This is a genomic window from Macrococcoides bohemicum, assembly GCF_016865215.1.
GTDB lineage: Bacteria > Bacillota > Bacilli > Staphylococcales > Staphylococcaceae > Macrococcoides > Macrococcoides bohemicum.
Genome location: NZ_CP054482.1, coordinates 2,191,518 through 2,306,860, shown reverse-complemented (window position 1 = coordinate 2,306,860; position 115,343 = coordinate 2,191,518). Strand labels below are relative to the sequence as shown.

The 115,343-nt window shown below is 37.3% G+C and carries 115 protein-coding genes, 9 tRNA genes, 4 rRNA genes, 1 riboswitch and 1 other annotated feature (2 of these 130 cut by a window edge); of the genes, 103 read left to right on the top strand and 25 right to left on the bottom strand.

Annotation, left to right across the window (positions count from 1 at the left end; all coding sequences use genetic code 11):
* The 41 genes from HT586_RS12065 to rrf (HT586_RS11865) all read left to right on the top strand — a co-directional run.
* On the top strand, positions 1-221 hold the 3' end of the coding sequence (locus HT586_RS12065; protein WP_188018807.1) for a TatD family hydrolase. Its footprint begins 553 nt before the window's first position; 221 of the gene's 774 nt are visible here — the last part of the coding sequence; its start codon lies beyond the left edge, outside the window; its stop codon occupies positions 219-221.
* Positions 222-332: 111 nt separating this feature from the next.
* A complete protein-coding gene (rnmV, locus tag HT586_RS12060) occupies positions 333-896 on the top strand; it encodes a ribonuclease M5 (protein ID WP_133355167.1) in 564 nt (187 codons plus the stop codon).
* A complete protein-coding gene (gene rsmA, locus HT586_RS12055) occupies positions 883-1,773 on the top strand; it encodes a 16S rRNA (adenine(1518)-N(6)/adenine(1519)-N(6))-dimethyltransferase RsmA (RefSeq protein WP_096077818.1) in 891 nt (296 codons plus the stop codon). Before rnmV ends, rsmA begins: the two co-directional genes overlap by 14 nt.
* 98 nt (positions 1,774-1,871) lie before the next feature.
* Positions 1,872-2,135: a biofilm formation stimulator Veg gene (gene veg / locus HT586_RS12050; protein WP_096077819.1), complete on the top strand. Its 264-nt coding sequence runs from the start codon at positions 1,872-1,874 to the stop codon at positions 2,133-2,135.
* A gap of 121 nt (positions 2,136-2,256) precedes the next feature.
* A complete protein-coding gene (gene ispE / locus HT586_RS12045) occupies positions 2,257-3,108 on the top strand; it encodes a 4-(cytidine 5'-diphospho)-2-C-methyl-D-erythritol kinase (RefSeq protein ID WP_096077820.1) in 852 nt (283 codons plus the stop codon).
* A gap of 61 nt (positions 3,109-3,169) precedes the next feature.
* The gene (gene purR / locus HT586_RS12040) at positions 3,170-3,997 is read left to right on the top strand and encodes a pur operon repressor (protein WP_096077821.1); all 828 of its coding nucleotides are present in this window, start codon (positions 3,170-3,172) and stop codon (positions 3,995-3,997) included.
* 15 nt (positions 3,998-4,012) lie between these two features.
* A complete protein-coding gene (locus tag HT586_RS12035; protein WP_096077822.1) occupies positions 4,013-4,390 on the top strand; it encodes a RidA family protein in 378 nt (125 codons plus the stop codon).
* Positions 4,391-4,426: 36 nt separating this feature from the next.
* Positions 4,427-4,810, top strand: a complete 384-nt coding sequence (spoVG, locus tag HT586_RS12030; RefSeq protein ID WP_203545880.1) for a septation regulator SpoVG — start codon at positions 4,427-4,429, stop codon at positions 4,808-4,810.
* Positions 4,811-4,967: 157 nt separating this feature from the next.
* Positions 4,968-6,326 (top strand): bifunctional UDP-N-acetylglucosamine diphosphorylase/glucosamine-1-phosphate N-acetyltransferase GlmU, encoded by a 1,359-nt coding sequence (gene glmU, locus HT586_RS12025; protein ID WP_133355171.1) that lies wholly within the window; start codon positions 4,968-4,970, stop codon positions 6,324-6,326.
* 90 nt (positions 6,327-6,416) lie between these two features.
* The gene (locus tag HT586_RS12020) at positions 6,417-7,382 is read left to right on the top strand and encodes a ribose-phosphate diphosphokinase (protein ID WP_096078144.1); all 966 of its coding nucleotides are present in this window, start codon (positions 6,417-6,419) and stop codon (positions 7,380-7,382) included.
* Between the two features lie 211 nt (positions 7,383-7,593).
* Positions 7,594-8,241, top strand: a complete 648-nt coding sequence (locus HT586_RS12015; protein WP_133355173.1) for a 50S ribosomal protein L25/general stress protein Ctc — start codon at positions 7,594-7,596, stop codon at positions 8,239-8,241.
* A gap of 83 nt (positions 8,242-8,324) precedes the next feature.
* The gene (pth, locus tag HT586_RS12010) at positions 8,325-8,894 is read left to right on the top strand and encodes an aminoacyl-tRNA hydrolase (RefSeq protein ID WP_096077826.1); all 570 of its coding nucleotides are present in this window, start codon (positions 8,325-8,327) and stop codon (positions 8,892-8,894) included.
* Complete coding sequence (gene mfd, locus HT586_RS12005; protein ID WP_203545879.1) at positions 8,891-12,388, top strand: transcription-repair coupling factor; 3,498 nt, start codon at positions 8,891-8,893, stop codon at positions 12,386-12,388. Before pth ends, mfd begins: the two co-directional genes overlap by 4 nt.
* Positions 12,378-13,883, top strand: a complete 1,506-nt coding sequence (locus HT586_RS12000; RefSeq protein ID WP_219497831.1) for a polysaccharide biosynthesis protein — start codon at positions 12,378-12,380, stop codon at positions 13,881-13,883. Before mfd ends, HT586_RS12000 begins: the two co-directional genes overlap by 11 nt.
* Positions 13,884-13,887: 4 nt before the next feature.
* Complete coding sequence (locus HT586_RS11995) at positions 13,888-15,057, top strand: MazG family protein (protein WP_096077829.1); 1,170 nt, start codon at positions 13,888-13,890, stop codon at positions 15,055-15,057.
* A complete protein-coding gene (locus HT586_RS11990) occupies positions 15,044-15,313 on the top strand; it encodes an RNA-binding S4 domain-containing protein (RefSeq protein ID WP_096077830.1) in 270 nt (89 codons plus the stop codon). Before HT586_RS11995 ends, HT586_RS11990 begins: the two co-directional genes overlap by 14 nt.
* An 11-nt stretch (positions 15,314-15,324) precedes the next feature.
* The gene (locus HT586_RS11985; protein ID WP_096077831.1) at positions 15,325-15,705 is read left to right on the top strand and encodes an FtsB family cell division protein; all 381 of its coding nucleotides are present in this window, start codon (positions 15,325-15,327) and stop codon (positions 15,703-15,705) included.
* A 105-nt stretch (positions 15,706-15,810) separates the two neighbouring features.
* The gene (locus HT586_RS11980; protein ID WP_096077832.1) at positions 15,811-16,197 is read left to right on the top strand and encodes a S1 domain-containing RNA-binding protein; all 387 of its coding nucleotides are present in this window, start codon (positions 15,811-15,813) and stop codon (positions 16,195-16,197) included.
* A 70-nt stretch (positions 16,198-16,267) separates the two neighbouring features.
* Entirely contained in the window at positions 16,268-17,491 is a 1,224-nt protein-coding gene (gene tilS / locus HT586_RS11975) for a tRNA lysidine(34) synthetase TilS (RefSeq protein ID WP_203545877.1), read from the top strand.
* A 3-nt stretch (positions 17,492-17,494) separates the two neighbouring features.
* Positions 17,495-18,034 (top strand): hypoxanthine phosphoribosyltransferase, encoded by a 540-nt coding sequence (gene hpt / locus HT586_RS11970; protein WP_096077834.1) that lies wholly within the window; start codon positions 17,495-17,497, stop codon positions 18,032-18,034.
* A gap of 125 nt (positions 18,035-18,159) precedes the next feature.
* The gene (ftsH, locus tag HT586_RS11965; RefSeq protein ID WP_133355179.1) at positions 18,160-20,235 is read left to right on the top strand and encodes an ATP-dependent zinc metalloprotease FtsH; all 2,076 of its coding nucleotides are present in this window, start codon (positions 18,160-18,162) and stop codon (positions 20,233-20,235) included.
* Positions 20,236-20,295: 60 nt separating this feature from the next.
* Positions 20,296-21,168: an Hsp33 family molecular chaperone HslO gene (gene hslO, locus HT586_RS11960; protein WP_203545876.1), complete on the top strand. Its 873-nt coding sequence runs from the start codon at positions 20,296-20,298 to the stop codon at positions 21,166-21,168.
* A gap of 85 nt (positions 21,169-21,253) precedes the next feature.
* Positions 21,254-22,189 carry a cysteine synthase A gene (gene cysK, locus HT586_RS11955; RefSeq protein WP_407943975.1) on the top strand — a complete coding sequence of 312 codons (936 nt, stop codon included), beginning with the start codon at positions 21,254-21,256 and terminating at the stop codon, positions 22,187-22,189.
* 96 nt (positions 22,190-22,285) lie between these two features.
* Positions 22,286-23,074 carry a dihydropteroate synthase gene (gene folP / locus HT586_RS11950; protein WP_203545875.1) on the top strand — a complete coding sequence of 263 codons (789 nt, stop codon included), beginning with the start codon at positions 22,286-22,288 and terminating at the stop codon, positions 23,072-23,074.
* Positions 23,067-23,423 (top strand): dihydroneopterin aldolase, encoded by a 357-nt coding sequence (gene folB / locus HT586_RS11945; RefSeq protein ID WP_096077838.1) that lies wholly within the window; start codon positions 23,067-23,069, stop codon positions 23,421-23,423. Before folP ends, folB begins: the two co-directional genes overlap by 8 nt.
* A 2-nt stretch (positions 23,424-23,425) precedes the next feature.
* Positions 23,426-23,902 carry a 2-amino-4-hydroxy-6-hydroxymethyldihydropteridine diphosphokinase gene (folK, locus tag HT586_RS11940; RefSeq protein WP_096077839.1) on the top strand — a complete coding sequence of 159 codons (477 nt, stop codon included), beginning with the start codon at positions 23,426-23,428 and terminating at the stop codon, positions 23,900-23,902.
* A 10-nt stretch (positions 23,903-23,912) separates the two neighbouring features.
* Positions 23,913-24,926 (top strand): tRNA dihydrouridine synthase DusB, encoded by a 1,014-nt coding sequence (gene dusB / locus HT586_RS11935; protein WP_111746988.1) that lies wholly within the window; start codon positions 23,913-23,915, stop codon positions 24,924-24,926.
* Positions 24,927-24,930: 4 nt separating this feature from the next.
* A complete protein-coding gene (gene lysS / locus HT586_RS11930) occupies positions 24,931-26,418 on the top strand; it encodes a lysine--tRNA ligase (protein ID WP_133355181.1) in 1,488 nt (495 codons plus the stop codon).
* A 279-nt stretch (positions 26,419-26,697) separates the two neighbouring features.
* Positions 26,698-26,812 (top strand): 5S ribosomal RNA (gene rrf / locus HT586_RS11925).
* Between the two features lie 12 nt (positions 26,813-26,824).
* Positions 26,825-26,900: transfer RNA gene (locus HT586_RS11920), tRNA-Val, on the top strand.
* A 12-nt stretch (positions 26,901-26,912) separates the two neighbouring features.
* Positions 26,913-26,988: transfer RNA gene (locus HT586_RS11915), tRNA-Thr, on the top strand.
* Between the two features lie 7 nt (positions 26,989-26,995).
* Positions 26,996-27,071: transfer RNA gene (locus HT586_RS11910), tRNA-Lys, on the top strand.
* 33 nt (positions 27,072-27,104) lie between these two features.
* Positions 27,105-27,179, top strand: a tRNA-Gly gene (locus tag HT586_RS11905).
* Between the two features lie 15 nt (positions 27,180-27,194).
* A tRNA-Leu gene (locus HT586_RS11900) sits at positions 27,195-27,283 on the top strand.
* A gap of 17 nt (positions 27,284-27,300) precedes the next feature.
* Positions 27,301-27,374: transfer RNA gene (locus HT586_RS11895), tRNA-Arg, on the top strand.
* Between the two features lie 11 nt (positions 27,375-27,385).
* Positions 27,386-27,459 (top strand) — tRNA-Pro (locus HT586_RS11890).
* Between the two features lie 16 nt (positions 27,460-27,475).
* A tRNA-Ala gene (locus tag HT586_RS11885) sits at positions 27,476-27,551 on the top strand.
* 129 nt (positions 27,552-27,680) lie between these two features.
* A 16S ribosomal RNA gene (locus HT586_RS11880) occupies positions 27,681-29,234 on the top strand.
* 121 nt (positions 29,235-29,355) lie between these two features.
* A tRNA-Ile gene (locus tag HT586_RS11875) sits at positions 29,356-29,432 on the top strand.
* A gap of 141 nt (positions 29,433-29,573) precedes the next feature.
* Positions 29,574-32,498 (top strand): 23S ribosomal RNA (locus tag HT586_RS11870).
* Positions 32,499-32,706: 208 nt separating this feature from the next.
* Positions 32,707-32,821: ribosomal RNA gene (gene rrf / locus HT586_RS11865) — 5S ribosomal RNA — on the top strand.
* The 16S, 23S and 5S rRNA genes sit together here with 9 tRNA genes alongside, the layout of an rRNA operon.
* Before the next feature lie 160 nt (positions 32,822-32,981).
* On the opposite strand, the gene HT586_RS11860 is transcribed toward rrf (HT586_RS11865), so the two are convergent.
* Positions 32,982-33,878, bottom strand: coding sequence for a nuclease-related domain-containing protein (locus tag HT586_RS11860; protein WP_203545874.1), 897 nt, complete (start codon positions 33,876-33,878; stop codon positions 32,982-32,984).
* Positions 33,879-33,896: 18 nt separating this feature from the next.
* Positions 33,897-35,231: a MocR-like pyridoxine biosynthesis transcription factor PdxR gene (pdxR, locus tag HT586_RS11855; RefSeq protein WP_203545873.1), complete on the bottom strand. Its 1,335-nt coding sequence runs from the start codon at positions 35,229-35,231 to the stop codon at positions 33,897-33,899.
* Between the two features lie 107 nt (positions 35,232-35,338).
* Between pdxR and pdxS the strand changes: the two genes are divergently transcribed.
* The 3 genes from pdxS to HT586_RS11840 all read left to right on the top strand — a co-directional run bounded on the left by pdxS (position 35,339) and on the right by HT586_RS11840 (position 37,555).
* Complete coding sequence (pdxS, locus tag HT586_RS11850; RefSeq protein ID WP_015912392.1) at positions 35,339-36,226, top strand: pyridoxal 5'-phosphate synthase lyase subunit PdxS; 888 nt, start codon at positions 35,339-35,341, stop codon at positions 36,224-36,226.
* Position 36,227: 1 nt separating this feature from the next.
* Complete coding sequence (pdxT, locus tag HT586_RS11845; RefSeq protein WP_203546581.1) at positions 36,228-36,788, top strand: pyridoxal 5'-phosphate synthase glutaminase subunit PdxT; 561 nt, start codon at positions 36,228-36,230, stop codon at positions 36,786-36,788.
* A gap of 101 nt (positions 36,789-36,889) precedes the next feature.
* The gene (locus HT586_RS11840) at positions 36,890-37,555 is read left to right on the top strand and encodes a nitroreductase family protein (protein WP_203545872.1); all 666 of its coding nucleotides are present in this window, start codon (positions 36,890-36,892) and stop codon (positions 37,553-37,555) included.
* Between the two features lie 42 nt (positions 37,556-37,597).
* Here the strand turns inward: HT586_RS11840 and HT586_RS11835 are convergent, their stop codons facing one another.
* Positions 37,598-38,827 carry a NupC/NupG family nucleoside CNT transporter gene (locus tag HT586_RS11835; protein ID WP_096077846.1) on the bottom strand — a complete coding sequence of 410 codons (1,230 nt, stop codon included), beginning with the start codon at positions 38,825-38,827 and terminating at the stop codon, positions 37,598-37,600.
* Between the two features lie 185 nt (positions 38,828-39,012).
* Between HT586_RS11835 and HT586_RS11830 the strand changes: the two genes are divergently transcribed.
* The 31 genes from HT586_RS11830 (at position 39,013) to tuf (ending at position 70,654) form a co-directional block, all read left to right on the top strand.
* Positions 39,013-39,474, top strand: a complete 462-nt coding sequence (locus HT586_RS11830) for a CtsR family transcriptional regulator (RefSeq protein WP_203545871.1) — start codon at positions 39,013-39,015, stop codon at positions 39,472-39,474.
* A gap of 11 nt (positions 39,475-39,485) precedes the next feature.
* Entirely contained in the window at positions 39,486-39,878 is a 393-nt protein-coding gene (locus tag HT586_RS11825) for a UvrB/UvrC motif-containing protein (RefSeq protein ID WP_096077848.1), read from the top strand.
* Positions 39,868-40,878 carry a protein arginine kinase gene (locus tag HT586_RS11820; protein WP_096077849.1) on the top strand — a complete coding sequence of 337 codons (1,011 nt, stop codon included), beginning with the start codon at positions 39,868-39,870 and terminating at the stop codon, positions 40,876-40,878. The genes HT586_RS11825 and HT586_RS11820 overlap by 11 nt, the downstream gene beginning before the upstream one ends.
* Positions 40,879-40,890: 12 nt before the next feature.
* Positions 40,891-43,314 (top strand): ATP-dependent Clp protease ATP-binding subunit, encoded by a 2,424-nt coding sequence (locus tag HT586_RS11815; protein ID WP_096077850.1) that lies wholly within the window; start codon positions 40,891-40,893, stop codon positions 43,312-43,314.
* Between the two features lie 152 nt (positions 43,315-43,466).
* Positions 43,467-44,828, top strand: coding sequence for a DNA repair protein RadA (radA, locus tag HT586_RS11810; protein WP_096077851.1), 1,362 nt, complete (start codon positions 43,467-43,469; stop codon positions 44,826-44,828).
* Between the two features lie 12 nt (positions 44,829-44,840).
* Positions 44,841-45,896, top strand: a complete 1,056-nt coding sequence (locus HT586_RS11805) for a PIN/TRAM domain-containing protein (protein ID WP_096077852.1) — start codon at positions 44,841-44,843, stop codon at positions 45,894-45,896.
* On the top strand, positions 45,889-46,569 hold the full coding sequence (gene ispD, locus HT586_RS11800; protein WP_203545870.1) for a 2-C-methyl-D-erythritol 4-phosphate cytidylyltransferase: 681 nt from the start codon (positions 45,889-45,891) through the stop codon (positions 46,567-46,569). Before HT586_RS11805 ends, ispD begins: the two co-directional genes overlap by 8 nt.
* The gene (ispF, locus tag HT586_RS11795; RefSeq protein ID WP_203545869.1) at positions 46,566-47,048 is read left to right on the top strand and encodes a 2-C-methyl-D-erythritol 2,4-cyclodiphosphate synthase; all 483 of its coding nucleotides are present in this window, start codon (positions 46,566-46,568) and stop codon (positions 47,046-47,048) included. The genes ispD and ispF overlap by 4 nt, the downstream gene beginning before the upstream one ends.
* A 10-nt stretch (positions 47,049-47,058) precedes the next feature.
* The gene (gltX, locus tag HT586_RS11790) at positions 47,059-48,513 is read left to right on the top strand and encodes a glutamate--tRNA ligase (RefSeq protein WP_203546580.1); all 1,455 of its coding nucleotides are present in this window, start codon (positions 47,059-47,061) and stop codon (positions 48,511-48,513) included.
* Positions 48,514-48,761: 248 nt separating this feature from the next.
* Positions 48,762-49,403 (top strand): serine O-acetyltransferase, encoded by a 642-nt coding sequence (cysE, locus tag HT586_RS11785; protein WP_096077856.1) that lies wholly within the window; start codon positions 48,762-48,764, stop codon positions 49,401-49,403.
* Positions 49,387-50,781 carry a cysteine--tRNA ligase gene (gene cysS, locus HT586_RS11780; RefSeq protein ID WP_203545868.1) on the top strand — a complete coding sequence of 465 codons (1,395 nt, stop codon included), beginning with the start codon at positions 49,387-49,389 and terminating at the stop codon, positions 50,779-50,781. Before cysE ends, cysS begins: the two co-directional genes overlap by 17 nt.
* Positions 50,774-51,172 carry a Mini-ribonuclease 3 gene (locus HT586_RS11775; protein WP_096077858.1) on the top strand — a complete coding sequence of 133 codons (399 nt, stop codon included), beginning with the start codon at positions 50,774-50,776 and terminating at the stop codon, positions 51,170-51,172. The genes cysS and HT586_RS11775 overlap by 8 nt, the downstream gene beginning before the upstream one ends.
* On the top strand, positions 51,172-51,924 hold the full coding sequence (rlmB, locus tag HT586_RS11770) for a 23S rRNA (guanosine(2251)-2'-O)-methyltransferase RlmB (RefSeq protein WP_111746624.1): 753 nt from the start codon (positions 51,172-51,174) through the stop codon (positions 51,922-51,924). Before HT586_RS11775 ends, rlmB begins: the two co-directional genes overlap by 1 nt.
* Entirely contained in the window at positions 51,921-52,439 is a 519-nt protein-coding gene (locus tag HT586_RS11765; protein WP_096077860.1) for an NYN domain-containing protein, read from the top strand. Before rlmB ends, HT586_RS11765 begins: the two co-directional genes overlap by 4 nt.
* 77 nt (positions 52,440-52,516) lie before the next feature.
* On the top strand, positions 52,517-53,143 hold the full coding sequence (locus HT586_RS11760; RefSeq protein WP_203545867.1) for a sigma factor: 627 nt from the start codon (positions 52,517-52,519) through the stop codon (positions 53,141-53,143).
* Between the two features lie 151 nt (positions 53,144-53,294).
* Complete coding sequence (gene secE, locus HT586_RS11755; protein ID WP_096077862.1) at positions 53,295-53,474, top strand: preprotein translocase subunit SecE; 180 nt, start codon at positions 53,295-53,297, stop codon at positions 53,472-53,474.
* 11 nt (positions 53,475-53,485) lie between these two features.
* Complete coding sequence (nusG, locus tag HT586_RS11750) at positions 53,486-54,031, top strand: transcription termination/antitermination protein NusG (protein ID WP_096077863.1); 546 nt, start codon at positions 53,486-53,488, stop codon at positions 54,029-54,031.
* 155 nt (positions 54,032-54,186) lie between these two features.
* Positions 54,187-54,609: a 50S ribosomal protein L11 gene (rplK, locus tag HT586_RS11745; protein ID WP_096077864.1), complete on the top strand. Its 423-nt coding sequence runs from the start codon at positions 54,187-54,189 to the stop codon at positions 54,607-54,609.
* A gap of 108 nt (positions 54,610-54,717) precedes the next feature.
* Entirely contained in the window at positions 54,718-55,413 is a 696-nt protein-coding gene (gene rplA, locus HT586_RS11740; RefSeq protein ID WP_096077865.1) for a 50S ribosomal protein L1, read from the top strand.
* Between the two features lie 44 nt (positions 55,414-55,457).
* Positions 55,458-55,584 (top strand) — a sequence feature (ribosomal protein L10 leader region).
* A 36-nt stretch (positions 55,585-55,620) separates the two neighbouring features.
* Entirely contained in the window at positions 55,621-56,145 is a 525-nt protein-coding gene (gene rplJ / locus HT586_RS11735; RefSeq protein WP_165958653.1) for a 50S ribosomal protein L10, read from the top strand.
* Positions 56,146-56,206: 61 nt separating this feature from the next.
* Positions 56,207-56,572 carry a 50S ribosomal protein L7/L12 gene (rplL, locus tag HT586_RS11730; protein WP_223160861.1) on the top strand — a complete coding sequence of 122 codons (366 nt, stop codon included), beginning with the start codon at positions 56,207-56,209 and terminating at the stop codon, positions 56,570-56,572.
* A gap of 112 nt (positions 56,573-56,684) precedes the next feature.
* A complete protein-coding gene (locus HT586_RS11725; protein WP_096077867.1) occupies positions 56,685-57,281 on the top strand; it encodes a class I SAM-dependent methyltransferase in 597 nt (198 codons plus the stop codon).
* 191 nt (positions 57,282-57,472) lie between these two features.
* Entirely contained in the window at positions 57,473-61,015 is a 3,543-nt protein-coding gene (gene rpoB, locus HT586_RS11720; protein WP_203545866.1) for a DNA-directed RNA polymerase subunit beta, read from the top strand.
* A 130-nt stretch (positions 61,016-61,145) separates the two neighbouring features.
* Positions 61,146-64,766 (top strand): DNA-directed RNA polymerase subunit beta', encoded by a 3,621-nt coding sequence (rpoC, locus tag HT586_RS11715; RefSeq protein WP_203545865.1) that lies wholly within the window; start codon positions 61,146-61,148, stop codon positions 64,764-64,766.
* A gap of 129 nt (positions 64,767-64,895) precedes the next feature.
* Positions 64,896-65,084, top strand: a complete 189-nt coding sequence (locus HT586_RS11710) for a hypothetical protein (RefSeq protein ID WP_188018548.1) — start codon at positions 64,896-64,898, stop codon at positions 65,082-65,084.
* Positions 65,085-65,480: 396 nt separating this feature from the next.
* A complete protein-coding gene (locus HT586_RS11705) occupies positions 65,481-65,684 on the top strand; it encodes a hypothetical protein (RefSeq protein ID WP_203545864.1) in 204 nt (67 codons plus the stop codon).
* Positions 65,685-65,780: 96 nt separating this feature from the next.
* Entirely contained in the window at positions 65,781-66,038 is a 258-nt protein-coding gene (locus HT586_RS11700; RefSeq protein WP_096077873.1) for a ribosomal L7Ae/L30e/S12e/Gadd45 family protein, read from the top strand.
* Between the two features lie 86 nt (positions 66,039-66,124).
* Positions 66,125-66,547 carry a 30S ribosomal protein S12 gene (gene rpsL / locus HT586_RS11695; RefSeq protein WP_096077874.1) on the top strand — a complete coding sequence of 141 codons (423 nt, stop codon included), beginning with the start codon at positions 66,125-66,127 and terminating at the stop codon, positions 66,545-66,547.
* A gap of 114 nt (positions 66,548-66,661) precedes the next feature.
* The gene (gene rpsG, locus HT586_RS11690; RefSeq protein WP_111746644.1) at positions 66,662-67,132 is read left to right on the top strand and encodes a 30S ribosomal protein S7; all 471 of its coding nucleotides are present in this window, start codon (positions 66,662-66,664) and stop codon (positions 67,130-67,132) included.
* 104 nt (positions 67,133-67,236) lie between these two features.
* Positions 67,237-69,318, top strand: coding sequence for an elongation factor G (gene fusA / locus HT586_RS11685; protein ID WP_133354235.1), 2,082 nt, complete (start codon positions 67,237-67,239; stop codon positions 69,316-69,318).
* Positions 69,319-69,466: 148 nt separating this feature from the next.
* Positions 69,467-70,654 (top strand): elongation factor Tu, encoded by a 1,188-nt coding sequence (gene tuf, locus HT586_RS11680; RefSeq protein ID WP_203545863.1) that lies wholly within the window; start codon positions 69,467-69,469, stop codon positions 70,652-70,654.
* Between the two features lie 64 nt (positions 70,655-70,718).
* Here tuf and HT586_RS11675 read toward each other — a convergent pair whose 3' ends face one another.
* Genes HT586_RS11675 through HT586_RS11665 form a run of 3 tightly spaced genes read right to left on the bottom strand, consistent with a single transcriptional unit; the run spans position 70,719 to position 74,231 of the window.
* Positions 70,719-71,897, bottom strand: coding sequence for an amidohydrolase (locus tag HT586_RS11675; protein WP_203545862.1), 1,179 nt, complete (start codon positions 71,895-71,897; stop codon positions 70,719-70,721).
* Positions 71,884-73,071: an amidohydrolase gene (locus tag HT586_RS11670; RefSeq protein ID WP_203545861.1), complete on the bottom strand. Its 1,188-nt coding sequence runs from the start codon at positions 73,069-73,071 to the stop codon at positions 71,884-71,886. Before HT586_RS11670 ends, HT586_RS11675 begins: the two co-directional genes overlap by 14 nt.
* Positions 73,056-74,231 (bottom strand): amidohydrolase, encoded by a 1,176-nt coding sequence (locus tag HT586_RS11665; RefSeq protein ID WP_238999247.1) that lies wholly within the window; start codon positions 74,229-74,231, stop codon positions 73,056-73,058. Before HT586_RS11665 ends, HT586_RS11670 begins: the two co-directional genes overlap by 16 nt.
* Positions 74,232-74,388: 157 nt before the next feature.
* Between HT586_RS11665 and HT586_RS11660 the strand changes: the two genes are divergently transcribed.
* From HT586_RS11660 to HT586_RS11640, 5 genes are all read left to right on the top strand, one after another.
* Positions 74,389-75,579, top strand: coding sequence for a glycine C-acetyltransferase (locus tag HT586_RS11660; RefSeq protein WP_096077881.1), 1,191 nt, complete (start codon positions 74,389-74,391; stop codon positions 75,577-75,579).
* Positions 75,580-75,756: 177 nt separating this feature from the next.
* A complete protein-coding gene (locus HT586_RS11655; RefSeq protein ID WP_203545860.1) occupies positions 75,757-76,710 on the top strand; it encodes an NAD-dependent epimerase/dehydratase family protein in 954 nt (317 codons plus the stop codon).
* A gap of 194 nt (positions 76,711-76,904) precedes the next feature.
* Positions 76,905-77,975 (top strand): branched-chain amino acid aminotransferase, encoded by a 1,071-nt coding sequence (locus HT586_RS11650; RefSeq protein ID WP_203545859.1) that lies wholly within the window; start codon positions 76,905-76,907, stop codon positions 77,973-77,975.
* Between the two features lie 92 nt (positions 77,976-78,067).
* Complete coding sequence (locus tag HT586_RS11645; protein ID WP_232508207.1) at positions 78,068-79,102, top strand: PTS sugar transporter subunit IIC; 1,035 nt, start codon at positions 78,068-78,070, stop codon at positions 79,100-79,102.
* Positions 79,103-79,193: 91 nt separating this feature from the next.
* A complete protein-coding gene (locus tag HT586_RS11640; protein WP_188018555.1) occupies positions 79,194-79,886 on the top strand; it encodes an HAD family hydrolase in 693 nt (230 codons plus the stop codon).
* A gap of 49 nt (positions 79,887-79,935) precedes the next feature.
* On the opposite strand, the gene HT586_RS11635 is transcribed toward HT586_RS11640, so the two are convergent.
* Together HT586_RS11635 and HT586_RS11630 are read right to left on the bottom strand one after the other, a co-directional pair.
* Positions 79,936-80,592, bottom strand: a complete 657-nt coding sequence (locus HT586_RS11635) for a deoxynucleoside kinase (protein ID WP_203545858.1) — start codon at positions 80,590-80,592, stop codon at positions 79,936-79,938.
* Positions 80,573-81,193, bottom strand: a complete 621-nt coding sequence (locus HT586_RS11630; RefSeq protein WP_096077887.1) for a deoxynucleoside kinase — start codon at positions 81,191-81,193, stop codon at positions 80,573-80,575. Before HT586_RS11630 ends, HT586_RS11635 begins: the two co-directional genes overlap by 20 nt.
* 73 nt (positions 81,194-81,266) lie before the next feature.
* Between HT586_RS11630 and tadA the strand changes: the two genes are divergently transcribed.
* Entirely contained in the window at positions 81,267-81,761 is a 495-nt protein-coding gene (gene tadA / locus HT586_RS11625) for a tRNA adenosine(34) deaminase TadA (protein ID WP_257790029.1), read from the top strand.
* A 54-nt stretch (positions 81,762-81,815) separates the two neighbouring features.
* Positions 81,816-82,682 (top strand): Cof-type HAD-IIB family hydrolase, encoded by an 867-nt coding sequence (locus tag HT586_RS11620; protein WP_096077889.1) that lies wholly within the window; start codon positions 81,816-81,818, stop codon positions 82,680-82,682.
* A gap of 117 nt (positions 82,683-82,799) precedes the next feature.
* Here the strand turns inward: HT586_RS11620 and HT586_RS11615 are convergent, their stop codons facing one another.
* The 5 genes from HT586_RS11615 to thiD all read right to left on the bottom strand — a co-directional run bounded on the left by HT586_RS11615 (position 82,800) and on the right by thiD (position 86,243).
* A complete protein-coding gene (locus HT586_RS11615) occupies positions 82,800-83,354 on the bottom strand; it encodes a sugar O-acetyltransferase (protein ID WP_188018558.1) in 555 nt (184 codons plus the stop codon).
* A gap of 9 nt (positions 83,355-83,363) precedes the next feature.
* Positions 83,364-84,242 carry a GTP cyclohydrolase FolE2 gene (folE2, locus tag HT586_RS11610; protein WP_203545857.1) on the bottom strand — a complete coding sequence of 293 codons (879 nt, stop codon included), beginning with the start codon at positions 84,240-84,242 and terminating at the stop codon, positions 83,364-83,366.
* Positions 84,243-84,255: 13 nt separating this feature from the next.
* Complete coding sequence (gene bshB2 / locus HT586_RS11605) at positions 84,256-84,918, bottom strand: bacillithiol biosynthesis deacetylase BshB2 (RefSeq protein ID WP_188018559.1); 663 nt, start codon at positions 84,916-84,918, stop codon at positions 84,256-84,258.
* A gap of 13 nt (positions 84,919-84,931) precedes the next feature.
* Complete coding sequence (locus HT586_RS11600; protein WP_203545856.1) at positions 84,932-85,288, bottom strand: YojF family protein; 357 nt, start codon at positions 85,286-85,288, stop codon at positions 84,932-84,934.
* 124 nt (positions 85,289-85,412) lie between these two features.
* Positions 85,413-86,243: a bifunctional hydroxymethylpyrimidine kinase/phosphomethylpyrimidine kinase gene (gene thiD / locus HT586_RS11595; RefSeq protein WP_096077893.1), complete on the bottom strand. Its 831-nt coding sequence runs from the start codon at positions 86,241-86,243 to the stop codon at positions 85,413-85,415.
* Between the two features lie 106 nt (positions 86,244-86,349).
* Here thiD and HT586_RS11590 point away from each other — a divergent pair, with 106 nt between their 5' ends.
* The 3 genes from HT586_RS11590 to HT586_RS11580 are packed head-to-tail and all read left to right on the top strand — an operon-like array spanning position 86,350 to position 87,695.
* Positions 86,350-87,009 (top strand): uracil-DNA glycosylase, encoded by a 660-nt coding sequence (locus tag HT586_RS11590; protein WP_203545855.1) that lies wholly within the window; start codon positions 86,350-86,352, stop codon positions 87,007-87,009.
* Complete coding sequence (locus HT586_RS11585) at positions 87,006-87,314, top strand: DUF5327 family protein (RefSeq protein ID WP_096077895.1); 309 nt, start codon at positions 87,006-87,008, stop codon at positions 87,312-87,314. Before HT586_RS11590 ends, HT586_RS11585 begins: the two co-directional genes overlap by 4 nt.
* A gap of 18 nt (positions 87,315-87,332) precedes the next feature.
* The gene (locus tag HT586_RS11580) at positions 87,333-87,695 is read left to right on the top strand and encodes a DUF423 domain-containing protein (RefSeq protein ID WP_203545854.1); all 363 of its coding nucleotides are present in this window, start codon (positions 87,333-87,335) and stop codon (positions 87,693-87,695) included.
* Between the two features lie 39 nt (positions 87,696-87,734).
* Here the strand turns inward: HT586_RS11580 and HT586_RS12560 are convergent, their stop codons facing one another.
* Entirely contained in the window at positions 87,735-87,860 is a 126-nt protein-coding gene (locus HT586_RS12560) for a hypothetical protein (RefSeq protein ID WP_257790030.1), read from the bottom strand.
* A 67-nt stretch (positions 87,861-87,927) separates the two neighbouring features.
* Positions 87,928-89,277, bottom strand: coding sequence for an APC family permease (locus tag HT586_RS11575; protein WP_133354217.1), 1,350 nt, complete (start codon positions 89,275-89,277; stop codon positions 87,928-87,930).
* Between the two features lie 199 nt (positions 89,278-89,476).
* Between HT586_RS11575 and HT586_RS11570 the strand changes: the two genes are divergently transcribed.
* The 5 genes from HT586_RS11570 (at position 89,477) to HT586_RS11550 (ending at position 94,050) form a co-directional block, all read left to right on the top strand.
* Positions 89,477-90,430, top strand: coding sequence for an ABC transporter permease (locus tag HT586_RS11570; protein ID WP_096077898.1), 954 nt, complete (start codon positions 89,477-89,479; stop codon positions 90,428-90,430).
* Complete coding sequence (locus tag HT586_RS11565) at positions 90,423-91,376, top strand: iron chelate uptake ABC transporter family permease subunit (protein WP_096077899.1); 954 nt, start codon at positions 90,423-90,425, stop codon at positions 91,374-91,376. Before HT586_RS11570 ends, HT586_RS11565 begins: the two co-directional genes overlap by 8 nt.
* Positions 91,369-92,175, top strand: a complete 807-nt coding sequence (locus HT586_RS11560; RefSeq protein ID WP_096077900.1) for an iron ABC transporter ATP-binding protein — start codon at positions 91,369-91,371, stop codon at positions 92,173-92,175. The genes HT586_RS11565 and HT586_RS11560 overlap by 8 nt, the downstream gene beginning before the upstream one ends.
* 95 nt (positions 92,176-92,270) lie before the next feature.
* Positions 92,271-93,308, top strand: coding sequence for a ferrated catecholamine ABC transporter substrate-binding lipoprotein SstD (locus HT586_RS11555; protein ID WP_096077901.1), 1,038 nt, complete (start codon positions 92,271-92,273; stop codon positions 93,306-93,308).
* Positions 93,309-93,519: 211 nt separating this feature from the next.
* Positions 93,520-94,050 carry a hypothetical protein gene (locus HT586_RS11550; protein ID WP_096077902.1) on the top strand — a complete coding sequence of 177 codons (531 nt, stop codon included), beginning with the start codon at positions 93,520-93,522 and terminating at the stop codon, positions 94,048-94,050.
* A 524-nt stretch (positions 94,051-94,574) separates the two neighbouring features.
* Here HT586_RS11550 and hemQ read toward each other — a convergent pair.
* Positions 94,575-95,324 carry a hydrogen peroxide-dependent heme synthase gene (gene hemQ / locus HT586_RS11545; protein ID WP_096077903.1) on the bottom strand — a complete coding sequence of 250 codons (750 nt, stop codon included), beginning with the start codon at positions 95,322-95,324 and terminating at the stop codon, positions 94,575-94,577.
* Between the two features lie 152 nt (positions 95,325-95,476).
* On the opposite strand from hemQ, the gene pta reads away from it, so the two are divergent.
* From pta to HT586_RS11510, 7 genes are all read left to right on the top strand, one after another.
* Positions 95,477-96,466: a phosphate acetyltransferase gene (gene pta, locus HT586_RS11540; RefSeq protein WP_096077904.1), complete on the top strand. Its 990-nt coding sequence runs from the start codon at positions 95,477-95,479 to the stop codon at positions 96,464-96,466.
* Positions 96,467-96,469: 3 nt separating this feature from the next.
* Complete coding sequence (locus HT586_RS11535) at positions 96,470-97,309, top strand: lipoate--protein ligase family protein (protein WP_203545853.1); 840 nt, start codon at positions 96,470-96,472, stop codon at positions 97,307-97,309.
* A complete protein-coding gene (locus tag HT586_RS11530; RefSeq protein WP_096077906.1) occupies positions 97,302-97,628 on the top strand; it encodes a YuzB family protein in 327 nt (108 codons plus the stop codon). The genes HT586_RS11535 and HT586_RS11530 overlap by 8 nt, the downstream gene beginning before the upstream one ends.
* 162 nt (positions 97,629-97,790) lie before the next feature.
* Positions 97,791-98,903 (top strand): ATP-grasp domain-containing protein, encoded by a 1,113-nt coding sequence (locus HT586_RS11525; protein ID WP_111746692.1) that lies wholly within the window; start codon positions 97,791-97,793, stop codon positions 98,901-98,903.
* 17 nt (positions 98,904-98,920) lie between these two features.
* Entirely contained in the window at positions 98,921-100,036 is a 1,116-nt protein-coding gene (locus tag HT586_RS11520) for a GNAT family N-acetyltransferase (protein ID WP_203545852.1), read from the top strand.
* A gap of 78 nt (positions 100,037-100,114) precedes the next feature.
* Entirely contained in the window at positions 100,115-100,606 is a 492-nt protein-coding gene (locus HT586_RS11515; RefSeq protein ID WP_096077909.1) for a GNAT family N-acetyltransferase, read from the top strand.
* 11 nt (positions 100,607-100,617) lie between these two features.
* Positions 100,618-101,091, top strand: coding sequence for a GNAT family N-acetyltransferase (locus HT586_RS11510; RefSeq protein ID WP_096077910.1), 474 nt, complete (start codon positions 100,618-100,620; stop codon positions 101,089-101,091).
* A 52-nt stretch (positions 101,092-101,143) separates the two neighbouring features.
* Here HT586_RS11510 and HT586_RS11505 read toward each other — a convergent pair whose 3' ends face one another.
* Genes HT586_RS11505 through mtnK form a run of 9 tightly spaced genes read right to left on the bottom strand, consistent with a single transcriptional unit; the run spans position 101,144 to position 109,653 of the window.
* Complete coding sequence (locus tag HT586_RS11505; protein ID WP_096077911.1) at positions 101,144-101,662, bottom strand: cupin domain-containing protein; 519 nt, start codon at positions 101,660-101,662, stop codon at positions 101,144-101,146.
* A gap of 14 nt (positions 101,663-101,676) precedes the next feature.
* A complete protein-coding gene (mtnB, locus tag HT586_RS11500) occupies positions 101,677-102,279 on the bottom strand; it encodes a methylthioribulose 1-phosphate dehydratase (protein WP_096077912.1) in 603 nt (200 codons plus the stop codon).
* Positions 102,276-102,917, bottom strand: coding sequence for an MtnX-like HAD-IB family phosphatase (locus HT586_RS11495; RefSeq protein ID WP_188018573.1), 642 nt, complete (start codon positions 102,915-102,917; stop codon positions 102,276-102,278). The genes mtnB and HT586_RS11495 overlap by 4 nt, the downstream gene beginning before the upstream one ends.
* On the bottom strand, positions 102,902-104,071 hold the full coding sequence (locus HT586_RS11490) for a 2,3-diketo-5-methylthiopentyl-1-phosphate enolase (protein WP_203545851.1): 1,170 nt from the start codon (positions 104,069-104,071) through the stop codon (positions 102,902-102,904). Before HT586_RS11490 ends, HT586_RS11495 begins: the two co-directional genes overlap by 16 nt.
* Entirely contained in the window at positions 104,025-105,026 is a 1,002-nt protein-coding gene (locus HT586_RS11485) for an ABC transporter permease (RefSeq protein WP_203545850.1), read from the bottom strand. Before HT586_RS11485 ends, HT586_RS11490 begins: the two co-directional genes overlap by 47 nt.
* A complete protein-coding gene (locus HT586_RS11480) occupies positions 105,016-106,395 on the bottom strand; it encodes an ATP-binding cassette domain-containing protein (RefSeq protein WP_203545849.1) in 1,380 nt (459 codons plus the stop codon). The genes HT586_RS11485 and HT586_RS11480 overlap by 11 nt, the downstream gene beginning before the upstream one ends.
* 17 nt (positions 106,396-106,412) lie before the next feature.
* The gene (locus tag HT586_RS11475; RefSeq protein ID WP_096077917.1) at positions 106,413-107,435 is read right to left on the bottom strand and encodes a sugar ABC transporter substrate-binding protein; all 1,023 of its coding nucleotides are present in this window, start codon (positions 107,433-107,435) and stop codon (positions 106,413-106,415) included.
* Complete coding sequence (gene mtnA / locus HT586_RS11470; RefSeq protein WP_203545848.1) at positions 107,432-108,454, bottom strand: S-methyl-5-thioribose-1-phosphate isomerase; 1,023 nt, start codon at positions 108,452-108,454, stop codon at positions 107,432-107,434. Before mtnA ends, HT586_RS11475 begins: the two co-directional genes overlap by 4 nt.
* Positions 108,451-109,653 (bottom strand): S-methyl-5-thioribose kinase, encoded by a 1,203-nt coding sequence (gene mtnK, locus HT586_RS11465; protein WP_203545847.1) that lies wholly within the window; start codon positions 109,651-109,653, stop codon positions 108,451-108,453. Before mtnK ends, mtnA begins: the two co-directional genes overlap by 4 nt.
* 82 nt (positions 109,654-109,735) lie before the next feature.
* Positions 109,736-109,840, bottom strand: a riboswitch (SAM riboswitch).
* A 164-nt stretch (positions 109,841-110,004) separates the two neighbouring features.
* Between mtnK and HT586_RS11460 the strand changes: the two genes are divergently transcribed.
* The 6 genes from HT586_RS11460 to HT586_RS11435 form a co-directional block, all read left to right on the top strand.
* A complete protein-coding gene (locus HT586_RS11460; RefSeq protein WP_203545846.1) occupies positions 110,005-111,300 on the top strand; it encodes an HD domain-containing protein in 1,296 nt (431 codons plus the stop codon).
* A gap of 9 nt (positions 111,301-111,309) precedes the next feature.
* Positions 111,310-111,807, top strand: coding sequence for a YwhD family protein (locus HT586_RS11455; RefSeq protein ID WP_096077921.1), 498 nt, complete (start codon positions 111,310-111,312; stop codon positions 111,805-111,807).
* Positions 111,808-112,060: 253 nt separating this feature from the next.
* On the top strand, positions 112,061-112,468 hold the full coding sequence (locus HT586_RS11450) for a YwiB family protein (protein WP_157742250.1): 408 nt from the start codon (positions 112,061-112,063) through the stop codon (positions 112,466-112,468).
* Positions 112,468-114,126 (top strand): arginine--tRNA ligase, encoded by a 1,659-nt coding sequence (gene argS / locus HT586_RS11445; RefSeq protein ID WP_203545845.1) that lies wholly within the window; start codon positions 112,468-112,470, stop codon positions 114,124-114,126. Before HT586_RS11450 ends, argS begins: the two co-directional genes overlap by 1 nt.
* 101 nt (positions 114,127-114,227) lie before the next feature.
* Positions 114,228-115,091, top strand: coding sequence for a heme/hemin ABC transporter substrate-binding protein (locus HT586_RS11440; protein ID WP_203545844.1), 864 nt, complete (start codon positions 114,228-114,230; stop codon positions 115,089-115,091).
* Positions 115,081-115,343, top strand: the 5' portion of a protein-coding gene (locus HT586_RS11435) for a FecCD family ABC transporter permease (RefSeq protein WP_157742251.1). It continues 688 nt past the right edge of the window; the window shows 263 of its 951 coding nt (coding positions 1-263); its start codon is at positions 115,081-115,083; its stop codon lies beyond the right edge, outside the window. The genes HT586_RS11440 and HT586_RS11435 overlap by 11 nt, the downstream gene beginning before the upstream one ends.

Sequence of the window (115,343 nt, the reverse complement as noted above, 5' to 3'; positions counted from 1 at the left end):
AACCGAAAGCAGTAGCAAAACATGTACCACTTGATAAACTTATTGTTGAAACAGACGCGCCATATTTAACACCACATCCGTATCGTGGTAAACGTAATGAACCGATGCATGTGAAACTTGTAGCCGAAGAAATCGCAGCGCTTAGAGGAATTGCTTATGAAGAAGTTGCGGAACAAACCACGAAAAATGCAGAACAGCTGTTTGGTGGATTAGGAAAATAAGTAGGGACATTTGTCTCTGCTTATTTTTTACTATAAATAATTCTATCCATTTTTAAAATAACAAGTATAATTGTAATATTGTATATAGATAAGTAAAAAGGAAAGATTGATATGAAAATAAATGAAATTATTGTCGTAGAAGGTAAGGATGATACGACGCGAGTGAAGATGGCAGTTGAGTGCGATACGATTGAAACGAATGGTTCTGCCATCAATGATGAGACAATTGAAGCGATACAACATGCTGCTGAAGTGCGTGGTGTCATTGTGTTAACGGATCCTGATTACCCAGGAAATAAGATTAGAAAAACAATTGAACAGCGAGTACCTACTGTTAAACATGCATTTATAGATGCAGCTATTGCACGTAATAAGCGTGGTAAAGTTGGTATTGAGCATGCACCGGTTGAAGCAATTCGTGATGCATTATTAAGCGTGTCATCACCCTTTGAACATGATTCAGAAACGGTGTCAAAAGCGTTACTCGTGGATTTAGGATTGATTATGGGACCACATGCAGCGACGAAGCGTAAAGATTTGTGCAGACATTTAAGAATCGGTTATTGTAATGGTAAGCAATTATTTCATAGATTAAATGCATTTGGCATTACTGAAGCGGATGTGTTAGATGCTTTGAATTTAGAATATAAGGAGAGTCCTAATGGAAATAAATGATATTGCAACACCTACGCGTACGAAAGAACTGTTAAGTAAATATGGATTTAAATTTAAGAAGAGTTTAGGACAGAACTTTTTAGTAGATCCCAACGTGATTCGTAATATTATTGATGCCGCAGGTATAGATGAGACTTGTGGTGTTATTGAGATTGGTCCGGGTATGGGTTCTTTAACGGAACAATTAGCACGTAAAGCGAAGCATGTACTTGCGTTTGAAATCGATCAACGTCTGATTCCGATTTTAGGAGATACGTTAAGTCCTTATGAAAATGTAACGGTAATAAATGAAGACATACTAAAAGCGAACGTTAAGGAAGCGATTGATAATCATTTATCAGACTGTGATGAGATTTTTGTTGTAGCTAACTTACCCTATTATATTACGACACCTATTCTAATGGGACTTCTAGAGCAGCATCTACCGATTAATAGTTATGTTGTAATGATGCAAAAAGAAGTGGGTGAGCGTTTAACTGCTGTGCCATCAACGAAAGCTTACGGCTCTTTATCGATTGCTATTCAGTATTATACAGATGTAAAACGTGTGATGATTGTACCTAAAGGTGTATTTATGCCACCACCAAACGTGGATTCTTTAGTGGTGAAACTAACGACTTTACCTGAACCACGTGTAAAAATTGATGACGAAAAGATATATTTTAAGTTAACGCGCGGAGCTTTTGTACAACGCAGAAAGACGATATTAAACAACTATATGAGTCTATTCCCAAATAGCAAGGAATATAAAGACGACATTATCGCATGGTTAGAGGAAAGCAACATCGCTCCTAGTCGCAGAGGAGAAAGTTTATCGCTCGAAGAATTTGCACGACTTGCAAATAATATGAAAAATTACCCACAAATAGTGATATAAAATATTGACAAGTGTAATTTAAATTGATAAAATTAAAAATTTTATTGACTATTTATATGCAAAGTGTTATAATTTAAGGCATAGTGAGGTGGGTTTCTATGCCAAAAACATTAGTAGACATCAAAAAAATTCTTGATTGTCAGTTAGGAAATCAGATTGTACTAAGAGCTAATGGAGGACGTAAAAAGTTAATTGAGCGCCGTGGTGTGCTTAAAGAAACTTATCCATCAGTTTTCGTGGTTGAATTAGACCAAGATAAACATAATTTTGAACGTGTGTCATATACATATACCGACGTATTGACAGAAAACGTGCAAGTAACATTTGTAAATGATCAGCAGGAAGAATTTCTTGTTCAATAAAAATTAAAACCTATTCCATATGGAATAGGTTTTAATTTTTTTATTTTGCATTTCATGAAAAGGTATAACGTGAGTTGTGATAAAATAATATAATATTAAATACTATGAGTGAGGAATTATTATGATTTATGAAAATGCATCAGCAAAAATCAATTTGACATTAGACACTTTATATAAACGAGAAGATGGATATCATGAAGTAGAGATGATTATGACAACGGTGGATTTATATGATCGATTAACTTTAGAAAAGCGTAAAGACAAGCAAATCGTATTAAAAGTGGAGCACCTGTACGTGCCCAATGATAATCGTAATTTAGCATATAAAGCAGCGAAGATTATGATGGAGCGTTATAATCTAGACTCTGGTGTTACCATTACGTTGGATAAGACGATTCCAATAGCAGCAGGGCTTGCGGGTGGATCTAGTGATGCAGCAGCGACATTTCGCGGTATGAATAGATTGTTTGAGTTAGGTTTATCGCTTGATACATTGGCAGAACATGCAGCTGAAATCGGTTCAGATATTTCATTCTGTGTGCATGGTAAGACGAGTCTTTGCACAGGTCGTGGTGAGCAGTTGAAACATTTACCGAAACCACCTGCTTGCTGGGTCATCTTAGCGAAACCTGATATTAGCGTTTCTACACAAGAAGTGTATACCGCACTTGACTTATCGAAACCTCACGCAAAAATTGATAGTAAGGCTTGTGCTGAAGCAATTGAGAATGGCGATTATAACGAGATGATACGCCATTTGGGAAATCGTTTAGAAGCGGTTACGATAGAGATGCATCCGATTATACAGACATTAAAAGACACGATGATGAAAGCTGGCGCAGATATAGCGATGATGAGTGGTAGCGGTCCGACAGTTTACGGATTAGCAGCGAAAGAACGGCAGGCAAAGAGTGTTGTCAATGCACTTAAAGGTTGCTGCAAAGAAGTATATATGGTGCGCATGTTAGGATGAATATAAATTCCCGAACATTTATGGTATATTTAACGTATAATATGCGCAAAGAGGGATTTTAATGAAGTTTAAAAGAAGTGAAAGAATCGTTTATATGACAAGTTACTTGTTGAGTCATCCTAATGAGCTTGTGCCATTGACGTATTTCGTAGATAAATTCGGGCAGGCAAAATCTTCGATTAGCGAAGATGTACAAATCATTAAAGATACATTTATCAAAGAAGAAATCGGAACAATCACGACTACTGCAGGAGCAAGTGGTGGTGTAACGTTCAAACATAAGATGTTTTATAAAGAGGCAGATCAATTGATTTCTCAGTTGTGTGAAATGCTGCAGGAGAAAGAACGATTGCTACCAGGTGGCTATCTTTTCATGTCTGATGTTGTAGGGACACCAAGTCTATTAAATCAAGTTGGAAAGCTCATTGCAACGATGTATATGGATGAAGAGTTAGATGCTGTCGTAACGATTGCAACGAAAGGTATTTCATTAGCAAACGCAGTTGCAAGTATACTTAATCTGCCAGTTGTTGTAATTCGTAAAGACAATAAGGTCACAGAAGGATCAACGGTTTCGATAAATTATGTTTCAGGTTCTTCACGAAAAATTGAAACAATGGTATTATCAAAAAGGACATTACCTGAAGGCTCAAAAGTTTTAATCGTAGATGATTTTATGCGTGCAGGTGGATCAATTACAGGTGTTATGAATTTAATGAATGAGTTTAAAGCCACTGTTAAAGGGGTAACAGTCTTAGTAGAATCAAAAGAAGTTAAAAATCGCTTGATTCAAGACTATACCTCTTTAGTGAAATTATCCGACGTAGATGAATATAATCAATCTTTTACAGTTGAGAAAGGTAATTGCTTAGAAAAATTTTCTAAATAAAAAGGAGATATCATCATGAAATCTATTTTTTCAAAAAATGCGCCAGCAGCAATTGGACCATACAGCCACGCTGTTGTAGTTAACAATATGGTTTATACAAGTGGTCAAATTCCACTGACTATAGATGGTGAAGTAATAGGTGATGACGTTGCAGAGCAAACGAAGCAAGTATTAGAAAACTTATCAGCTGTATTAGAAGAAAGTGGATCGAATTTAAATTCAGTAGTAAAAACAATGATTTTTATTAGTGATATGAATGACTTCCCAATCATCAACGAAGTGTATGGCGAATATTTCAATGAGCACCTTCCTGCAAGAAGTTGTGTTGAAGTGAGTCGTCTTCCTAAAGATGTGAAAGTTGAAATCGAAGCGGTAGCTCTAAAAGTTAAGTAGATTTTTAACTTACATTTTATTAGGAGGCTATCTAAGATGAAAGTCACAGATGTTAGAATGAGAAAATTAGCTACAGACAGTAGAATGAAAGCATTGGTATCAATCACGCTGGATGAGGCATTTGTCATTCATGATTTACGCGTTATTGAAGGGAACAACGGATTATTCGTGGCAATGCCGAGTAAACGTACTGCAGATGGCGAATTCCGTGACATCGCCCACCCAATCAATAGCGAGATGCGTCAAGAAATTCAGGCTGCAGTCATGAAAGTATATGACGAAACTGAAGCGATTGATCCAAGTGAGTTAGGAAAGAATAATAATAACGATGTGGATACTGCTGAAGATGCTACAAGTGAAGCAGCACCTAATTTAGTAGAATCTGATTCACAAACGACAGTTGAAGAAGATTTAAAATAATTGAAATGAAATAGTGTTTAAGCGTGTCTGATAACAAATTATCAGACACGCTTTTTTGTTTATCGAAATATACATAATGTATGTTAAAATAAAAATAACTGAGCAGATTACACATCTCATAGCTTATAAAAAAATGTTTTACTGGGGGATAATATATATGACAAAACAAGCTGTTATTTTAGCTGCAGGAAAAGGGACACGAATGAAGTCAAAACTACATAAAGTATTACATCCTGTCTGTGGTAAACCAATGGTACAGCATGTAATAGATAATATTAAAGCAGCAGGTGTAACAGATATCGTTACAATCGTTGGATATGGCGCTGAAGATGTAAAGCGTGCTTTAGCAGATCAATCTCAATTCAGCATGCAGACAGAACAATTAGGGACTGCACACGCTGTTCAAATGGCTGCAGAGCATTTAGCAGATAAAGAAGGTACGACAATTGTAATTTGTGGAGACACACCTTTAATTTCAGAAGAGACAATTCAAGGCTTTGTAGCACATCATGAAACAACTGGTGCAAAAGCAACGATTCTTTCAGCTAAAACGAATACACCGTTCGGATATGGACGTATTATTCGTGACGAACACGGTAGTGTTGAACGTATTGTAGAAGAAAAGGATGCTAACATTGAAGAAAAATTAGTCAATGAAATTAGTTCTGGTACTTTCTGTTTTGATAATAAATTATTATTCGAATTATTAAAGCAAGTTGATAATGATAATGCACAAGGTGAGTATTATTTACCTGATGTGATTAAATTATTACGTGCACAAGGTGAAATTGTAGAAGCGTTTGTTACTGAAGATTTCAGTGAAACGTTAGGTATAAATGATCGCTATAATTTATCGATTGCTGAACAAACGATGCGTTTACGTATTAATAAAATGCACATGATGAATGGTGTGACAATTATTGATCCGCTGACAACGTATATTGATAAAGATGTTGAAATCGGAGCGGATACTGTTATTGAGCCAGGCGTTATGTTAAAAGGGAATACTAAAATTGGTGAAGGCGTAGTAATTACTGCGCACACTACGATTGAGAATAGTGAAATAAAGGACGATGTTACAGTAAAACAATCATATATTTCAGAATCATTTGTTGATGAAAGAACGGCAATTGGACCCTTTGCACAGCTTCGTCCAGGTAGTGATGTAGGTAAAGAAGTTAAGATTGGTAACTTCGTAGAAATTAAAAAATCTAAACTAGAAGATGAAGCGAAAGTTTCACATTTAAGCTATATTGGTGATGCTGAAATCGGTGCACGTACAAACATTGGCTGTGGTGCGATTACTGTAAATTATGATGGCAAAAACAAGTTTAAAACTGTTGTTGGTAAAGATTCGTTTATCGGATGTAATTCAAATCTTGTAGCGCCACTTCATATTGGAGATGAATCTTTTGTGGCTGCAGGCTCTACCATTACAGATGATGTGCCAAATAAAAGTCTGGCTTTAGGACGTGCAAGACAAACTACAAAAGAAGGCTACTACGATAAAGCATAGTAATGTATAATATTAAGGTCATAGTAAAGTTATTTCATATACAGAAAGCGATAAATAATACGATATCTAAAATGGGGGCATTACAAAATGATGATGAATAATGAATACAGAAATACAACTTTAAAGATTTTTTCTCTAAACGCTAACCAGCCTTTAGCTGAAGAAATTGCTAAAGAGGTAGGGATTCCTTTAGGAAAATCAAGCGTTAAACGTTTCAGTGATGGAGAAGTTCAAATCAACATCGAAGAAAGTATTCGTGGATGTGATGTATTTATCGTTCAACCGACATCTAATCCGGTAAATGAACATTTAATGGAATTATTAATCATGATTGATGCATTAAAACGTGCTTCAGCAGTAACAATTAACGTTGTAATGCCTTATTATGGTTATGCACGTCAAGACCGTAAAGCACGTAGTCGTGAGCCAATCACTGCGAAATTAGTTGCAGATATGATTGAAAAAGCTGGTGCAGACCGCGTTATTGCTTTAGATTTACATGCACCTCAAATTCAAGGTTTCTTCGATTTACCGATTGACCATTTAATGGGCGTACCTATTCTTTCTGATTACTTCGAAGCGAAAGAAGAAATCGATAAAGATTCATTGGTTATCGTTTCACCTGACCATGGTGGAGTGACACGTGCGCGTAAGATGGCAGATCGCTTAAAAGCACCGATCGCAATTATCGATAAACGTCGTCCAAAACCAAATGTTTCTGAAGTTATGAATATCGTGGGTGATATTAATGGGAAAACTGCAATCATCATTGATGACATCATCGATACAGCAGGTACAATCACATTAGCTGCTCAAGCGTTAATCGACAAAGGTGCAAAAGAAGTATATGCATGTTGTACACACCCTGTATTATCAGGCCCTGCTTATGAAAGAATTGAAAACTCAGCAATTAAAGAATTAGTTGTTACAAACTCTATTTTATTACCTGAAGAAAATAAACCAGCAAAAATTAAACAATTATCGGTTGGTGAATTATTGGCACAAGCAATCGTTCGTGTATATGAACAAGAATCTGTAAGTATTTTATTTGATTAATAGTGCTTTAGACACAATGTTGATGCGTAACATTGTGTTTTTTTATTATTAAAAATTTTTAAAAATAAAAATGTTTAGAAGAAGTTTAACGGGGTATTTATTAATTATGTGTTAAACATTTAAGACAAATAAACACTTTGCAAGCAGGTTATCACAACTGATGGGTAAGGTGTAGGAGCGCAAAGAAGTGCGCACAAAAGGAGTAATAATTATGAGTAAATTAAAAGCAACGATTAGACAAGGTAAACAAACGCGTTCAAGTTTAAACAAAGTACGTAACGAAGGTAAGATTCCAGCTGTAATATACGGTTATGGTGCTAAAAACACTTCAGTTAAAGTTGAAGAAGTTGATTTCATTAAAGTAATCCGTGAAGTTGGACGTAACGGTGTTATCGAACTTGAAGTAGGTTCAAACACAGTTAAGGTTATGGTATCTGACTACCAAATCAATCCGATTAAAAACAAAATTACGCATATCGACTTTTTAGCAATCAATATGAAATCTGAATTAACAGTTGATGTAGTAGTAAACTTAGTGGGTGAAGCTGAAGGCGTGAAAGAAGGCGGCGTTGTTCAACAACCATTATTCCAATTATCTGTTACTGCAACACCTGATGATATCCCTGAAAACATCGAAGTCGATGTTACTGAATTAAATATCGGTGATACAATCACTGTTGGTGATTTAAAAGCAGATAAAGCTTACACAATCAACAATGAAGATGATGAAGCAATCGTTTCTCTAGTACCTCCAACAGTTGAAGAGCCTGCTGAAGAAGGCGAAGCGGCAGAAGGTGAAGTAGCGGAAGGAACTGAAGCTGCTGAAAGCGAAGAGAAATCAGAAGAAAAAGCTGAATAATTATTCGAATCCAAGGGACATGCATTTGTATGTCTCTTTTTTTATATTATAATAGTGATAATGATTAAGCGGAGGATTTAAATATGAAATGTATCGTTGGATTAGGTAATATAGGTAAGAAATATGAAGATACACGACATAATGTAGGTTTTATGGTCGTAGATGAATTTTTGAAGAAACATAATATAGAGTTAGATAAACAGAAATTTAAAGGAAACTATACAGTAGCAAATATTAATGGTGAGAAAGTACTGATTATTGAACCGATGACGTATATGAATTTATCAGGTGAAGCGGTTCGTCCGTTAATGGATTATTATAAAGTAGCTGTAGAGGATTTAGTTGTACTATATGACGATCTCGATATGCCACAAGGTCGTATTCGTATTCGTCAGAAAGGTTCTGCTGGTGGGCAGAATGGTATGCGCTCAATTATACAACATTTAGGGACACAGGAATTTAAGCGTATTCGTTTAGGCATTGGTCGTCCTGAAGGTCGTAAACCTGTGGTTGATTATGTATTGCAGAAATTTAGTGAAGACGAAATGATAACGATGCAGAAAGTGATTGATCATACAATCGAAGCACTTGAAACATTTATCGGTGGAGAGCGATTCGAAAATGTTATGAATCAATATAATGGTGATGTATGAGACAGATAATAGATAAATTGTTGAATAGTGATGAACGATTTAATGAGTTTAATGATTCACTTGGTAAACAAAATATATTAGTGACTGGATTAAATCCAAGTGCAAAAGCTGTAATTCTTGCGGAAAGTTATTTTAGCCATAAAAAACAAATGATTGTCGTGACAAGTAACTTGTTTCAGGCAGAAAAATTAGAAAATGATTTAGCACAACTCATTGATGAAGAAGAATTGTTTAAGTTTCCGGTACAAGATATTATGATTGAAGAGTTCTCGACAAAAAGTCCAGACTTAATGCGTGAACGTATTCGCACACTTACCCACCTGGCGAAAGGTCAAGCTGGGTTATTTCTCGTGCCGATTAACGGACTTCAAAAGCTTGTAAGTCGACCGGAATTATTTACAGACTATCATCGTGAAATAAAAATTGGAGAAGATATTGATCTCATTCAACTGCAACAAGATTTAGTATATATGGGATACCAAAAAAGTGAGCGCGTAACGACGCTTGGTCAATTTTCAGTACGTGGTGGATTAATTGATATTTTTCCGATGATTGGTGAGCCGGTCCGCATTGAATTATTCGATACGGAAGTAGACGCTATTCGTTATTTTGATGCGGACAGTCAACGCTCATTAAATAATATTGATTCAGTTGAAATTTCTACTGCAAGTGAATTTATTTTTACGAGTAAAGATATAGAACTACTTGAATCTAATTTATCAGAAGCATTTGAGACAACACGCCAAAAGATTGCGACAAATGTGAGAGATGATTTACGTGATACGTATCAAACGATCAAAATGAATATGGGAGAAATACTTAATCATAATATTTTGCGTCGCGTTGTAAAATTTGTTTATGATAAAGAGACGACGATTATTGATTACTTTGATAAAGAAGCAATTGTGATTGTTGATGAAATTAATCGTGTAAACGAAGCGATAGAATCAAGTATTCGCGAAACAAGTGAATTTCACCAATCTTTAATTGAATCGGGTCGTGGATTTGTCGGTCAGACTTTTATTAAAGAAGATAGCTTTGAAACACTAATGAATCAATTTAATGTGGCATACTTTACACTGTTTACTGCTGCTATGCCTGTGAAGTTACAAAATATCTATAAATTCTCTTGTAAACCATTGCAGCAGTTTTACGGACAATATGATTTAATGTTCTCTGAGTTTGATCGTTTCAGAAAAAATGACTTCAATATCGTTGTACTGGCAAGTAATGCAACGAGAAAAGATAAGATTAAATCGATGCTTGCTGATATGAAACTACCTGTAACGCTTGATGTTAAGGGAAGTAAACCAGGCATTAGTATAATTGTCGAAGGTGATTTGTCAGAAGGTTTCGAGTTACCGTTTATGAAACTTGTTGTTATCACTGAACGCGAGCTATTTAAATTACGCAAAGAAAAACCTAAACGTACGAAGAAGTTATCGAATGCTGAGAAAATTAAATCTTATCAGGAATTAAATGTTGGCGACTACATTGTCCATGTGCATCATGGCGTAGGACGTTATATGGGTGTTGAGACCTTACTCGTCAATAAGATGCATAAAGACTATATTAAAATTCAATATAAAGGGACAGATCAACTGTTTGTACCAGTCGATCAAATGAATTATGTGCAAAAGTTTGTTGGTTCAGAAGATAAAGAGCCGAAGCTAAACAAACTCGGAGGCACAGAATGGAAAAAGACAAAAGCGCGCGTTCAACAAAGCGTTGAAGATATCGCTGAAGAATTATTGAAGTTATATCAAGAGCGTGAACGCATTGAAGGATACCAATTCGGACCTGATACTGAGGCACAGGAAACGTTTGAAATGGACTTTCCATATGAACCAACTGCAGACCAGGTACAAAGTCTCGTTGAAATTAAGCAAGATATGGAAAAGCGTAAACCGATGGATCGTCTGCTTTGCGGTGACGTAGGTTACGGTAAAACTGAAGTCGCTGTTCGTGCAGCGTTCAAAGCGGTACTTGATGGTAAACAAGTTGCATTTTTAGTGCCGACGACAATACTCGCACAACAACATTATGAGACTTTAATTGAGCGTATGCAGGATTATCCGGTTGAAATACAAATGATGAGCCGTTTCAGATCAAAGAAAGAGATAGATGAAACGAAAAAAGGATTAAAGTCTGGATTCGTTGATATTGTAGTCGGTACACATAAACTACTGAGCAAAGATATTGTGTATAAAGATTTAGGCTTGCTTATCGTCGATGAAGAGCAACGATTTGGTGTTACACATAAAGAGAAAATTAAAGCGTTGAAGACAAATGTCGATGTATTAACGCTTACAGCAACACCAATTCCAAGAACATTGCATATGAGTTTACTGGGTGTACGTGACTTATCGGTTATTGAAACACCACCGGAAAATAGATTTCCGGTACAGACGTATGTACTGGAATATCAACATAACTTTATTAAAGAAGCGATGGAACGTGAATTAGCACGTAACGGACAAGTATTTTATCTATACAATCGTGTAGCGAGCATTTATCAGAAAGCTGAACAGTTAGAGATGATGATGCCTGACGCGCGCATTGCTGTTGCGCATGGTCAATTATCAGAACGTGAACTGGAAGAAACGATGCTTAGGTTTATTAATGGTGAATACGACATTTTAGTGACAACAACAATTATCGAAACGGGTGTCGATGTACCGAATGCCAATACTTTAATAATTGAAGATGCAGACCGATTTGGCTTAAGTCAACTGTATCAGTTACGTGGTCGCGTCGGTCGTAGTAATCGTATTAGTTATGCCTACTTCTTGCACGCACCAAATAAAGTACTCACTGAAGTGGCTGAACAGCGTTTGCAGGCAATAAAAGAATTTACTGAGCTTGGCTCTGGATTTAAAATTGCAATGCGTGATTTAAATATTCGTGGCGCAGGGAATTTGCTTGGTCGACAGCAACATGGCTTTATTGATTCTGTAGGGTATGATTTGTATTCTGAAATGCTGCAGCAAGCGGTTAATGAAAAACGTGGTATTAAACAAGTCGAAGAAGTGCCTCAACTAGAAATAGAAGTAGAAGTTGATGCATATATTCCAGCTGACTATATTCGTGAAGAACAAGCGAAGATTGAATTTTATAAAAAGCTACGCAGCGTAACGACAGAATCAGAATTAATGGATATTCAGGATGAAATGACCGATCGATACGGTGAATATCCTGAAGCGGTAGATCAGTTAATGAAGATCGTTGAAATCAGGATAAATGCTTTAGCATTTGGTATTGTGAATGTGAAAGATACAGGTAAGTCGGTTGTGCTTGAGTCAAGCATTGCAACAACGAATAAAATTAACGGTGAACGTTTATTTAAAGCGACAGAAGGTTTCGGTCGAGACTTAAAAATAGAATATAAAGACAATATAATGACATTTAAGCTGAAGAAAAATGCAAACTGGCTTGCTGCATTAGTACAACTCACGCATCAAATACAAGAAGGAATCGAGATTGATGGAGAATAAGAACCCGGCATTTAACAGCGTGATTATACTGACAATAACGATGTTAATCGTGAAAATTTTAAGTGCGATATATCGCGTACCCTATCAAAATATTTTAGGTGATACGGGTCTCTATGCCTATCAGCAAGTATATCCAATCATTGCGATAGTTTCAGTACTGTCGTTAAATGCAATTCCATCAGTTATCAGTCAATCTCGTTATGAAAAGTCATTTATAGGAAAATTATATAAACAAATTACCTGGATAAGCATGTCGGTATTGGTGGTCGTATTAATTTGTAGCGATATCATTGCAAATTTAATGGGTGACCCAATGCTAAGTAATATGTTACGCGTCTCCAGTTTAGTGTTGCTACCATTTCCAGCAGTTGCGATGATTCGCGGGAAACTGCAGATGAATCATGCAATGAAAGAAATTGCTTATTCTCAGGTGATTGATCAGGTAGTACGTGTATCTATTATATTGATTTCGATTGGATTATTTGTATGGATGGACTTATCAGTCTATCAAAGTGGTGCATTAAGTATTTTTGGTTCATTTGCCGGTTTACTTGGAGCTTGTATTTATTTGAAGTGGCAAGATAAACGTCAAACCATTAATTACCGAGGAAATAATGCAGGATCATATCGAAGTTTTATTACGCTGATTGTATTTTATAGTTTGAGTTATCTAATTATGATTCTGTGGCAGCTTATAGATAGCTTTACAGTCATTAATCAACTGAAAATATTAATGTCGCTTGAAGAGGCTAAAGCACTAAAAGGGATATATGATCGTGGGGCGTCACTTATTCAAATGGGACTTATTGTTACAACTTCTTTCTCGCTTGTACTGATTCCATTGCTTTCGGAATGCAAACAAAGACACGACTTGAAGCAGATGAATAGCTATGCGAATAGTGCGCTTAAAATTACTATCGTTTTTAGTAGCGCTGCTGCTATAGGGTTAATGAATTTAATTAAACCATTTAATATGTTCCTGTTCAAGTCTGTGGCAGGTTATGAAGCGCTGTTTATTTATATGTTAGCTATCATTTTCGTATCACTTATCATTATGTACACTGCAATGCTTCAAATCTTTGAAGCCTATCGCATACAACTATGGGGGATTGGTTTAGGATTAGGGGTAAAAATCATACTCAACTTATTACTGATATCTCGCTTTGATATTAAAGGTGCTGCACTCGCAACAGTTACAGGATTATTCGTCTATGCATACGTGTTACATATCGGTGTTGTACATCGGTACGAAATTGCTTTTCAATCATTTTTGATTAAGTGGGGCATAGCACTTTTAGTGATGAGTGTATTAATTCAACTTGAAATGATGATAGATTTTAATACACGTATCGGTGCGCTTTCTGTCGCACTTATCGGGGTAATTACAGGAGGCATTATTGTATTGTATGCTATGATTAAGTGGAAGATTATAACGAGTGAAGAGTGGCAACATTTACCATTCGGTAGTGTGATGAATAAATTAATGAGAGAGTGATTGGATGAATAAAATAACAGTTGTAGGTCTAGGGAACTATGGTCTGGATGAGTTACCTTTTGGAATATATCGCTTTTTAAATAAGGCAGACAAAGTTTATGTGAGAACAATGCGTCACCCAGTTGTTGAAGATTTAGAAGAGATTGAATGGATTAGCTTTGATGAAGTATATGAAGAAAATGATGATTTCAGCAATGTCTATGAAGAAATTGTAAGTCGCCTGAAAATGCTGGCTAAAACTGAAGATGTTATCTATGCAGTGCCCGGTCATCCGATGGTTGCAGAATCAACAACTGAGTTATTGCTTGCAGATAACACTTTAAATATTGAAATATTAGGCGGAAAAAGCTTTATCGATGACCTGTTCCAGGCAGTGCAGTTTGATCCAAACAATGGCTTTCAGATGCTTGACGGAACGATGCTTGATGCATCATCAATTAATCCTGGAAATGGCCTCATTGTAACGCAAGTGTATGATCAGTTGATCGCAAGTGATGTAAAAGTTTCATTGTTAGAATTATACCCTGCTGAACATAATGTTGCTATCGTTACAGGTGCACGTGGAGAAGATGCAGATGTAATATGGCGACCTTTGTATGAAATGGATCATGATTTTGCGTTATCCAATTTAACGTCACTTTTTGTACCGCCATTAAATGATGAGCAATTATCAGGTGACTTTGAATATTTCACAGCAGTGATGGATACGCTTGTAGGAGAAAATGGATGTCCATGGGATAAAGAACAAACGCATCAGAGTTTGAAACGATATTTATTAGAGGAAACATATGAATTGTTTGAAGCAATTGATAATGATGATATTGATAACATCATCGAAGAGTTAGGCGATATATTATTACAAGTGGTATTTCATAGTGCCATTGCAAAAAAAGATTACATGTTCGATGCGAGAGAAGTAGTAAAGAGCATTACCGATAAAATGATTCGTCGTCACCCACATGTGTTTGGAGATGAATCAATATCAACCGTAGATGAATTACATGATGTCTGGAAAGATGCTAAAGCGAAAGAAGGAAAACAAGAACGTACTGTGAAAAGAGAGAAAATTTTTGCAGATATATTCTTAAAGTTATATGATTTGAATAAAATTCAAAACGTATCTTTAAAAGATGCTTTGAAAGAAATTGAAGGTGGAATAGATGAGACTCGATAAATATTTAAAAGTATCACGTTTAATTAAACGTCGTACGTTAGCAAAAGAAGTGAGTGACCAAGGGAGAATTAAAATCAATGGTAATGTTGCGAAGGCTTCAAGCACTGTAGCTGTTGGTGATGAATTAGAAGTACGTTTAGGACAACGCATCATTACGGTTGAAGTCACAGACTTGAAAGAACATGCAACAAAAGATAATGCAAAAGGGATGTTTGAAGTAAAAAAAGAAGAAAAAATTGAACAGCCTTTTGAGTAGGAGTGTTACGTATGGCTAAAGAAGTACGTAAAATTGAAAATGAATACACGAAGGAACAGGCTCGCATTAATCGATTGAATCGTAAAAGTAGCAAGATTGTAAAGAAACGTATGACAGTTTTTGGGGGTATTCTTCTTGCTATCTTATTATTTTTAACGTTACTTCTCTTTATGCAAATGAATACAAATAGAGCTTTGAAGCAGGAACAAGCGAAACAAACTGTCGAGCTGGAAAAACTTAAAGATAAAGAAATCGCACTGAAAGAACGTTTAAAACAGCTTAATAGTAAAGAATATATTGAAAAGATTGCACGTAGTGAATATTTCTTGAGTAATGATGGAGAAGTAATCTTTAAGATTCCTGAAAAAGATAAAAAGGAAGATGGAACTTAATAAGTCAGACTTCACAGATAATTTGATTAATCAAGTTGTAAAAAGAGAAAATCAAGCATATAATGATATATTATGAAGAATTAATCGGGAGGATTTATTAAACTTATGGCAATTGAAGTTGGAAACAAATTAAAAGGTAAAGTTACAGGCGTTAAAAATTTCGGTGCATTCGTTGAGTTACCAGAAGGCAAAAGCGGACTAGTTCACATTAGTGAAGTTGCAGATAGTTACGTAGAAAATATTGCTGAACATTTAAAAGTTGGCGATGAAGTAGAAGTTAAAGTATTAACAATTGGTGATGATGGAAAGATTAGCCTTTCAATTAAAAAAGCAAAAGAACGCCCAAGAAAACCTGCACCGCCAAAAGTTGAGAAAAAGCCTGAAGACTTTGAAAAAAAATTATCAAATTTCTTAAAAGACAGTGAAGATCGACTAACTTCAATTAAACGTCAAACAGAGTCACGTCGTGGTGGAAGAGGATCAAAGCGTTAATACGTTTGTTTATCTAAATCAAGAGCTAGGGTCTGACCCTGAGCTCTTCTTTTGTTGAGGTGGTGAGATTTTGGAATGTTTATGGAATGAATATGACACCATAGCGGTTGCTGTTTCGGGTGGCGTCGATAGCATGGTATTGCTCGATAAGGTGAACGTATTAAACCATCATAAGAAGTTATATGTATTGCATGTTAATCATCAGTTACGTGACGTATCAGATGAAGAAGAAAAAATGATTCAAGCATATTGTAAGCAGCATAATATCGAATTAATTACTTATACGATTCCTAAAAACGCATTTAACCCGAACAAAAGTATCCAGCGTGAAGCACGAGATATTAGATACCATTTTTTCGAAACACAAATTAATATAAAGCATATTGACTGTTTATTAACAGCGCACCATAAAGATGATCAGCTCGAAACGATATTTTTTAGACTAATGACGAATCGATACCACTATCAACCGATAAATATTCAGCAAGTGGTTATACGTGATGGTTATCGACTAATGCGTCCTTTAATAAATGTGAGTAAAGCTGAATTAATAGAGTATGCACATGAATTTAATGTGCCATATATGACAGATGCATCGAATGCAGACAGCAAATATTTAAGAAACTTTATTCGTAATGATGTATTCAAAGTATTAGATGATTCTTCAATAGATAAGCATCAGTTATTGAATTTAGCTGATTATATGGAAGATGTAGATGATTTAATCGACTTACACGTTGAGCATTATAAAATGGATATTGAAAATAATGCATTATCACGATATAAGTTGTCAGAAGAAAATCGATTAGTCATTCAAAAAGTACTGCTTACATTTATTCAGAGATATGTTGCACAATATACTTTAAGCTATAGTTTGTTAAACGAAATAATACGTGTACTTCAAAGTGAAGCGAAGCACGCTTCGTTTGACATCGCTCCAGGTTGGCATATTCAAATTGCATATGATAAATTGATAGTACGAAATAAAAATGAAAAGACTGATGACTATTTAGAAATGGTTTCACCCGGGAAATATTACTTTAATGATTATAAAATAGAGATTAAAGATGAAATTGGTCCAATCACAATTCGAACAAGAAAAGATGGAGATGTCATCCGAATGAATGGTATGCATCAAAAAGTAGCACGAATTCTTAAAGATTTAAAAGTATCTGTCTATGACCGTCCGAAAGTACCGATCATTTGTGTTGAAGACGAAGTAATAGCGATTGGCCATTATAAATCTAACCATCACCCTTTCAATAATAAAATAACAATTACAAAGGAGAACTAAATCATGCATAATGATATTGAATCAATTGTATTAACAAAAGAACAGATTGAAGCAGCTTGTGAGCGTCTTGGAAAAGAAATCACTGCTGATTATGAAGGTAAGCTACCTTTATGTGTCGGAATTTTAAAAGGATCTATTCTATTTATGGCCGACTTAATTAAGCATATTGATACACATGTTGAAATGGAATTTATGGATGTTTCATCTTATCATGGCGGCACAGAATCAACAGGAGAAGTTAAAATTTTAAAAGACCTAGACGTTTCTGTTGAAGGGCGCGATATTATTATTATCGAAGATATTTTAGAAACTGGAACAACGCTTAATGCAATCGTTGATTTATTAAAATATCGCAAAGCGAATTCGATTGAAATCGTAACATTATTAGATAAGCCTACACGCCGCAAAGTAGATATTGAGGCAAAATATGTAGGTGAGAAGATTCCTGATGATTTCGTTGTAGGTTATGGGTTAGATTATCAGGAAAAATATCGTAATCTGCCATACATTGGATTATTAAAAGAAGAAGTTTATACTAAATAGTGAAGCATTGCACTGAAAAGAAAATAAAATTTGTAAAAATTGTGTAAGTTTAATTAGTAGATTGAACAACATTTATTATGTTAAAATCTTTGTTAGCTTTACAAATAGGTAGGAGGACAACGTGAATGCAAAAAGCCTTTCGTAGTATATTGATGGTAACACTAATAGGTATCGTCTTATTCGGTGTGTTTTCAATGATTAATGGCACGGGTTCGATGCCAAAACAGATGACATACACGAAGTTAATGTCTCAGCTGGAAAAAGGTAATGTTAAAGAAATGACGATCCAGCCTGGACAAGATGTATATTTAGTCAAGGGAACATTAAAAGGTGCTAAACCAAATGAAACATTTACATCAGTATTGATGTATAACAACCAAAAAGATTTAGATAAAATCACTAAAATTGCTGAAGAGCAAGATGGTGATTTGAAATTTGATATAAAGCCAGCTGATAAAGAAAATGTATTTTTAGGTATGTTAAGTACATTAATTCCATTATTATTATTAGCATTTGTCTTTATTTTCTTCCTATCTCAATCACAAGGCGGCGGCGGTGGTGGCCGTGTTATGAACTTCGGTAAGTCTAAAGCGAAGCTCTATGATGATAAAAAGAAAAAAGTGCGCTTCAATGATGTAGCTGGAGCGGATGAAGAGAAAGCAGAATTAATTGAAATTGTAGATTTCTTAAAAGATAATCGGAAATTTGTGAAAATGGGCGCACGTATTCCTAAAGGTGTGCTTTTAGTAGGACCTCCAGGTACAGGTAAAACGTTAATCGCACGTGCAGTTGCTGGTGAAGCAGGTGTGCCATTCTTCTCTATCAGTGGTTCTGACTTCGTTGAAATGTTCGTCGGTGTCGGTGCCAGTCGTGTACGTGACCTGTTCGAAAATGCTAAGAAAAATGCGCCATGTATCATTTTCATCGATGAGATTGATGCAGTAGGACGTCAGCGTGGTGCTGGTGTCGGTGGTGGGCACGATGAACGTGAACAAACATTGAACCAATTATTAGTTGAGATGGATGGTTTCGGTGAGAACGAAGGCATCATTATGATTGCTGCGACAAACAGACCTGATATTTTAGATCCAGCGTTATTACGTCCTGGACGTTTTGACCGTCAAATTCAAGTTGGAGCTCCGGATGTTAAAGGCCGTGAAGCAGTACTTAAAGTACATGCGCGTAATAAACCACTTGATGAAACAGTAGATTTAAAAGCTTTAAGTCAACGTACACCTGGTTTCTCTGGTGCAGACTTAGAGAACTTATTAAACGAAGCAGCGCTTGTCGCTGCACGTCAAGGTAAGGCGAAGATTGATATGCGTGATATTGATGAAGCAACAGACCGTGTTATTGCAGGTCCAGCGAAGAAATCACGTGTTATTTCTGAGAAAGAAAGAAATATCGTTGCATGGCACGAAGCGGGACATACAATTATCGGCTGTGTATTAGATGAAGCAGAAATGGTACATAAAGTTACAATCGTGCCACGTGGTCAAGCTGGTGGATATGCGATGATGTTACCGAAACAAGATCGTTATTTTATGACTAAACCTGAATTATTAGATAAGATTGTCGGATTATTAGGTGGACGTGTAGCAGAAGAAATCACATTCGGTGAAGTATCTACAGGTGCGCATAATGACTTCCAGCGTGCAACAGGTATTGCACGTAAGATGGTAACTGAATATGGTATGAGTGATAAGCTTGGACCATTACAATTCGGTCAAACGCAAGGAGAAGTATTCTTAGGTCGTGACATGGGTCATGAACCGAACTACTCAGATCAGATTGCGTATGAAATTGATCTTGAAGTTCAACGTATTATTAAAGAAAGTTATGCAAGATGTAAAGAAATCCTTCTTAAACATCAGGATAAACTTGATTTAATTGCGAAGACATTATTAACAGAAGAAACATTAGTAGCAAACCAAATCAATAGTTTATTCGTTGACGGTACTTTACCGGAAGTAAGCTATGATGATTCACATCTATATCACATGAAAGAAAAAGAAGTAGTTGTAGATAATACCGATGATTCTAGAGTGACAGTTAAAGATGTTGAAGATAATGATTCAGAGGACGCAGGTTCTTCATACGAAGAAGTTAAGGAACAATTAAAAAATCCTGACGCGCCAATCGATGAATCGGAAAATGAACCAGAACCAAAAGTTGATAAATTAGACAAAGATAAATTCTAAAATTGAAGGCGGAGAAGAAGCGTTGCTTCGAATCCGCCTCTTTTTAAAAGGAGAAAAAGAATGACGAAAGATTATTTAGTAAGAGCATTAGCATTTAATGATGAAGTGCGTGCATTTAGTGTAAGAACAACAAATTTAGTCGAAACTGCAAGGGAAAAACATGATACGTGGCGTGTTGGCACAGCTGCGCTTGGTCGTACTTTGACAGTTGGTGCAATGATGGGTGCGATGCTTAAGAACGAAGAGAAATTAACGGTAACAATTAACGGTGGTGGGCCACTTGGTCAAATTGTTGTTGACGCAAATGCAAAAGGTGAAGTACGTGGTTATGTTCAAAATCCTCATGTACAGGTGGAATCGATTAGACCGGGAAAAATGGATGTTGGTGAAGCGGTAGGGCGCAGTGGTTATATTAATGTCGTTAAAGATATCGGTATGCGAGATTACTTTACTGGTTCAACAGAAATTCATAACGGAGAAATCGCAGAAGATTTTGCCTACTATTTTGCAACAAGTGAACAGGTACCGGCAGCAGTTGGCTTAGGCGTATTATGTACACCTGAAGAATTGACACAGGCAGCCGGTGGATTTATTATTCAGTTATTGCCATTTGCCAGCGAAGAAACGATTTCGTTTTTAGAAGAACGCATTAACAATATGGAACCCATCTCTAATCTGATTGATAAAGGTTTATCACCTGAACAAATTTTAGAAGAGATATTGGGTGAAGATAATATTCGTATTATCGATACGATGCCAATTGAGTTTAAGTGTCATTGCGGCAAAGAGAAATTCTTAACTGCAATCAAAGGACTCGGTGAAGCAGAAGTTGAATCCATGATAGAAGAAGATGGCGGCGCAGAAGTTGAATGTCATTTCTGTCGTGAGAAATATAATTTTACACCTGACGAGTTACGTAGCATCATCGCGTAAACGGATTATTTTTATTTAAATGTTAATTTTGATATACTTATTCCGATGAAAAAAGTAAGAATAATTTTACAATTTGGAGGAAAATATGATGTCATTAAGAGTAGAACGCGTTACTGATTTAATTGGAAATACGCCATTAGTGAAATTAAACAATGTTGTGCCGGAAGGTGCTGCAGATGTATATGTGAAATTAGAGTATCAAAACCCAGGTAGTTCAGTGAAAGATAGAATTGCTTTAGCGATGATCGAAGCTGCTGAAAAAGAAGGAATCATTAAGCCAGGAGATAATATAGTAGAGCCGACTTCAGGTAACACAGGGATTGGTTTAGCGATGGTCGCAGCAGCAAAAGGTTACAAAGCCACTTTAGTGATGCCTGATACAATGAGTCAGGAGCGTCGTACATTACTTAAAGCATACGGTGCAACGTTAGTGTTAACACCGGGTGCTGAAGGTATGAAAGGTGCGATTGCAAAAGCAAATGAACTAAAAGATGAGCACGGTTACTTTATGCCACAGCAATTCGAGAATATGTCGAATCCTGAAGTGCATAAATTAACGACGGGTCCTGAAATTGTTAAAGCGATGGAAGGATTATCAATTGATGCATTTATTTCAGGAGTTGGTACTGGTGGTACTTTATCAGGAGCTGGTGCAGTATTAAAAGCACACAATCCAGATGTTGAAATTATTGCAGTAGAACCAACTGATTCACCAGTATTAAGTGGTGGACAGCCAGGGCCGCATAAAATCCAGGGTATTGGTGCAGGATTTGTACCTAAAACGTTAAACGCTGAAATTTACACAAGCATTACACAAGTTACAAATGAGGAAGCGATGGAAACAAGTCGTTTAGTAGCACGTGAAGAAGGAATATTAGCTGGTATTTCTTCTGGAGCAGCAATTAAAGCGGCAATAGATAAAGCGGTTGAATTAGGTAGTGGTAAGAATGTCGTAGCAATTTTACCAAGTAATGGAGAACGATATTTATCTACACCTTTATTTGCGAACCTTCAGGACTAATTCATATCAATATAGACTGAGACGAGAAGTCTCAGTCTTATTTTTATTATAGTAATTTTGTTATAATGAAATGAATATACTGTGGAGGTAAAAATGATGAAGCAGACATTAGTAATGGGAATTCTAAATGTAACACCTGATTCATTTTCTGATGGTGGGCAATATAACGCCGTTGATAATGCTGTAGCACGTGTGCATGAAATGATAGCGCAAGGTGCCAACATTATCGATATTGGCGGCTACTCAACGCGTCCTGGTTATAGCGAGATTTCTATAGAAGAAGAATTGAATCGTGTCGTACCGGTATTAAAGGCGCTTAAAGATGTCGATACGCTTATTTCTGTCGATACTTTTAGAAGTGAAGTCGCAGAAGCAGCGCTTCAGCATGGTGCACATATCATCAATGATCAGTGGGCAGGAAAATATGATCCGAACATATTTGAAGTCGTAAAAAAATATAATGCCGAAATTATTTTAATGCATAATGCAAAAGAAGAAGTTGTTGGCGACATTATGGAACATATGGTGACAGATTTATGTACGCAGGCGAATAAAGCACAAGCGTGTGGCATTGAACGTGATAAAATATGGATTGATCCAGGTATCGGATTTGCGAAGTCACGCGAACAGGAAATCAAGGTGATGCATCGTTTAGATGAACTTGTTGCGCTGGATTATAAAGTGCTGCTTGCAACAAGTCGTAAACGTATGGTAAAAGAGCTGCTAGGTGGAGAAACAACACCGATTGAACGTGACGAAGGTACGCTGGCTACTACTGCAATCGGAATTAATGCAGGTGTCGATGCTGTTCGTGTTCATAATGTACAAATGAATGCGCGCTTTATTAAAGTGATGGATCAACTTAAAGGAGACTACAATGGATAAAATATTTTTAACGGGTATGCAGTTTTATGCATATCATGGTGTATTTGAAGCGGAGAACCAGATAGGGCAAATATTTATCGTTGATGTTGAGCTTGATGTAGATTTAAAAAAAGCGGGCGAAACTGATGACCTTGATCATACCGTAAACTATGGATTGGTTTATGAAGATATTAAGGCGGAAATGTCTATTCAGTCAAAATTATTAGAACATGTAGCCGAACGTATTGCAAAAATACTCTTCAGTCACTATAATCAGATAATGGCCTTAAAAGTCAAAATTACAAAAATGAATCCACCAATACCAGGTGTGTATGATGGTGTAGGCGTAGAAATTCATAGAACGAGGTAGTTATGACGACAGTATATTTAAGCTTTGGCAGTAATATGGGTGATAGAGAACGACAAATTAACGATGCTTTGAACTTGTTAAATACTCTTCCAGAGACAAAGGTGACGAAGATTTCAAGTCTTTACGAAACAGCGCCAGTAGGTGGTGTTGAGCAAGATGACTTTTTGAATGGTGTTGTCGCACTAGAAACCAATTTGTCACCGATAGAATTGTTAGACAATATTCAGGCAATTGAATTAAAGCTCAATCGTGTTCGCAAGATTCACTGGGGACCGAGAACAATCGATTTAGATATTGTGTTGTTTGGTGATTTAGTAATGGATAGTGAGCGATTAAAAGTACCACATCCATTTATGCATGAGAGAAGTTTTGTATTAATTCCTCTGAATGAAATTGCCTCGCAGGCAATTCATCCAGTATTAAATAAAAAGATAAGTGATATTGTAACTTTGGACCCGGATGTAAGAATTTATAAGTGAGGGTAAGTATATGTGGAAAATTGGAGATATTGAAATAAATAATAAAGTTGTGCTCGCACCGATGGCTGGTGTGTGTAATGCGGCGTTTAGATTAACAGTAAAAGAATTTGGTGCAGGTTTAGTATGCGCTGAAATGGTAAGTGATAAAGCGATTCTTTTCAATAATGAAAAAACGATGAAAATGCTTTATATTGATGAGAATGAAAGACCGTTATCGTTACAGATATTCGGTGGAGAAAAAGAAACGTTAGTCGAAGCAGCTAAATATGTTGATCAAAATACAACAGCAGATATTATCGATATTAATATGGGATGTCCTGTTTCAAAGATTATTAAATGTGAAGCAGGTGCAAGATGGTTGCTTGACCCACCTAAAATTTATGAAATGGTGTCAGCAGTTGTTGAAGCAGTAAACAAACCAGTTACTGTAAAGATGCGTATTGGTTGGGATGATGAACATATTTACGCTGTAGAAAACGCAAAGATGATTGAGAAAGCTGGCGCATCAGCAATCGCGGTGCATGGTAGAACACGTGTTCAAATGTATGAAGGACATGCGGACTGGGATGTTATTCGCCAAGTAAAAGAAGCCGTAAGTATTCCTGTTATCGGTAACGGTGATGTAACAAGTCCTGAACTTGCGAAGAAGATGCTTGATGAAACTGGTGTTGATGCGGTAATGATTGGCCGTGAAGCATTAGGAAATCCATGGATGATCTATCGTACAGTGCATTATCTGGAAACTGGTGAATTAATGCCTGAGCCGCATATTTCAGAGAAGATGAAAGTTGCAACGCTTCATCTAGACCGTTTAATTGAATTAAAGGGTGAAAAAGTAGCTGTAATGGAAATGCGTAAACATGCATCATGGTATTTAAAAGGGATTCGTGGGAATGGTAAAGCACGTAAGTTAATCAATCAAGCTGAGACACGCGACGAATTAGTTGATATACTTAAATCATTCGAAACATATGTTATTGAAGCAGAGAAAAATGAAGAATCTAAAATCGCAGAAGGAGTGTAATGAAATGACAGAAGAATTAAACGACCAAATGTTGGTACGTCGTCAAAAAATGCAAGATTTATTAGACCAGGGGATCGATCCATTTGGTCAAAAATTTGTGAGAACAGCAACTTCTGCTTCGTTAAAAGCAGATTGGGATGCTTTTTCTAAAGAAGAATTACATGATAAAGAAGAAGAATCAAAAGTATCTTTCGCTGGACGTATCATGACAAAACGCGGTAAAGGTAAAGCGGGATTTGCTCACGTTAAAGATTTAGATGGACAAATTCAAATCTATGTTCGTAAAGATGCAGTTGGTGACGAACAGTTCGAATTATGGAACAATGCTGATCTAGGCGATATCGTTGGTATTGAGGGTGTGATGTTCAAAACGAACACTGGAGAACTTTCTGTTAAAGCCAAGTCGTTTACACTATTATCAAAAGCACTTCGTCCATTACCGGATAAATTCCACGGATTACAGGATGTTGAACAACGTTATCGTCAACGTTATTTAGACTTAATCACAAGTGAAGAGTCAACACAAACTTTCATTACGCGTAGTAAAATCATTCAGGAAATGCGTAGCTACTTAAATACGAAAGGTTTCTTAGAAGTTGAAACACCAATGATGCATACAATCGCTGGTGGCGCTGCTGCACGTCCATTCGTTACACATCATAACGCACTTGATATGGAACTTTATATGCGTATTGCCATTGAATTACACTTAAAACGTCTAATCGTAGGTGGATTAGAAAAAGTATATGAAATCGGTCGCGTATTCCGTAATGAAGGTATTTCAACACGACATAATCCTGAATTTACGATGATTGAATTATACGAAGCATATGCAGACTATAAGGATATTATGGATTTAACAGAAGAAATGGTAGCACATATTGCTGAAAAAGTTACAGGTTCTACAACTGTTGATTATGCAGGCGAACAAATTAACTTAGCACCAAAATGGCGTAGATGGCATATGGTTGATGCTGTTAAAGAATACACAGGTGTTGATTTCTATGAAGTGAAAACTGACGAAGAAGCACATAGTCTTGCTAAAGAACACGGTGTTGAAGTTAAACCGAATATGAAATACGGTCACATCTTAAATGAATTCTTCGAACAAAAAGTAGAAGAAAACTTAGTGCAGCCTACATTTATTTATGGACATCCAGTGGAAGTATCTCCACTTGCTAAACAAAATCCAGAAGATCCACGCTTTACAGATCGTTTCGAATTATTTATCGTACGACGCGAACATGCAAATGCATTTACAGAATTAAATGATCCAATCGATCAAAAACAACGTTTTTTAGCACAAATGGAAGAAAAAGCTGCAGGTAACGATGAAGCACATGAGATGGATGAAGATTACATTGAAGCATTAGAATATGGTATGCCGCCAACAGGTGGGTTAGGAATTGGTATTGACCGTTTAGTGATGCTGCTGACAAACAGTGCATCTATTCGTGACGTATTATTATTCCCTTATATGAGACATAAATAATCGAATCATACTTAAAAGACTCTAAATCCTTATCTATCAAGGATTTAGAGTCTTTTTTATTCTGTAAAAATTATCAGAATTTACTTTCTTTTAAAAAATAGAAAAAAATAAAGAAAAAGCGTTGACTTTACAATTCAAATTGCGTATTATTAAAAAGTCGCTTACAACGAGTGACATATTAAGAAAGTTAATCAATTGTAAAGTTCATGAACACAGTGTAAAATTTACTATTGAAATAATCTTCGAAGCTGTTATACTTATATAAGTATTGAAAATTTGTCTGGTGATGATGGCAGAGAGGTCACACCTGTTCCCATACCGAACACAGAAGTTAAGCTCTCTAGCGCCGATGGTAGTTGGTCTTACGATCCGCGAGAGTAGGACGTTGCCGGGCAATATATACCCAGGAGGATTAGCTCAGCTGGGAGAGCATCTGCCTTACAAGCAGAGGGTCGGCGGTTCGAGCCCGTCATCCTCCACCATTTATTTATTATGCCGGAATAGCTCAACTGGTAGAGCAACTGACTTGTAATCAGTAGGTTGAGGGTTCAAGTCCTTTTTCCGGCACCATTTCTTTGAGCCATTAGCTCAGTTGGTAGAGCATTTGACTTTTAATCAAAGGGTCAGAGGTTCGAATCCTCTATGGCTCACCATTATTTTAATATTTTAATATTAAAACTTAATATGCGAAAGTAGTTCAGTGGTAGAATACAACCTTGCCAAGGTTGGGGTCGCGGGTTCGAATCCCGTCTTTCGCTCCATTAAGAAAATTAAATGCCGGGGTGGCGGAACTGGCAGACGCACAGGACTTAAAATCCTGCGGTAAGTGATTACCGTACCGGTTCGATTCCGGTCCTCGGCACCATTTAATTTTATTTTTTTGCGCCCGTAGCTCAATTGGATAGAGCGTTTGACTACGGATCAAAAGGTTAGGGGTTCGACTCCTCTCGGGCGCGTTTATTAATAACGGGAAGTAGCTCAGCTTGGTAGAGCACTTGGTTTGGGACCAAGGGGTCGCAGGTTCGAATCCTGTCTTCCCGACTTACTTAATAATTTTGGGGGCTTAGCTCAGCTGGGAGAGCGCCTGCTTTGCACGCAGGAGGTCAGCGGTTCGATCCCGCTAGTCTCCACCATAAAATTTTAAGATGAACATTGAAAACTGAATGACAATATGTCAACGTTAATTCCAATAATTTGAGTGAACTTAGTTCACTCCCAAGAGTGATTGCCATAAGCAATCAAAGAGCATTATCAAACAAACTATTATGGAGAGTTTGATCCTGGCTCAGGATGAACGCTGGCGGCGTGCCTAATACATGCAAGTCGAGCGAATTGACAGAGGTGCTTGCACCTCTCGATTTTAGCGGCGGACGGGTGAGTAACACGTGGGTAACCTACCTATAAGACTGGGATAACTTCGGGAAACCGGAGCTAATACCGGATAATATTTAGCTTCGCATGAAGCAATAGTGAAAGACGGTTCTGCTGTCACTTATAGATGGACCTGCGGTGTATTAGCTAGTTGGTGAGGTAACGGCTCACCAAGGCAACGATACATAGCCGACCTGAGAGGGTGATCGGCCACACTGGGACTGAGACACGGCCCAGACTCCTACGGGAGGCAGCAGTAGGGAATCTTCCGCAATGGACGAAAGTCTGACGGAGCAACGCCGCGTGAGTGAAGAAGGTTTTCGGATCGTAAAACTCTGTTGTAAGGGAAGAACAAGTACGTTAGTAACTGAACGTACCTTGACGGTACCTTACCAGAAAGCCACGGCTAACTACGTGCCAGCAGCCGCGGTAATACGTAGGTGGCAAGCGTTATCCGGAATTATTGGGCGTAAAGCGCGCGTAGGCGGTCTCTTAAGTCTGATGTGAAAGCCCCCGGCTCAACCGGGGAGGGTCATTGGAAACTGGGAGACTTGAGTACAGAAGAGGAGAGTGGAATTCCATGTGTAGCGGTGAAATGCGCAGAGATATGGAGGAACACCAGTGGCGAAGGCGGCTCTCTGGTCTGTAACTGACGCTGAGGTGCGAAAGCGTGGGGATCAAACAGGATTAGATACCCTGGTAGTCCACGCCGTAAACGATGAGTGCTAAGTGTTGGGGGGTTTCCGCCCCTCAGTGCTGCAGCTAACGCATTAAGCACTCCGCCTGGGGAGTACGGTCGCAAGACTGAAACTCAAAGGAATTGACGGGGACCCGCACAAGCGGTGGAGCATGTGGTTTAATTCGAAGCAACGCGAAGAACCTTACCAAATCTTGACATCCTTTGACAACTCTAGAGATAGAGCTTTCCCCTTCGGGGGACAAAGTGACAGGTGGTGCATGGTTGTCGTCAGCTCGTGTCGTGAGATGTTGGGTTAAGTCCCGCAACGAGCGCAACCCTTATCTTTAGTTGCCATCATTAAGTTGGGCACTCTAGAGAGACTGCCGGTGACAAACCGGAGGAAGGTGGGGATGACGTCAAATCATCATGCCCCTTATGATTTGGGCTACACACGTGCTACAATGGATGGTACAAAGGGCAGCAAAACCGCGAGGTCAAGCAAATCCCATAAAACCATTCTCAGTTCGGATTGTAGTCTGCAACTCGACTACATGAAGCTGGAATCGCTAGTAATCGTAGATCAGCATGCTACGGTGAATACGTTCCCGGGTCTTGTACACACCGCCCGTCACACCACGAGAGTTTGTAACACCCGAAGCCGGTGGAGTAACCTTTTAGGAGCTAGCCGTCGAAGGTGGGACAGATGATTGGGGTGAAGTCGTAACAAGGTAGCCGTATCGGAAGGTGCGGCTGGATCACCTCCTTTCTAAGGATAATTACGGAAATCAGACTTAGAAGTCTGATAGGGATTAACATTGACATATTGTATTCAGTTTTGAATGTTTATATTTGACCTTTGGTCAGTAGTAAATATTCAAAATTAAAATGGGCCTATAGCTCAGCTGGTTAGAGCGCACGCCTGATAAGCGTGAGGTCGATGGTTCGAGTCCATTTAGGCCCACCATTTTAATTATTGTACTTTGAAAACTAGATAAAGTAAGAAGAAATAAAAGATTTTACCAAGCAAAACCGAGTGAGTTCATTTTTGAATTCTTAAAAAAATCGCGCGTCTGCATTTATGCAGACATCACAATTATTAATAACAGATTAAGTTATTAAGGGCGCACGGTGGATGCCTTGGCACTAGAAGCCGAAGAAGGACGTTACTAACGACGATATGCTTTGGGGAGCTGTAAGTAAGCTTTGATCCAGAGATTTCCGAATGGGGAAACCCAGCATGAGTTATGTCATGTTATCCATATATGAATACATAGTATATGAGAAGGCACACCCGGAGAACTGAAACATCTAAGTACCCGGAGGAAGAGAAAGAAAACTCGATTCCCTTAGTAGCGGCGAGCGAAACGGGAAGAGCCCAAACCAGAGAGCTTGCTCTCTGGGGTTGTAGGACACTCAATACGGAGTTACAAAGGAACAGTTTAGACGAATGACTTTGGAAAAGTCAGCCATAGAAGGTAAAGGCCCTGTAGTCGAAAAGTTGTTCTCTCCTGAGTGGATCCTGAGTACGGCGGAACACGTGGAATTCCGTCGGAATCCGGGAGGACCATCTCCCAAGGCTAAATACTCTCTAGTGACCGATAGTGAACCAGTACCGTGAGGGAAAGGTGAAAAGCACCCCGGAAGGGGAGTGAAATAGAACCTGAAACCGTGTGCTTACAAGTAGTCAGAGCCCGTTAATGGGTGATGGCGTGCCTTTTGTAGAATGAACCGGCGAGTTACGATTTGATGCAAGGTTAAGCAGTATATGTGGAGCCGTAGCGAAAGCGAGTCTGAATAGGGCGAATGAGTATCAGGTCGTAGACCCGAAACCAGGTGATCTACCCATGTCCAGGTTGAAGTTCAGGTAACACTGAATGGAGGACCGAACCGACTTACGTTGAAAAGTGAGCGGATGAGGTGTGGGTAGCGGAGAAATTCCAATCGAACCTGGAGATAGCTGGTTCTCTCCGAAATAGCTTTAGGGCTAGCCTCGTGTGATGATTATTGGAGGTAGAGCACTGTTTGGACTAGGGGCCCCCCTCGGGTTACCGAATTCAGACAAACTCCGAATGCCAAATAATTTAACACGGGAGTCAGACTGCGGGTGATAAGGTCCGTAGTCGAGAGGGAAACAGCCCAGACCACCAGCTAAGGTCCCAAAATATATGTTAAGTGGAAAAGGATGTGGCGTTGCCCAGACAACTAGGATGTTGGCTTAGAAGCAGCCATCATTTAAAGAGTGCGTAATAGCTCACTAGTCGAGTGACGCTGCGCCGAAAATGTACCGGGGCTAAACATATTACCGAAGCTGTGGATTGTCCTATGGACAATGGTAGGAGAGCGTTCTAAGCAGCGTCGAAGCATGATCGCAAGGACATGTGGAGCGCTTAGAAGTGAGAATGCCGGTGTGAGTAGCGAAAGACGGGTGAGAATCCCGTCCACCGATTGACTAAGGTTTCCAGAGGAAGGCTCGTCCGCTCTGGGTTAGTCGGGACCTAAGCCGAGGCCGAATGGCGTAGGCGATGGATAACAGGTAGATATTCCTGTACCACCTAAGATTGTTTGAACGATGGGGGGACGCAGTAGGATAGGCGAAGCGTACTGTTGGTTATGTACGTCCAAGCACTGAGACTGAGTATTAGGCAAATCCGGTACTCTTAAGGTCAAGGTGTGATGGGGAGCGAAATTATAGTAGCGAAGTCGTTGATTTCACACTGCCAAGAAAAGCCTCTAGTTAGAAATTAGGTGCCCGTACCGCAAACCGACACAGGTAGTCAAGATGAGAATTCTAAGGTGAGCGAGCGAACTCTCGTTAAGGAACTCGGCAAAATGACCCCGTAACTTCGGGAGAAGGGGTGCTTTTTAGGGTGCAAGCCTTGAAGAGCCGCAGTGAATAGGCCCAAGCGACTGTTTATCAAAAACACAGGTCTCTGCAAAACCGTAAGGTGACGTATAGGGGCTGACGCCTGCCCGGTGCTGGAAGGTTAAAAGGAGTGGTTAGCATTAGCGAAGCTACGAATTGAAGCCCCAGTAAACGGCGGCCGTAACTATAACGGTCCTAAGGTAGCGAAATTCCTTGTCGGGTAAGTTCCGACCCGCACGAAAGGCGTAACGATTTGGGCACTGTCTCAACGAGAGACTCGGTGAAATCATAGTACCTGTGAAGATGCAGGTTACCCGCGACAGGACGGAAAGACCCCGTGGAGCTTTACTGCAGCCTGATATTGAAATTCGGCACAGCTTGTACAGGATAGGTAGGAGCCTTTGAAGCGTGAGCGTCAGCTTACGTGGAGGCGTTGGTGGGATACTACCCTGGCTGTGTTGACTTTCTAACCCGCACCACTTATCGTGGTGGGAGACAGTGTCAGGCGGGCAGTTTGACTGGGGCGGTCGCCTCCTAAAGAGTAACGGAGGCGCTCAAAGGTTCCCTCAGAATGGTTGGAAATCATTCGCAGAGTGTAAAGGCACAAGGGAGCTTGACTGCAAGACCTACAAGTCGAGCAGGGTCGAAAGACGGACTTAGTGATCCGGTGGTTCCGCATGGAAGGGCCATCGCTCAACGGATAAAAGCTACCCCGGGGATAACAGGCTTATCTCCCCCAAGAGTTCACATCGACGGGGAGGTTTGGCACCTCGATGTCGGCTCATCGCATCCTGGGGCTGTAGTCGGTCCCAAGGGTTGGGCTGTTCGCCCATTAAAGCGGTACGCGAGCTGGGTTCAGAACGTCGTGAGACAGTTCGGTCCCTATCCGTCGTGGGCGTAGGAAATTTGAGAGGAGCTGTCCTTAGTACGAGAGGACCGGGATGGACATACCTCTGGTGTACCAGTTGTCGCGCCAGCGGCATAGCTGGGTAGCTATGTATGGACGGGATAAGTGCTGAAAGCATCTAAGCATGAAGCCCCCCTCAAGATGAGATTTCCCAACTTCGGTTATAAGATCCCTCAAAGATGATGAGGTTAATAGGTTCGAGGTGGAAGTACAGTAATGTATGGAGCTGACGAATACTAATCGATCGAAGACTTAATCAATTTTATAGATTTTTTATTCGGTATTGCCGAGTAATATCTAAATTTTCTTCTTACTTATCTAGTTTTGAAAGTATAATTTTAAGGTTGAAACGAGCGTTATGGCCCGTATCATTTTTGATAAATCGAATGAGAATCGTCAGATTCGATATGAGATTTAGAAAATGAATAGGGACAGCGAGTTGAAACTGGATATCATATCTTTCATTTGTCTGGTGACGATGGCAGAGAGGTCACACCTGTTCCCATACCGAACACAGAAGTTAAGCTCTCTAGCGCCGATGGTAGTTGGTCTTACGATCCGCGAGAGTAGGACGTTGCCGGGCAATGCATAGGAGATCCTTCGGGGTCTCTTTTTTCTTTATATATTTAATGATATGGTTATATGAGTGGGCTGTATTAACTTTTTACGGCCCACTTAAAGTAGAAAAATGTGTATTTCTAAGACCGAGTGGGCTGTAACATAAAAATACAGCCCACTCGAAATCACTCTTTTTTAATTTTGTATGTTGCATCTTTAAAACTCCCAATCTTCTCACAATATTGATGTAAATATCTCTTCAATGTCGTAGCATTAACACCTGTATATTTCTCAAGCTCTTTTCTCGTAAAACTGCCATTTTTAAATAAACTAATATCTTCTATAGCTTCAATGATATAATCTTTCTTACCTATCTCAAAACCACAAATACATTGCATTGTTCGTTGAGACTTTTCTTCAAACATCCCAATAGCACCACAGCTAACGCATTTAATCCCTTTTTCTATATAATCGTAATCATAAAAGTGAACGCGGTTGTAATCTTTATCTACATGATGTTCAACTAATAAGAGCCCCAATTTCATATCTTCATTATGAGAAACAAGTGTTTTCAAATAATTTATTACTTCAGTCATTTGACTAAATAGTACAATATGCTCATTTCCATTGTAACCTTTTAACTTAAATTCAGGATTCACAAATAAAATTCGGCTATTAACTTTGTACTGAAAATGATTCATCTTTATAAATTGTTCTAACTTACGGTGCGCTCGATCTAGTTGACTGAGCAGCCCTTGATGTACATAACCTTGTTCACTAATAAAGTTCCCGTTATCAAAACGATATAATCCTGAATAATTTTTAATATCAATATGTATAACCGTATCATTTGCTATAAATAAAAAATCATATTGAGCTGTGCCAAACATATCTAGCGTCAAATCCCATATGCGTACTAATTGCTCAAAACCTTTTATATGCTCAAAAAAAGCATATTCTCCTTCAAATCCCTTTAAATAATTTCTTAAGTTTTGATAATCCAGGTTTTCCAGAATAACTCGTCCATTTATTTTACATAAATAGTGATAGTAAAAGTTTCGATGATGTCGTTTGAGTAGCATTTGAGCCTCCATAAATTATTACAATAACCGCTTAATAATTGTTTCTATTTTATCATCCTCAAAACTTCCAAATCCAATAATATATTGGTTACTATAACTTGTATTCTGCCCCTCATAATAATCTTGAATTGTATTTATTTCAATATCACGTGTATTTAATTTCTCTTTAGTTTCAAATACAAAATGCATACCAGCATCACTTCCATATATCTCGAAATTATCAAAATATTCATCAATCAAATCCAATGTAAGTTCTAATTTCTTCTTGTATATTTTACGCATACGATTAATATTGCGCTCAAACTCACCATCTCTTAAAAATGATGTAATCATAAACTGTATATGTTTAGGAACAGTATTGTTAGGTTTATTTTCTAGAGTAAAATATTTCTCCAATAACAACTTTGGTAAAACCATATAAGCCACACGAATACTAGGAAAAATCGACTTTGAAAACGTGCTCATATAAATAACTTTGTCATTTGCACTCATACCTTGTAAAGCTTTCAAAGGTCTTCCTTTATATCTGAATTCACTATCATAATCATCCTCAATAATAAATCTCTCACCATTATCTGCCCATTTTAATAACTCGATGCGGCGCTTCGCGCTTAGCACAACGCCTGTTGGAAATTGGTGACTGGGCGTGACATGAACGACGCTCGCACTATGCCCTAAATCACTTGCGATAATACCATCTTCATCAACATTTACATTAATATAATCACGTTCCTCATACTTCAAGACTTTCTTGATCAAAGGATATCCTGGATTCTCAATGTAATACTTTCGCTCTCCTAGAATTCTAGTCAATAAAGTAAAAAGTTGTTCAGTAGAGCTGCCAACGATAATTTGTTCATTATTACAATTGACCCCGCGAGAATGATATAAATATCTTCGAATTTCGTTTCTTAACGATAACTCTCCTTGTACATCACCTCGTTCAAGTAATTCAAATTGTTCTTCTTCAAATGCATCACGCGCATATTTTCGAAACTTCTGGAATGGAAAAGACTTAATATGACTATCTTCAATTTTAAATGAGATCTTATTACTAGAATCTATATTCTCCTCCAATTCTACCATCTCCCGTGGTATCGTATGAATCGTCTGAATATCTTCTACAAAAAATCCGACTTTAGGTTTTGAATATATATAGCCTTCATCTAAAAGCTGCTGATATGCAATTTCTACAGTAGTTAAACTTAAGTTTAAATGACTGCTTAGCTTTCTTTTAGAGGGTAACTTTTCATTAAACTGAAGTTTTCCACCTAATATATCTTCTTTAATAAATCGATAAAGCTGTGTATATAAAAATTCATTATCTTCAAAACGATATGTGAGCATCTCCATATAAACTGACCCCTTAATATTATTAAAAACTGGTACTTTTATAATACCAAATATTACGATACATTAGTTTATGTAAACTAAAATTCATACTATTTAGAGGTGTAATGATGAGTAAAATTGTAGGATCAGATAAAGTTAAACGTGGTATGGCAGAAATGCAAAAAGGCGGCGTTATTATGGATGTTGTCAACGCTGAACAAGCAAAAATTGCTGAAGCTGCTGGTGCAGTAGCTGTAATGGCATTAGAACGTGTGCCTAGTGACATTCGTGCAGCAGGTGGCGTAGCACGTATGGCTGACCCACGTATCGTTGAAGAAGTAATGAATGCAGTATCTATTCCTGTTATGGCAAAAGGTCGTATCGGTCATATTACTGAAGCACGTGTATTAGAAGCTATGGGTGTGGACTATATCGATGAGTCAGAAGTATTAACTCCAGCAGATGAAGAGTTCCACTTAAAGAAAGATGAATTTACAGTACCTTTCGTTTGTGGATGTCGTGATTTAGGAGAAGCAGCACGTCGTATCGGTGAAGGTGCAGCAATGTTACGTACGAAAGGTGAGCCTGGCACAGGAAATATCGTTGAAGCTGTGCGTCACTTACGTAAAGTAAATGCACAAGTACGTAAACTAACTGTCATGAATGATGATGAAATTATGACGGAAGCTAAACTTTTAGGTGCCCCTTATGAAGTATTAAAAGAAATTAAAGCTTTAGGTAAGTTACCAGTTGTAAACTTTGCTGCAGGTGGTGTTGCTACACCAGCGGACGCAGCTTTAATGATGGAATTAGGAGCTGACGGTGTATTCGTAGGTTCTGGTATCTTCAAATCAGAATCACCTGAAAAATTTGCGAAAGCAATCGTTCAAGCGACAACGCATTATCAAGACTATAAATTAATCGGTGAACTTTCTAAAGAGTTAGGTGCAGCGATGAAAGGTTTAGATATTAATAAACTTTCTTTAGAAGAAAGAATGCAGGAACGTGGCTGGTAAGATGAAGATTGGTGTATTAGCACTGCAAGGTGCTGTAAGAGAGCATATGCATCATATTGAGCTAGCAGGTCATACAGGGGTACCTGTAAAGCGTGTAGAACAACTAGAAGATATCGATGGATTAGTATTACCAGGTGGAGAATCAACAACGATGCGTCGTCTGATGGATCTCTATGGCTTTACTGAAGCGTTACGCCAAAGTGACTTACCGATGTATGGCACATGCGCAGGATTAATCTTACTTGCAAATGATATCGTTGGATATGATGATGGTCATCTAAAGAAGATGGATATCACTGTTGAACGTAATTCATTTGGACGACAAGTCGATAGCTTTGAAGCTGATCTAGACGTTAAAGGTATTGAAGAACAAGTCAATGCAGTCTTTATCCGTGCGCCACATATTGTGTCAGTTGGCCCGGAAGTTGAAGTATTAAGTACAGTAGAAGATAAGATGGTAGCTGTTAAACAAGGGAAATATCTTGGTATATCTTTTCACCCGGAGCTTACAGAAGATTATAAGATAATGAAATACTTTATAGAAGAAATGGTAATGAAATAATATTTCTGTAAAAGCCTACATTTGAAAAATGCAGGCTTTTTTATTTTGTGACATTTCAGATGCATGTTATAATCAATCATTATAAAAAGGGAGTGTCCTACATGAAAGACTTATCATTAAAACAAGCAATCGAATCACGTCATTCAATAAAAGAGTTTAATCCAGATATCACAATTTCTCATGAAATAATGGAAGAAATGATTACTTTAGCAACGAAGGCACCGTCTTCTATAAATTTACAGCCTTGGAGATTTGTTATAGTAGAATCCGATGAATCGAAAGCGGCAATAAGAGATCACGTTCATTTTAATACGCGTCAATTAGATACGAGCTCAGCTTTTGTACTAGTATTATCGGATAATAACCATAAAAATGACTTAGATAGAATTATGCAGCAAAATGTAAAAGAAGGATATATGGATCAAAATATAAAAGATGAAAATACGAAGGTGATTCAACAGCTTCTGGATCAGACGCCAGATGAATCTATGTATACTCAAGGAATGATGGATTCTGCCATGGCGGCAATGCAGTTTATGCTTGTCGCAAAAGATTACGGCTTCGATACAAATCCAATTGGTGGTTTTGATAGAGGGGCGGTATTACAAGCGTTAAATATTGATGGAGGACGATACACACCTGTAATGTTCATCGCAATTGGAATTGCAGCTAAAGAACATTATCCATCCTCAAGATATGATGTATCAGAAATATTGACATATAATTTTTCTGAAACAGGCGTTATTGGTAAGAAAAAAGGATTATAACAAAAAAGCTCAATCTGAAATTTTCAGATTGAGCTTTTACTATTATAAGAAGAATCCAGCGATTGTTGCAGAGATGAATGATACAAGTGTTGCACCATATAATAATTTTAAACCGAAACGAGCAACGACATCGCCTTGTTCATTGTTCAATGATTTGATTGCCCCTGCAATAATACCGATAGATGAGAAGTTAGCAAAAGATACTAAGAATACAGAAACGATTCCGATCGCATGTTCTGATAATTCGCCAGTCTTTCCTTTAACAATGGACTGAATATCTAGCATTGCAACAAATTCATTCGAAACGAGTTTAGTTGCCATAATAGATCCTGCGCGAACCGCATCGTCCCAAGCGATTCCTGTTAAGAATGCAAGAGGTGCAAACAAATACCCAAGTATAGTCTGGAAGTTCATTTCGCCTGGTGTAAACGCATCGACGATTCCATTAAGCATCGCGATTAATGCGATATATCCGATTAGCATTGCAGCAACAATTACTGCAACCTTAAATCCATCTAAAATATATTCTCCTAACATTTCAAAGAATGATTGTTTCTTTTCATCCGTATTTGTACCCATAATTACAGCATCTTCTTCTTCTGCTGAAACAACGTAAGGGTTGATGATTGAAGCAACGATAAAACCACCAAATAAGTTTAAGATAATAGCTGTTACGACATATTTAGGTTCAATCATCGTAAAATATGCACCGACGATAGATAGTGATACCGTACTCATCGCTGAAGCTGTTAACGTATATAAACGGTGCTTCGGAATATATGGTAATTGTTTCTTAATAGAGATAAATACTTCTGATTGACCTAAAATTGCTGCTGCTACTGCATTAAATGATTCTAATTTCCCCATACCGTTTACTTTAGAAATCAGCCATCCTAAATATTTAATGATAAACGGTAAGATCTTTAAGTACTGCAAGATTCCGATTAAAGCTGAAATAAAAGTAATCGGTAATAATACATCCATAAAGAAAGTTGAAGCGGCAGGTACTTTACCGACAGCTGGATTTTCCAGACCGCCAAATACGAAGTTGACACCTTGTTCTGCATAGCCTAGTAAATAACCGAAACCGGTAGCTAATGCTTCTACTAATTTAATACCACCTGAAGTTTTAAGTAAAAGAAAAGCAAATAGAAACTGAATGGCCATCATTATGCCGATATATTGCCAACGTACACTCTTTTTATCTGAACTCATAACCCATGCAAGTAACAAGAACACAACAAGACCGATGATACCGATAATATAATTCATGAAATCTCTCCTTTAGTCATATTTTTTATACTATAAATATCATACTACACAACGAATGAAAGCGCTAAACATTTTTTCGACTTATCATGAAAATTTGTTCATCAAAAAAGGTCAAACAAAATATTTGATTAACAAAGTAGGATTAAATATAATTAAGTCAAAGAAGGTCAAAGGTGGGTGATGTCATGCACAATATGTCAGATATAATTGAACAATATTTAAAACAGTTACTTGAAGAAGCGCAGGATGATGTTGTCGTAATTAAACGGGCACATATTGCTGAAAAGTTTGATTGCGTTCCATCACAGTTAAACTACGTCATTAAAACGCGCTTCACAAATGAACACGGCTATCAGATTGAAAGCAAACGTGGTGGCGGAGGTTATATTCGTATCACAAAAATTGAATCAAATAATAAGGCAGCGTTTATTGAGCATTTAATGGAATTAACGGGGAAACAGATTTCACAACAAAATGCTGAACGTATTATAGAAGGTTTACACCAAAATGAATTGATTAATGAGCGAGAGAAAAAGATTATACTTGGTACGATTCATCGTGATGTTTTAATGATGGATGTACCTTATCGTGATTATATACGCGCTAATATTTTACAAAATGTGCTGAATATCATTCATTATAACTAAGGAGAGATTGTATGCCATACGAAGAAGAATTTTCAATGAATCAGTTACTCAAACACTTGTTAAATAGTGGTGAGTTTCAAGCAGCCCATACACCTGACAAGTGTCCAAATTGTGGACTGACTTTAAGAGAAGCATTACACATCGGCAAATTTGGTTGTCATGAATGTTATAACACATTTAGTGATTATGTACCGCAAGTTATAGAGCGCGTACAGGCTGGTAATTTACAGCATATTGGTGTAACACCACATAAATCACAGGAAAAGATTGCACTGAAGAAAAAGATAGAAGCACTGGAAGAGAAATTACAATCATTAGTAGAGAAGCAAGCATTTGAAGAAGCGGTTGGTGTGCGTGATGAAATCCGTGCACTTAAGGAAGGTGGAGATACACATGCTGAATAAACATCTTCAGAATATATTAAGTGATTGGATGCAGTCAGCTGATGAACCCGCTGTTATCTTGAGTTCACGTATCAGGCTCGCACGTAATCTGGAAAATTTCGTTCATCCGATGATGTTTGCTGAAGATACTGCTGATAAAGTAATTGAAGAAGTGTCGAATGTATTAATAAAGGATTACGAACTAATCAAGATGACTGAAACACCGATGAAAGAGCGTCAAATGTTGGTAGTAAAACATTTGATTAGCAAAGAATTGATGGAGGCAAAGCACGGAGCTGTATTAATCAATGAAGATGAATCTGAAAGTATCATGATTAACGAGGAAGATCATATTCGTATACAAGTATTAGGTCACGATTTGTCGCTACATCATTTATATGAACGTGCACGCGTTATAGACAAAAAACTTGATGAAAAATTAATGATTTCTTATGATGAGCACTATGGTTATCTTACAACATGTCCAACCAATATTGGAACAGGCTTACGTGCCAGCGTTATGTTACATTTGCCGGGACTTTCTATTATGAAGAGAATGTCGCGAATCGCACAAACGATTAATCGATTTGGATTCACGATTCGTGGGATTTACGGAGAAGGTACACAAGCTTTAGGACATGTATATCAAGTGTCAAATCAACTGACGCTCGGTAAATCAGAAGAAAGTATCATCGATGATTTAACACAGGTGGTTGAACAGATTATTGAAGAGGAAATCAATATGCGTAAGCGTATGAATAATTATGATCATATCGATACAGTAGATAGAATTTACAGAAGCTTAGGGATATTGAAATATAGTCATAAAATTTCTGTAGAAGAAGCGAGTCTTAGATTAAGTGAGATTAAACTGGGTATTGATATGGGCATCATAAAAGATACTCCGTTTAGATTCAATGAACTGATGGTTGCTATACAGGCACCATTTATTGATAAATTGTATCCAGAGAATAAACAAATAGATGAAAAAAGAGCACAAATGCTACGAGAGCATTTGTAAGGAGGATAAAATATGTTTGGTAGATTAACTGAAAGAGCACAGCGTGTGTTAGCACATGCACAAGAAGAAGCGATTCGTTTAAATCATAATAATATCGGTACAGAACACTTATTATTAGGTCTTGTGAAAGAACCTGATGGAATTGCTGCGAAAGTGTTAGCGGCATATAACATTACAGAAGAAAAGGTTGTACAGGAAGTTGAACAATTAATCGGTCATGGCACAGATATGGGTGGAACAATTCAATATACACCACGTGCTAAAAAGGTAATTGAATTATCGTTAGACGAAGCACGTAAACTTAACCATAACTTTGTTGGTACTGAGCATATTCTATTAGGATTAATTCGTGAGAACGAAGGTGTTGCAGCACGCGTGCTTGCAAATCTTGATTTAAATATTACGAAAGCGCGTTCTCAAGTTGTTAAATTATTAGGTAGTCCGGAAATGGATGCTAAAGGCCACGGTGAAGCTAAAGCACAAGGCACACCAACATTAGATGGATTAGCGCGTGATTTAACGGTCATCGCTAAAGACGGCACGTTAGATCCAGTTATAGGTCGTGCTGATGAAGTAACGCGTATTATTGAAGTATTAAGCCGTCGTACGAAGAACAATCCGGTATTAATCGGTGAACCAGGTGTTGGTAAAACTGCAATTGTAGAAGGATTAGCACAAGCAATCGTAAACAATGAAGTACCTGAAACGTTAAAAGGTAAACGTGTTATGAGTTTAGATATGGGTACAGTTGTAGCGGGTACGAAATATCGTGGGGAATTTGAAGAGCGTCTTAAAAAGGTGATGGATGAAATTCATGCAGCTGGCAACATCATTTTATTCATTGACGAATTACACACATTAATCGGTGCGGGTGGCGCTGAAGGTGCTATTGATGCATCGAATATCTTAAAACCTGCATTAGCACGTGGAGAAATTCAATGTATCGGTGCAACAACTTTAGAAGAATACCGTAAATACATCGAAAAAGATGCAGCGTTAGAACGTCGTTTCCAACCAGTTCAGGTAGATGAACCAAATGTAGAGGATGCAATTGAAATTTTACATGGTTTACGTGACCGCTATGAAGCGCATCACCGTATTCAAATTTCTGATGAAGCTTTAGTTGCAGCTGTAAAAATGAGCGATCGTTACATTTCTGACCGTTTCTTACCAGATAAAGCGATTGACTTAATTGATGAAGCAAGTTCAAAAGTGCGTTTACGTAACTATACAACGCCACCAAGTTTAAAAGAACTTGAAGTTGAACTTGAAAAAGTAAAAAATGAAAAAGATGCTGCAGTGCATTCTCAGGAGTTCGAACAAGCAGCAGCGTTACGTGACAAACAATCACAACTTGAAAAGCAATTAGATGAAACGAAAAAAGAATGGCAAAAAACGCAAGGTTCTAACAACACATCAGTGACACCTGATGATATCGCAATTGTTGTTGCGAACTGGACGGGTATTCCATTAAATAAAATTGCAGAAACTGAATCACAAAAATTATTAAACTTAGAAGAAATTTTACATGACCGTGTAGTAGGACAACATGATGCGGTTGTATCGATTTCTAAAGCAGTGCGTCGTGCCCGTGCCGGTCTTAAAGATCCGAAACGTCCTATCGGAAGCTTTATCTTCTTAGGTCCAACTGGTGTTGGTAAAACTGAGCTTGCAAGAGCATTAGCGGAAGCGATGTTTGGTGAAGAAGATGCAATGATTCGTGTAGATATGAGTGAATTTATGGAGAAACATAGCGTGTCTCGTTTAGTAGGTTCACCTCCAGGATATGTTGGGTTTGAAGAAGGTGGCCAATTAACTGAGAAAGTGCGCCGCAAACCGTATTCAGTTATTTTATTCGATGAAATTGAAAAAGCTCACCCTGATGTATTTAACATGTTATTACAAGTGTTAGATGATGGTCGATTAACGGATTCTAAAGGGCGTACAGTAGACTTTAGAAATACTGTAATCATTATGACAAGTAACGTTGGGGCACAGGAATTAAAAGATAATAAATTCGTAGGATTCGGTGGCAGTGATGCTGCACAAGATTATGAAACTATCCGTAAGACAATGATGGATGAGTTGAAGAAACAGTTCCGTCCAGAGTTCTTAAACCGTATTGACGATATTATCGTGTTCCATAAGTTGGAGAAAGAACAATTAAAAGAAATCGTTACGTTCATGGTCAATGGCTTAACGAAACGCTTAAAAGAACAAGATATTTATATTACATTAACAGACGCTGCCAAAGAAAAAGTAGCCGATGATGGATACGATCCAGAATATGGTGCACGTCCGTTAACACGTTCTATCCAAAAGAACATCGAAGATAAGTTATCTGAAGAGTTATTAAAAGGTGAGGAATTAGCTGGTCACAATGTGACAATTGATTATAAAGATGGCGAATTTGTAATTACAAAAGAAAAGCAATAATGAAACACATACTGCTGAAATAATAGTAGAAACACTGTTATTTCAGCAGTATTTTTATTTTTAAAATATTATTGCATCATATTAGGGGTTAACATTGTCTAAACATGCAAAAAGATTTAAAATAAATACATATTATAATGGGGGGGAATATATTGGCTAAAGTGAAATCAACTTTTGAATGTATGGCCTGTGGTTATCAGTCCCCAAAATGGATGGGTAAATGTCCGAATTGTGGCGCCTGGAATCAGATGGAAGAAGTCATTGAACATAAACAAAAAGGACCAAAAACAGCAATACATCAGCAAGATTCAAATTCTAAAGTAGAAAAATTAAAAAATATAACGAAAGAAAGTGTGCCAAGAGACCATACGCAAATGGGAGAACTTGACCGTGTATTAGGTGGCGGTATTGTTCCTGGCTCACTCGTGCTCATTGGTGGAGATCCAGGTATCGGAAAGTCAACATTGTTACTACAAGTGTGTGCGATGTTGTCGCAACGTCATCCCGTACTTTATATATCAGGTGAGGAATCGGTAAGACAAACAAAACTCCGTGCAGACCGCTTAAAGGAAGATGCCGGAGAGTTAGATGTGTATGCGGAGACAAATCTTCAAATCATACATGAAACCGTGAAGAAGATGCAGCCGAAGTTTTTAGTGATTGACTCTATTCAAACGATTTTTCATCCGGAAGTAACGAGCGCACCAGGTTCAGTATCTCAAGTGCGTGAATGTACGCAGGAGTTAATGCGTATTGCAAAGCAGATGAATATTGCGACGTTTATCGTCGGTCACGTTACAAAAGAAGGGCAAATCGCAGGACCACGTTTACTTGAACATATGGTAGATACTGTACTTTATTTTGAAGGCGATACACATCATAGTTACCGTATTTTACGTGCCGTGAAAAACCGTTTCGGTTCTACAAATGAAATGGGTATATTTGAAATGCGCAATACTGGCCTTACAGAAGTATTAAACCCGAGTGAAATGTTCTTAGAAGAACGTACGAAGAATGTAGCCGGTTCTACGATTGTTGCCACAATGGAAGGCACGCGTCCACTCCTTGTTGAAGTTCAATCATTAGTGTCACCGACATCATTTCATAACCCTAGACGTATGGCGACAGGTATTGACCATAACCGTTTAACACTGTTAATGGCAGTACTAGAGAAGAAACAAGGTTATCTGTTACAGCAACAGGATGCCTATGTCAAAGTAGCAGGTGGCGTGAAATTAGATGAACCTGCTGTTGATTTAAGTATTATTATTAGCATTGCTTCAAGCTATAATGATAAACCAACCCGTGGCGATGACTGCTTTATCGGAGAAGTAGGTTTGACTGGAGAAGTAAGACGTGTTGCGCGTATTGAACAACGTGTGCAGGAAGCTGAAAAACTTGGATTCAAACGTGTCATTATTCCAAAGAATAATATCGGTGGCTGGGATTTCCCGGGGAATATCGAAGTGATTGGTGTAACAAATATAAGCGAAGCATTAAAGCTTGCATTTTAAGGAGGTGAAAATATGTTAAAGAAATTAGTAACGTTAATATTTATTGTAGTAGGTGCAAGCTTAGGGATTTTTGCGATACCTGAATTGATTCGTTTATTTAATTTGAATGTTCCTGAAATTCTTAAGAATGCATATGTTGATGGTGCGATTGGGATTGTTGTCTTTTTTATTTTATTTTATTGGTTGATTGATCGCGTAGTTAACCTCATTATTAAAGGTGAAAAATCTTTATTAAACATTAATTTTATGGAACTTATCTTTGCAACGCTCGGTATGATTTTAGGATTGATGATTGCTTCGATGATCAGTTTAATCTTTAACTCTATGGGCTTTATATTACTTAAAAATACAGTGCCAGTAATTCTGGCGGTTGTATTAGGTTATTTAGGGTTTCAGGTTGGACTAAAGAAACGTGATGAAATTCAAAGTTTCTTACCGGAACGATTCCAGAGCGGTTCAAACAAGCGCCGTGTGCTGGATAATACGAAATTATTGGATACGTCGGCAATCATTGATGGTCGTATCTTATCAATCGTAGAGTGCGGATTTTTAGATGGTACGATTATCGTTCCTCAAGGCGTATTAGATGAATTACAGCTTATCGCAGATTCAACAGACGGTATGAAACGTGATAAAGGACAACGTGGACTGGACATTTTAAGCCAGCTTCAGAACACAGGTCATCCGATTAAGATTGTCCCTGGCAATAAAAATATTAAAGAAGTCGACCAACTATTAGTCACAATGGCAAAAGAAACAAAATCAAGCGTCATTACAACAGACTTTAACTTAAACAAAGTATGTCAGGTGCAAGGCATTAAAGTATTAAATGTGAATGATTTATCTGAAGCAATTAAACCAGTTGTCGCACAAGGTGATAAGTTTATGCTGAATGTGACGAAAGCTGGGAAAGAAGAGAACCAAGGTGTCGGATATCTAGAAGATGGCACAATGGTCGTTGTAGAGAATGGTAAACATTTAATTAATAAACAAGTGAACGTGGAAGTACAATCTGTACTTCAGACTGCTTCAGGCAGAATTATATTTACAAAGAAAGTGAATGACTAATATGTATGACGTAATCATTCCGGCAGCAGGCATGGGTAAACGCATGCAGGCGAATCAAAATAAAATATTACTGACAATCAATCATAAATCAATACTTGAACATACCGTTCAAGTATTTCAAAATGATGATAATTGTCGGGCGATTCATCTGGCCGCGCAACGTGATGAAATAAGTACGTTACAATCAATGCTCACAAATTACAGTAAAATTGACGTTATCACTGAAGGTGGTAGTGAACGCCAATACAGTATTTATAACGTATTAAAAGCGATTGAGCCCTGTGAATATGTATTTGTGCATGATGCAGCAAGACCATTTGTTACGCAGCACACATTAAACAAACTATATGAATCGGTACAACAAAATCACAGCGTTATCGCAGGCGTTAAAGTAAAAGATACGATTAAACGTGTTGAAGATAATTTAGTTATTGAAACATTAAAGCGTGACGTGTTATGGCAAATTCAAACACCACAAGCGTTTGAATATCAATTATTAATCGATGCGTACAATAAAGCGGATGCAGATCAGTTCTTAGGCACAGATGATGCATCACTTGTTGAACGTATTTTCAAAGTTCATATCGTAGAAAGTGACTACGACAATATCAAAATCACAACGCCGGAAGACATGTTCTTCGCGGAAGCAATACTGAAGAAAAGAGGGTTATGATGAGAATTGGATATGGATATGATGTACACCAATTAATCGAAGGCAGGCCTTTGATCATCGGCGGGATTGAACTTGTTCACGATAAAGGGTTACTGGGCCATAGTGATGCCGACGTATTATTACATGCGATTACGGATGCGATTTTAGGTGCGGTTTCACTTGGTGATATCGGTAAATTCTTCCCGGACGATGACCCGAAATATAAGGGTGCGGATTCTAAGATTTTATTGAAAGATGCGTACCAGCACGTCCTTGATTTAGGTTATCAAATCGGGAATCTAGATGCCACAATTATCGCTGAAAAGCCGAAATTCAGACCTCATATCGATGCGATGCGTGAATCGATTGCAAATGTGTTAAATACAGACATATTCAATGTTAACGTCAAAGCAACGACGAATGAGAAGATGGGCTATTTAGGCAGACAAGAGGGAATACAAGCTCAAGCTGTGGTATTATTATTAAAGAAAACTAATTAATGGAGTGAATATAATGAGTAAAGTAAGAGTAAGATATGCACCAAGTCCGACTGGTTTCTTACACATCGGTAATGCACGTACTGCATTATTTAACTATTTATTTGCAAGACATAACGGCGGAGATTTTATCATCCGTATTGAAGATACAGATACTGCGCGTAATGTTGAAGGCGGAGAAGCGAGTCAGTTAAAGTTCTTACAATGGTTAGGGATGGACTGGGATGAATCGATTGATAAAGATGGAGGATATGGTCCTTACCGTCAATCTGAGCGTGCGCATATTTATAATCCAATCATTGAAAAGTTATTAGCTGAGGATAAAGCATATCGTTGTTACATGACATCTGAAGAGTTAGAAGCAGAACGTGAAGCACAGCTTGCACGTGGAGAAATGCCGAGATACGGTGGTAAACATGCACACTTAACAAAAGAAGAAGAAGCGGCTTTAATTGCTGAAGGTCGCGAACCTGCTATTCGTATTCGTGTACCGAAAGATAAAACTTATACATTTAATGATATGGTTAAAGGTGAAGTATCATTTGATTCTAACGGGATCGGTGACTGGGTTATCGTGAAAAAAGATGGTATTCCAACGTATAACTTCGCGGTAGCAATCGATGATCACTTCATGGAAATCACTCACGTTATCCGTGGTGATGATCATATTTCAAATACACCGAAACAAATGATGGTTTATGAAGCGTTAGGATACGATATCCCGACGTTTGGTCACATGACATTAATCGTAAATGAAGACCGTAAGAAGTTATCTAAACGAGATGGTTCAATCATTCAATTTATTGAACAATATCATGATTTAGGTTACTTACCAGAAGCATTATTCAACTTTATCGGATTACTTGGCTGGTCTCCAGAAGGTGAAGAAGAAATCTTCTCTAAAGCGCAATTTATCGAAATGTTCGATGAGAAACGTTTAAGTAAATCACCAGCATTCTTTGATAAACAAAAGCTTGCATGGATCAACAACCAATATATGAAGACAAAAGATTTAGATACAGTATTTGAAATGACGTTACCACACATGGAAAAAGCAGGTCTTATTTCAAATAACCCAACAGAAGCAGAACTTGCATGGACGAAATCTTTAGTAAGTTTATATCAACAACAAATGAGCTACGCTGGTGAAATCGTTGAATTATCTGAGTTATTCTTCAAAGATGAATTAGCATTAGACGAAGAAGCATCAGAAGTTGTAAACGGTGAGCAAGTACCTGAGTTAGTAAAATCTTTAACAGCTCAGCTTGAAGCATTAGATACTTTTGATGCGGCAAGCATTAAAGCTGCAATTAAAGCGGTTCAGAAAGAAACTGGGATTAAAGGTAAGAACTTATTCATGCCGATTCGTGTGATGGTATCTGGCCAAACACATGGTCCTGAATTACCAAATACAATGGAGTTATTAGGTAAGGATAAAGTAATCGAGCGTTTAAGTGTTTACGCATAATAAAACAAAAATAGTTGAAAAATAATCGCAATCTATTATAATCAGATTATGAGAATAAGTAGATAGTTAAATTATCTAAAGAGAGCATACGGTTGGTGCGAGTATGTGATAAATTAATTGTTGAATGCATCTCATGAATTCTATTTAAATATTTTAAAGTGAGTAGATTATCTACTAATCAGAGTGGAACCGTGCAGAAGCACCTCTTATTTTAGAGGTGCTTCTTTTTTATATTGGGAGGTGTGTGTATGTTCGCTAGAATTAAAGATGACATTAATATGGTGTTTGAACAGGACCCGGCTGCAAGAAGTAGTTTAGAAGTGTTTTTGACATACTCAGGATTACACGCTGTATGGTGGCATTTAGTTGCGCACTGGTTCTTTAATCATAAAATGTATTTTATCGCACGTGCTATCAGTCAAATTTCAAGATTTTTCTCGGGCATTGAAATCCATCCTGGTGCAAAGATCGGTAAAAGATTGTTCATTGACCATGGTATGGGGATTGTCATCGGTGAAACGTGTACGATTGGCAATAACGTAACAATTTATCAAGGTGTGACGTTAGGCGGTACAGGGAAAGAGAATGGTAAACGTCACCCTGATATCGGAGATAACGTGTTAATTGCGGCAGGCGCTAAAGTACTCGGGAATATTCAAATCGGTAACAATGTGAATATTGGTGCGAATTCTGTCGTATTGAAGTGTGTACCCGACTTTTCTACTGTAATAGGTATTCCCGGACACATTGTAAAACAAAATGGTGTTAAAGTCGGTAAGAGCTTTGAACATGCAAATTTACCGGATCCGATTTATGAAAAATTAAAAGAATTAGAACGTCATATAGAGGCGACAAAAAAAGGAGAGATTGTTGATGATTACGTTATATAACACGTTAAGTCGTAAAAAAGAAAAGTTCGTACCATTAGAAGAAGGTAAGGTGAAGATGTATGTGTGCGGTCCTACCGTATACAATTACATTCACATCGGTAATGCACGTCCTGCAATCAGTTTCGATGTCGTTAGACGTTACTTTGAATATCGCGGCTATGAACTCAACTACGTGTCAAACTTTACAGACGTTGACGACAAACTAATTAAAGCTGCAAATGAATTAAATTCTACTGTGCCAGAAGTAGCTGATCGTTTTATTGAAGCATACTTTGAAGATACGAGTGCCCTTAATTGTAAGCATGCGACACATCACCCACGCGTTATGGATCATATGGATGATATTATTTTGTTTATCGAAGAATTGATTAAGAAAGACTACGCATACGAAAGTGGCGGAGATGTTTATTTTAGAACACGTAAATTTGATGGATACGGGAAGTTAAGTCATCAGTCAATTGACGAACTTAAAGTCGGTGCACGTATTGCAACGGGTGAATTAAAGGATGATGCGTTAGATTTCGCGTTATGGAAATCAGCAAAGCCAGGTGAAATTAGCTGGGATTCTCCATGGGGTAAAGGTCGACCGGGCTGGCATATCGAGTGTTCAGTAATGGCGAAGAAACATTTAGGTGATTCTATTGATATCCATGCAGGTGGTTCTGACTTAACATTCCCACACCACGAGAATGAAATCGCGCAATCTGAAGCACATAATGACACAACATTTGCAAATTACTGGATGCATAACGGATTTATCAATATTGATAATGAGAAGATGAGTAAGTCATTGGGTAACTTTATTTTAGTGCACGATATCATTAAAGAAGTTAATCCAAACGTATTGCGCTTCTTTATGATCAGTGTACATTATAGAAATCCAATCAACTATAATATGGAGCTTGTTTCTAGTGCGAAAGCAGGACTTGAACGTATTCAAAATGCATATGCAGCACTGCAGGAAAGAAAAGAAATTTCTGTAGGTATTGTTGATCACACTGAGATAATCAAAGTAGTTGATGATATTTTAGTTCAGTTTGAAACAGCGATGGACGATGATTTTAATACAGCAAATGCAATAACAGCCTGGTATGAATTAGCGAAACAAGCCAATATCTATAATCAGAATGAATCAACAGATTTAAAAGTGATTGATCGTTTCCTGGAAGTGTTCGAAATCTTTAGTGAAGTATTAGGTGTCAAACTGGTTGAAGAAAAAGAATTGCTTGATGCTGACATCGAAGCATTAATAGCAGAACGTGAAACAGCACGTAAAGAACGAAACTTTGCACGTGCAGATGAAATTCGCGACTTATTAAAAGAGCAAAATATTATTTTAGAAGATACGGCACAAGGTGTGAGATTTAAACGTGGTTAACGAAGCGAGTCTTTATAATCCACTGACACTTGCTTATTTAGGTGATGCAGTACTTGATTTACATGTCAGAAATTATATCGTAAGAGAAAAGAATAAAAAACCGAATGAACTACATCGTCAGGCAACATTTTTTGTATCTGCTAAAAGTCAGGCGCATACGTTTGATACTTTAGTTGATGAAGGTTATTTTACTGAACAGGAAACAGAAATACTGATGCGCGGGCGCAATGCCAAAAGTCATACCCGCGCGAAAAATACAGATGTTATTTCTTATAAGAAAAGTACCGCACTTGAAGCGGTTATCGGTTATTTACATTTAAATAACGAAACAGAAAGATTACAGACGCTGCTGGATAAAATCATCACGTTATGTGAAATGAGGGGTAAATAATGAAAAAAGAAACAACTGATGAAATGATAGTAGGACGTCATGCTGTGAAAAGCGCGATTGAGTCGGATCACGAAATAAATAAAGTGTTCATCCAGGAAGGTATTAATAAATCACAAATTTCAAGCATATTAAATTTATGTAAGGAAAGAAAGATTATTGTTCAAACAGTACCGAAATCAAAGCTTGACCATTTATCTGATGTACCACATCAAGGGATTATGGCGATGATTTCACCTTATGAATATATTGATCTGGATGACTTCTTAAATGCACGTGATAAAGATAAGTTAAGCACGATTATGATTCTTGACGGTTTAGAAGATCCGCATAATCTAGGTTCTATTTTAAGAACGGCAGATGCGATTGGAATAGACGGTATATTGATTCCGAAACGTCGCTCAGTAAGCTTGAACCAAACGGTTGTGAAAGCTTCAACAGGAGCGATTGAACATGTGCCGGTAATGCGTGTCACAAACATTAGTCAGGCAATAGATAAACTGAAAGAAGCAGGTTACTGGGTTGCGGGGACGGATGCCAGCAAATCAGTTGATTACCGTAAGATGGATGCTAATATGAACCTTGCGATTGTTATCGGTTCAGAGGGTGAGGGAATGAGTAGGCTCGTTAAAGATAAATGTGACTTCTTAATTCACTTGCCAATGGTTGGACATGTTAATAGTTTGAATGCTTCAGTGGCAGCGAGTTTGTTAATGTACGAAGTTTATCGCAAAAGGAACCCACTAGACGCATGATAAAAAAATATACTATCATTGATGGTTATAATGTTATCGGACAAAGTTCAAGACTTAAACAACTCGCACAAGAATCATTAGAAGAGGCACGTATTCAACTATTGCTTGAAATCGCGAATTATAATGCCCGTATTGCGGACGAAATGATTGTAGTGTTCGATGCATATGATGTGAAATCACATGAGCGCGAAGAAGTAATTCATGGCATCCGTGTTGTCTATTCTCGGGAAAAGGAAACGGCTGATGCAGTTATTGAACGGCTTGTCTACGAGATGTATGAAAAGCACATTACAACGATCAAGGTCGTAACAAGTGATTTATCAGAACAGCATACGATATTTGGCAGCGGTGCCTTAAGAATCCCGTCCCGTGAGTTTATCAACAATTTGCGTGAAGAAGAAATCAATGTGGCGAAAGATATGGTAAAGATGGATAACAATAAACCGCGTACACGTATTGAAATCGATCAGGAAACGAAAGAGCGATTAGAAAGATTAAGGCGCGGAGATTATTAATTCAAGATAATTTTATTGTTTGAGATAATCATTTATTACATTTAACCTAAAGAAAAACACATCTAGAGGTTAAGCGCATGTTTAAAACTTATACACAAGTGATTTGTGAAGAACAAACAATGTATCATCTAAAGCCAATAGAACAAATTGTTAAAGACATTCAGAGTGGTAATATCGATGCTTTTGATAGTCTTGTAGCAAGACTACGTAATGGTATTGAAGTGCATATTCGTAAAATTTCGTATAGAGACCATGAAGCTTTATATCAAGAGAGTCTGATTGCGTTATATCAGGCAGTGAAAGTTTATGATCCATTAAAGAGCGACAATTTTGAAAGATTTTATTTCTACCATTTGAAATATGCACTGCTGGATTATGTGAGGGACTTGCAGAAAGAGCGCAATCGTCCTATTGTTAGCTTTGAAACGACGCAGTATGACGATGAACCATCACTTGAAGCGTTCATACAAGATATGAACGCTTTGCATCCTGATATTGAAAGTGAACTTATTGATTTACAGTCACGTATGACACCTGTTGCATTACAATTGAGTCCGCTTGAATATCGCGTCCTTGAATATTTGAAGGAACAGATGCCTGTCAAAGCGATGGCAGCAATTGAGAATGAATCGCTGAAAACAATTCATAATGCGATTTCAAGACTGAAAGTTAAGATTAAATCCTTCATACAAGGTACATGTTAGTTTGACAAATTACAATTTCACCGTTATATTAAACTAGGATTAGAATGAATTAATGTGATGATTAGACATGAACAATATAGCACTAAAAAATAAGTATCGAATTACGGTTCGGTCTATTTTTTATCAATTTAAACATGACGGAGGCAAACGCATGGAACATAAAGATAATTTCTTTCAAGGTGTTATTTCTGAGATGAAAAAAACTTCATGGCCAACTGGTCAGGAAGTTATTAGAGATACAACAATCGTAGTATTAACTGTATTATTCTTTATTATTTTCTTTTACGCAATCGATTTAGGCATTTCTGAGCTTATTCGATTAATTAATTAAGGAGGCATATTATGTCTGAGGAAAGCAAAAAGCATTGGTACGCAGTTCATACGTATTCAGGCTATGAAAACAAAGTAAAAGACAACTTAGAAAAACGTCTAGAATCTATGAATATGCAAGATCAAATCTTTAGAGTTGTTATTCCGGAAGAAGAGGAAACAACAATTAAAGACGGTAAAGCAAAAACATCAGTAAAGAAAACATTCCCTGGTTACGTTTTAGTTGAATTAGTGATGACGGATGAATCTTGGTATGTTGTACGTAACACGCCAGGCGTTACAGGTTTCGTAGGATCTGCCGGTGCAGGATCTAAACCAAATCCATTATTACCAGAAGAAGCTAAGTTTATTTTGAAATCAATGGGTATGAACGAAAAAACGATTGATGTTGAAATTGAAGTTGGTGAACAAGTGCGCGTAACGAGCGGTCCTTTTACAAACCAGGTTGGTGAAGTGAAAGAAATCGATATCGATAAATACAAATTAACAGTATTAGTAGATATGTTTGGTCGCGAAACACCAGTTGAAGTTGAATTCGATCAAATTGAAAAATTATAATAAAAATTTTAAAAAAACAAAATGTAAATTTTCACTTGCAATTTTTATGAGTAAGTGGTAATATTTTATGGTCGTGCTAATTAGTACGGTTGTTGAGTGGGAGGGTAAATATCATACCCTGTGACCACATCACGATATTATAGGAGGTGCACATCGTGGCTAAAAAAGTAATCAAAGTTGTTAAATTACAAATCCCAGCAGGGAAAGCGAATCCAGCGCCACCAGTTGGTCCAGCATTAGGTCAAGCAGGTGTTAACATTATGGGATTCTGTAAAGAATTTAACGCGCGTACACAAGAACAAGCAGGTTTAATTATTCCGGTTGAAATCTCTGTATTTGAAGATCGTTCATTTACATTTATCACTAAAACACCACCTGCAGCAGTTTTACTTAAAAAAGCAGCTAAAATCGAAAAAGGTTCTGGTGAACCTAACAAAACTAAAGTTGCTACAGTAACTGAAGATCAAGTACGTGAAATCGCTGAAGCTAAAATGGAAGATTTAAATGCAGCAAGCGTTGAAGCGGCAATGAGAATTGTTGCTGGTACTGCTCGTAGTATGGGTGTAGAAATTAAATAGTAATTTAAGATTTAACAAGCAGACTTATCTAAGTCTGCTCTTGCACTGTTATAGACAGTGCCCGTGGGAGGACATTCCGCTAAAACCACTATAAGGAGGAAATAAGAAATGGCTAAAAAAGGTAAAAAATATCAAGAAGCCGCTCAAAAAGTTGATAACACTAAATTCTACTCTGTAGAAGAAGCTATCAAACTTGCGCAAGAAACAAGCACAGTAAACTTTGACGCTTCTGTTGAAGTTGCATTCCGTTTAGGAATCGATGTACGTAAAAATGACCAACAAATCCGTGGTGCAGTTGTATTACCAAACGGAACTGGTAAAACTCAACGTGTATTAGTATTCGCTAAAGGTGAAAAATTAAAAGAAGCTGAAGCTGCAGGCGCTGACTATGTTGGCGATGCTGAATACATCAACAAGATCAACCAAGGTTGGTTCGAATTCGATGTAATCGTAGCAACTCCAGACATGATGGGTGAAGTTGGTAAACTTGGACGTGTCTTAGGACCTAAAGGTTTAATGCCAAACCCTAAAACTGGTACTGTAACGATGGACGTAACAAAAGCTGTTCAGGAAATCAAAGCTGGTAAAGTAGAATACCGTGCTGAGAAATCTGGTATCGTTCACGCTTCAATCGGTAAAGTATCATTTGATACTGCTAAATTAGTTGAAAACTTTAACACTTTAAAAGATGTTTTAGCTAAAGCTAAACCAGCGTCATCAAAAGGTACTTACTTCAAAACTGTTTCTGTAACATCTACTATGGGCCCTGGTATCAAAGTTGACCCATCAGAAATCAGAAACTAATTTAAAAAAAATTGACAAGATTCAAATTTCACGTTATAGTGTAATTTGTATTTTATAAATAACCTAAGACAGTAGGGGCGAATGCTTAATAATCCTACCGAGGTGAAATTTGACTTGATGAACTTTCAAGCACTTTTTACCATGGGTGAAAAGTGCTTTTTTAATACTTTATTAGAAAAGCACGAAAATCTTAATGGAGGTGTCATAATGAGTACAAAAGCTATCGAAATCAAACAACAAAAAGCTGATTTGATCACTGAACAATTAAAAAATTCAGTATCAACTATCATCGTTGACTATCGTGGTTTAACTGTTGCGCAAGTAACTGAACTACGTAAACAACTTCGTGAAGCTGGTGTGGAATTCCACGTTTACAAAAATACTTTAGTACGTCGTTCAGCAGAAGCTGCTGGTATCGAAGGACTTGAAGAATTTTTAACTGGACCAAACGCTATTGCATTCTCTAACGAAGAAGTTGTTGCGCCAGCAAAAATTCTTGCTGACTTCGCAAAAGAAAACGAAAAGTTAGAAATCAAAGCCGGTGTTATTGAAGGTAAAGTGACTAGCGCTGATGATATCAAAGCTATCGCATCATTACCATCAAAAGAAGGACTTATCTCAATGGTTCTTTCAGTATTACAAGCTCCAATGCGTAACTTCGCATATGCAGTTAAAGCTGTTGGAGAACAAAAAGAAGGCGGAGAAGAAGCTGCTCCTGCTGAAGAAGCATAATTCACTTAGCCAAAGACAATTAGTATCATAAAAAACTTAAATTAAATGGAGGAATACAATCATGTCAAACGAAAAAATTATCGAAATGATTAAAGAAATGTCAGTTTTAGAATTAAACGATTTAGTTAAAGCTATCGAAGAAGAATTCGGTGTTACTGCTGCTGCTCCTGTAGCTGTTGCTGGTGCTGCTGGTGGCGAAGGTGCTGCTGCAGAAAAAACTGAATTCGACGTAGAATTAGTATCTGCTGGAGCTTCAAAAATTAAAGTTGTTAAAGCTGTTAAAGAAGCTACTGGTTTAGGATTAAAAGACGCTAAAGACTTAGTTGATGGCGCTCCTAAAGTAGTTAAAGAAGGCGTATCTAAAGATGAAGCTGAAGAATTAAAAGCTAAATTAGAAGAAGCTGGAGCAACTGTAGAAGTTAAATAATTTCTCCTTTGTTCGAAACCCGTTATGTATATAACGGGTTTTTCTTGCTTTATATTGGTATAATTTCAACTGAGTGCGCATTGCGCTGAGTTGAAATAAGTGAGGTGTTAAGGTGAGTCATTATTATAGTGAAGAACAAACGGTAGAAAGCAATGAAAGTATCATCAGTTTTAATATGGGTAATCACAGTTTGAAACTTACGACGGATAGTGGTGTGTTTTCAAAAGGTGGCGTTGATTTCGGATCTAACTTACTCGTCAAAACTTTTTTAGAAGATACAAGTCCTGCTCGAGTACTTGATGTCGGATGTGGATATGGCACGATGGGATTAATGGTGGCAAAGCATTATCCGGAATCAACAGTACATATGGTAGATGTGAACGAACGCGCATTATCTTTATCTGAAAGAAATAGTAATGCTAACAATATTCATAACACAACTATCTATAAGAGTGATGGATTAAATGAAGTAACAGAACGGTTTGATGCAGTGATTACAAACCCACCAATTCGTGCGGGCAAAGACGTTGTTCATCGCATATTAGAAGATAGTGCAAAAGTGCTTGGAGATAACGGTGCACTATACGTTGTAATCCAAAAGAAACAAGGTATGCCATCAGCAAAAAAGAAGATGGAAGACGTTTTTGGTAACGTTGCAGTTCTGAAGAAAGATAAAGGTTACTATATATTAAAGAGTGTAAAAGGTTGACCTTATACGTTCCGTCTGTTATAGTAATAGAATGTAAAAATTTAAATGAATAAGTGTGCACTTTTCTATCTAATTTTAGGAGAAATGAGTTTAAAATAAAATGTGAAAATGGAGTTATGTGATTCCGTTTTCTTTTTGTCTTATTCCTCTGTTTAGGTAAAAGGCATCACAATTTTTGAGGGGTGAATCTGTTGACAGGTCAACTTATCCAATACGGAAGGCATCGTCAGCGTAGAAGTTACGCAAGAATTTCCGAGATTTTAGAATTACCTAACTTAATAGAGATTCAAACAAAATCTTATGAATGGTTCTTAGAAGAAGGTTTAATCGAGATGTTTAGAGACATTTCACCAATTGAAGACTTCACTGGAAATCTTTCATTAGAATTTGTTGATTACAAATTAGGTGAGCCAAAGTACGATTTAGATGAAGCAAAGAACCGTGATGCTACTTACTCAGCGCCACTTCGAGTAAAGGTACGATTAATTATTAAAGAAACAGGCGAAGTGAAAGAACAAGAAGTCTTTATGGGTGATTTCCCATTAATGACTGATACAGGTACGTTTGTCATCAATGGTGCAGAACGTGTTATCGTATCTCAGTTAGTTCGTTCACCATCTGTATACTTCAATGATAAAGTCGATAAGAATGGTAAAGTGAGCTTTGGAGCGACTGTTATCCCTAACCGTGGTGCGTGGCTTGAATATGAAACTGATGCGAAAGATGTTGTATTCGTTCGTATTGACCGTACACGTAAATTACCGATAACTGTACTTTTACGTGCATTAGGATTCTCAAGTGACCAGGAAATCATTGATTTATTAGGTGACAACGAGTATTTACGTAACGCATTAGATAAAGATAATACTGAGTCAACTGAAGCTGCATTACTTGAAATTTATGAACGTTTACGTCCAGGTGAACCACCTACAGTGGAGAACGCGAAAAGCCTTTTATACTCTCGTTTCTTCGACCCAAAACGTTATGACTTAGCAAGCGTTGGACGTTATAAAATGAATAAAAAGTTACATTTAAAACACCGTCTATTCAACCAAACTTTAGCTGAGCCTATCGTTGATGTTGAAACAGGTGAAATCGTAGCTGAAGAGGGTACACTTTTAGATCGTCGTAATTTAGATCAAATTTTAAATGTACTTGAAAACAATGCCAACCAAAAAGTATTTACTTTAGAGAATGGTTTATTAGACGAGCCGATTGAAATTCAATCTGTTAAAGTTTACATTCCTGGAGATGAAGAAAAACGTACGACAACAATTATCGGTAATGCTTTCCCAGATGAAGAAGTGAAATGTATCACACCTGCTGATATCTTATCTTCTATTAGTTATTTCTTTAACTTATTAGCTGGAGTAGGTTTCACTGATGATATCGATCACTTAGGTAACCGTCGTTTACGTTCTGTTGGTGAGTTATTACAAAACCAATTCCGTATCGGTTTAAGTCGTATGGAGCGTGTTGTACGCGAACGTATGAGTTTACAAGATACTGAATCTGTAACACCTCAACAATTAATTAATATCCGTCCTGTCATTGCATCTATTAAAGAATTCTTTGGTAGTTCACAATTATCTCAGTTCATGGACCAGGCAAACCCATTAGCTGAGCTTACACATAAACGTCGTTTATCTGCATTAGGACCGGGTGGTTTAACAAGAGAACGTGCTGGTATGGAAGTACGTGACGTTCACTACTCTCACTATGGCCGTATGTGTCCGATTGAAACGCCGGAGGGACCAAACATCGGGTTGATCAACTCACTTTCAAGTTATGCGCGTGTCAATGAATTTGGTTTCATTGAAACACCATACAGAAAAGTTGATATTGAAACAAATACTGTAACATCGCAAATTGACTACTTAACAGCTGACGAAGAAGATGCTTATGTTGTTGCCCAAGCGAACTCTCGCTTAGATGATAATGGTAAGTTTTTAGATGACGAAGTTGTTTGTCGTTTCCGTGGTGATAATACTGTAATGGCACGTGAACGCATGGATTACATGGACGTTTCACCGAAACAGGTTGTTTCTGCTGCCACAGCATGTATCCCATTCTTAGAAAACGATGACTCGAACCGTGCCTTAATGGGTGCGAACATGCAACGTCAAGCAGTGCCGTTAATGAATCCTGAAGCACCATTTGTTGGTACTGGTATGGAACACGTAGCAGCACGTGACTCTGGAGCTGCAGTAGTAGCAAAATATAAAGGTCGTGTAGAGCACGTTGAAGCACGTCAGATTAAGGTTCGCCGTATTGTTGAAGAAGGCGGAAAAGAAATCGAAACAGATTTAGATGTATACAAATTAGCGAAATTCGCACGTTCAAACTCTGGTACTTGTTACAACCAACGTCCAATCGTTGAAGCTGGTGACATCGTAACAAAAGGTGAAATCTTAGCAGATGGTCCTTCTATGGAACTTGGTGAGATGGCACTTGGTCGTAACGTAGTTGTTGGATTTATGACTTGGGATGGTTATAACTATGAGGATGCTGTAATCATGAGCGAACGTCTTGTGAAAGACGACGTATATACTTCTATCCATATTGAAGAATATGAATCAGAAGCGCGTGATACGAAGCTTGGACCTGAGGAAATCACAAGAGATATTCCTAACGTATCTGACAATGCACTTAAAAACTTAGATGATCGTGGTATCATTTTCGTGGGAGCTGAAGTACGTGATGGTGACATCTTAGTTGGTAAAGTAACGCCTAAAGGGGTTACTGAATTAACGGCTGAAGAACGTTTATTACATGCAATCTTCGGTGAAAAAGCGCGTGAAGTACGTGATACTTCATTACGTGTACCACACGGTGCTGATGGTATCGTATTAGACGTGAAAGTCTTCAATCGTGAAGATGGCGACGAGTTACCACCAGGTGTTAACCAATTAGTACGTGTTTACATCGTTCAAAAACGTAAAATTCACGTTGGGGATAAAATGTGTGGACGTCACGGAAATAAAGGGGTTATCTCACGTATCTTACCAGAAGAAGATATGCCATTTATGCCTGATGGAACACCAATCGACATCATGTTAAACCCACTTGGGGTACCTTCTCGTATGAACATCGGACAAGTATTAGAGTTACACTTAGGTATGGCTGCTAAAAACTTAGGTCTGCATGTTGCGTCTCCAGTATTTGATGGAGCGAACGATGAAGATGTTTGGTCAACAATCGAAGAAGCTGGTATGGCACGTGACGGTAAAACTGTACTTTATGATGGACGTACTGGTGAACCGTTCGATAACCGTGTATCAGTTGGTGTAATGTACATGCTTAAATTAGCCCACATGGTTGATGATAAGTTACATGCACGTTCAACTGGACCTTACTCACTTGTTACACAACAACCACTTGGTGGTAAAGCGCAATTTGGTGGACAACGTTTTGGTGAGATGGAAGTATGGGCACTTGAAGCTTACGGTGCGGCGTATACTTTACAGGAAATCTTAACGTACAAATCAGATGATACTGTTGGTCGTGTGAAAACTTACGAAGCAATCGTTAAAGGTGAAAACATTCCACGTCCAGGTGTTCCTGAATCATTCCGCGTATTGATGAAAGAGTTGCAAAGTTTAGGGTTAGATGTAAAAGTAATGGATAACAAAGATGAAGAGATTGAAATGCGTGATTTAGAAGATGACGATTTCATCGATTCAAAGATTAACCTTGCAAAAGCACCAACACCAGAGGCTGAGATCACTGAATAATCACTATCTCAAAAGCTAGTCACTAATTTTGTTTAGCAAATCATGTAGATACTTAAGTGTTTACATGATGGTTAAACAAGTTGAAATATAAATCTTGATAAAATTTTTAATACACTAAGGAGGTAGGGCTTTGATTGATGTAAATAACTTTCATTACATGAAGATAGGTCTCGCTTCACCTGAAAAAATCCGTTCATGGAGTTTTGGTGAAGTTAAAAAGCCAGAAACAATTAACTACCGTACATTAAAACCTGAAAGAGATGGTTTATTCTGTGAGAAAATTTTCGGTCCAACAAAAGACTGGGAATGTAGCTGTGGTAAATATAAACGTGTACGTTACAAAGGTATGGTCTGTGACCGTTGTGGCGTTGAAGTAACAAAATCAAAAGTACGTCGTGAACGTATGGGTCATATTGAATTAGCTGCACCTGTATCACACATCTGGTATTTTAAAGGAATTCCTTCTCGTATGGGATTACTTTTAGATATGTCTCCGCGTTCTTTAGAAGAAGTTATCTATTTTGCTTCTTACGCTGTAATTGATCCTGGTCCAACTGGATTAGAGAAAAAATCATTATTATCTGAAAGAGAATACCGTGAGTATTACGATAAGTTCCCCGGGCAATTCACTGCTAAGATGGGTGCTGAAGCGATTAAAGATTTATTAATGGACATCGACTTAGATGGAGAATTAAAATCTTTACGTGAAGAATTAGAAACAGCAACAGGACAACGTTTAACAAGAGCAATCAAACGTTTAGAAGTTGTGGAATCATTCCGTAATTCTGGTAATGATCCTTCTTGGATGATTTTAGATGTTTTACCAATCATTCCACCTGAAATTCGTCCAATGGTTCAATTAGATGGTGGACGTTTCGCTACATCTGATTTAAACGATTTATATCGTCGTGTTATTAACCGTAACAACCGTTTAAAACGTTTATTAGATTTAGGTGCGCCTGGTATCATCGTACAAAACGAAAAACGTATGTTACAAGAAGCAGTTGATGCTTTAATTGATAATGGTCGTCGTGGCCGTCCAGTTACTGGACCAGGTAATCGTCCATTAAAATCTTTATCTCATATGTTAAAAGGGAAACAAGGTCGTTTCCGTCAAAATTTACTTGGTAAACGTGTAGACTATTCTGGTCGTTCGGTTATCGTAGTAGGTCCTAACTTAAAAATGTATCAGTGTGGTCTTCCTAAAGAAATGGCACTTGAATTATTCAAACCATTTGTTATGAAAGAACTTGTTGAACGTGAAATTGCGACAAACATTAAGAACGCTAAAGGTAAAATCGAGCGTATGGAACCAGAAATCTGGGACGTTTTAGAAGACGTTATTCGTGAACACCCAGTTCTGTTAAACCGTGCACCAACACTTCACCGTTTAGGTATCCAGGCATTCGAACCGACATTAGTTGAAGGTCGTGCGATTCGATTACATCCACTTGTAACGACTGCATACAATGCCGATTTCGATGGTGACCAAATGGCCGTTCACGTACCTTTATCTAAAGAAGCGCAAGCTGAAGCACGTATGTTAATGTTAGCTGCACAAAATATCTTAAACCCTAAAGATGGTAAACCAGTTGTTACACCATCTCAGGATATGGTATTAGGTAACTACTACTTAACATTAGAGCGTTTAGGTACAATTGGTGAAGGTAGAATCTTTAAAGATACGAATGAAGTTATTATGGCTTATGTCAACGGGTATGTTCATTTACATGCGCGTATTGCAGTTCAAGCTGGATCATTTAACAATCCAACATTTACTGACAAACAAAATAGCCAATTATTAATCACTTCTGTTGGTAAAGTAATCTTTAATGAAATTATGCCTGAATCATTCCCGTTCATTAACGAACCAACTTTATCAAACTTAGAAACAATAACACCTGATAAATATTTCATCGATGCAACTGAATTAACTGAAGAAGGATTATTAAAATACTTAAACGAGCAACCACTTGTTAAACCATTTAATAAAAAATTCTTAGGTCAAATCATTGCTGAAGTGTTCAATAGATTCCATATTACTGATACTTCTATGATGTTAGATAGAATGAAAGATTTAGGATTTAAATATTCTTCACGTGCTGGTATTACAGTAGGTGTATCTGACATTGTGGTATTACCTGATAAACAAGATATTATCGGTTTAGCAGAAGAAAAAGTAGATAGAGTAACGAAACAGTTCACACGTGGTTTAATTACTGAAAGTGAACGTTACGCAGCTGTTATTGAGATTTGGACGAAAGCTAAAGATGACATTCAAGCAAAATTAATGAACTCTTTAGATGACTTGAACCCAATCTTCATGATGAGTGACTCTGGTGCCCGTGGTAACGCGTCTAACTTTACGCAGTTAGCAGGTATGCGTGGACTGATGGCCAACCCGGCTGGACGTATCATCGAGTTACCAATCAAATCTTCATTCCGTGAAGGTTTAACAGTATTAGAATACTTTATCTCTACGCATGGTGCGCGTAAAGGTCTTGCCGATACAGCACTTAAAACTGCCGATTCAGGTTACTTAACACGTCGTCTAGTTGACGTTGCTCAAGACGTTATCGTACGTGAACCTGATTGTGGTACTGACCGTGGATTACTTGTTTCAGCGATCCGTGAAGGTTCAGAACTTATTGAACCATTCATTGAGCGTTTAGAAGGACGTTATTCTCGTGAAACAGTAAGACACCCAGAAACAAAAGAAATTCTTGTTAAAGTGAACGAATTGATTACACCTGAAATCTCGAAACAAATCGTGGATGCAGGTATCGAAGAAATGCATATCCGTTCGGCATTTACATGTAACTCACGTCATGGGGTTTGTGAAAAATGTTACGGTAAAAACTTAGCAACAGGTGAAAAAGTAGAAGTTGGCGAAGCAGTTGGTACAATCGCTGCCCAATCTATCGGTGAACCTGGTACTCAGTTAACGATGCGTACATTCCATACAGGTGGGGTTGCCGGTGCCGATATTACACAAGGTTTACCTCGTATCCAGGAATTATTCGAAGCGCGTAATCCGAAAGGTCAAGCTGTTATTTCTGAGATTAACGGTGAGATTATCGAATTAAACGTAGTAAAAGATCGTATGCAGGAAATTAAAGTTAAAGGTGAAAACGAAGTACGTACGTACTTAGCACCTGGTACTGCAAGACTTAAAGTAGAAGTTGGTCAAAAAATAGCACGTGGTGAAGTAATGACTGAAGGTTCTATCGAGCCTAAACAATTATTAGCTGTAGCGGGACTTAATGCGACACAAAGCTACTTATTAAAAGAAGTTCAAAAAGTATACCGTATGCAAGGGGTAGAAATCTCAGATAAACACGTTGAGGTAATGGTACGTCAAATGTTACGTAAAGTTCGTATTATCGAAGCAGGAGATACGAAATTATTACCAGGTGCATTAGTTGATATTCATACATTTACTGATGCTAACCGTGAAGTATTTAAAGCGAGAAAACACCCAGCAACAGCGAAACCTGTATTGCTTGGTATTACGAAAGCATCTCTTGAAACAGAAAGTTTCTTATCTGCAGCATCGTTCCAGGAAACAACACGTGTGTTAACTGATGCGGCGATCAAAGGTAAACGTGATGACTTATTAGGACTTAAAGAAAACGTTATTATCGGTAAGTTAATCCCAGCTGGTACAGGTATGAGACGTTATAGTGGCGTTGAATACGAAAAAGATGCACCAGCATTAGAGCAAGATGAAGTAGTAGTAACTGAAAACTAATAAATTTTACACCCAAATATTAATATTTGGGTGTTTTTTATGTCACTAAACGTTCACAATCACAAAACAGATAATTTAATAGAAATTAGTGTATGATAGTTAAACTGAATATAATAAAGGAGGGTGAATATGAATATTAAAATGAAAGAACTCATCGTAATGGTATTAGGATTAGTTGAAATTATTGCCGGATTTGCATTATATGAAGAGTCACAATTAGGCGGGATTACATTTATTTTGTTGGGCTTTGTATTCTTAGCGATTATGTTTATCATGGAACGAAAAGATTACGATAGTAAACATTATAATCTGAAATAAAATTTACAAAAAACAACATGTCACCATCGATTCTAATCCCGACGACAGAACGTCCGGTTATAATTATCACACCGACGCCATCTAGTGAGTTACCTTCTGTATCAGAACAGTTACCTAATCGTCCAGGCGTTTGACCACCTGTAGACAATAATGATGATAATGTTCAGGATTTTAATAGTCCTAATATCGATATCGATATAGATATTCCTGAAACAGATTCAGTAGACATCAATGTAACATATCAACCACTTATTGAAGATGATATTGAGGGAAATAAAGATCGTGAGGATGAACTGGATATATTAATTGGATTGAGTCCGATTGAGTTACCATTAAATCGTTCTATATTAGATAAAGACCTTCCTTTAAATAATGCAAAGGATGACAATCAAAATAATGACAACCAAAAACTTAACGATGACGATAAAGAAGATATCGATATTTAAAAAGATTAAATCAAAGAAAGCTTATATTTACCGAGAAGAAAAGTTAGAAGGAAAATATATGTTGATGCATATACGAAAAAATATTGATGCCTTGCCTTATGGTTTCGTCAATTATATCGATGTTATTTTGGATAAGAAGATAATACGTAATTAAATAAAAAAAATATTGAAATACAATTGACTTATACCTAAAATGATGATAGTATTATTTAGGTTGATGAGTAGCACTTAATAGCTTTGGAGGATTGCAATGTCTAATGAAAAAGTTATGCACTCTAGTCAATATGTAGTGGGACTTAAGGAGTCTGTTAAAGCACTTAAGAAGGATTGTGTAGCATCTCTTGAGATAGCATGCGATACCAACATCCACTTATTAACTACCGTGCTATTACTAGCATACCAAAAGCAAATACCTATTGAATTCAGCAAGTCTAAAGACGTGCTGGGTAAACAATATGGCATTCAAGTGAGAGCAACTGTTGTTGCACATTTGAAATCCGCTTTGTAAGGCGGTATTCTTACAAATCTTTTTTTACCTAAAAAATGAACCACCTGGATGTGTGGAATTAAACAAAAGAGAGGAGGACATTCAAAATGCCAACTATTAACCAATTAGTTAAGAAACCAAGAACTTCAAAAGTTAAAAAATCAACTGCGCCTGCATTAAACAAAGGGTATAACAGTCATAAGAAAAAAGCTACTGACTTAGCATCTCCACAAAAACGTGGTGTATGTACTCGTGTAGGAACTATGACACCTAAAAAACCTAACTCAGCGTTACGTAAATATGCACGTGTGCGTTTATCAAATAATATTGAAGTTAATGCTTACATTCCTGGTATCGGACACAACTTACAAGAACATAGTGTAGTACTTATTCGTGGAGGACGTGTTAAAGATTTACCGGGGGTACGTTACCATATCGTACGTGGAGCATTAGATACTTCAGGTGTTGACGGCCGTATGCAAGGACGTTCTTTATACGGAGCTAAAAAGCCTAAAGCTAAAAAAGCATAATTTTAATTTAAATCTTGCACTTACTGTTTAGAGAATATTTCATTTTTGTAAATGTAGTGTTCTAACTAGACATCGAAAAATAAAAAAAATATACTGAGGAAGGAGGATATTAATATGCCTCGTAAAGGACCTGTTGCTAAAAGAGACGTATTACCGGATCCAATTCATAATTCAAAATTAGTTACTAAATTAATCAACAAAATTATGATCGATGGAAAACGTGGTACTGCTCAAAAGATTTTATACAACGCTTTTGAATTAGTTCAAGAACGTTCTGGTCGTGATTCTATGGAAGTTTTCGAAGAAGCGATCAACAATATCATGCCTGTATTAGAAGTTAAAGCTCGTCGTGTTGGGGGATCTAACTACCAAGTACCTGTAGAAGTACGCGCTGAGCGTCGTACAACTTTAGGATTACGCTGGTTAGTAAACTACTCACGTCTTCGTGGTGAAAAAACTATGGAAGAGCGTTTAGCTAACGAAATCTTAGATGCTGCTAACAACACTGGTGGTGCTGTTAAGAAACGCGAAGATACACACAAAATGGCTGAAGCAAACAAAGCATTTGCTCATTACCGTTGGTAAGATAAAAGTTAACCCTTTAGTAATTGTATGCAGCTTGCTGTCTTCAATTTACTTGAGGGCTACTTTCTTAAAATAAACCAATCCTGGAAGGAGAAAGAATACCCATGACAAGAGAATTCTCTTTGAGCAACACTCGTAATATCGGTATCATGGCCCACATTGATGCTGGTAAAACGACTACTACTGAACGTATTCTTTATTATACTGGTCGTATCCACAAAATTGGTGAAACACATGAAGGTGCTTCACAAATGGACTGGATGGAACAAGAACAAGAACGTGGTATCACAATCACTTCAGCTGCTACAACAGCTCAGTGGAAAGGTACGCGTATCAACATCATCGATACACCTGGACACGTAGACTTCACAGTAGAAGTTGAACGTTCATTACGTGTACTTGATGGAGCGGTAACAGTACTTGATGCACAATCAGGTGTTGAACCACAGACTGAAACTGTATGGCGTCAAGCTACTACATACGGAGTTCCTCGTATCGTATTCATCAACAAGATGGATAAAACTGGTGCGGACTTCAATTATTCTGTAGGTACTTTACACGACAGATTACAAGCAAATGCACACCCAATTCAAATGCCAATCGGTGCTGAAGATCAATTCAACGCAATCGTAGATTTAGTTGAAATGAAATTACACACTTATACAAATGATTTAGGTACTGACATTGAAGTATCTGATGTTCCTGAAGAATACTTAGCAGATGCAGAAGCAATGCGCGAACAATTAATTGAAGCTGTTGCGGATGTTAATGAAGATTTAATGGACAAATATTTAGGTGGAGAAGAGATTTCAGTTGAAGAATTGAAAGCTGCTATCCGTCAAGCTACTTGTGATGTTGAATTCTTCCCAGTATTAGCTGGTACAGCATTCAAAAACAAAGGTGTTCAATTAATGTTAGATGCTGCAATTGCATACTTACCATCACCATTAGATGTTAAACCAATCGTAGGTCACGAAGTTGACGATAAAGATGCTGAAATCATCGCTAAACCAGATGATTCTGAGCCATTTGCTGCTTTAGCGTTTAAAGTTATGACTGATCCATTCGTAGGTAAATTAACATTCTTCCGTGTGTATTCTGGTACATTAAACTCAGGTTCTTATGTACAAAATGCTACTAAAGGCAAACGTGAACGTGTAGGACGTATCTTACAGATGCATGCTAACTCACGTGAAGAGATTTCAACAGTTTACGCTGGAGATATCGCTGCTGCAGTAGGTTTAAAAGATACAACTACTGGGGATACTTTATGTGATGAAAAGGTTCAAGTAATCTTAGAATCAATGGAATTCCCAGAACCAGTTATTCACTTATCTGTTGAGCCTAAATCTAAAGCTGACCAAGATAAAATGACTAACGCATTAGTTAAATTACAAGAAGAAGATCCAACATTCCACGCGCATACTGATCCTGAAACAGGACAAGTTATCATCGGTGGTATGGGTGAGCTTCACTTAGATATCCTTGTAGACCGTATGAAACGTGAATTTAAAGTTGAATGTACAGTTGGTGCGCCAATGGTATCATACCGTGAAACGTTTAAAACAACTGCTGCCGTTCAAGGTAAATTCTCACGTCAATCAGGTGGTCGTGGACAATATGGTGACGTTCATATCGAATTCTCACCTAATGAAGTTGGAGCTGGATTCGAATTCGAAAACGCTATCGTCGGTGGGGTAGTTCCTCGTGAATATATTCCTTCAGTTGAAGCGGGTCTTAAAGATGCAATGGAAAATGGTGTATTAGCTGGATATCCATTAATCGATGTTAAGGCTAAATTATTTGATGGTTCATACCATGATGTCGATTCATCTGAGATGGCCTTCAAAGTAGCTGCTTCATTAGCTTTAAAAGAAGCTGCTAAAAAATGTGATCCTGTAATCTTAGAACCTATGATGAAGGTAGAAATCGTAATGCCTGAAGAATACATGGGTGATATTATGGGTGACGTTACAAGTCGTCGTGGACGCGTAGAAGGTATGGAAGCTCGTGGTAACGCACAAGTTGTTCGTGCATTTGTACCTCTTGCTGAAATGTTCGGTTATGCAACTAACTTACGTTCTAATACACAAGGTCGCGGAACTTACTCAATGGTGTTCGATCACTATGAAGAAGTACCAAAATCAGTATCAGAAGAAATCATCAAGAAAAACAAAGGTCAATAATCTGTAAATACTTGAACGGTGCACAGTTCAATATATTGCAATTTAAGACTAAATGATTTATAAATGAATTATGTATTCCCTCATGAGGGTGAGAATCTCTCATGAGTAATATTAAAAAATTAACTTAAACTTAAGGAGAGATTTCGAAATGGCTAAAGAAAAATTTGATCGCTCGAAAACACATGCCAATATTGGTACTATCGGTCACGTTGACCACGGTAAAACAACTTTAACAGCTGCAATTGCAACTGTATTATCAAAAAAATTAGGTGGGGAAGCTCGTTCTTACGACCAAATCGATAACGCACCTGAAGAAAAAGAACGTGGTATCACAATCAATACTTCACACATCGAGTATGAAACTGAAAAACGTCACTACGCTCACGTTGACTGCCCAGGACATGCTGACTATGTTAAAAACATGATCACTGGTGCTGCTCAAATGGACGGTGGTATCTTAGTAGTATCTGCTGCTGACGGTCCAATGCCTCAAACTCGTGAACACATTCTTTTATCACGTAACGTAGGTGTACCTGCATTAGTAGTATTCTTAAACAAAGTTGACATGGTTGACGATGAAGAATTATTAGAATTAGTTGAAATGGAAGTTCGTGACTTATTATCTGAATACGATTTCCCTGGCGACGATATTCCAGTAATCGCTGGTTCTGCTTTAAAAGCATTAGAAGGCGAAGAAAAATACGAAGAAAAAATCATAGAATTAATGGATGCAGTTGATGAGTACATCCCAACTCCAGAACGTGATTCTGAAAAACCATTCATGATGCCAGTTGAGGACGTATTCTCAATCACTGGTCGTGGTACAGTAGCTACAGGACGTGTTGAACGTGGACAAGTTAAAGTTGGTGAAGAAATTGAAATCATCGGTTTAACTGAAGAGCCATCTAAAACAACTGTAACTGGTGTTGAAATGTTCCGTAAATTATTAGATTACGCTGAAGCTGGTGACAACATTGGTGCATTATTACGTGGGGTTTCACGTGAAGATGTTCAACGTGGACAAGTATTAGCTAAACCAGGAACTATCACTCCACATACTAAATTTAAAGCTGAAGTTTACGTATTATCTAAAGAAGAGGGTGGACGTCATACTCCATTCTTCACTAACTACCGCCCACAGTTCTACTTCCGTACAACTGACGTAACTGGTGTAGTTAACTTACCAGAAGGTACTGAAATGGTTATGCCTGGAGACAACGTTGAAATGAACGTTGAATTAATCTCTCCAATCGCGATTGAAGACGGAACTCGTTTCTCAATTCGTGAAGGTGGACGTACTGTAGGATCAGGTGTTGTATCTGTAATCGAAAAATAATATCACTTTTGTGATTTTTAAAACCCACGAGGGACGCCTCGTGGGTTTTATTTTTATATTTTTACTATTCTTTTCCTAATGTATCCATATGTTCGATTAAATTGACAAATACTCTAACGCCATTTAACAATCCATTTTCATCCATATCAAATTTAGGATGATGATGTGGAAAATCAGCTTGTAATGTTTCATTTCTAACCCCAGTGTTGAAATAACATCCCGGTCTTTTCTGAAGAAAGTAAGCAAAATCTTCACCACCAAGAGATGGTGTTCCTTCTAGTACTTCAGCAATTTCTGAAATATCTTCACTTAAATTTTTAAGCCATAACGTTTCTTTTTCACTATTGATTAATGCAGGATAACCGTCGGTGTAGTTTAATGTAATGTTAACATTAAAGCTCTTTTCAATACCTTGAATTATCTCATTTATTCTTTCGATCATTACAGCTTTAATCGATTGATCATACGTGCGCAATGTACCGCTTAAATGCGCAGTTTCTGCAATAACATTAAAAGCATTACCACTATTAAATTCTCCAATCGTTAATACACCTATTTTTATCGGATCGATGCTACGAGAGACAACGGTTTGTAGTTGTGTGATTAAGTAGCTAGCTGCGATAATTGCATCATGTGTCGTATGTGGCGCAGCGCCATGTCCGCCTGACCCGTGTATATCCATTGTAAATGCATCGGCAAATCCATATGATGGACCGGTAATAAAACTCACTGCATTACTTTTTAAATTGCTTGAACTGTGCGTTCCAAAAACATAATCAACTCCTTCTAGAACACCTGCTTCAATCATTGATTTAGCGCCACCTGGTAAAACTTCCTCAGCATGTTGATGGCAAAGAATGACGGTACCTTTAAGTTCATTTTGATGTGCTTTAATGATTTTAGCAGTAATCAGCAGCATTGCTGTATGACCATCATGTCCACAGGCATGCATAACACCAGGGACTTTTGATTTATAAGGTACATCTTTCAAATCCTGAATAGGTAATGCATCGAAATCCGCACGTAGTAATACTGATGGGCCAGGTAATTTACCTTCTATCACACCATATAATCCATTACCTCCGACATTACGCGTAACCGGTATATCAAGTGCTGTTAAATAGTTTGCGATATACTCGGCTGTTTCTGTCTCATGAAAAGAGAGTTCCGGATGCATATGCAAATATCTTCTTATTTCAATCAACTCTTCTTTAAATTTCTCTACCTCTTTATACCATGCCATCTACAGTCCCCCCTTGTTCAAAGTAATCTTCAGTAACTTGTAAGAACACTTTTACTGCATTTACCATGCCTCTTTCATCAATATCAAATTTTGGATGATGATGAGGAAAATCTGCTTTAAAGTTCTCGTTGCGTGTACCAGTATAGAAAAATGAACCTGGAACACGTTGTAAGTAATAAGAAAAATCTTCTCCACCTAGAGAAGGCTCAAGTTCAACAAGTTCCTCTACACTCTCTATTTTGCGTGCGGCACTGACAATTAAGTCTGTTTCGTTTGTAGTATTTACAACTGGAGGATATCCTTTTGAATATTTTAATTCATAGGTAATGCCCATCGTCGTTACGAGTCCTTCTAAACATTTTTTCAGTTCTTTATACATTAAACTTTGTGTTTCAGCATTAAACGTTCTGATTGTCCCAGCTATTTTAGCAGTATCAGGAATAACATTGTTCTGATCACCTGCTTCTAATTGCGTAATTGATAGCACTGCAGGTGTTGTTGGATTTGTTTTACGTGAAACAATATATTGAAGATCATTACATAAGCGTATTGTTGCTGCAACTGGATCAATCGTCGTATCTGGATGTGCGGCGTGCCCACCTTTACCTTGAATCGTAATCCAGAAATCATCAGGGATGCCTGTAGCTGTACCATATTTATAACCAATCTTTCCTACGTCTAAAGAACTTGATACATGTTGACCGATAATAGCATCCACACCACTTAAACAATTGTCTGCTATCATTTGTATTGCACCACCAGGATCAACTTCTTCAGCGTGTTGATGGATGAATACTAAATTTCCATTCAGTTTATCAAAGTTTTCTGATAGAATTTTTGCTGTGATAAGTAGGACAGCTGTATGAGCATCATGACCACAAGCGTGCATAATACCTGGAACCTGTGATTTATAAGGCACTTCTTTTTCATCTTGAATAGGTAATGCATCGAAATCAGCGCGAATAGCAAGTGTAGGTAAATCAGGATTTTTAATTAAACGTCCTACGACACCGCGTCCACCTACGCCAGTTTCAACTTCAATGCCTAAATCAGTTAAATAGTCAGCGATAAACTGGGGCGTTTCCGTTTCCTGAAATGATAGTTCCGGATTCATATGAAAATGACGACGAAGTGCTACAAGTTCGTCATAATACTTCTCTATTTGTTTAAACATAGTACACCTTCTTCTAATAAAATATTTAAAAATAACATGGCAGCATCATTCATTGCAGATTCATCAAAATCAAATAAAGGGTGATGGTGAGGTGCAGTTATGCCACGTTCTTTATTACCAGCAGCAGTAAAGAAGAAAGCACCTGGCTTATGCTGTAGATAGTATGAGAAATCTTCACCGATCATCACTTGTTCCATTTCATTAAAGGGTAACCCGGCACGTTCTGAGGCACGTTTAATAACATCCACACATTCATTGTGATTGATAACGGCAGGATAACCGTCGATATAATCTAATGTGTATGTTAGCCCTTTTGCAATCGATAGTCCTTTTAATTCATTTTCCATCGCTGTTTTTATCAGCGTTTTAATTTCAGGATCGAATGTTCTCACTGTGCCGGTACAAAAAGCTTTATCACTTATGATATTAAATGCATTACCAGCAACAACTTTCCCGATAGTAAGAACTGCTTCACTTGTTGGGGGAACATTTCTGGAAACTATAGTCTGTATATTTGTAATAAATGTTGCCATCGCCACAATCGCATCTATTGCTGTATCAGGATGAGCACCATGACCACCTTTCCCTTGTATTGTGATATCGAACATATCCGGACTAGCCAGCATCGCATCATATTTACAATGTATTGCCCCATGCTCAAAAGGTGACCATAGATGATTGCCGTATATTCTATCCACACCTTCGAGTGCACCGTCATTGGACATTGGTTCTGCGCCACCTGGAGCAAGTTCTTCAGCAAATTGGAAAATTAGAACGATGGTTCCATTAATATTGTCGAAGTGGTTATTTAATATTCGCGCTACTCCTAGCAGAATAGAAGTATGACCGTCGTGCCCACAGGCATGCATAACACCATCGTTGTGAGATTTATACGGGACGTCTTTTTGATCATGAATCGGCAGTGCATCGAAGTCAGCACGTAAAGCAATTGAAGAACTGCTACCGTTTGAAATGGTTGCCACTAATCCTTTCTGACCGACACGTTCTCGGATCGAGAAATGTTTAAGCTGCTGTAATTGCTCAAGAATAAATGCATAAGTATTTGTTTCTTCAAAAGATAGTTCTGGATGCATATGTAAAAATCTGCGGTCTTTTATAAGTTGCTCTGTTTGATTTTGTACGAGCTGCTGGATATCCAAGTGGCTCACTCCTCTGCAGTATAATGTTATTAGTGTAACAGAGATATTAGAATATTTAAACTTCTTAATCTGGAAGAAACCGTTTACTTATTCAATAGCAGTTCATTATAACTTATGTTATGATGTAAATGAAAATTACATTCTAGGGGTGCTTAAAATGTCTAAAGTATTAGAACAGTTCTTAACAGAGAATTTAAATTATTTAAAAGACAACGGTCTATACAATGAAATTAATGTTGTTGAAGGCGCAAATGGTCCAATCATTAAAATTAAAGGTAAAGAATTAATCAACCTTTCATCTAATAACTACTTAGGTTTAGCTACAAATGATCGCATGAAGAAAGTTGCAAAAGAAGCTGTAGACTCACACGGTGTTGGTGCAGGTGCGGTACGTACAATCAATGGTACATTAGATTTACACGTTCAATTAGAAGAAAAATTAGCAGAATTTAAAGGTACTGAAGCTGCAATTGCATACCAATCTGGTTTTAACTGTAATATGGCAGCAATTAGCGCAGTTATGAATAAAGAAGATGCAATTCTTTCAGATGAATTAAACCATGCATCTATCATCGACGGATGTCGTTTATCTAAAGCGAAGATCATCCGTGTAAATCACTCAGATATGGCCGATTTACGTGCGAAAGCAAAAGAAGCGGTTGAATCTGGTTTATACAAAAAAGTAATGTATATTACTGATGGTGTATTCTCTATGGATGGAGACGTTGCAAAATTACCAGAAATCGTTGAAATCGCTGAAGAATTCGGTTTAATCACTTATGTTGATGATGCACACGGTAGTGGTGTAATGGGTAAAGGTGCAGGAACAGTGAAACATTTCGGTCTTCAGGATAAGATTGATTTCCAAATCGGTACTTTATCAAAAGCAATCGGTGTTGTTGGTGGATATGTAGCTGGTACTCAAGATTTAATTGACTGGTTAAAAGTTGCTTCACGTCCATTCTTATTCTCTACTTCATTAGCGCCAGCAGATACACGTGCGATTACTGAAGCAATCGATATTTTAATGGAATCTACTGAGTTACATGATAAGTTATGGGAAAATGGTAACTACTTAAAAGACGGTCTTAAAAAATTAGGTTTCGATATCGGTCATTCAGAGACACCGATCACTCCATGTATTATCGGTGATGAGAAAACAACTCAAGAATTCTCTAAACGTTTAATGGAAGAAGGCGTATATGCTAAATCTATCGTCTTCCCAACTGTGCCAAAGGGTACAGGACGTGTACGTAATATGCCAACTGCTGCGCATACTAAAGAAATGTTAGACGATGCTTTAGCAATTTATGAGCGTGTAGGTAAAGCGTTAAATATCATTAAATAATTTGTAAATCTTAAAATAATATGAACAAATCACAAAAGAGTGGGAATTTCCCACTCTTTTTATGTATCTCCCTAATGGACATGTAACCGTTTTTATTATAGAATAAATGTAAAAATAATTAAAAATTATTACATTTGTACTCTTAAGAAAGACAAATGTACATAAAGGGGTATACACATGAAAAGAATTATGATTACTGGTGCATTAGGTCAAATCGGAACTGAATTAACGCTTAAATTACGTGAAATTTATGGTGTAGACAATGTATTAGCCACAGACTTACGTCGTCCAGAAGAAGGCGCAAAAGTTTTAGAAGGTCCTTTCGAAGCGTTAGATGTAACAGATGCTGAACGTATGGACAAATTAGCTGCGGACTTTAAAGCAGATACATTAATGCATATGGCTGCATTATTATCAGCTACTGCTGAGAAAAATCCGGTATTTGCATGGAACTTAAATATGGGTGGATTACTGAATGCATTAGAAGTTGCACGTAAATATAACATGCAATTCTTTACACCATCTTCAATCGGAGCTTTTGGACCTAGCACACCAGCTGATAATACACCACAAGTTACAATTCAACGTCCTACAACAATGTATGGTGTAAACAAAGTTTCTGGTGAGTTATTATGTGACTACTACTTCCACCGTTTCGGTGTAGATACGCGTGGTGTACGTTTCCCAGGTCTTATCTCACACGTTAAAGAACCAGGTGGCGGTACGACTGACTATGCAGTAGAAATCTACTTCAAAGCGATTCGTGAAGGTAAATACACATCATACATCAACAAAGGTACATACATGGATATGATGTTTATGGATGACGCGATTGATGCGATTATCAAGTTAATGGAAGCACCTGCTGAAAACTTAAAAGACCGTAACGCATTTAACGTTACAGCAATGAGTGTAGATCCCGAAATGATCGCTGCAAGCATTCGTAAAGTAATGCCAGACTTCGAACTTGATTATGATGTAGATCCAGTGCGTGAAGGTATTGCACAAAGCTGGCCGAACTCAATCGATGCAACTGAAGCGAAGCAACAATGGGGATTTGAACCTAAATTTGATTTAGATGCGATGACGAAAGAAATGTTAGATGCAATTAACTTAAAAGAAAATAAATAATTGATAAATTTTATAAAGAATCCGAAGAAATGCGTAGTAAATACTGCGAATTTCTTCGGATTTTTTTGATTTTTTAAATGTAAGCGTTTTAATTATATTAAACAATTAGAATTTTCTAAAAACTTATTGAAAAACAAATTTAGAGTTGCTATACTGAGTGACATTAACAATAAATTTTGAAAGGATTGAATGAAATGGTAGCAGTATTTGAAGTGGAAGAACGAATGCATAAACAGCAAAAGCCTGATTCTGAAAACTTGGGATTTGGTCGATTTTTTACAGATTATATGTTTTCAATGGATTACACACAAGAAGAAGGTTGGCATAATAAAAAAATCATCCCTTATCAGGAAATCTCCATGAGCCCAGCTTCGCAAGTACTTCATTATGGTCAGGCAGTCTTTGAAGGACTGAAGGCTTACAAGACAAAAGATGGTATTCAGTTATTTCGCCCCGACCAAAATTTTAAACGAATGAATAAATCATGTGAACGATTAGAAATGCCTCAAATAGATGTTGAGGAAATGGTACAAGCACTCAAACAGCTTGTTGCACTGGAAGAAGCGTGGATTCCAGATGGCGCCGGCCAGTCTTTATATATTAGACCGATTGTATTTGCGAATGAACCATTCTTAGGTGTAAGACCAGCGCTCAGCTATAAATTTTTGATTCTTTTATCTCCGGTAGGTGCTTATTACGGTGGTGAACAATTATCACCAACGAAAATCTATGTTGAAGATGAATATGTTAGAGCGGTTAGAGGTGGTGTAGGCTTTGCGAAGGCAGCAGGCAACTATGCTGCAAGTCTGATTGCTCAGTCAAGAGCTGAAAAATTAGGCTATGATCAAGTATTGTGGCTAGACGGTGTGGATCAAGCATATATTGAAGAAGTAGGAAGTATGAATATATTCTTTGTTATCAACAATAAGCTTGTAACACCTGAACTGAACGGCAGTATTTTACCAGGTATTACACGTAAGTCTATTTTAGAGCTTGCTGAGCATTTAGGGTACGATGTAGAAGAACGTCGCATCAGCATTCAGGAAGTTGTGGATAGTGCAAAGGATGGTAGTTTAACGGAAGTATTTGGTGCAGGAACAGCAGTCGTTATCTCACCGGTTGGCGAGATTAAATATAAAGATGAAGTATTAACGATTGGCGATGGTAATACAGGTAAATTAACTGAAGAGCTATATAAGGCGTATACAAGCATTCAAAATGGTTCGAAAGAAGATTCATTTGGATGGTGTATTTCAGTAGAATAAATATTAAGGAGAGTGGTCAATTATGGATATTCATATTTGTAACGATAAAGAAGGTCATATTATGTAAAAACTAAAAATAGGAGTGGATAATTATGGAACATGAGATGAGTAAAAAAGCATATTTTAAGGATCGATTCGAAAAAGGAGCACAAGGTATCTCAGCCGGTATCTTTGTATCTCTCGGGGTAGGCATGCTCTTAAAGTCACTAGGTGGTTTATTACACATTGATTTATTAGTTCTTTTCGGCACAATTTCGATGTTAATTTTAGCGCCGGCACTTGGAGGAGCGATTGCTTATAGTTTAGGCGCAAATGGCATTACATTAGTTTCTGCAATGGTGGCTGCGACGATTGGCGGTAACGCGCTAAAAGAAGTGAATGGAGTATTTACAATCCAGACAGGACTTCCAATCGGTGCAATTATCGGTGCAATCGTAGCAACGTATGTCGGGAAGAAAGTAACCGGAAAGACGATTCTTGACATGATGGCCGTACCAACATCTGCAGTGCTTGTAGGTAGTGTAGTAGGTTATTATCTCGCACGTGTCGTTGAACCGGCATTAGTCGTTATTTCGAAATCGATCGCTCAATCTGTAGAAGGACAACCACTTATCTCATCTGTAGTGATTGCGCTCGTATTTGCAGTTATCGTAATGACACCAGCATCTTCAGCAGCGCTGGTTATCGTCTTACAACTTGACCCAGCATCTTCTGCGGCAGCGCTTGTCGGTATCTCAGCACAATTTGTAGGATACACAGCTATGGGATTAAAGGATAATGATTTAGGTGGCTTCTTGGCACAGCTCGTTTGTACACCTAAAGTTCAGTTCCCGAACATTGTAAACAACCCTAAAATTATGGTAGCGCCACTTGCAGCTGCTGCAATCAGTGGACCGGTTGCAATCCTTGGATTTCATTTAGGCGTGCCATATGAAATTGGTGGTATCGGTTTATGCGGATTTATCGCACCGATGCAAATCTTAAATGATCAAGGGGTTGTACCATTTACGCAATTTATGATTGCAGGCGTATTACTTCCGCTTGTAGTTACTTATGTATTACACTACGGTGTCGCACGACGTTTCAACCATGTGAAAGCAGGGGATTTAGCGTTAGAAATCAAATAAATAATATATCTCACTCAAGCTCGAGTGAGATATATTTGCGTGAAAGGGGTATAAAAATAATAAAAGTAAAGCTAAGGAGAAGAGAAAGACTATGACGAAATTAATCGTATTTGATAAAGACGGAACATTAATGAAATTAGGACATCCGGTGGTGAAGTTAGCTGATGACTTGATTAACGAATTTTCAGTCCGTACAAATATTCATGTGCCAAAATCTGAAATAAAAGACGCATTCGGTATTGTCGATGATCATGTTGATAAATTGATTGGTGCAAAAACAGCAAAGGCAATCGTATCCAGTTTAGAAAAGCTTCCGAATGGTGATGCGATGGCCAGCTGGTTACTTAAAAAGATTGAACATGCAACGTCTGACAATGAAGTGGAAGACATCGAAATTATTGAAGGTGTTCAGGAAACATTGAAATCTCTACATGATAAAGGTTACCTTCTTGCTATCGTATCAGCGGATGACACAGCTTCAATGGATTTATTTATAGATAAATATAGCATTCGTGAATATTTTGATATGATTATTACGAGTGACGCATCAGAGTATCATAAACCCCAAAAAGAATTGTTGCAGCTTATTATGAATGATTTAAATGTTGCCAAAGAGAAAACGATGATGGTGGGTGACACAGAGATGGATATTGAACTTGGGCAAAATGGTGAAGTTGGTAAAATCGTTGGTGTATTATCAGGATCTGGTGATCAACAGGATTTGCGTAATGCCCACGTTGTTCTAGATAGTGTTGCTGAAATGATTGACAAACTTGAGTTATAAAACAATATAAAAATGGTACGGTAAATTTTTACCGTACCATTTTTATCTTTTATCTTTTATGCATAGCTCTATGCGTTTCAATGACTTTTGCGATTTTCTGAATAACAGGGTCCAGTGAATCGATATTGTCATACACATCATATTCATTAATATTTACACGTACGACTGGACAGGCGTTGAAACCATCAATCCACTTTTCATAACGCGCAAATAAGGCACGCCAGTAAGCTTCATCAGTTTCAATTTCCATTTGACGTCCACGCTCAGCGATACGATTAATTACAGATTCATAGTCACACTCTAAATAGATTAAACAGTCAGGTTTAGGGAAGTATGGTGTCATCACCATGGCTTCATATAATTCATAATACGTTTTGAAGTCTTCAGCCGTCATCGTACCGCCTTCTTCATGCATCTTAGCGAAGATATCAACGTCTTCGTAAATAGAGCGATCTTGAATAAATCCACCACCATACTCAAACATACGTTTTTGTTCTTTGAAGCGTTCTGCTAAAAAGTATATTTGCAGATGGAAGCTCCAACGATCAAAGTCAGCATAGAATTTTTCAAGATAAGGATTATTATCAACTTTTTCGAAAGACGTTTTAAAGTTTAATTTTTCAGCTAAAGCTCTTGTTAAAGAAGATTTACCGACACCTACTGTGCCAGCGATAGTAATAATTGCATCATTTGGTATTTGGTACATTGTGTTCTCCAATTCTCGCGGTAATGCGTTGTAATATTTGTTCGAAATCTTGTGGATTATTTACAAAGTCAAGATGTGTCGTATCGATAAGTAAGGTTGTATCACTATCTTTCATAGATTCGTATACATTTTTATAATCATCGGTTAACTTAATCAGATAATCATCTTCAATGATTTGTTCAAAGTCACGCGCACGTTTGGCGATACGTTTCTTTAACGTATCAAGATCTGCTGTTAGGAATATCGTTGCATCAGGTTCTCTAATATCTTCAGTCAAAATATCGTAGATGCGGATAAATTTATCATATTCATTATGGTTTAAAGTATTCTTTGCAAACACTTTATTCTTTAGAATATGATAATCGCTGACTACAGCTTTATCTTTACTTAACTCACTTAACTCTTTGTATCGATGGCATAAGAAAAACATCTCGGTCTGAAAGCTCCACTTTTCAATGTCAGCATAAAAGTCTGAAAGAAAAGGATTCTCTTCTACGATTTCGTACATCGCAGGAACGCCTAGATGTTTAGAAAGTAAAGTAGTTAATGAACTTTTGCCGACACCGATAGGGCCTTCAATTGCAATATATAAAGGTGTCATAATAATCTCCTCTAATGTAGAATAAAATAGTATATAGTATTGTAACACAAAAATTATGAAGGTGGACGATAATTTGAATCATGAAGTTTATATGAAACTTGCAATTGAAGAAGCAAATAAAGCTTTAGCAATTGATGAAGTACCGATTGGTGCTGTAGTAGTCCATCACGGTGAAATTATCGGTAGAGGGTTTAATACACGGGAGTCCGAACAAAATCCGATTCATCATGCGGAGATGAAAGCAATTCAGGCAGCAAGTGAACATTTAGGGTCGTGGCGCTTAGAGGAGTGTACTTTGTATGTAACACTGGAACCATGTGTGATGTGCAGTGGAGCTATCGTGATGAGTCGTATACCAATTGTTGTTTACGGCGCACATGATGAAAAAGGTGGATGCAGTGGCAGTCTGATGAACTTACTCAATCAACGGGAATTTAATCATCGGGCAACTGTGATTAGCGGGATATGTCATGATGAATGTAGTAACTTACTGAAAGATTTCTTTAGAATTTTAAGACAGAAAAAGTTACACGAAAAACAAAAAAAACTTGAAAGTGAGTTATTTTAGATATCGCTTAAAAAATTTGTTAAACTGTATGTATTCAAATGAGGAGATGAGCCCATGATTAAACTAATTGCAACCGATATGGATGGAACGTTATTAAACAGCGCACATGAAGTATCTGAAGAAAATATTAAGGCGATTGAATATGCACAATCAAAAGGTGTTACAGTTGTCATTGCTACAGGACGTGCATTCTATGAAGCGAATACGCCTATTAAACCGACAGGATTAAAAGTACCATTCATTTGCTTGAATGGTGCAGAAGTACGTGATGAGGAATTCAATATTAGACATACTTCGAAATTAAGCGATCAGCAGATTAAAGATGTTACTTCGATATTAGATAAGTATAGTTTGTATTATCAGGTATACACAAGTGCACGCATTTATACGGAAGATAAAGAGAAGGACTTACAAATTTATCTGGATATTGCAGAGAAGATGGGACACACACCGGATGTAGAAAAAATACGCCACTCTATCCAGAAACGAATTGATAATGGATCACTGAAAGAAGTATCAAATTATCAGGAAGTATACGAACGTGATGGTGAGATTGTGATGAAATTCTTAGCCTTCTCTAGTGATTTAGAAAAAATTGATGCTGCTAAAGCTGAACTCGCACAGTTTAAACATTTAGCAGTATCAGCGTCATCTCGTGGTAACATTGAAATCACACATAATGATGCACAAAAAGGAATTGCATTAGAGGCGCTATGCGAACAACTAAATATCACAATGGATCAAGTGATGGCGATTGGTGATAATTTAAATGATATTTCGATGATTGAGAAAGCGAAGTATTCATTTGCAATGGAAAACGGTACAGATGAAGTAAAAGCTGCAGCGCGTTATATGGCTGGATCTAATGAAGACAGCGGTGTCGGACGCGCAATTATGCAAGTGATGAATGGAGAAGTTTAGATTTCACAGAGCCAAACAAGTCCGATATAAGTGGTATATCGGACAAGAAACACTAGATTTATTGTCACATCCAAATAAAAAGCGATGATTCCTACATGTATCATCGCTTTCTTCATATTATTCTATTACTTGTATAACGCGTGCTGGCACACCTGCCACTACAACGTTATCAGGTACATCTTTCGTTACAACTGCGCCACTGGCAATCACAACGTTATTGCCAATCGTCACACCTGGATTAATCACACTACGACCGCCAATCCAGCAATTATCTCCGATTACAACCGGTTTAGCATACTCTAAACCGCTATTGCGCTGGGCGGGGTCAACCGGATGAGTTGCTGTATAGATATGGACGCCAGGCGCTATCATACAATTATCGCCGATAGTTACTGGTGCAACATCTAAAATCGTTAAATCATGATTAGCATAAAAGTTTTCACCCACATGAATATTATAACCATAGTCACAACGGAAATCTGTTTCAATCGTAACATGTTCTTTAGTTGAACCAAGAATTGCTTTAATGCGTTTTTTTCGTTCATCTGCTAAATTTTCAGGCGTGTTATTATACGCACGCACAGTTAATTTAGCATTCAAACGGTCATTCTTTAATTCTAAATCACTAGGATCATACATCAATCCGGCAATCATTTTTTCCTTTTCAGACATGACAATCACCTATTTCTTATAAGTTAAACGAGCGAATGCATCGTGCTGATGAATGGATTCTTCATTACGACATTCGATTGTGAATCCTTCAACGAATTCTAATTCAACAAGATCAGCTGCGATTAAACGTAATAAGTCTTCAACGAAACGAGGATTTTCATAAGCACGTTCGGTTACTGATTTCTCATCTGTACGTTTTAATATAGGATAGAGCATTGAACTTGCATTGACTTCCATCGCTTCTAAGATACGTTCTTTAAAATCGTCAGGTAATTCACCTTCTGGCGCGAAGTCAGCCTTCACTGTCACAATTCCGCGTTGGTTATGAGCAGAGTATTCACTGATTTCTTTAGAACATGGACAAAGTGTTGTCACCATTGCTGTTAATATTAGTGATTTATTAACTACAGCATCACCTTCTACTGTCATAGAAAAACGCGTGTCTGCATGTCCGATTGCACGTAAATTCGTAACCGGACTGAAACGGTCAAAGAACCATTTCGCTTCTACATCAACTGTCGCATCTTTTTGATGCATCACTGTTTGTAAAGTAACTAATACTGCTTTTAATGTTTCAAAATCAAGCGATAAACCATTATCATAATGGGCTTCAACGGATTCTAAAATACGGCTCATGTTAATGCCTTTTTCATCTTTAGCTAAATGGGTAGATAAGCTAAATGTTCCTGCTGTTTGATATCCATCCAGACGGACTGGATATGTTAAATTTTTAATACCTACATGATCGATTTCGAATAAAAAATCTTTTTTTGAACTTTGCAGGTCAGTCATCTTTTCTTTCTCAGTAGGTTTAGTCCCCTTAATAGGATCTACTGAACCGAAATGTTTCCAGCGACCTTCACGTGTATTTAAATTATATTGATCCATCTCATTCTCCTAATTAAACTTCGTATTCGTAGAAGCGTTCTTTTCGAAGCCACATATCTTTTGCCGCTTCTGCTTCTTGTGTATTTGCCGCTAAATTTTCTAACATTGGTCCTGTTTGGGATGCATGTGCACCTAATACATTCATCTTTCTTTCTTCATATCCCGAAATATCATATTCAACATTGGGTTCGCCAATATTCTCAACTGTATCATTACTAAAAGCGACTAAATGTAATTTAGGTTTCTCACCGTCCATACGACGGACTGCCTCAACTACTGCATCAGCTGTTGCTTCATGGTCTGGATGCACAGAGTAACCTGGATAGAACGAAATAATTTTTGAAGGATTTAAATCATTGATTAATCCTGTAACCATATCTGTTAAGTCATCTAATAATTCAAATTCCAACGTTTTATCACGGTAACCCATTTTACGTAAATCAGTAATCCCCATAACACGACATGCATCTTCCAATTCTTTCTCGCGAATCTTAGGCAGCGTTTCACGTGTTGCAAATGGTGGATTTCCTAGGTTTCTCCCCATTTGTCCTAGCGTTAAGCATGCATAAGTGACAGGCGTACCTGCATCGATATGTTTCATAATCGTACCTGATACACCGAATGCTTCATCATCCGGGTGAGGGAAGATTACGAGTACTTGTCTTTCTTGTTCCATCATCATTTCCCCCTTAAACCTCAAATGGCGTTTCGCTTATTTCAAGAGCTGCTGCAAGCTGCCCTTGATAGTTTAATCCTGCCATTAAGAAACGACCTTGCTCGTCTATTTCAAAATGTGTTAAACCTTGCACGTATATCCATCCACCATTTAATTTTAAACCGACACGGAAAGGTTCTTTTCCGCCGCCAGTAATAATCCCTTGAATATATGATACTTGAATATTACGTAAGAATGTACCCGCATTGAACACTTTTTGGTCAAAGTGACTTGCATAAGCACCATTCGTCGTTTCTACATGTAAATAGACAGACTTCCCTTGAAATTGATTCAATAGCTCCTGTACTTGTTGTTTTTCGATTAATTCCATCTTCATTGCTCCTCAAAGTTTATACTAGACTATTTTACTAAATAAATTGTAAAAATTATACCTTTTGAGCTTGCATACGAAAAAAAGACATAAAAAAGCTGAGACAATTGTCCCAGCATTTAAATTAAACTTCTTCTACAGTTACTTCAATCTTCTCAACGTTATTGTAAGCACCGTGTTGTACTGGGCCAACAAATTCGTTCATTTTCCAGCCGTGTTTAATTGCTGATGCTACAAATCCTTTAGCAGCAATTACAGCTTCACGTGGAGATTTACCTAATGCTAAGTTTGCAGTTGTTGCTGCCGCAAATGTACAACCTGCACCGTGGTTATATGATGATTGGAATTTATCTGTTGTCAGTAACGTATAAGTTTCACCATCATAGTATAAATCTAATGCTTCATCAGATTCTAATGCTTTTCCACCTTTAATGATAACGTGTTTTGCGCCACGTTCGTGAATAATCTTTGCTGCTTCTTTCATCTGCTCGATTGTCGTCAACTTACCTAAACCAGATAATTGACCTGCTTCAAACAAGTTAGGTGTGACAATTGTAGCAAGTGGTAATAAGTATTTAATCATGGCATCAGTATTACCTGGGTTAAGTACTTCATCTTCCCCTTTACATACCATAACAGGGTCTACTACGAAGAACTCTGCATCAGAATCTTCAAAAGCTTTGGCCGCACGCTGGATGATTTCTTCAGTACCTAACATACCTGTTTTAATTGCATCTGGTCCGATTGATAATGCAGTTTTAATTTGTTTATCTAATAACTCAATTGGGAGTGGTGTAACGTCATGTCCCCAAGTTTCTGGATCCATTGCTACAACAGCGGTTAATGCTACCATCCCGTATGTGTTGTATTCCTGGAAAGTTTTTAAGTCAGCCTGCATACCAGCTCCGGCACTTGTATCAGATCCCGCAATTGTTAAAATCTTTTTTAAGCTCATCATTCATTTCCCCTATAAAGTTATTTGTATAATATCATATCATTAATAAGGATTTAAAAAAATAAATAAACACTAAGTTATGTTACAATTTCAATGAGGTGAAGTTATGGATTGGCAAAAGATATTTCATGAAATTAAATTAGCACATGATTTTTCAGATATGGATGCATTTTTAGAAGAAGCTTATAATACGAAAACGGTTTATCCGCCGCGTGAAGCGATTTATAATGCATTTACTTTAACGCCTTTTGAAAATGTAAAAGTAGTTGTTATCGGACAAGATCCGTATCATGGTCCGAATCAGGCGCATGGCTTAGCATTCTCGGTGCAAGATGGTACTAAATTGCCACCATCGCTACGTAATATGTATAAAGAACTTGAAAGCGACTTAGGTATCACGCGTGTAACAGGTGATCTTACCGGATGGGCGAAAGAAGGTGTACTACTTTTGAACAGAGTGCTTACTGTCGAACAAAAGACGCCGAATGCACATCAAGGTATTGGATGGGAGTATTTTACGCAGGCCATCGTTGAAGCGGTTTCTGTTCATAAAGAACATGTTGTCTTTGTCCTATGGGGCAGTCCAGCGCAAAAACTTATCCAGTATATCGATACAGATAAACATAGAATTATTAAAAGTGTCCATCCTAGTCCGCTAAGTGCATATCGTGGATTCTTCGGTTCAAAACCTTTCAGTAAAATAAACCAGGATTTAGAAATGCACGGATTAACACCAATTAACTGGGCAAGGGAGGATCTATCATGAACCAGAAATTAATTGCACAATTATCTCAGGAAATAACGCTTTTGAAACAAGCGAATAGTAATGCAGCGTTTAATAAGCATCTATATGCGATTGAAATGTTAGCGCGTTTCGGGCAAACTGAAGAAAGTGGTGTAGCAATGCCGGACACACCATTGCAGCCGACAAATATAAGTAAAAGCACAGGTCCTCATGCAGGTATTACTACTGAAGAATTGAAGATGATGGGTGCTAAAGTAGTTTCAAGTGACAATAAAGTAAAAACGGATGACGGTTTCGGTAACGGTGATTCAATATTTGATTTTTAAATTCAGGAGGAATAAGTGATGAAATTATTTTTAATTATCGGTGCGATTAATGCAATGATGGCAGTGGCATGTGGCGCATTTGGTGCCCATGGTTTAGAAGGTAAGTTAAGTGAGAAGTATATGGCCGTCTGGGAGAAAGCAACAACATATCAAATGTATCATGCGCTAGGATTAATAGCGATTGGTATATTAAATGGTACAACAAAGTTAAATTTAAATGCGGCAGGCTGGATGATGACACTTGGTATTGTTTTCTTTAGCGGCTCTTTATACATTTTAGCTTTAACACAAATTAAAATATTAGGTGCGATTACACCGATTGGTGGCGTATTGTTTATTGCAGCATGGGTTGCACTCATGTTGGCAGCAATTAAACTCTAAAAAAATAAGGCTAACGCATACGCGCTAGCCTTATTTTTATTACTTATTATTAACTTGTTGTGATTGTGTATTTGATTGTTGTTGTGCACGTTTTTCTAATTGTCTCTTTACGATTGGAATTAAGATAGGACTTAATTTAATAATTAATCTCACTAATTTATTCATAATCATTTGCCTCATTTCTATATAATATATAATTTATATATATCCCGTTTAACAGGCATTAAACATCTTAATGTCTCTTTCTTAAAATAAAGTAGAACGGAATACCAATGATAACAAATGCCACACCTAGCATAGAACCGATAAAGTCACTCATTAATGTACTGATGATAATGAATAATCCACCCAGTAATGCAACAATCGGAACAATCGGATAAAGCGGCACTGAGTAATCGCGATTCATACCTTTATTGCGTTGTCTTAATAAAAATAGACCGATAAATGCTGCAATATAGAAGATATAAATAATAAAGATACATACTTCTGATAAGTAATCTGCATTAACGATATCGGGAATGACAATCGTCAGTAATAATAACACCAAACTGATAATGTAAACAGCGATTAGTGCACCGATTGGCGATTTAAATTTAGGGCTGACATAGCTGATTGCTTTATCGAATGGTAATAGATGATCATCGGCCATCGCAAATGGAATACGTGGGAATGTCATAATTTTACCGTTTAAGCATCCGAATATTGAAATGATAACACCGATATTTACAAATTTAGAACCGAAATCACCGAATAAAATCTTAGCTGCTTCCGCTGAAGAAGTATTCCCCATACCTACTAATTTATCTGCAGGAATAACATGAAATACAGCGATATTAATCAGGACGTAAGCAAGTGTTACAACACTTAAGCCGGCAAACATTGCTAACGGTAAATTTCTTTTTGGATTTTTCATTTCTCCGGTTAAGTTTGTTAATAGAATCCATCCATCATAGGCGAAAAGCGTTGCTAAAACAGCACGACCAAAGTTAATTTCTTCTTGGTTTTTAATTAAGCTGGTAACGTCTTGACCGAATATACCTTCTTTACCCCATAATAGACCAAATATGATAATCGCAAATACAGGTATCAATTTACAGATTGTTGTAAATGTCTGCATTGCACCACCTAGACCAGTACCCATAATATTAAGGATAACAAGGAAAGTAAATGCTGCAATACCGATCCATATACCTAGTGCAGGATCTAGTTCAAAGAAGTTTGTTACTAAAATACCAAAAAATAAAGACAATGAAGCGATTATTGCTGGTCCATATATAACAGTTTGCATCCAGCCTGTTAAGAATCCCCAGAATGGACCGTAAATATCTCTAATGTAAGCATAAAGACCACCTGTTTTAGGAATCTGTGCGCCAACTTCAGCAATTGTAAGTCCTGCTGCAAGCGTTAAAATACCTCCGACAACCCATGCCCAGATTGCCATGTCACTTGTACCTGCATGATTTAATACGACTGACGGTTTAACGAAAACCCCTGAGCCGATAATTGTACCAATAACGACAGTAATGGCAGTCCAGAAACCTATCGTTTTTTCCAGTGCCTGTTCTCCATGTTGTTTATTCATAAAAGTCACCCCTCCGTGTTTTTCTTATGTTCAATATATCATGAAATAAAGCGTTACTATTACAAATTTTTTAATAATGTCAAAGTTTTCAACGTATTTTTTTAAATACAGGTTGAAAATAATTCTCAGTCTGTTATGATTGTAACTGAAAACGTTTCTCAATGATAATTATTATCATTTATGATTGGAGCTCTTGTTAATGAAAATGATGTATGGTCTTATCGCATTAGTATTATTATCGATTGTTTCGATATTTGTAGGGGTGATTGATATTTCGCCGCAACATTTAATGCATCTATCAGACAATCAGAAGAATATTTTAATGAATAGTCGTTTCCCGAGGACGCTATCTATCATATTGGCAGGTGTGGCATTAAGTGTTGCAGGGTTACTGATGCAGCAGCTTACACGTAATAAATTCGTCTCGCCGACGACAGCAGGTACAATGGATTTTGCGAAGTTTGGTGTATTGATATCAATGATTTTCTTTGCGCAAGCGCCGCTATTAGTAAAACTTGGATTTAGTATTACAACTGCTATTCTCGGAACATTTATGTTTATGTGGATTGTTAATCGTATTAAGTTTAAAGATGCGATATTCATTCCGCTTGTCGGATTGATGCTGGGTAATATCGTTTCCAGCTTAGCAACATTTATGGCATTAAGATTTAATGCAATGCAAAGTATTTCTAACTTCTTTGTCGGTGATTTTTCGATGATTACGAAAGGACGTTATGAAGTGCTGTATATCATCATTCCGATGGTTATTATTATGTACTTCTTTGCACATCACTTTACGATTGTCGGAATGGGAGAGTCGTTTAGTAAGAACTTAGGTATTTCATACAATAAGATAATGAATCTCGGCGTAGTTATTGCGGCAGTTGTTTCAGCCACTGTCGTCGTAACAATCGGTGTATTACCATTCCTGGGATTGATTGTACCGAATATTGTTGGGCTTTTTGTCGGGGATCATATGAATAAAGCGTTACCGTACACTGCGCTTCTTGGAGCGATTATTGTAATGATTGCTGATATATTCAGCCGAATTATTATCTTTCCATACGAAATACCGATAGGGCTAACGCTAGGTATTTTAGGGAGTGTTGTATTTATGATTATCCTTCTGAAAAGGAGGAAAGAATATGCCTAATACAACGAAAAAAGTCTCGTTACTCATTTTTGTGATGATTGCACTGATGATTGGCTTTGTAATGATTCAACTCAACTTGCAAATTTTAGATTATGTACTGCCATCAAGACTGCGAAAGCTTGCTGCTATTATTTTAGTCGGTGCAGCAATTGGTGTATCGTCACTCATCTTCCAGACGATTACTGAAAATCATTTGCTAACACCATCAGTCATCGGTCTTGATGCAGTCTACCTATTTATACAGACCATTATTATTTTCTTTTTCGGAAAACTAGGAGATTTATTCTTTAATGTATATGTGAACTTCTTTATTTCCGTTGTTCTGATGATTTTGTTTACATTACTATTATTCAATATCGTCTTTAAGAAAAATACATCTGTTTATTTCGTATTACTGTTTGGGATTGTAATGGGAACATGCTTTTCTAGTCTTTCGAGCTTTATGCATATGGTGATGAATCCAGATGATTTCTTGTTGTTACAAGATAAACTTTTCGCAAGCTTTAATACGGTAAATGAAAAGTTATTACTCATCAGCTGTATTATTATCGTGCTGCTACTCATTTATATTTATCGTCATGCACACGAGTTAGATGTATTAAGTTTAGGGAACACACACGCAACAAATTTAGGGGTCAACGTTGAAAGATTAACACGTAACATGTTGCTTGTCGTTGCAATATTAGTCAGTATCTCAACTGCACTCGTTGGCCCGATTACATTTTTAGGTATCATCGTCTGTAACGTAACGTATCAATTTATGCAGACATTTAAGCATCAATATTTAATTATTTCGGTATTTGCAGTATCGGGCATTACATTATTACTTGGACAAATGATCAATCAATATGTATTTGATGGCACAACAGAAATTACGATATTGATTAACTTTATAGGTGGCGTTTACTTCATCTATCTATTATTTAAGGAGGGTGCACATGATTAAAGTACAACATTTGCACAAATCGATTGGACAGAAAGAGATTCTAAGTGACATTTCCGTGGAAATAAAAAAAGGTGCAATCACGGCGATTATCGGACCGAATGGAGCCGGTAAAAGTACATTGTTATCAGCAATTACACGTTTAAGTGATTACGATAGAGGTGCTGTATTGTTAAATGATGCGCCGGTTGAAGAGATGAAAAGTGATGATATCGCAATGCAACTCGCAGTTTTAAAGCAAAGTAATCATACGAACTTAAAAATCACTGTTCGTGACTTAGTTAACTTTGGACGTTTTCCTTATTCAAAAGGACGCTTAACAAAAGAAGATCATGCAATTGTTGATGAAGCAATTGAATATTTAGAACTCAAACCTTTTGAAAATCGCTTCTTAGATGAATTATCAGGCGGACAAAAACAACGCGCATATATCGCGATGACTTTAGCTCAGGATACGGATTATATCTTCTTAGATGAACCGTTGAATAATTTAGATATGAAACATTCTGTTCAGATGATGCAGTTACTACGTCGATTAGTACGTGAAAAACAAAAGACGATTGTTATCGTAATTCATGATATTAACTTTGCATCATGTTATGCAGATTATATCATTGCATTAAAAGATGGTGTCGTATTATTAGACGGGAAGAAAGAAGATGTTATCACAACTGAAAAGTTAAAAGCAGTATACGATATGGATATTCAAATTGAATGTATCTTCGGTCAGCAGATCTGTGTTTATTTTGATGATGAACACATGACCGTTGATGAATTTATAGAAGAAGTGCAGGCAGTATAATTCAAGTCCTTGAAAGGAGTGTTGCCGGGTAGTTTTTAATGTAGGGCTAATTTATTTACAGGGGAATAATACATATATCAAAGGAGAATATAGGAATGAAACGTATTTTTAGTTTAGTATTAACTTTAGCTTTAATTATTGTGTTAGCAGCATGTGGTAATGACAAAGAAAGTACAAAATCAGAAGATAAGACAGCAGGAGACTCAGATAAGGCTGAAACGATTAAAATTGAAAATAAATACAAGCTAATGGGTGAAAAAGAAGACGGCAGTGACGCAAAAGACGTAACTGAAACAGTAGAAGTGCCGAAAAACCCAAAAAATATTGCGGTATTTGACTACGGAACATTGGCAACGATGCAGGAATTAGGTGTCGATGGTAAAGTTAAAGGATTACCTAAAGGTGAAGGCAATCGCAGTGTTCCATCATTCCTTGAAAACTTTAAAGATGATAAATATACAAACTTAGGAAGCTTAAAAGAACCTAATTTTGAGAAATTAGCTGAACAACAACCAGAATTAATCTTAATTTCTGGACGCCAGGCAACACAAAAAGTAATGGAAGAAATGAAAAAAGCAGCACCAGACGCTACTATTTTATATGTTGGTACTGATGATACGAAGTATATCGAAAGCGTAAAAGAAAATACTGAAAATATCGGTAAAATCTTTGGTAAAGAAAAAGAAGCAACAGCATTAATTGATGATTTAGACAAAAAGATTGAAGAAGTAAAAGCAATGACTGAAAAGTCTAAAGACAAAGGATTATTTGTATTAGCCAATGAAGGTGAATTATCTGTATTTGGTAAAGGTGGACGTTTCGGATTTATTCATGATGTATTAGGCGTGAAAGAAGCGGACAAAAATATTCAGGCAAAAGGACACGGACAAGTTATTAACTTTGAATATATTAACAAAACAAATCCGGATATCATCTATGCGATGGACCGTGGAGTAGCAGTTGGTGGTAAATCATCTGCGAAACAAGCATTATCTAACGATGTTATTAAAGACGTAAGTGCAGTGAAAAATGATAAAGTCGTAGAAATCGATCCGTACTTATGGTATTTCTCAGGTGGCGGGGCAGTCACTGTTATAAAACAAATTGAAGAAGTAGAAAAAGCATACAAATAAAACTAAGTCACCTTAGAACAACATTAATTAAAAATAGATTACCAGCAAATAACCTTACTTATGATAATTGTAAAAATATAGAAAGACGATTATACTGATGGTAAGGAATTTGTATGGTGAGAACATATTTACTTATGATTAGAATCATTCGCCTGCAAATGCATAAGCATTGCAGGCGTTTTTGATTTTTAAAAGAGAGAAGGTTGATGATATGAAAGACATATTTTCGAAGAAATTTTTAATGATGGCTCTGATGCTTATTGGAATATTTGCGATAGGGATTTCAATTCAAAATTTAATGAACCCCCAAAAGTTGCCGAAAGTAACGAAAAGTCAGATTGCCCAATTGGAGAGCAGTACATTTCCAACAGAAGAAGAAGCACAAGAAGCTGTGGGGAAACAACTATTTGATGGCGTCAAGGAAAGTGGTATATCTTTAAGTTCTAAAGCAAATGAACCGGGTACCGGTATATATGCGTATTATGATGGCAAGACAAAAGACTATGTGACAACGTATTATATCCTAAAGAATAAAGATGGATATCAGGTTAAGATAGGTAAAGTCAATGTGACTTATCAAAAAGGTGATAAAAAAATGTGGACAGATAAAATCGATGGCCATGTCTACAACTGTTATATCAATGATTATAGAAGATTTAGAGAAGTTGATGAAAAAGAGGAAAGAGCATCTACAGTCACACTACATAATGATGGCGCAATACATGTTGTCCAGGAAAAATAAAATGGTTGGTTTGATTGAAGTATTGGAGTTAAGAAAGGGAATTGTCGTCAAAAACGATTTGAGGTCACTTCCGTGCAAGAACAACATGGATTGTGTGAGCAAGTGTCGTCAAAAATGATTTGAAGACACTTCCGTGCAAGAACAACAAGGATTGTGTGAGTAAGTGTCGTCAAAAACGATTTGAGGCCACTTCCGTGCAAGAACAACAAGGATTGTGTGAGTAAGTGTCGTCAAAAACGATTTGAGGCCACTTCTGTGCAAGAACAACAAGGATTGTGTGAGCAAGTGTCGTCAAAAATGATTTGAAGACACTTCCGTGCAAGAACAACAAGGATTGTGTGAGTAAGTGTCGTCAAAAACGATTTGAAGACACTTCCGTGCAAGAACAACAAGGATTGTGTGAGCAAGTGTCGTCAAAAATGATTTGAGGTCACTTCTGAACATGCACTACATAGATTATGAAGTTCAACTTCAGTCTACCCGCAAAAAAAGACAACCCCAAAAGGTTGTCTCATAACGATATATTAAACTGTAAATAATCCCTGTAAATCTTCTGTTTTTAAGATGTTACCAACATAGAATGAACCAAATTCACCGTAACGCGCTGATACTTCATCGAAACGCATTTCGTATACTAACTTCTTAAATTGTAATACGTCGTCTGAGAATAAAGTAACGCCCCACTCGTAATCGTCAAATCCAACTGATCCTGTAATGAACTGTTTAACGATACCTGCATACCCACGTCCGATCATACCGTGTGAACGCATTAATCCTTTGCGGTGATCCATATCTAACATGTACCAGTTATCTTCACCTTGACGTCGTTTATCCATTGGATAGAAACACACATACTCAGAGCGTGGTAATTCTGGATATAATCTTGCTTTAATATGTGGGTTCTCGTATGGATCTTCGTCAGAGCCTTGTGCAAGATAGTTACTTAACTCAATTACTGATACGTAAGAATATGTTGGGATTAAGTAATCACAAATTGCTAATTTATTAAATTCAGTTTCAACGGCTGTTAAATCTTTCATTTCCGGACGTAACATCCAAAGCATTAAATCAGCTTTTTGACCTGTAATGTTATAAAGCGCGTAAGAACCTTCTTTTGCTACATGGTTTTCTTCTAATTTATTGATAAATGCACGGAATTCTTCAACCATTTTTGTACGGTCTTCTGCTTCAACTAATTTTAAGCTTGTGAAATCAATGGCATAAAATAAGTGCAAGCTATACCAACCGTCTAATGTTTTTGCTGCTTCGTTCATTGTCCATCTCTCCTCTAATTGTAATCATTATCATTCTAACATATCTCGAAACATATGTATGTTCGAAGATTTTACATATTGATGACGTGTAATTTATATAAAAAGAGTCTATAATAGTTAATGGGGATGAATCAAAATTTCAGGAGGCTATTATGGCTAAATTATTAGATGTATTAAATGAAAAACTTTCCGGTAAAAATGTGAAGATCGTTTTACCGGAAGGAACAGACGAGCGTGTATTACAAGCAGCTGTTGAATTACACAAAGGTGATAAAGTATCACCAATCGTTTTAGGGAACGTGGAAGAAGTACAAGCGCTTGCTGAAAATTTAGGTTTATCAATTGACGGAATTGAATTAATGGATCCAACAAACAACGAATTACGTGAAGAATTAATCGCGAAGTTTGTTGAGCGTCGTAAAGGTAAAGCGACAGAAGAGCAAGCGACACAAATGCTAAACGATCCGAACTATTTCGGTACGATGTTAGTTTATACAGGTCGTGCAGCAGGTCTTGTATCAGGAGCAGCACATTCTACAGCAGATACTGTACGTCCAGCTTTACAAATTATCAAGACTAAACCAGGTGTTTCTCGTACATCAGGCGTATTCTTTATGATTCGCGAAGACGAGCAGTACTTAATGGGTGATTGTGCAATCAATCCAGAACTTGATGCAACTGCTTTAGCTGAAATCGGTATCGAGTCTGCTAAGACTGCAAAAGCTTTCGGTATGGAACCTAAAGTTGCGATGTTATCTTTCTCTACTAAAGGTTCAGCAAAAACACCTGAAACTGAAAAAGTTGTAGAAGCAACACGCTTAGCACAAGAAAAATTAGCTTCAGAAGCTGATTTAGAAGGCGTAGTTATTGACGGAGAATTCCAATTTGATGCTGCATTCGTACCATCAGTAGCAGCGAAAAAAGCACCAGAATCACCAATTCAAGGTGACGCAAATGTATTCGTATTCCCTAGCTTAGAAGCTGGTAATATCGGTTACAAAATTGCGCAACGCTTGGGTGGATTTGATGCTGTAGGTCCAATCTTACAAGGATTAAATGCACCAGTGAATGATTTATCACGTGGATGTTCAACAGAAGATGTTGTTTCATTATCAATCATCACTGCAGCACAATCTTTATAATAGATGACGAAGTCAATTTTTGAAGAGAATTGGCAATACGTAGATCATACGCGAGGACTGCAGCCAATGCAGTCCTTTGCTTTTGATGATATGTACTGTCATTTAATTGGACAACAAAATCATGATAGTGTGGTACGCACTTGGATTCATGATCATGTCATTATTCTCGGTATGCACGATGCACGTCTGCCTTATATTGAAGAGGGAATAGCGTTCCTAAACAATCATGGGTATGGTGCTATTGTTCGTAATTCAGGCGGTTTAGGTGTGGTACTCGATGCAGGTGTACTCAATATTTCGATTATATTTCCCGGAGATATTACTTTTTCAATTGATGCGGGATATGAATATATGTATGAACTGATTCAGGAGATGTTTAAAGATTATCATAAACATATTGAAGCGAAAGAAATCGTTCATTCATATTGCCCGGGAAGTTACGATTTAAGTATTGATAATAAGAAGTTTGCAGGTATTTCACAACGTCGTGTAAAAGACGGTATCGCGGTCCAGATTTATCTTAGTGTCGAAGGCAGCGGGAGCGCACGTGCTGAACTGATGCGTCAATTTTATGATGTGGCACGTCGTGGTGAAGCTACGAAATTTACGTATCCTGAAATAGATCCTGAGTGTATGGCGAGTCTATCAGAATTGCTCGGTGTGGAGCTTACAGTAGACGAAGTCATATTCAAATTACTGTATGCTATGAAAGACTTAGGTGCAACCTTAACAAATAATGAGATGACAGATGCTATGTGGACGTTGTATAATAATTACTTCGAACGCATGACTGAACGCAACGCAAAAATAAAAATTAATCAAGGTGGTGAAGCAAATGCGTAATAAGTTTCAAGTGTGCGATGATTGCCAAGGCGTATGTCTTAGAACGTTGCTACCGAAGTTAGAGAAGTTAGATCCAGATGCTGAAGTTGAAATCGCATGCCAGTCTTACTGTGGACCAGGTAGACGAAAAACTTTCGCATTTGTCAATAATCGCCCTCTAGCAGCTGCAACTGAAGAAGAACTACTTGAAAAAGTTGAGAAACGTTTAGCACAGAAACGCGATCCTGAAGAGGAAGCGAGACTTGCCAAACGTAACGCTGAACGTAAACGTCGTTTAGACGAACAGAACGAGAAGCTGAAAGAGAAATTGAAGAGATAGATGTAGAGGCTGGGACAATTGTTCCAGTCTCTTTAATTTAAATTATTCCTCTTTACAATCCTACATACTTCTTTAATGTAAATTTACATGAGTTTAACATCCCTTTGATATGCTTAGTTTGTATAACGATATGAATGAATCAATAGAAGGGTGGAACGATTCGTGCAACGTATATTAATTACTGGTGCGCGTGCTCCAATTTCTTATGAAGTTGTGCAGCAGCAGGTCGCATTAGGCAGAACGGTTTTCTTGACGGATTCTACCAAAAAGGTCAGCATTAAAAATTCTAAGTTTATCGAAGCGTTTATTTTAACGACGTCACCACGATTTTCTACTGAAGAATATATTAACGATATTAATAATATTGTAACGCAATATCATATTGATCTGATTATTCCTTTAAATGAAGAATCTTTCTATCTTTCTTATATGAAAGATAAAATAATCGCACCTGTATGGGTTGAAGATATTTCTAAGATGCTGTCAGTCCACAACAAGTATAACTTCACAAAGTTAATCGATGCGATGGGTTTTAAAGTGCCTGACACGAAATATGTCATGAATTACGATGACTTAACAGCATTTATAAACGACTTTCCGGGAGACGAATATATCGTCAAACAACCGTACGGACGTTTCGGTCAATCTGTACGTAAATTAACACGTATGTCATTAGAGAATGATAACATGATCGAATTCCCTTTTATGATTCAGACATTAATTAAGGGGACAGAATGGTGTTCATACAGCTTTGCAAAAGACGGGAAAACATTGTCTACATCATTATATTTATCGAACACACATGACAGTTATAACTGTTCTACACACTTCACATCAGAGAAGAATGAAGAACTTCAGTCAATTATTGAAGCTGTAATTAAGAACTTAAACTGGTCGTATCAAATTGCCTTTGATGTGATTAAATGTGATACGACAGGTGACTATTACTTTATTGAATGTAATCCACGTGCGACAAATGGTGCGTTATTTATGCAGCCGGACGTTTGGGAATTAAAGCAATGCGAACCGAAATATGAAGCACGTCAACTGATCTTCGTTTCGCTATATAATTTTATTATGCGTCCAAAGAAACATAATTTAGAGCGATTAAAGTATGGGAAAGACATTTTCTGGCATCCAAGTGAAAAGTCAATCTTCTTTGAACAAATTATAAGCGGTGCTCAGTGGTGGTTTGAAGCGAAATCTCAAAAGACAACAGTCAACACGATTACAACGTATGATATCGAATGGAATGAAGACATTGTAAATCTATAGATAAAGAGGTCTTACGAATGACGATTTATACGAAATACGCAGATATCCCTTTTAACGAAGCGGATATCTCTCCTTTTAATAAGGCATATATTCAGTATATGATGGAAGGTATTCATCGTGGCATCGAGAATGTACACGCGCGCGTAGAAGTGATATTGCTGAACGGACAGCTCATTCCTTATAGTGTGAAAGATGGTGGCAACAAAGCATCCTGGATTCATTCATTTACAGGGCAATATATTGAAGAAATGATTTCAGAAGTAAATCGTATGGAGATGCCGAATATAGTACGTAGTCTTGCACATCAGTTATTGAACGTGGGCAGAACGGTACTCGGACTTACTGGTGAGAAGACAGTGACGATATTTCCTTCATTTATGTCGACGACAATGTATGAAGACTTTCAGTTCGATCAGCTTCAGGAAATTACAAGAATACTCGTCGCAAGATTTCCGAAACATGCGCTTGTATTTCGTACGTTGAATGACAAATTTCATCAAGATAAAATGAAACAGTTAAATGAAATCGGCTATGAAGCGATGATATCTCGCGCGATATATATATTTGGTCCAGATGATAAACATACAAAGAACGAACGAAAAGACTTAAAGAAAGACATGAAGCGCTTTGAAAAAAGTGGGTTAACATTCACGAATGAATTACGTGAGGATGAATTTCACCAGTTAATGGCTCTCTATAAACAAGTATATTTAGATAAATATTCGGACTTCAACCCGCATTACACAGAGGAGTTCTTTAAATTCTTATATAAAGAGATAGGACTTACATGGTTTGTACTTAAAGATAACGAACGCATCGTGTCATTTATGGGTGTCAGTCAAACAGATAATGTATTATTTCCAGCATATTTTGGAATGGATCCGTCTGTTAAAGGGTTGTATTTTATGACAAGTGGATTGTTATACCATTTTGCAAAAGAACATGGTTATAAAATTAACAATAGCGCTGGTGCGAAAGATTATAAATTAGCACGCGGAAGTAGACCGTATTTAGAATATCATTATATTTATTACAAACATTTAAAGCTAATACCATTTTTAAGCTACGCATTGTTTACAAAAGTTGCGACACCTTTAGGCAAATTTTTATTAGAAAAGCTACAGTTTAAGTAAAGATTTAATAAATATATTTATTATTCTGATATTAATAGTGATATAATATGTTTATCATATTTTTAGGCGGTGATGCACATGTCGATTGAGATGAGACATGCAACGTTAGAAGATTTGCCGCGTATTGTTGAAATTTACAACTCCACAATTGAAAGTAGATTAGTGACTGCAGACACTGAGCCTGTAACCGTAGAAAGTCGGACAGAATGGTTTTTGAACCATTCGGAAAAACGTCCGATTTTTTTATTTCTCAAAAATAATGAAATAGCGGGCTGGTTGAGTTTTGAAACATTTTACGGCAGACCAGCATACGGTAAGACGGTAGAAATCAGTTTGTATTTAGATTCTGATTATCGTGGTATAGGTTTAGGGGAGTATGCAGTGACTGAAATGAAGCGAATTGCACAGACGCTCGATATAGAGACGCTTTTGGCATTTACTTTTTCACATAATACACGTGCATTGAAATTATTTATGAAACACGGATTTATTAAATACGGGGAATTGCCTGATGTTGCGATAATGGATGGGAATCATTACTCACTCACAATATTAGGCTGTAAAATTTAGGAGGAAGTAGAATGGTTAAGATTAGAAAAGCAACAAATGCAGATGTACCCAATATAAAAAAAATCGCTTCTATGGCGTGGTATGATACATATGCAAAAATTATGGAAGCAAGTACAATCGCTAAGTTTTTAGAAGCGGCATATAATGATGAGCGTCTAGAGCGACGCATAGGGGATTCATTATTTTTAGTCGCTGAAAATGACGATGAAGTGATTGGTTTCGCGAATTTTATCAATGGTACAGAATTATTCTTATCAGCAATCTATGTTAATCCATCCTTCCAAAGACACAATATAGGGGCAGAACTTCTGGAAGCAGGATTGAATCACTTTGATGACTATAAAGAACTATTTGTAGAAGTAGCAAGTAATAATGAACAGGCACGTGGATTCTACAAAAAGACTGGATTTGAACTTGTTAGAGAATATAATGAAGAATTATTTGGTGAAACAGTAACAACAGGATTGTTGAAGAAGATGATATAATTAAAACCCGACACTCATATTGAGGTGTCGGGTTTTATAATATCATCTATATTTATTTTTCGTAAACTGGCACCCATCCTGCTTCATCAACAAAGATTCTTACAGCAACGACTTTACGATTGTCTGATAAAGTGAAGTAATGTCTTATGTTAGGTGGTACTGAAATTAAGTCGCCTGGATCTAAATGTACTTCAAAGAACTGGTCATCTTTTCCTTGAATAACAAATACGCCATTTCCACTTACAATGAATCGTACTTCGTCATCAGTATGATGATGTTCACGCTGGAAGTTAGTCAATAACTCATCTAAGTTAGGTGTTGTGTCTGATAAACTGATTACGTCACTTGCTTTGTAACCACGACGTGCACTGATTGCATCAATTTCTTCTTTAAATACGTTTAAGATTTCTGATTTATCTTCATCTGTTAAGTTATAATTTTCTTTTAATGTGTCAGGTAATTTTGAAGTATCCCACTGTTCATAAATGACTTCATTGCTTTCTAAAAATGCATGAATTTCCTCTTGATTGTCTAATCGTTTACCTGTTTTCTGAAAAATTAAATATGCCATAATTATCGCTCCTCTTATTTGATATATTGTCTTGCAGATGCAAGTTGTAAATGATATTGAAATAAAAATTCTGCTGCTTCAAATAATTTATATGCTTCCTGAGTAGATTTCCCCCAGGCATTGATTCCATGATTACGAATGAGTACAACACCACTATCGGAAGTAACGTGTTCTCCAAATCCTTCAGCGAGTTTTTTAACGTCTGCTGGATTTTCGATGATAGGAATACGCAACACATCACTTTCCTGCCATAAACCGAATGCTTTAATTAATTCCTGATTGCTGAATTCAACTACACCTTTAGAATGATATAGCTCTGAAATCACATTGTTACTAACGGTATGGATGTGAATTGATGCGTGTGCGTTACTGCGTTTAAATATTTCTAAATGCAGTACGGTTTCGAGAGATGGGGTGAGATCTGTATCAACAGCTATGCCCTCCATATCTACTTTGACAAAACTTGTGTCTGTTGTTTCATATTTATCGACACCGCTTGTAGTCACATAAAGATGCTGGTCATCTATTCTTATACCTAGATTACCGCTTGTCCCAGGGAAGTAGTTATTACGTGCGAGCCGTTCTTTGATATGTGTAATTTCTTCTAATGCACTCATTTAATCACCTCGCTTAATTTAATATCATCAAATGTTTCGAAATGATGATGTGCGATGCCTTTTTCCCGGGCAAATTTCGTAAGCTTTGAAGTTGTAAATGCAATATCGGCAATACTCAGTAACTTTAAATCTGTAACGCTATCACCGATTGCTATAACTTCATCATCGTTCACTAATTGTCTGACGATAGAAGGCTTACATGTTCCGCAGTCTCCAGTACATAAGTTATCGCACGGATGATTCCAAATTACTTCCATATAATCTCCAGAGAAATCTACGGTATTGGCAAATACTTGTTTGATGCCATTAAATTTCTCTAGTATTGGATCAATAAAGAAATGCATGCCGCCACTAATAATATAGAAAGGAATGTTTAGTGTTTGAGCTTCGTCTAATAACTTCTGAAATCCTGGTCGGAGATTCACTTCTTCTAACACGAATTGAATGATATCTTCTTTCTTTTCACTCGGTAATAATTTGAAGAGTTCACTAACGCCTTGCTGTATTGAGATTTCCTGATTCAGTATTTGATCGGTGATAGGTTGTCCTTCAATAGGTGCAAACTTCTTTATGATGGCTATGATCGTATCAGTAGCTGTTACTGTACCATCGAAATCACAGGCTATGATGTACCCCATAAAGCCACCGCCTTATCATAATGTTTACCACCTACGCCTGTCTTGTAATGACGAATGGCTTCATGGAAAGCTTCACCGCCAGCAGTTGCACCGTCTGGATGACCATGTACACCACCACCAGCATTAATGACGATGTCTTCACCAAAGTCATCGATAATACGTTTAACCAGACCTGGATGAATGCCGGCTGACGGGACAGGAAATGCTTTTTTTATTGTACTTCCTTCTAATGCATGGGCGACAATACTTTTAGCATCATCTTCTGTTAGTTCGATAGACCCGTATGGGACAGGGAAAAGAATAAGATCTGCACCTGCAAGTCGAGTCAACTTAGATAATAGTAATTGATAACTGATACCATAGTCAGGGCTACCACATAATGCACCACTTAATGCAGGATGAGCAAGAATTGGTAAATCCAATTCTAAATCGCGTAACCCTCTAAGTGCGTCAAGTCCATATGTATGAACGTTGAATAATAAGGCATTCGCACCGAGTTGTTTTGCCTTACGTGATTTGTCTGGTAATTCAAATACCGGACCGGATAGATTGACTGCATATAGTACGCGACGACCAGTTGCTTCAAATATTTCATTTAGCACGCGTTTGCCGATAGTAATACGTTCTTCAAAAGGGAGTTCAGGTACGTCATATAATATTTCATCATCTTTAATAATATCGACACTCAACGCCTGTGCACGCAGTTGCGCTTCGAAAAATGCTGCATCTCTACCGATAATGCCCTTAAAGATGCTCATTACAAGTGGACGATCATAAATATTTAGTAAATCTCTCACACCTTCAACACCAAACGTAGGACCTTTAAAATGTTTGCTGTACGTCGTAAAATCGATATCGAGTAACTTTACTTTTCCGTCTAATGAAAGTTTGCCGAATACAGTCGTTAATATTGAAGAAAAGTCTGGGGTGATATTGTGTTCCGGATAAGCAATAGCAATATGTAATAATCCTTTTTCTGCATCGATTATTTCCTTGGTAATAACTTCACCTTTATATTGCTCTAAATGTGCCTGATCTTCAGCCGTTAAATCTGTCCAGCTTCCGACAGTTAAACCAACTGCTAATTTTTCTGCGATAGTATCAATTTTAGATGGATTGTTGTGTAGCTGGTACTTCGCTATGATATGTGACACGTTTTGACCTCCTTTGTTTAAACTGTGCATAGTTAATAATTAATGCACCTGCTAGGACGAGCCCTTTTATAATATTCAAGCCATAATATGGAACGGATAACATGACGAGACCGTTTTCCAGTATTGCAATGAGCAGAGCTCCTAAAAATGTACCGATAATATTAGGCTTACCTGATTTAGAAACAGTGGCCCCGATAAATGCAGCCGCAACTGCGGTCATTAAGTATCCTGAGCCTGAATTAACTTGAGCTGATGATACTTGACTGGCAAGGAGTATACCACCGATACATGCAAAGAATGCAGATGCCAAATAACTGATAATGATATATTTTGTTATCTTGATGCCACCGAATTGTACTGCATGTTTGTTATCGCCAATCATATACATGATGCGACCGGGATTTGTGCGATGTAATAAAACGTATGTAATGGCTACAATAATGAACATTGTGATAATTAATGGTATAGGTTCTGACAAAACTTTGAATGCTTCAGGAATCTTACCAGTTGTAGCAGCTCCACTTTGTCGTGTCATGCCTTGACTGATTGAACCACCTTCAGCATAAGTCAGTGCGATACCCTCAACGATAAACATCGTCGCAAGTGTTGCATATAGATCAGGGATTTTAAACTTAATAATTAATATTAAGTTAATGAGTGCAACGACAAGGGCAACCGTTAATGTAATAATGATGGATAACCCGATATTCATCCCGTGCCATACAAATAATGAAATGATAACAGCATTACTTAGCGTAACTGTAGAGCCTACAGATAGGTCGAAACCATCTACACTCAAACTAAAAGTGATACCGATGGCTACGATGGTGACAATAACCATACCACTAATGACTGAAAGTAAATTATCGGTAGATAGAAAGTTTGGTGCAGTCAAACTAAATAGTATGACTAACATAGTGATTACAATGAGTAAACCGAATTGTTTAAACTGCATGTTGTATTCCTCCAGTAGCTTTGTGCAAAAGATCAGTTTCTGATGTATTTTGTGTCAGTTGTTCATCAACGACTTGACCTTTATGTAGTGTATAGATGCGATCAGTTATATTGACCAGTTCACTAAAATCACTTGATGCATAGATGACTGTCTTTCCGTTGGCAGTTAATTGATTGATAACTTTAAATAAGTCTTGTTTAGCACCGACGTCGATTCCTACAGTTGGTTCATCGAGGATAAAGATATTTGATTGTTGATAAAGGCCGCGTAGTAATACTACTTTCTGTTGATTTCCGCCTGATAATGATTGAACTTGTTGAGATAACGATTTATATTTTAAGCCAATATGATTTGCTAAAGGTAAGATGTTATTTTCTTCATCTTGATGATGGGTAAAAAAATGATTGTCTTTAAAGCAAATATTATCTTTTATACTGTGCGACATAATCAGTCCATGTTTCTGACGTTCTTCTGGACAATAAGATATTTTTTCATGAGATAAATGGTCATATAACCAAACACACAATTCTGTCTTACCGGCACCGACTAATCCAGCTATGCCAATTACTTCACCTTTAAAGCCATGAATATTGATATCGTGAAGTTTATCGGTTTGTATATGCTGAAAAGAAAATAGTTGCGCTTTTGTAGTGTGATTTGTCTTATGATGTGTCTGTATATTTCCAGCAATAGCTTCATAAAGTACTTCAGCATCATATGCATCTGATTGTTTGGATGCAATGCGTTCGCCATCTTTAAGGATAGAAATATCATCAGAAATATTCAATAACTCAGGTATGCGATGAGAAATAAAGATGATAGCCATTTCTTTTTTTAATAAATTTAATTCATTGAATAAAATATTAACTTCACGCTGACTAAGGGAAGCGGTTGGTTCATCTAATATGAGTAAATGCTTATCTTCGAGTATCGCTCGAATGATGACAAGCAGCTGTTTTTCAGAAACAGTTAAATCACGCACATGTGTATTCAGAGAAAAAGATAAACCAAACTTCTCTATATAATTTTGCAATTTCTGTTTTTGCTGTTGCTTATAAAAAAATCCTTTCGTGCAATCTTTGAATGTCAAATTGTCATATACCGTTAAACTTTGAAATAAGACATCATCAACTTCTTGTGCAACGTAGGCGATATCATCTGCAAAGCTTGAAACTTTTTGTCCATCTTTATATAGCGTTCCTTTTTGGTAAGGGTAAGTACCATTCAATACTTTCATTAATGATGATTTACCTGCACCGTTGCCACCGATAATTGCATGAATCTTTCCTTGTTCAAAATGAATAGATAAATCCTTTAAAATGTGATGATTATTAATCGTTAAATTAAGATTTGAGACTTCAAAGCGCATTGTATTCAGTCCTATCGTTATTTAATTTTGAAAGCATCTTCCTGACTAAATGCCGGAACTGCCTTTGAAAGGTTATCCATATTCGTATCTTCTTTCAAATCTTTTTGTGTAATTTGAACAGGTTTAAATGCATAAGTCGCAGGGACTTTTTCGTCTTTAATGAGCTTTGCCAGAATTCTTACATCTGTTTCACCGATGACTTTAGGATTAACACTTGCAGATGTCTTCCAGTTGCTGTTTTTAGCTTTCATAAAGTTGATGTCCTGGTTTGAGATATCTATTGAATAAATCGGTAGATTGATTTTCTTTTCATTCAGTGCAAGATAAGCGCCTTTTGTCATCTCATCCCAAGATCCCCATACCGCCTCAAAATCTTTTGGATTATGCTTTGAAAGTACAGCTTGTGTTTTCTTTTTTACATCGCCTTGTACATCTTCAAAATTCGTTGGTCCGATACTTTCAATGACTTTAATTTTGCCTTCGGTTTCATACTTTTTAAAGATTTCCTGACGTTTATCAAGCGGTAGGAAACCAGGTCCGACCCATAATTTAAGTACTTTTACAGGTTGTTCTTTATCTTTAATCAGCGCCTCTAATGATAACTTTGCTAATGCATGGTCATCTTGACTTGTAGCAACGACATTATCGATAACCTTGCCGTCTTTATCTGACTTTGTATCAAATGTAACAACTTTAATCTTTGCATCTGCAATTTTCTTAACCAAGTCATAGCTGTAATCCTCTTTACCGTGCGATAATACGATGCCGTCATATTTCTTTAGGATTGCCTGATCGACGAGCTGCTGAAACTTTGCGTCATTCCCATTCGAAAGAAAAGTATCAACCTTAAGCCCAAGTTTCTCACCTTGTGATTTAGCACCATCGATAAATTGTTTCGTGTGATCATCACTACCAAGGTTACGGATAACAGCAATTTTCTTACCTTTTATTTCACCTGACGCTTCAGATTGTGATGTTGCCTGATTACATCCTGTAAGTAAGATACTTGTTGCAAGTAATAATTGTAATGGTTTCTTCATGCTTTAATCTCCTCAAATAATTTTGTGATTGTTTGTTCATGTGCTTCGATAATGCCGTGTTCTGTAATCAGTCCTGTGATTAAACTGTTTGGTGTAATATCGAAAGCTGGGTTATAAACAGCTACGTCAGCTGCAACTTTATTGTCATAAATATGTGTGACTTCACGTACATCGCGTTCTTCGATTGGAATTGCGTCTCCATGTGGTACGGTTAAATCAAAGGTTGGTGTTGGAGCTGCAACGTAAAACGGTACATTATAAAACTTTGCTGCAATTGCGAGTGGTAATGTGCCGATTTTGTTAACGACGTCGCCATTTAATGCTACGCGGTCACAACCGACAATAACAGCTGTAACATCTTGTTGCTGTAACACAGTTGCTGCAGTACTATCTGTAATTGTTGTAACATCGATGCCGGCTTGCGATAACTCAAAAGCTGTAAGTGCGCCTTGAAATCTCGGTCTAGTCTCATCGCTAAACACTTTAAATTGAATATCTTGAGCGTGTGCTAAATAAAATCCCGCTGTCGCTGTACCTAACGTGCTTGTTGCAAGACTACCTGGATTGCAATGCGTAATAAACGTTGAATTCGGTTTTATGAGTGGTAACGTATGTTTCCCGATACGGTCATTGATTGATTTATCATCTTCGTAAATGTGTTGAGCGAGCTTTTCTAAAGCCACGATACTCTGATTGACATCTTCAGTGATGACCTGACTCAATCGATCAAGCGCCCATAACAAGTTGATTGCTGTTGGTCGTGTGTTGGATAGTCGTGTAATAACGTCCTGCATATAAATTTTAAAGTCTTTATCCCCGTTGTATTGTAAGGCACCGATTACAACACCATATGCTGCAGTAATTCCGATCGCTGGTGCACCGCGCACGATCATATCTTCAATTGCTACTGCTACTGCTTCATAATCTGTGCAGTCGATATACTGTATATCATGTGGTAATTTCGTCTGGTCAAGGAGCGTAAGAACGCCATCTTTGTATTGAATGGATTGTAATGTCATGCCGCAATCTCCTTAAATTCTGTATATAGTGAGAATATAGATGGGTAGATGGATAGCGATTCCGGATATTGAATGAGCGATTTCGCAAACTTAATAAGCTGCACTTCTATCTGAGCGCGTTGCTGCTCAGGTAAAGTCGTTAAATCATTTACTTTAGCAAGTCCGACGATACGACGAATAATTTCAAGTCCACATACTACATAAGCATCTTCAAGCACTGAACGGATATAGCTTGCATAAACTGAAGTTTGTTTCAATGCGACATCTTTCGTCTTTTCCTGTAAGATCGCTAAACTTCTCTGTTTGAATACTTCTAATACATCAGTGATACTTTCGGCAATAAATTTAGCCTGTTCATCTCTGCCAAGCGCTTGCGCATTACTATATGCAAAGAAAAGGTGAGCGAGCACATTTCCGACATCATATCCTGCTGGCCCATAGAAACCGAATTCAGGATCAATGACTTTTGTTTCTGTTTTATTAACAAATACTGAACCTGAATGTAAATCACCGTGGATTAAACTTTGACTTTTATTTAAGAACTTAAGCTTCGCTTCTGCGACTGCAAGCTTTAATGCGTCATCGTTATAAAGTAACTGTTCGACGTATGGAAGTAAGGCACTACTGACCTCATTGCGAGAGAAATTATCGTAAAATGGCTCGGTGAACACGAGATCTTCAGATATCTCGCATAATTCGGGATTTATCGTATCTTTTTGTAAAGCTTTCTTCTCTTTAGCATCAAGTACAAAGTCTGATGTGTTAATCAGTGTCTCAGCCAAATATGTCCCTAAATCAACACCGATATTCGGATAAATATTGCCATCGATTAAACCTTGGCGTAATACTGTGTAATCTTTTAAGTCTTCCATGATGACACATTTCATTACATCATCAATCGCATAAATATGCGGCACAAGTTGTGGTACGATGTCGCCGTGTACTTTGAGTAACTTCCCTTCACGAATTGTACGATCAGTTGATAATTTAAATTCATCTGAAATACGCGCTACGACGCCTGAATGTTTGACAATAATGGACTTGATGCCGTTAGATACACGAAAGACATAATTTAAATTACCATCTCCGATTTCATTTACTGTTAACTTCTCACCGGGGTTAAATAAATTTGTAGTTTCAAGTATGTATGCTGCAATATCAACTTCCTGCATTAAGAAATATGAACTAAACTTAGACAATGGTTTCACCTCAGAATTAATTTTTTCACAAAAAAAAAACGTTTCCCCATATGCACGGGAAAACGTTAGCCATCAGTATCTCTACTTATCTTTCAGCACAATTGTACTGTAGGAATTGGCACCTTTTCCGTGTGGATAGGTTGCTGGACGTCATAGGGCCTAATCCCTCAGTCACTCTTGATAAATAATTATTAAATTTTTTGTTAAGTTGAATATTAAATTAATTAAAAATATAAGTCAATAACTTTCTGAAAATTTTTTGTATTACAAAATTTTTAAAAGCCGTTAATCATTCTATTTTAGAGGCTTTATGATAAAATTTAAGTAATGAAAAAATAAAGGAGAACCACTATGGGCTACCAATTCCAAAAGATGCAGGAAGAGAAGGTATTCAAAGATCCGGTGCATCGCTATGTGCATGTACGGGATCAGTTAATTTGGGATTTAATCAAGACGAAAGAATTCCAGCGATTACGTCGAATAAAACAACTTGGTACGTTATATTTATCTTTTCATACGGCTGAACATTCACGTTTCAATCATTCGTTAGGCGTTTATGAAATCGTACGTCGTATGATAGACGAAATATTTGCTGGACGTGAACATTGGCATAATGAAGATCGTTCGCTCGCATTATGTGCAGCACTGTTACATGATTTAGGCCATGGTCCGTTCTCTCATTGTTTCGAGAAGATTTTTAATACGGATCACGAGCTTTACACACAGCAGATCATATTAGGAGATACGGAAGTAAATCATGTGTTGTCACGCGTTTCACCTGAATTTCCGAAAGAAGTAGCTGCTGTAATCAACAAGACACATCATAATAAGCTGGTCATTTCGATGATTAGTTCGCAGATTGATGCTGACCGTATGGACTACCTACAACGCGATGCTTTCTATACAGGTGTGAGTTATGGTAGTTTTGATATGGAACGTATATTAAGGCTTATGCGTCCGACAAAAGATGAAGTTGTGATTAAAGAAAGTGGTATGCACGCTGTAGAAGATTATTTAATGAGCCGTTACCAGATGTACTGGCAAGTATATTTTCATCCAGTCAGTCGTGGTGGAGAAGTATTGTTAAATCGTGTCCTGAAACGTGCCAAAGTGTTGTATGAGGCAGGATATGCGTTTAAAGAACCACCTAAATATTTAGTGCCGTTCTTTAAATCAAATCAAGTATCCGTTGATGCATATTTAAGACTCGATGAAATGGTGTTAAATTATTATCTGCAGCAATGGATTGACGAAGAGGACGCCATTTTAAGTGATTTATCGCGCAGATTTGTTAACCGTGATTTATTTAAACATTTACCGTTTGATGGTAATCGATTTACGATAGATGAACTAACTGAATTGTTTACTAAAGCGGGCATAGATCCGGATTATTATTTTGTTGTGGACTCGTTTAGTGATTTGCCATATGACTATAACAGACCTGGGATTAACTCGCGTAAACCAATTCACTTAATAACGTCTACTGGCAAGATTAAAGAAATTAGTACTCAATCGGTTATAATCAATAGTATTACAGGTATTCAGAGAAAAGATTATAAAATTTACTATCCTAAAGAAACAATTTTAAATATCGAAGACCTTGAAATTCGAGGTGCAATTATTAACGTATTAAATGAATTAGAATAGGGTGATAATATGGCAGAATTTCAGTTTAATATTATAAAAAATGATCCGCTTGACGGACATAAAGGTACGAATATCGGCTCGATTAGCTTAGATAATGTGGCACCAGTATTTATTGATGTTGCTGAGAAAAAAGCATTTATCGATATCGGTGCGATGCATGCGCGTAGTGAAGTTGAAAAGCGTGTGAAATGGGTGACGGATAAATCTGAAACAGAAGGTCCTGACCAGAAAGAATACTGGCTCGTATGGGTAACGACAGAACGTGCAGAAGTCGGTCCGTATTATGCGGGGGCTACTGCTTGTTATATGGCAGTAAATAAGGAACGTAAACGTGGCTATAAAGTGATGGCTGAACACGTCAATATGATGGATAAATCGATGAAGCACAAGTTCATTTTAGATCAGATTGGTGATGACAATAAAGCGGTCCTAAAAGACTTCTTAATGCATCATAACCCTGAGATGTGGAACAATTCTGGTGAAGCACTAAAAACGATGTTAGGTTAAACGGGCTAACGATAGTTCATCTTTTCCGGATACGGCGAGTATCCGCAAAAGATAAGCACCGTCATATCATCAATTTTGTGACAAAAATGTGACTTTAATAATCGTGTAGATTTTCGGTTGTAATTTTTGCTTAACATTAGTAAGATATGAGTAGCTATAAAAATAGCTAGGACACTAAAGAAAGCAGGTATTTTTATACCTGCTTTCTTTAATTTTATGCAAATTTTGTTATAATCATTAGTGGGTGATCAACTTGAATATAGAGATTCATATAAAGCAACAAATCACAAATAGTGAAGGTACGGAGACATTCGACTTAATTACTACAGGCACACTCATAAAAAAGGCACATACATATATTATGTATAAGGAAACAATCGATGATATCCTGACTGATGTACGTGTTAAGGTTGAGGATGAACGGGTGCGTATTAATCGAAAAGGTCAACTGACGTTAGATTTTTTGTTTGTCCCATACGAGACAACACAAAATATGTATCACCTGGCTAATCAAAAAACTGTAATGGAAGTTACAACCAATCAAATGTTCATCGAGTCTGATGAACATTCCGGTAAAGTTTACATTCAATACACAATTGTGAATAATCAAACTGTCTTAGGCAGTTATACATACGATATAGAATATAAGGAGCGAGTATAATGAACATCGTACAACAGCAAAAAGAAACATTAATCGAAGAAATTAAACAGGCGATATTAAAAGCAGCACTTGTTACAGAAGTACCGGATATTAAAATTGAAATTCCAAAAGACACTAAAAATGGTGACTATGCAACAAACATCGCCATGGTGTTAACGAAACACGCTAAAAAAAATCCACGTGAAATTGCACAGGCAATCGTAGACCATTTAGATGTTAAAAAAGCGGATATCACTAAAATTGATATCGCAGGTCCTGGATTTATCAACTTCTATATGGATAATGCATATCTCACTGGTATTATTACGGAAGCGTTAAATAAAAAAGATAATTTCGGTAAAGCAGAGCAACCTAAAAATGAAAAAATCTTAGTTGAGTATGTTTCGGCGAATCCGACTGGAAGCTTGCATATTGGTCATGCAAGAAACGCTGCAGTGGGTGACACTTTAAGCAACTTATTATCTGCAGCAGGATATGATGTATTACGCGAGTATTATATCAATGATGCTGGTAAACAGATTGAAAACTTAGCATATTCTATTGAGGCACGTTATTTCCAGGCATTAGGTCAAGAAATGGCACTGCCTGAAGATGGATATCATGGTAAAGATATTATTGAAATTGGTAAAAGGTTAGCTGCAGATCATCCTGAATACAAAGATGCTGACAAAGCTGAGCGTATTAAAGCATTCCGTAAACTAGGATTAGATTATGAGATGGATAAGCTTAAAAAAGATTTAACTGAATTTAATGTTCATTTTGATAACTGGTTTAGTGAAACTTCACTTTATGAAAATAAAGAAATTGATAAAGCATTAGATAAGATGCGTGAAAATGGTTATTTATTTGAAGAAGACGGTGCAACGTGGTTACGTACAACTGAATTTGGTGATGATAAAGACCGCGTACTGATTAAAAAAGATGGCAGTTATACATACTTCCTTCCGGATATTGCGTATCACTACGATAAGATTGAACGTGGTTTTGATACGTTAATTAACTTGTTCGGTGCAGATCATCATGGTTATATTAACCGTCTAAAAGCATCACTTGAAACTTTTGGCACAGACTCTAAACGTTTAGAAATTCAAGTGATGCAGATGGTACGTTTATTGCAGGATGGCCAGGAAGTTAAGATGAGTAAACGTACAGGTAACGCAATTACGTTACGTGACATTATGGATGAAGTAGGCATTGACGCAGCACGATACTTCTTAACGATGAGAAGCCCTGACTCACACTTTGATTTCGATATGGAACTTGCAAAGAGCGAATCTAGTGACAATCCAGTATACTACGCGCAATATGCACATGCGAGAATTTGTTCGATCTTACGTCAGGCAGCTGAAAATGATATCACACCTTCTGCTGACGCAGACTTTAGTTTAATTACAAATGACAAAGCATTTGAATTGTTGAAACGTATCGCTGATTTTGAAACGGCAATCGATCAGGCAGCAGAAGCACGTGCACCACACCGCATTACAAATTATATTCAGGATTTAGCAGCGCATTTCCATAAATTCTATAATGCTGAGAAAGTATTAACAGACGACCTGGAAAAATCAAAAGCGCATGTAGCGTTAATTGAAGCGGCAAGAATCACATTACACAATGCTTTAACATTGATCGGTGTTTCAAGTCCTGAAAAGATGTAATGCTTAAAAGAGTAGCGTTTATTAACGTTGCTCTTTTAGTATTTTGTAAGAAAGATATTGCATATGGTATAATTATACAAAATTGAATTGATGGAGGATTTATGAAGAAAACGTTATTTATACTCTTAATGACTATACTTTTCATTGTTTCAGGCTGCAATACAACAGACAAGGTACAGCAATCTGACTCACAAGAACGTATTATTTCACTAATACCGAGCAATACTGAAATTCTTTATGATTTAGGTGTTTATAAAGAAATTATCGGAGTTTCCACAGTTGATGATTATCCTAAACAAGTGAAAGATAAAGAAAAGTTTGATGGGATGAAGCTTGATTATGAAGCGATATTAAAAGCGAAACCTACAATTGTCTTTGCACATCAATCGATGGAAAAAGCACAGGAGAAGACGTTACAAAAGTTGAAATCTAAAGGCATCAAAGTAGTCGTCGTTCATGATGCTAATTCATTTGATGCGCTATATAAAAGCATAGAACAAATTGCTTCTGTCACACATAAAGAAGCTGAAGGTAAAGCGATGATAAAAGATATTAAACGTCAAATTCAAGAGACTGCGATTAAATACAAAAAAGATGTCCAGGGTAAAAAAGTATTTCTTGAAATTTCATCACACCCCGACATTTATACAGGTGGAAATCATACATTGATGAACGATTTACTGAAACAGCTGGGTGCAGTCAATATATTTAGTGGTATAGAAGGTTACCAGGCAGTGAGTACGGAAGCCATCGTTAAGAAAAATCCGGACATCATTATTTCTACGAGCGGGCTGTCAAATAAAGCTTTAATTAAAGAAGTAAAATCAAGAAATGGATTTAAGCATGTTGAAGCGGTAAAACAAAATCAAATCTATGCAGTTGATCCGGATACTGTATCACGTCCGGGACCAAGAATTGCACAAGGTATGGAAACCATTGCACAAGCTATCGCAAATGAAAAATAACATTATCGTATTAACACTTATTCTTATCGTGACATTGCTATCGCTCTTTTACGATGACTTTGGATGGCTGGACATAACGGATCCAATGGGTAAGACAATTTTACTGGAGATCAGACTGCCGAGAATTATTACGGGTATGCTCGTCGGTATCATTCTTTCTATTACTGGTTATGTGTTTCAGACCGTATTAAATAACTATCTTGCGGATAGTTTTTCGTTAGGACTTGCAAGTGGTGCAAGCTTTGGGAGTGC

Excerpts from the sequence above, each read along its gene's own strand:
- rnmV (WP_133355167.1), top strand. The coding sequence starts at position 333 with ATGAAAATAAATGAAATTATTGTCGTAGAAGGTAAGGATGATACGACG.
- rsmA (WP_096077818.1), top strand. The coding sequence starts at position 883 with ATGGAAATAAATGATATTGCAACACCTACGCGTACGAAAGAACTGTTA.
- veg (WP_096077819.1), top strand. The coding sequence starts at position 1,872 with ATGCCAAAAACATTAGTAGACATCAAAAAAATTCTTGATTGTCAGTTA.
- ispE (WP_096077820.1), top strand. The coding sequence starts at position 2,257 with ATGATTTATGAAAATGCATCAGCAAAAATCAATTTGACATTAGACACT.
- purR (WP_096077821.1), top strand. The coding sequence starts at position 3,170 with ATGAAGTTTAAAAGAAGTGAAAGAATCGTTTATATGACAAGTTACTTG.
- HT586_RS12035 (WP_096077822.1), top strand. The coding sequence starts at position 4,013 with ATGAAATCTATTTTTTCAAAAAATGCGCCAGCAGCAATTGGACCATAC.
- spoVG (WP_203545880.1), top strand. The coding sequence starts at position 4,427 with ATGAAAGTCACAGATGTTAGAATGAGAAAATTAGCTACAGACAGTAGA.
- glmU (WP_133355171.1), top strand. The coding sequence starts at position 4,968 with ATGACAAAACAAGCTGTTATTTTAGCTGCAGGAAAAGGGACACGAATG.
- HT586_RS12020 (WP_096078144.1), top strand. The coding sequence starts at position 6,417 with ATGATGAATAATGAATACAGAAATACAACTTTAAAGATTTTTTCTCTA.
- HT586_RS12015 (WP_133355173.1), top strand. The coding sequence starts at position 7,594 with ATGAGTAAATTAAAAGCAACGATTAGACAAGGTAAACAAACGCGTTCA.
- pth (WP_096077826.1), top strand. The coding sequence starts at position 8,325 with ATGAAATGTATCGTTGGATTAGGTAATATAGGTAAGAAATATGAAGAT.
- mfd (WP_203545879.1), top strand. The coding sequence starts at position 8,891 with ATGAGACAGATAATAGATAAATTGTTGAATAGTGATGAACGATTTAAT.
- HT586_RS12000 (WP_219497831.1), top strand. The coding sequence starts at position 12,378 with ATGGAGAATAAGAACCCGGCATTTAACAGCGTGATTATACTGACAATA.
- HT586_RS11995 (WP_096077829.1), top strand. The coding sequence starts at position 13,888 with ATGAATAAAATAACAGTTGTAGGTCTAGGGAACTATGGTCTGGATGAG.
- HT586_RS11990 (WP_096077830.1), top strand. The coding sequence starts at position 15,044 with ATGAGACTCGATAAATATTTAAAAGTATCACGTTTAATTAAACGTCGT.
- HT586_RS11985 (WP_096077831.1), top strand. The coding sequence starts at position 15,325 with ATGGCTAAAGAAGTACGTAAAATTGAAAATGAATACACGAAGGAACAG.
- HT586_RS11980 (WP_096077832.1), top strand. The coding sequence starts at position 15,811 with ATGGCAATTGAAGTTGGAAACAAATTAAAAGGTAAAGTTACAGGCGTT.
- hpt (WP_096077834.1), top strand. The coding sequence starts at position 17,495 with ATGCATAATGATATTGAATCAATTGTATTAACAAAAGAACAGATTGAA.
- ftsH (WP_133355179.1), top strand. The coding sequence starts at position 18,160 with ATGCAAAAAGCCTTTCGTAGTATATTGATGGTAACACTAATAGGTATC.
- hslO (WP_203545876.1), top strand. The coding sequence starts at position 20,296 with ATGACGAAAGATTATTTAGTAAGAGCATTAGCATTTAATGATGAAGTG.
- cysK (WP_407943975.1), top strand. The coding sequence starts at position 21,254 with ATGATGTCATTAAGAGTAGAACGCGTTACTGATTTAATTGGAAATACG.
- folP (WP_203545875.1), top strand. The coding sequence starts at position 22,286 with ATGAAGCAGACATTAGTAATGGGAATTCTAAATGTAACACCTGATTCA.
- folB (WP_096077838.1), top strand. The coding sequence starts at position 23,067 with ATGGATAAAATATTTTTAACGGGTATGCAGTTTTATGCATATCATGGT.
- folK (WP_096077839.1), top strand. The coding sequence starts at position 23,426 with ATGACGACAGTATATTTAAGCTTTGGCAGTAATATGGGTGATAGAGAA.
- dusB (WP_111746988.1), top strand. The coding sequence starts at position 23,913 with ATGTGGAAAATTGGAGATATTGAAATAAATAATAAAGTTGTGCTCGCA.
- lysS (WP_133355181.1), top strand. The coding sequence starts at position 24,931 with ATGACAGAAGAATTAAACGACCAAATGTTGGTACGTCGTCAAAAAATG.
- HT586_RS11860 (WP_203545874.1), bottom strand. The coding sequence starts at position 33,878 with ATGCTACTCAAACGACATCATCGAAACTTTTACTATCACTATTTATGT.
- pdxR (WP_203545873.1), bottom strand. The coding sequence starts at position 35,231 with ATGGAGATGCTCACATATCGTTTTGAAGATAATGAATTTTTATATACA.
- pdxS (WP_015912392.1), top strand. The coding sequence starts at position 35,339 with ATGAGTAAAATTGTAGGATCAGATAAAGTTAAACGTGGTATGGCAGAA.
- pdxT (WP_203546581.1), top strand. The coding sequence starts at position 36,228 with ATGAAGATTGGTGTATTAGCACTGCAAGGTGCTGTAAGAGAGCATATG.
- HT586_RS11840 (WP_203545872.1), top strand. The coding sequence starts at position 36,890 with ATGAAAGACTTATCATTAAAACAAGCAATCGAATCACGTCATTCAATA.
- HT586_RS11835 (WP_096077846.1), bottom strand. The coding sequence starts at position 38,827 with ATGAATTATATTATCGGTATCATCGGTCTTGTTGTGTTCTTGTTACTT.
- HT586_RS11830 (WP_203545871.1), top strand. The coding sequence starts at position 39,013 with ATGCACAATATGTCAGATATAATTGAACAATATTTAAAACAGTTACTT.
- HT586_RS11825 (WP_096077848.1), top strand. The coding sequence starts at position 39,486 with ATGCCATACGAAGAAGAATTTTCAATGAATCAGTTACTCAAACACTTG.
- HT586_RS11820 (WP_096077849.1), top strand. The coding sequence starts at position 39,868 with ATGCTGAATAAACATCTTCAGAATATATTAAGTGATTGGATGCAGTCA.
- HT586_RS11815 (WP_096077850.1), top strand. The coding sequence starts at position 40,891 with ATGTTTGGTAGATTAACTGAAAGAGCACAGCGTGTGTTAGCACATGCA.
- HT586_RS11805 (WP_096077852.1), top strand. The coding sequence starts at position 44,841 with ATGTTAAAGAAATTAGTAACGTTAATATTTATTGTAGTAGGTGCAAGC.
- ispD (WP_203545870.1), top strand. The coding sequence starts at position 45,889 with ATGACTAATATGTATGACGTAATCATTCCGGCAGCAGGCATGGGTAAA.
- ispF (WP_203545869.1), top strand. The coding sequence starts at position 46,566 with ATGATGAGAATTGGATATGGATATGATGTACACCAATTAATCGAAGGC.
- cysE (WP_096077856.1), top strand. The coding sequence starts at position 48,762 with ATGTTCGCTAGAATTAAAGATGACATTAATATGGTGTTTGAACAGGAC.
- cysS (WP_203545868.1), top strand. The coding sequence starts at position 49,387 with ATGATTACGTTATATAACACGTTAAGTCGTAAAAAAGAAAAGTTCGTA.
- rlmB (WP_111746624.1), top strand. The coding sequence starts at position 51,172 with ATGAAAAAAGAAACAACTGATGAAATGATAGTAGGACGTCATGCTGTG.
- HT586_RS11765 (WP_096077860.1), top strand. The coding sequence starts at position 51,921 with ATGATAAAAAAATATACTATCATTGATGGTTATAATGTTATCGGACAA.
- HT586_RS11760 (WP_203545867.1), top strand. The coding sequence starts at position 52,517 with ATGTTTAAAACTTATACACAAGTGATTTGTGAAGAACAAACAATGTAT.
- secE (WP_096077862.1), top strand. The coding sequence starts at position 53,295 with ATGGAACATAAAGATAATTTCTTTCAAGGTGTTATTTCTGAGATGAAA.
- nusG (WP_096077863.1), top strand. The coding sequence starts at position 53,486 with ATGTCTGAGGAAAGCAAAAAGCATTGGTACGCAGTTCATACGTATTCA.
- rplA (WP_096077865.1), top strand. The coding sequence starts at position 54,718 with ATGGCTAAAAAAGGTAAAAAATATCAAGAAGCCGCTCAAAAAGTTGAT.
- rplJ (WP_165958653.1), top strand. The coding sequence starts at position 55,621 with ATGAGTACAAAAGCTATCGAAATCAAACAACAAAAAGCTGATTTGATC.
- rplL (WP_223160861.1), top strand. The coding sequence starts at position 56,207 with ATGTCAAACGAAAAAATTATCGAAATGATTAAAGAAATGTCAGTTTTA.
- HT586_RS11710 (WP_188018548.1), top strand. The coding sequence starts at position 64,896 with ATGAATATTAAAATGAAAGAACTCATCGTAATGGTATTAGGATTAGTT.
- HT586_RS11705 (WP_203545864.1), top strand. The coding sequence starts at position 65,481 with ATGACAACCAAAAACTTAACGATGACGATAAAGAAGATATCGATATTT.
- HT586_RS11700 (WP_096077873.1), top strand. The coding sequence starts at position 65,781 with ATGTCTAATGAAAAAGTTATGCACTCTAGTCAATATGTAGTGGGACTT.
- rpsL (WP_096077874.1), top strand. The coding sequence starts at position 66,125 with ATGCCAACTATTAACCAATTAGTTAAGAAACCAAGAACTTCAAAAGTT.
- rpsG (WP_111746644.1), top strand. The coding sequence starts at position 66,662 with ATGCCTCGTAAAGGACCTGTTGCTAAAAGAGACGTATTACCGGATCCA.
- fusA (WP_133354235.1), top strand. The coding sequence starts at position 67,237 with ATGACAAGAGAATTCTCTTTGAGCAACACTCGTAATATCGGTATCATG.
- tuf (WP_203545863.1), top strand. The coding sequence starts at position 69,467 with ATGGCTAAAGAAAAATTTGATCGCTCGAAAACACATGCCAATATTGGT.
- HT586_RS11675 (WP_203545862.1), bottom strand. The coding sequence starts at position 71,897 with ATGGCATGGTATAAAGAGGTAGAGAAATTTAAAGAAGAGTTGATTGAA.
- HT586_RS11670 (WP_203545861.1), bottom strand. The coding sequence starts at position 73,071 with ATGTTTAAACAAATAGAGAAGTATTATGACGAACTTGTAGCACTTCGT.
- HT586_RS11660 (WP_096077881.1), top strand. The coding sequence starts at position 74,389 with ATGTCTAAAGTATTAGAACAGTTCTTAACAGAGAATTTAAATTATTTA.
- HT586_RS11655 (WP_203545860.1), top strand. The coding sequence starts at position 75,757 with ATGAAAAGAATTATGATTACTGGTGCATTAGGTCAAATCGGAACTGAA.
- HT586_RS11650 (WP_203545859.1), top strand. The coding sequence starts at position 76,905 with ATGGTAGCAGTATTTGAAGTGGAAGAACGAATGCATAAACAGCAAAAG.
- HT586_RS11645 (WP_232508207.1), top strand. The coding sequence starts at position 78,068 with ATGGAACATGAGATGAGTAAAAAAGCATATTTTAAGGATCGATTCGAA.
- HT586_RS11640 (WP_188018555.1), top strand. The coding sequence starts at position 79,194 with ATGACGAAATTAATCGTATTTGATAAAGACGGAACATTAATGAAATTA.
- HT586_RS11635 (WP_203545858.1), bottom strand. The coding sequence starts at position 80,592 with ATGTACCAAATACCAAATGATGCAATTATTACTATCGCTGGCACAGTA.
- HT586_RS11630 (WP_096077887.1), bottom strand. The coding sequence starts at position 81,193 with ATGACACCTTTATATATTGCAATTGAAGGCCCTATCGGTGTCGGCAAA.
- HT586_RS11620 (WP_096077889.1), top strand. The coding sequence starts at position 81,816 with ATGATTAAACTAATTGCAACCGATATGGATGGAACGTTATTAAACAGC.
- HT586_RS11615 (WP_188018558.1), bottom strand. The coding sequence starts at position 83,354 with ATGTCTGAAAAGGAAAAAATGATTGCCGGATTGATGTATGATCCTAGT.
- folE2 (WP_203545857.1), bottom strand. The coding sequence starts at position 84,242 with ATGGATCAATATAATTTAAATACACGTGAAGGTCGCTGGAAACATTTC.
- bshB2 (WP_188018559.1), bottom strand. The coding sequence starts at position 84,918 with ATGGAACAAGAAAGACAAGTACTCGTAATCTTCCCTCACCCGGATGAT.
- HT586_RS11600 (WP_203545856.1), bottom strand. The coding sequence starts at position 85,288 with ATGGAATTAATCGAAAAACAACAAGTACAGGAGCTATTGAATCAATTT.
- thiD (WP_096077893.1), bottom strand. The coding sequence starts at position 86,243 with ATGAGCTTAAAAAAGATTTTAACAATTGCGGGATCTGATACAAGTGCC.
- HT586_RS11590 (WP_203545855.1), top strand. The coding sequence starts at position 86,350 with ATGGATTGGCAAAAGATATTTCATGAAATTAAATTAGCACATGATTTT.
- HT586_RS11585 (WP_096077895.1), top strand. The coding sequence starts at position 87,006 with ATGAACCAGAAATTAATTGCACAATTATCTCAGGAAATAACGCTTTTG.
- HT586_RS11580 (WP_203545854.1), top strand. The coding sequence starts at position 87,333 with ATGAAATTATTTTTAATTATCGGTGCGATTAATGCAATGATGGCAGTG.
- HT586_RS12560 (WP_257790030.1), bottom strand. The coding sequence starts at position 87,860 with ATGAATAAATTAGTGAGATTAATTATTAAATTAAGTCCTATCTTAATT.
- HT586_RS11575 (WP_133354217.1), bottom strand. The coding sequence starts at position 89,277 with ATGAATAAACAACATGGAGAACAGGCACTGGAAAAAACGATAGGTTTC.
- HT586_RS11570 (WP_096077898.1), top strand. The coding sequence starts at position 89,477 with ATGAAAATGATGTATGGTCTTATCGCATTAGTATTATTATCGATTGTT.
- HT586_RS11565 (WP_096077899.1), top strand. The coding sequence starts at position 90,423 with ATGCCTAATACAACGAAAAAAGTCTCGTTACTCATTTTTGTGATGATT.
- HT586_RS11560 (WP_096077900.1), top strand. The coding sequence starts at position 91,369 with ATGATTAAAGTACAACATTTGCACAAATCGATTGGACAGAAAGAGATT.
- HT586_RS11555 (WP_096077901.1), top strand. The coding sequence starts at position 92,271 with ATGAAACGTATTTTTAGTTTAGTATTAACTTTAGCTTTAATTATTGTG.
- HT586_RS11550 (WP_096077902.1), top strand. The coding sequence starts at position 93,520 with ATGAAAGACATATTTTCGAAGAAATTTTTAATGATGGCTCTGATGCTT.
- hemQ (WP_096077903.1), bottom strand. The coding sequence starts at position 95,324 with ATGAACGAAGCAGCAAAAACATTAGACGGTTGGTATAGCTTGCACTTA.
- pta (WP_096077904.1), top strand. The coding sequence starts at position 95,477 with ATGGCTAAATTATTAGATGTATTAAATGAAAAACTTTCCGGTAAAAAT.
- HT586_RS11535 (WP_203545853.1), top strand. The coding sequence starts at position 96,470 with ATGACGAAGTCAATTTTTGAAGAGAATTGGCAATACGTAGATCATACG.
- HT586_RS11530 (WP_096077906.1), top strand. The coding sequence starts at position 97,302 with ATGCGTAATAAGTTTCAAGTGTGCGATGATTGCCAAGGCGTATGTCTT.
- HT586_RS11520 (WP_203545852.1), top strand. The coding sequence starts at position 98,921 with ATGACGATTTATACGAAATACGCAGATATCCCTTTTAACGAAGCGGAT.
- HT586_RS11515 (WP_096077909.1), top strand. The coding sequence starts at position 100,115 with ATGTCGATTGAGATGAGACATGCAACGTTAGAAGATTTGCCGCGTATT.
- HT586_RS11510 (WP_096077910.1), top strand. The coding sequence starts at position 100,618 with ATGGTTAAGATTAGAAAAGCAACAAATGCAGATGTACCCAATATAAAA.
- HT586_RS11505 (WP_096077911.1), bottom strand. The coding sequence starts at position 101,662 with ATGGCATATTTAATTTTTCAGAAAACAGGTAAACGATTAGACAATCAA.
- mtnB (WP_096077912.1), bottom strand. The coding sequence starts at position 102,279 with ATGAGTGCATTAGAAGAAATTACACATATCAAAGAACGGCTCGCACGT.
- HT586_RS11495 (WP_188018573.1), bottom strand. The coding sequence starts at position 102,917 with ATGGGGTACATCATAGCCTGTGATTTCGATGGTACAGTAACAGCTACT.
- HT586_RS11485 (WP_203545850.1), bottom strand. The coding sequence starts at position 105,026 with ATGCAGTTTAAACAATTCGGTTTACTCATTGTAATCACTATGTTAGTC.
- HT586_RS11480 (WP_203545849.1), bottom strand. The coding sequence starts at position 106,395 with ATGCGCTTTGAAGTCTCAAATCTTAATTTAACGATTAATAATCATCAC.
- HT586_RS11475 (WP_096077917.1), bottom strand. The coding sequence starts at position 107,435 with ATGAAGAAACCATTACAATTATTACTTGCAACAAGTATCTTACTTACA.
- mtnA (WP_203545848.1), bottom strand. The coding sequence starts at position 108,454 with ATGACATTACAATCCATTCAATACAAAGATGGCGTTCTTACGCTCCTT.
- HT586_RS11460 (WP_203545846.1), top strand. The coding sequence starts at position 110,005 with ATGGGCTACCAATTCCAAAAGATGCAGGAAGAGAAGGTATTCAAAGAT.
- HT586_RS11455 (WP_096077921.1), top strand. The coding sequence starts at position 111,310 with ATGGCAGAATTTCAGTTTAATATTATAAAAAATGATCCGCTTGACGGA.
- argS (WP_203545845.1), top strand. The coding sequence starts at position 112,468 with ATGAACATCGTACAACAGCAAAAAGAAACATTAATCGAAGAAATTAAA.
- HT586_RS11440 (WP_203545844.1), top strand. The coding sequence starts at position 114,228 with ATGAAGAAAACGTTATTTATACTCTTAATGACTATACTTTTCATTGTT.